Raw genomic sequence first — 112,469 nt, 5'->3', positions numbered from 1 at the left:
CGGGGTCGACGGCGACGATGCCGCGGAAGTCGAGCTCGGGCGCGTAACTCTGCTGCACGTGCGCCGTGCTCAGCGCGGCGTGCCCGCCCTGCGAGGCGCCGACGGCGGTCCAGGTGCGCGAGAGGTCGGGGTTGGCCGCCCTGGCGGCGCGCACGAGGTCGATGGTGGCGGTCGCCTCGCTGCGGACCTCGAGGTACGGGTGCGGGCCGGTCTCGAAGCGGCCGAGGCCCAGGTAGTCCGGGGCGACGACGGCGTAGCCCTGGTCGCCCAGGCGCGCGATCAGCTGGTTCTCGGCAGCCCGATTGACCGGCAGCGGCGCGAGTTCGGGATCGGCCTGGCCGCCGCAGCCCGGACCCGAACCCAGGGTGCCGTGGTCGTAGGCGATGACCGGCCAGCCGGTGGCAGGCGCCTGGCCCTCGGGCAGGAACAGCGCGCCGCTGGCCGGACGCTCGGCGCCCGCCGAATCGGTGGTCGTGTACTCGATCACCGAGCCACGGTCCATGCCGTGCCAGCCGACGGGTCGCGATTCGGTGGCGAGCACGCTGCCCGGTTCCGCCGCGGCGGGAGCGATCACCGTCCCCGGCGGGTTCGCGTTCGCCGGCGTCATCGGCGCGCACACTCCCACACCTGTCGACAGCACTGCCACAGCAGCCGCCCGCCGCCAGGCCAAAACCCCACCCATCACAACCACCCTCGACTCGTCGACGAGCCGAAACCGCACGAGCACAGCGGCCCCAGCGAAACCGAGTGGACGGTACCTTGCACCGCCATCCAGTCAACCCGACCCGCCGAGCGCACCCTGAAGTCGCGACCTACCGAATTCCCGGCCCCGCGCCACAACTCGAGTCCGCCATAACCGCACTCCCAGCCCCGCACGACCCGACCTCGCGGAGGGTCCGACCGGTTCGCGGCCGTCCTGCCGAACGCTGGATCCGCAGACCCGGTCAGCTCAGACCGAGGCGACCCGTGCACGCGGGCCAGGCGCCCCACCCCTGACGGGCGCGGGTCACTTCGGCGATGGCGATCTGCTCTTCGCGGGTAGCCAGATCCGCACGCGGCGCGTACTTCAACCCGCCCTGTCGTTCCCAGGTGCTCTGGTCGAACTGGATGCCGCCGTAGTACCCGTTGCCGGTGTTGATCGCCCAGTTGCCGGTCGACTCGCAGCGGGCCAGCGCGTCCCAGATCGCACCGTCGCGGACCGGGGGCACCTCGGTACCGGGCTTGGCGCCCTTGCGGATGGTCTTGGGCTGGGCCGGGGTGATGACATTGGAAGTGGTCTGCACACGACCGGATTCGACGCCGTTGGTCATGGTGACCGCGAAGGTCGCCTCGTGCAGGCCCGGCACGCCCGGGTTCTCGACCACGGTGCGGCTCATGTTCATGGTGACGTCCTCGATCACCAGCTCGACGGGATCGAGCGGCAGCGTCTCGGTGCGCTGCTCGATCCGCTGCCGGGTGACGGTGACCTGCATGTCGCCGGTCAGCGGGGTGGTCGCGGCGGGCTCGGCGAAGTCCTGATCCTTCAGCGGAATGCCGGCCGCGGTGAGGAATTCGCCGACCGTCGGCGCCGCGAGCCGCACGTCCACCGGGGCAGCGCCACCGTCGAGCAGCGTGATGGTGCGCGGGGTGTAGACGCTGAGCGCGGCGCCGGCCAGCGGCAGCTTCTCGGTGCGGGTCGGCACGACGTGGGTGTCGGACGGGATCTGCATCTGGGCGAGCGCGTCGCCCGCGGTGATTCCGGTGGTCCACACCTTGCGCTCGGCGCCGTCGACGGTGATCGTGATCTCGCGACCGCGGTTGAGGGTGATGGTCGCGCCGTCGCCGACCTTGGCGCCGGCGGCGGGGCTCACCGCGTCGTGCTCGGAGAGCTCGTAGCCCGCGCCGGCCAGGATGGCGCGCACATCACGGGACATGGTGCTGTGCTCGATCCGCTCACCGTCGACAACGAGTGCGACCGTCTTGTGGTTCGTGATCGCCAGCGCGGCGCCGACCAGCAGAGTCAGCAGCAAAGCCGCCACCGCCGCGTACAGCAGCGGCGAGCGTGACGAGTTGATCCGCGCAAAAGCCGACATGGTTACAGAACGATAACGACTAGGTTTGCCCCAGACAACACCGAAGCGCCCGATCAGCGGGATCGCAGATCACGATTCGGTATAGACATCGCTGGTAGATAACGACCTGGGCGCCAGAAAGTGAGCCGAATCACGTTTGACGTCCAGCCCCCTGCCGATCAGACGAAACGGACTAGCGGATGCGATACAGCCGTCGCGCGTTCGCGGTGGTGATCTCGGCGAGCTCCGCCGGGTCCTGCTCGCGGACTTCGGCCAGCGCGCGCACGGTGTACGGCAGGCAGTACGACTCGTTCGGCGCACCGCGATACGGGTGCGGCGTCAGATACGGCGCGTCGGTCTCGACCAGGATCTGGTCGTCGGGCACCAGCTGGGCGGCCTCGCGAAGTTCGTGCGCGTTCTTGAAACTGACCGTGCCGGAGAAGCTGAGCACATAGCCCTCCGCCACGCAGGCCTGCGCCATGGTCGCGTCGGAGGAGAAGCAGTGGAAGATCACGGTGTCCGGCGCGCCCTCGTCGAGCAGCACCGTGAGCAGGTCGTGGTCGGCCTCGCGGTTGTGGATCATCAGCGGCTTGCGGACGCGTTTGGCCAGGTCGATGTGCCAGCGGAAGCCCTCGATCTGGGTCTCGATGTCGGCGCAGCCGTCGAGTTTGCCGGGCCAGTAGTAGTCGAGGCCGGTCTCGCCGACCGCGACCACCCGCGGGTCGGTGGCCAGGCGTTCCAGCTCGGCCTTGGCCTTGTCGTCCAGTGCGTTGGCCCGCGTGGGGTGCAGCGCGACGGCGGCGTAGACCCGCGGATCCCAGTTCGCCGCCTCGACCGCCCACTGCGCCGCGGCGAGGTCGTCGGCGACCGTCACCACGTGCCCGACACCGGCCGAGGCCGCCCTGTCCAAGATCACCGCGGTCGACTCGGCATCGGTCGCACCGCAGGCATCGAGGTGGGTATGCGCATCGATCAGCGGCGCGAGCGGGGGCGGAACAGGCGGAGCCGGACGATTCGTGTTTGGCACGCGGATTACAGTAGTTCGCATCATGAGCGCATCTGAAGGCGCCGAGGCGCCCGCCTTCTACGTCACCACCGCCATCGCGTACCCGAACGGTGCGCCGCATATCGGGCACGCGTACGAGTACATCTCGACCGACGCGATCGCCCGGTTCAAGCGACTCGACGGCTATGACGTGTTCTTCATGACCGGCACCGACGAGCACGGTCAGAAGATGCAGCAGACCGCGGCCACCGAGGGTATCCCGGTGCAGGAACTCGCGGCCCGCAACTCCGACGTCTTCGAGGCGATGGACAAGGCGCTCGACATCTCCTTCGACCGCTTCATCCGCACCACCGACGAGGACCACAAGGCCGCCAGCGTCGCCATCTGGGAACGCATGCTCGCCAACGGCGACATCTACCTGGGCAACTACTCGGGCTGGTACTCGGTGCGCGACGAGGCCTTCTACACCGAGGAGGAGACCACCCTCCTCGACGACGGCACCCGCGTCTCGACCGAGACCCAGACCCCGGTCACCTGGACCGAGGAGTCGAACTACTTCTTCAAGCTCTCGGAGTACCAGGACAAGCTGCTGGCGCTCTACGAAGAGCGGCCCGAGTTCATCGCGCCCTCGACCCGGCGCAACGAGATCGTCAGCTACGTCAAGGCCGGGCTGAAGGATCTGTCGATCTCGCGCACCACCTTCGACTGGGGTGTCCCGGTCCCCGGTCATCCCGATCACGTGATGTACGTGTGGGTCGACGCGCTCACCAATTACCTGACGGGCGTCGGCTTTCCGAACACCGATTCCGCCGGGTTCCAGAAGTTCTGGCCCGCGAACCTGCACATCATCGGCAAGGACATCACCCGCTTCCACACGGTGTACTGGCCCGCGTTCCTGATGTCGGCGGGCATCGAGCTGCCGGATCGCGTGTTCGTGCACGGGTTCCTGTACAACAAGGGCGAGAAGATGTCGAAGTCGACGGGCAATGTCGTCGACCCGCTCGCGCTGGTGTCCACCTACGGCCTGGACCAGGTGCGTTTCTTCCTGCTCCGGGAGATCTCCTACGGCCAGGACGGCAGCTACAGCAACGACGCCATCGCAGGCCGGATCAACAGCGACCTGGCCAACGAGTTCGGCAACCTGGTGCAGCGCAGCCTGACCATGGTCAACAAGAACTGCGACGCGAAGGCGCCAGCCCCCGGTGAGTTCACCGAGGACGACCGCGCCCTGCTCGACCGCGCCAACGCCCTGCTGGACAAGTGCCGCGCCGAGTACGACGTCCAGCAGATGCACCTGGCGCTGGAGGCCATCTGGCTGACCCTGGGCGAGACCAACCGCTACTTCTCCGCCAACGCGCCGTGGGCGCTGCGCAAGTCGGGCACCGAGGAAGACCTGGCCAGGATGGCCACGGTCCTCTACGTCACCCTCGAGGTGGTCCGCATCGTCGCGATCCTGGTGCAGCCGGTGATGCCGGGTTCGGCCGCCAAGATCCTGGACCTGCTCGGCCAGGAGGGGCGCACCTTCGCCGATATCGCCACTCCCCTCGTCGCCGGTATCGACCTGCCCGCGCCGGAGCCGGTGTTCCCGCGCTACGTCGAGCCCAAGGAGTAGGCCGGTGTGGCGCACGGCATCTCACCGTGCGCCACACCGCATCTCAGGTCCAGGCGGCGAGTAGCTTGCTCGCTTCGGCGCCCAGCGCGGCCTGCAGGAACGGACCGAAGCTGATCCGGGCGACGCCGAGTTCGGCGAAGTGGTCCTTGGCCGGAGTCCCCGGCTGCCCGATCGCGTTGACCGGCAAGGGCAGTTCGCTCGTGAGCCTGCGCGCCACGTCGTCGGCATGCATGCCCACCGGGTACAGCACGTCGGCGCCCGCCTCGGCGGCCAGTGTCAGCCGGGCGATGGCGCGGTCGACGCGGTCGGCCTCGTCCCCGTCCTGGCGCAGGAACAGATCCGTGCGCGCGTTGACGACCACGTGCACCCCCGCCGCGTCGGCGGCCGCGCGCAGCCCGCGCACGAGCTCGGCGTGCTCCTCGGGAGTGCGCAGCCGCTTGCCCTCGCTGTGCACGGTGTCCTCGATATTGAGCCCGACCGCACCCGCCGCGAGCAGGCCATCGATGAGCCGCGCCGGCTCGAGCCCGTAGCCCGATTCGATGTCGACCGACACCGGCACGTCCACCGCCCCGGTCACCTGGGTGACCCGCGCGAGCAGCTCGTCGTAGGTCATCCCCTCGCCGTCGCTACGCCCGACCGAGTCGGCAACCGGGTGACTACCCATGGTCAAGGCCGAAAAACCCGCGGCCACAGCGATATTCGCCGACCACGCGTCCCACACGGTCGGTAGCACCACCGGGTCTCCCGGCCGGTGCAGTTCGAGCAGAGTCTTCGCTTTCGCATCCAGAGAGGTCATACCGCGATGATGCCGCACCGCGCGTCTGCGCGCCGCCGGACTAGACGCAGCCGGTCCGCGGCGGGCAGTTCAGCTGGACATCGAGCACACGCGCGCCGGGGCCTTCGGCACCGAGCCGGTCGTGCTCGTTGACGAGCTTGCACGAGCCCAGCGACAGGCAGCCGCAGCCGATGCAGCCGGTGAGGTTGTCGCGCAGCCGGGTGAGCTGGACGATGCGGTCGTCGAGATCCTCCCGCCAGGTGGTCGAGAGAGTCTCCCAGTCGCGGCGGGTAGGCGTGCGTCCTTCCGGAAGCCGGTCCAGCGCCGAGCGGATCTCACTGAGCGGGATCCCCACCCGCTGCGAGATCCTGATGAAGGCGACCCGGCGCAGTGTTTCGCGAGCGTAGCGACGTTGATTGCCGCTGGTTCGACGACTCGATATGAGACCTTCGCGTTCGTAGAAGTGCAACGCGGACACTGCAACTCCACTACGCTCGGATAGCTGCCCGGGGGTCAGCTCCTTCGTTTGCCAATCGGCCGTCGTCATCTGCGCTCCTCCCGTTTTCGCCCTCAACAATACTTGAGGTTTTCGTGTCGTGTACGAAAACGGCTGGACTCTCCCCTGGCCAGGTCTGCGGGTCTTCCGTGCCGACGCGGGCTCCTCGGATTACGGTTTCCGCATGGGAACCGCCCCCGACTCGCGCCTGGCCGTCACCTCCGAGGTCGGCACGCTCCGGACGGTGCTGCTGCACCGGCCCGGCGACGAACTGCGCAGGCTCACCCCGAGCAACAACGATCAACTGCTCTTCGACGGCATCCCGTGGGTGGAACGCGCCCAAGCCGAGCACGATGCCTTCGCCGCCCTGCTGCGCGAACGCGGCGTGGAAGTGCTGCTGCTGTCCGAGTTGCTGGCCGAAACGCTCGAGGTGAGCGGCGCGGCCAGAATCCAGGGTATCTCGGCCGCCGTCGATGCCCGCAGGCTCGGGCACGGACTGGCCGACCAGCTCGCCGCCGAACTGCGCAAATTCGAGGCGCGCGAGCTCGCCGACATCCTGATGGCCGGGATGACCTTCGACGAACTGCCCTTCGGCCCCGACACCACCTCGCTGGTGCGCCGGATGCACCACGGCGCCGATTTCGTCATCGACCCGCTGCCCAACCTGCTGTTCACCAGGGATTCCTCGTTCTGGGTCGGGCCGAAGGTCGCGATCACCTCCCTCGCTCTACCCGCCCGGCACCGCGAGACCTCGATCACCGATCTCGTCTACGCCTTCCACCCGCGTTTTCTCGGCGTGCGCCGGGCCTACGAATCGCACACCGCGCCGATCGAGGGCGGCGACGTGCTGCTGCTCACGCCGGGTGTGGTGGCGGTCGGCGTCGGCGAGCGGACCACGCCCGCCGGCGCGGAAGCGTTGGCGCGCAGTCTCTTCGACGACGATCTCGCCCACACTGTGCTGGTGGTGCCGATCGCGCAGAACCGCGCGACCATGCACCTGGACACCGTGTGCACGATGGTCGACACCGACGCGGTGGTGATGTATCCGGGCGTGCGGGAGTCCCTGCAGGCCTTCACGATCCGCCGCGAGGATGGCTTCTCCGGGCGCAGCGACCTGGACCGGATCAGCATCACCGGACCCGAACCGTTCCTGCCCGCCGCGGCCGCCGCCATGGGCATCGCGCGCCTGCGGGTGATCGACACCGGCCGCGACGGGCCGACCGCCGAACGCGAACAGTGGGATGATGGCAACAACACGCTGGCCCTCGCGCCGGGCGTTGTCGTCGCCTACGAACGCAACGAGATGACCAACTCGCGGCTGACCGACGCGGGGGTCGAGGTACTCACCATCCAGGGGTCGGAGCTGGGCTCCGGCCGTGGCGGTCCGCGCTGCATGTCCTGCCCACTGGCCCGAGACGAGGTGTGAGCGATCATGTTCCACGTCGAGCTGTCCGCCGATTCCACCCAGCCGCCGTATGAGCAGCTGCGCATGGCCGTGATCGAACAGGTCCGTGCGGGCACGCTCACCGCGGGCACCAAGATCCCCACTGTCCGCGCGCTCGCCGCCGATCTGGGCATCGCCCCCAATACCGTCGCCCGCGCGTACCGCGAACTCGAGGCCGACGGGGTCCTCGAAACCCGGGGCCGCCAAGGCTCTTTCATCGCCTCCTCCGGCGACCCCACCCGCGATATCGCCGGCCGCGCCGCCGTCGACTATGTGACGACGATCCGCCGCCTCGGTCTCACCGACGCCGACGCGCTCGAGTTCGTCCAGCGCACCCTCGACAGCTGAGTCAGCGCCAGCTGGGTAGCCAGAGGTGGTCCTGCCAGCTGGCCGGGGTGATCGGCTGGGCGGTGAGGATCGGCCAGAGCCAGACGAAGTTCGCGATCACCAGGCCCAGATAGATGCTGACGATGAGCAGCCCGAGCGCGTACCGCTCGTTCACCGGGGCGGGCAGATAGGTGCCGGTCGGGCTGCGCGGTATCCCCGCAGGCCGGGCCGAACCGAGGATGTCGCCGAGGATCAGGGCGACGCCCATCGCCAGGAAGGGCGCGAGTACCACCGCGTAGAAGAAGTACATCTGCCGGTCGAGAGTGAGGAACCAGGGCAGCAGGCCTGCGCCGTAGCCGACCAGCACGGCGGCGTAGCGCCAGTCCTTGCGCACGACCGAGCGCCACACCATCCAGCCGAGCGCGGGCAGCGCCAGCCACCACAGCGCGGGTGTGCCGACCGCCATCACGGCCTTCACGCACTGCGCCTCGCCGCAGCCGGTGACGGTACCGTCGGCGTAGTAGTAGAGCATCGGGCGCAGGCCCATCGGCCAGGTCCACGGCTTGGATTCCCACGGATGGTGGTTGCCCGCCGAGTTGGTGAGACTCGAATGGAAGTCCAGGGTTTCGCCCTGGTAGTACCAGAGCGAGCGCAAGGCGCCAGGCACGAACGCGAACGGGCCGCCGGTGCCGATCTGGTTGCCGACCGCGTAGCGGTACACCCCGTTCTCGCTGGCGAACCATGCCCAATACGAGGACAGATACACCACCAGCGGAATGACGACCAGCGCGTACAGCGCCGGGCCGACGTCACGGACCAGCGTGCCGACCCACGGCTTGCGCACCCCGTACGCGCGCCGCGCGCTCACGTCGAAGGCCACGCTCAGCAGCCCGAAGAACATGATGAAGTAGACGCCCGACCATTTGGTGCCGCACGCCAGCCCGAGCAGCACGCCCGCGCCGAAGCGCCACCAGCGCACGCCGAGTCGCGGTCCCCAGTCGGTGATCCCGATCCGGCCCGCCACGTCGGCGGCGGCCATCCGTTCGCGGACCTCGTCGCGGTCGACGATCAGGCAGCCGAACGCGGCGGTCACCAGCAGCGCCATGAAGATGTCGAGCATGCCGATGCGGGAGGAGACGAAGGTCAGCCCGTCGGCGATGAGCAGGATGCCCGCGAACGCGCCGATCAGCGTCGAGCGCGACATCCGGCGCACGATCCGGATCACCAGCAGCACCAGCAGGGTGCCCGCCAGCGCCGCGGTGCCGCGCCAGCCCCACGCGTTGTAACCGAACAGGGCCTCGCTGATCGCGATGAACTGCTTGCCGACCGGAGGATGCACCACCAGCCCGTAGGCGGGGTTGTCCTCCACTCCGCCGCCGGTGACCATCTGCCAGGCCTGCGGCGCGTAGTGCTTCTCGTCGAAGACGGGGGTGCGCGCGTCGGTCGGGTAGTTCAGGTTCGCGAAGCGGGTGATCGCCGCGATCACCGTGAGCACGGCGGTGACCGCCCAGCCGCGGGCGGTGTCGAGCGGGCCGAAGTCGGGGGCGGGTCGCAGCGGAGCCGGCGCGACCAACGCCGCCGACCGCGACGGTGGCATCGCGCGCGTTTCGGTCACCGGGATCACGCCCCGATCGTAGGCGGTGCGCCCACCGAAGTCCGAGCCGACACTGTTCCCCCTTGTTTCCCGGCAGATGCGCGATCCGGCGTGGCGGGCCCGCCTGACAGAATGGCCGGACACCGCATGCACGCCCCGCCGCCGCACTCGATCGGTACGGCCAAAATACCGGAGAGGCTGGACAACACTGTGTTGGTCTTAGCGGCTACACCGATGGGCGACATCGGGGACGCGTCCCAGCGACTGCGGGACGCGCTCGGCTCGGCCGATGTGGTCGCCGCCGAGGACACCCGCAGGACCAAGTCGCTGGCGAAGGCCCTCGGCGTGGAGATCACCGGCCGGATCGTCAGCTTCTACGACCATGTCGAGACGGCCCGCATCCCCGCCCTGCTCGACGACATCGCGAGCGGTCTCACCGTGCTCCTGGTGACCGACGCGGGCATGCCCTCGGTCAGCGATCCCGGCTACCGGCTGGTCGCCGCCGCCGTCGAACGCGACCTCCCGGTCACCTGCCTGCCCGGCCCGTCCGCGGTCACCACCGCCCTCGCCCTGTCCGGCCTGCCGGTCGAACGCTTCTGCTTCGACGGATTCGCCCCGCGCAAGGGCGGCCAGCGCCGGGAGTGGTTGCGCACCTTGGCTTCCGAACAACGGGCGTGCGTCTTCTTCGAAGCGCCCCACCGTCTCGCCGACTGCCTCGCCGACGCCGTCACCGTCCTCGGCCCCGACCGTCGCGCCGCCGTCTGCCGCGAACTCACCAAGACCTACGAGGAAGTCGTCCGCGGCACCCTCGCCGAACTCGCCGCCTGGTCCGTCGAGGGCGCCCGCGGCGAGATCACCGTGGTCCTCGCAGGCGCCCAACCGGTTTCGGCCGACCCGGCCGACCTGGTCACCGAGGTGGAAACCCTGGTCGCAGGCGGCATGCGCCTCAAAGACGCCTGCGCCGAAGTCTCCGCAGGCCGCGGCGCCTCCCGCAAGGACCTGTACGAGGCAGTACTGGCCGCCCGCTCCGCCGAGTAGTCACCACCTGCGGGCAGGTTCGCTGCTCACCGGTCGAGGACCGCGAGCATGCCTGCCACCGCTCGGGGCCAGGTGAATTGTTCGGCGCGGGTGCGGGCGGCTTGGCGGCGGCCGGTGGTCGGCATGGCGAGGACGTCGGTGACGGCTCGGGCGAAGGCTCGGGGGCGGTCGGCGGCGATGGCGCCGCATTCGGCGGTGACGATGTCGGCCAGGGCCGAGGAGCGGCTGGCTACGACGGGGGTACCTGCGGCGAGGGCTTCCAGGGCGGCGAGACCGAAGGTTTCGTGGGGGCCGGGGGCTAGTGAGACATCGGCGGTGGCAAGGAGTTTCGCGACCATGGCGCGGTCGCTGATGAATCCGGTGAAGTGGACCGACGGTTCACCGCCGGGGAGGGCGGGCAGGGTGCGGGCGCGGCGTTCGAGCGACTCGCGGCGTGGGCCGTCACCGGCGACGACCAGCCGGGCGGGGAGGCCGGCGCGGTGCAGTGCGCCGACCGCTTCGATGCTGCGGTCGACCCGCTTCTCCACCGACAGCCTGCCGCAGTGCACCAGCATGGGATGCCCGGCGACGCCGAGGTCGGCGCGCAGCCGGTGGTCGCGGCGGCGGGGACTGAACAGGTCGAGGTCGACGCCGAGGGGCACCAGCTCCACATTGGGTGCGCCGATCCGCTGGAACTCCTCGCGGGCGAAGTCGGTCGTGCACACGACCATGTCGTAGTCGTCGGCGGTGCGCCGGTTGGCGACATCGGCGCAGCGGCGGGCGGCGGGCCCTGGCAGGAACTGGCCGAGCAGGCGGTCGAGCCGTTCGTGCGAGATCATCACGCTCGCGACGCCGCGACGCCGGGCCCAGCGCCCGAAACCACGCAGGGTGAGCCGATCGGAGACCTCGAGCACGTCGGGCCGCAACCCACCGAGCACATCGGCCACCCGCCGCGGATCGGCCGCGCGGTAACCACCGGTGCACGGAATCGCGATCGCGGGCAAGGTGATTCGCAGTGCGCCGGTGGGCAGCACTTCCTCGCTGCGCCGCGGCCCCGGCACGATCAGCACCACCTCGTGACCGGCCGCGACATAGCCTTCGCCGAGGTGATGCAAGGCGGTGCGCAGCCCACCCGATCGCGGGCCGTAGAAGTTGGCGAGCTGCACGATGCGCACACCCCGATAGTTCAGCGACGCGGGTGCCCCCTGGAACCGGCCCGTGGAACAGCGCGTGAACAGCGGCGAAAGATGCGGCTAACCGGACTCCGGCGCGCCGTCGAACCAGACCCGCAGCAGGCCGTGTCCGAACGCGGCGGTGGTCATCGCGACCAGTTCGGCCTGCGCGGTGATCCATTCACCGTCGGCGAAGCGCACCCGCAGCGCGAGCCGCCGTGCCGTCCCCGGCTCGCGCGCGACATCGGCGCAGGCGGCGCGCAACGCGGCCAGGTCGTCCGGGTCGACGGTGGGCCGTTCGACGGCCCACCGGTCCAGCGGGTGCAGCGGCTCGGCGGCCCATTCGTAGATCATCGCGCTGGACAGCTCGACGAGACCGATACCGACACCGGCGCGCTGCGATACCGCCCGCAACATGGTCACATCCGGGTCAGGCACCCCGTTGTGTTCGGGGACGGCGTGCATCAGGCCGCTCACCCGGCGCACCCGCGGCGCGGCCCTGGCGATCATCTGGAAGCGGCGCACCGCGTCGTCGTCGCCGAGCATGTCGACCTCGCCCTGCCAGTGCCCGCCGGGCACGAGCCCGGTGGCCATCGCGAAGTAGTCGACCCTGCCGTCGAACCGCACCATCCGCCCGAAGGCGTCCGGCGGCGTACGGACCACCCGCACCTCGGCCGGATCGCGGGCGAAGATGAGCTCCTCCAAACCCGGTCCGTGGTAGGCGAGTTCGGTGTCGGCCTCCCAGTCCCACGCCGCCACCTGCCGACGCGGCGGCACCGGCGCCGCGACCGGTCCGGCCCACAGCTGGACACCGTGGATCCCGTCGAACGCACAGCGGACCGGCTCGGCCAGTACCAGCAGGCCGTCGGTCTCCTCCCGCACCGAGACCTGATCGGCCCGGCAGCGCCGCACCGCCGCCGCGACGACACCCGCGCGCGCCTGCCCGAGTTTGCGGTGCAGCCACACCGGTCCAGCCCACTGCCTGACCTGCGCGCCTTCCGCGACGACGGTGGGGTCGAGATCCTCGACGAGGGTCTCGATCAGCAGCCACTCCCCGGCAGGCATCGCCGCGATCAGCTCGGCGCCACGCCGCGTCCCGCGCGTGGCAGATCGAGGTCGAGCGGGATGCGGCCCTCCCGCAGTTGCGCCTCGACTTCCTCGGCAGGCATGGGCCGGGCGATGAGGAAGCCCTGCGCGCGATAGCAACCGAGGCCGACCAGCGTCCTGGCCGCCATCGGCGTCTCGACGCCCTCGCCGACCACCCCGAGCCCGAACGAACCGGCCAGGCCGATGATCGACTTCACGATCGCCAGGTCGTCGTTGCTGTCGCCGAGGCGCTGCACGAAACCACGGTCGATCTTCACCGCGTCGACCGGCAGCGCCTTGAGGTGCGACAGCGAGCTGTAGCCGGTGCCGAAGTCGTCGATGGCGATCTGCACGCCCATCCGCTTGAGGCCGCGCAGGGTGAGCCTGGTCCGCACGAGGTCCTGCACGACGACATGCTCGGTGATCTCGAGGCAGACCGAGCTGCCGTCGATCCCGAACAGGCGAAGAATGTCCTCGATACGCTCGACGAAATCGGCGCTGACCAGCTGCACCGGCGACACGTTGATCCGGATCACCACATTGGCGGCCAGCCCGCGGCGGCGCCAGTCGGCGAATTGCGAACAGGCCGAACGGATCACCCACCGGCCGAGTTCACCCGCCAGGTTGGTGGCCTCGGCCACCGAGACGAACGCGCCCGGCGGCAGCAGCCCACGCGTCGGGTGCTGCCAGCGGACCAGCGCTTCCAGCGCCACGATCCGGCCGGTGCGCAGGTCGACCTCGGGTTGGTAGTGCAGCACCAGCGAGCCGTCGGACACCGCGCTGCGCAGGTTCAGCTCCACGTCGTCCTGGAGCTCGAACTGCGCGCGCATGGCGTCGGTGAACACCGCGACCCCGTTGCCGCCACCGGATTTCGCCGACAGCAGGGCATGGTCGGCGCGGCGCAGCACGTCCGATACCGACGTTTCCCCCGGAATGCCCAGCGCGACACCGACACTCACGCCACGGCTGACCGATTCCTGCCCCACCGAGACCCGACGGCCGATGAGCTGCTGGATCCGGGTCGCCTCCAGCTCGGCGGCCACCGAGTCCATCGGCGCCGCAGGCACGATGACGAACTCGTCGCCGCCGAGCCGCGCGATCATGTCGCCGGGCTCGAGGTTCTGTTTGAGCCTGCGTGCCAGCGTGCGGATGAAGTTGTCGCCCGCGCTGTGCCCGAGGAAATCGTTGAGCGCCTTGAGCCGGTCCAGATCGAGGAAGAAGGTGGCGATCGGGCCCGGTTCGCCCGCGCTCAGCCGCTCCTCCATGTATTCGAGCAGGGCGCGGCGGTTGGCCAGGCCGGTCAGATCGTCGTGCAGCGCGATATAGCGCAGCTTCTCCTCGGCGACGACGCGCGCCTGCAGCTGGGCGAACAGCGCGGCGATGGCCTTGAGGACATTGAGTTCGCGCTTGGACCAGGCGCGATCGCCCATCTTCACGAAGCCGAGGACACCGGTCGACTCGCCGCGCGAGACCAGCGGCACGCAGGCCATGGCCACCTCGGGAATGCCCGAGGATTTGCGGATCGTCTCCTGGTAGTCGGCGCTGTCGTGGCCGGGGCGCACGATCAGCGGCTCGGTCGCGTATTCGAGGGCGCGGAAGACCGAGTCGGCGTGCTCGAACTCGACCGTGTGCAGCGGGTCCGGGTCGGGGACCTCGGGCCTGCGCGGCCATTCGGCGACGAGAACGGTCACGCGCCGCGCCCGGTCGGTGTGGCGCAGATAGCTGACATCGACGTCGAAGTGCTCGACAAGGGCGGCGAGCACCCGCTCGCTCGCCGCCACCATGGTCGTGGCGTCGACACCCATCAACTCGGAGGCGACCTGCGTCACCAGTGAGTCGAGCGTTTGCCGAGGCACGTTGTCTCCGATCCGCGCTATCCGTCGTTCCTACTGCCGGGCACCGGCAACCGTCGACTGCGAACGCTCGCAGCCGCGGCGTAGCTCAGACGAAGAACCAATGCCACGTTCTCATCCTCAGGGATTCCCAACAGGTCCTGGAAACGCCTCTGAATGCTGGCAAGTGTATCTGTGAACTCGGGAGAAACGATGCGCAAATCCTCGCGTCGGTCGGCATACAGGAACACCGGGGACACCGGCTGCACCGCCAGCCCCAGCAGTTGCGCCCGTAGCCACACTCTTTCCACCGCGGCACCGGCTCTCGCGTAATCGGCCAAATCCGGGATACCCCCTGCGCGAGCGCGGAAACCGATCGCCACCAGAGCCGAGCTGGCCCGCACCCGGTCGACGGTGGATTCCCCGAGCGCGGCGCCCGCTGACCACTCGCGCAGCCGGTCCATCACATCGGTGCGGCGGCCGACCTGGAGCTTGGCCAGTTCGTCCGGCGCCGGTTCGAGTGTGCGCACGTCGATGCCGGTGCGCAGATCCTCCCCGGGCCAGCGCAATTCGGCGTAGAGCTGCCCGTGCAGCTGGGGTGTGAGATAGCGGACCCGGTCGCTGGCGCCGAGCAGCGCGGCGGCTTCGGCCAGTGCGTCCGTGCCGGTGATCGCGTGCACGGTGGCGTCCTCGGCCGCGGCGGCGGTGCCGAGCGCGGGCACGACGGTGCACGACAGCGGTGTCGTCGCGCCGAGCCTGCGGTTGGTGTGCCGTTCCAGGGCGAGGGGATAGTCGGCGGCCAGATCGGGGTCGGTCCCTTCGCGCAGCGGCAGCCGGGCGAGCAAGGGCGAGGCCGGGTCGTCGACGCGCCATTGCGGCTCGCCGAGCAGGCCGTGGGCGGCCGCGGCGGCGCGGGCATTGTGCACGGCCGCGCCGACCGCGACGGCACTGCCGCGCAGCTCGATGTCCATCGCGGTGGAGCCGGTGGGGTCGAGGGCGATCTCGATCAGCCCCGGTTCGCCGCGCAATCGCCACGGCTGCACATTGCCGCCCGATGGCGCGCGCTGGGCGCAGGACAGGATCGCCGCGACGGGGTCGGCCGGGGGCGTGTCGGCGGGCAGCTCGGGCACGGTGTCGATGCCCTCGTCGAGGTAGCAGGGTTCGGCCAGCGAGTCCAGCGCCGCCTCGAGGTCGACACGGGTCCGGCCGGAGGACAGCTTGGCGCCGAGCCCGATCCGGCGCACCGCCGCGGTCACGATGGCCGCACCCAGCTGCACGTCGCTGCCCAATTGCGGCCAGGTGGTGATGGTCTCGCCGACCTCGGCCAGGCTGGCGGCCATCCGCGAGGAGAGCTGGCCGGGGTCGAGGATGCGCAGCACGTGCGGCGCCTTGGCCTTGGTGTCGAGGTCGGCCAGCTGGGCGCCGGTGGTCGCGCCGAGCAGACCGTGGAAGGGCTCGCGGCCGGGTTCGAGGTCGTAACGCTCGACATCGAACAGGCCGCGGTCGCTGGTGTCCATGAGCAGCGGGATCCGCCGCCTGCGCGCGGCCTCGCGGACCGCGAATTTGATGTCGAGCGAATCGCATTCCTCCACGACCACCGAGAGCCCGTCGAGGAACTCGTCGACCGTGTCGATCAGCACGCCCGCCTGCCAGATCTCGACCGGCAGATACGGATCGAGTTCGGCGATCCGGCGGGCGGTCACGACCGACTTGTTGACGCCGACATCGAACAGTCCGCCCGGCACCCGGTTCAGATTCGACAGCTCGATGGTGTCGAAGTCGGCCAGCCGCAGCAGTCCGCACGCGCCTTCCAGCGCCAGCGTGTACGCGACCGAATGGCCGACGCTCTGCCCGACGACACCGACCGCCAGCTGCCCGAGGCGCTGCTGTTCGGCGCGGGTGAGCTTGTTGCGATTGCGGTCGGTGCGGATCGCCAGGAACGCGGCGGGGCCGAGGATCGCGACGAGGGCGTGGCGCCACGGGTAGTAGACCCACCGTTCCTCGCCCGGATCGAGTCCGGGCGGCGGGCCGGTGAGCTCGGCCAGCTCGGCGCGCATCCCGGCGCGCAGGTCGTATCGGCGGATGCCGGCCGACCCGGCCAGCTGCCGCAAGGTTGCCGCGTCGGCGTGATCGGCCGGATCGAGCACAAAGGGGCGGTAGTCCGCCGTCTGCGGGTCCGGTTCGCTCATCGACGGGTCCGAATCACGAACCGCGTCATCGCGTGCCATCCGGCGCCGCGGTGAACGCACCGCAACCCCGCGTCGTTGCGCGCTGCTTCGACAGCCATCGTGTTCCTAGCTCCGTGCTACGCGCCCGCGCGCGGTCGGCGTCCTACCGATGCCGACTCGTGCAGTATCCGTCATCCGAATGGAATGCACCAGGCGAGTGGCTAATTTTCCGGAAACCCTGTGTTACGGGTGAAGTATCCGCAGCTCAGAACGTGTGCTCAGAGTGATGGCGGCAAGATCCAGACCGATCGGTTCGAATCTGGCTACCCCTTAGCTATCCGCCGTGATCGAAACGAACAATTCTACGGTGTCCGGGCCGTGCCAGACCTCGATCTCCTCGCGATAGGCGCGAGAGATCTCCGCCGACGCCGTCGCGTCGTCGACCTGGGCCCACACGTCCTCGACCGGATCGTGGTAATCGCCGTTGGGAGCGAACCGCGCGTAGATGCCCCGGGGCACGCGCACCATGAGATCGCCGACCGGGACGTCGTCGGGGGACGCGTATTCCCGTGCCACCAGCGCGTTCCAGTTGCCCGCCGGGTCGGGGACGTAGACCGTGTGCAGCGGTTCGCTGCCACCGGGCCGGTCGCGCAGGCGGTCCTTGAGGAACTCGATCAGGTCGCTGTTGCTGACCTTGAAGCTCGGATGGACCCGCGGCACGGCCAGGCCGCCGTAGAGTGCGCTGCCGCGCACGACGATCGTGTAGCTCATCGCGGATCGACCGCCAGATACAGGTCGATCTTGTACGCGTGCGGGTAGCACTCGAAATCGCCGGTGAAGGTGCGCTTGATCTGGTTGTGCTCCTCGGCATAGGCGATCTGGGTCCACAGATCCGTCATCACCTGCGGAAAGTTACCGACCGAGGAGAACCGCGCGTAGGTGCCGCGCGGCAGGCGGGCCGCCAGATGTCCGCGGGTCACCTGATCGAGCGAATCGCACTGGTAGCCGACGATCTGGGTGTTGTAGGTGCTCAGCTCACCGGTGTAGTCGGTGTAGGCGCTGGCCAGTGGGCCGCCGAGGTCTTGGTGCAGGACGGCCGACCACGCGGCTTCGAGATCCCGGTCGCGCAGCTCACCGAGGGCGCGCTTGGGACTGCGGACCGGTAGACCGGCCACCCATGTCTCGTCCCGCTCGACGATTTCGAACTGCATTGATGACTCTCTCGAAGGGTCGGCTCGGTTGCGCCATGCTATCAACTTCGAACCCGACAGCGGTGACACACCGAGTTGTGCTTACCCCAACCTAACCACACCTGAGCTGGACAAATGTCCACCACCACGCCGTGACATCCCCACGTATTGTCCGATTCACGTCTATGCCCTATGCTCCCGCGCTCGTGTGGATACGCGCGGCGCTCGAACCGCGAAAGCAAGTGGTGCAGTGGGCGATTATCGTCGTGATCGGGGTGCTGGCCGGCTATCTCGCGGTCATGCTCGGCGACCCGCGGCACTTCTACACCGACGACACCGAGGCGCAATACGTGCCGATGTGGCAGCTGCTCGGTACCGAACTGCGGGCGGGCCGGTTCCCGGCGATGGTGCCGTGGGAATGGATGGCGGGCAACTACAGCCTCGAGGAAGCCGGGCTCTACAACCCGCCGCAGCTGCTGGTGTATCTGCTCGCGCCCTCGTTCGACAATCTCGCGCTGTACGCGACCGCGGTGAAGCTGGTGTTCTCCGCGATCGCGGCGCTGGGCGTCTTCCGAATCTGCCTGGCCTACGGCGCCCGCGCGCCCTGGGCCGCGGTGGCGGGCGTGGCGTTCCCGTTCAGCGGCTGGTTCCTGTTCTTCGACGAGGCCAGCTGGTTCACCTCGCACACCGGTACCGCCTGGCTCGTGCACGCCTGGGCCTCGGCCGTGCTGTACGCGCGGGGACGGACCGGGCCGATCCCGCTGTTCGTGTTCCTGTACCTGGCGCTGACCATCCAATACGCCTTCCCCGCCGTCGAATCCGGCCTGATGATCGCCGCCGTCGCCGCGGGCGAGTACCTGTACCGGCGCCGGTGGGCACCGGTACTGCGGCTGCTCACCGCGTCCGGGCTCGCGGTGCTCGGCGCGATGGTGGCCAACCTGCCGATCCTGCTGTCCTCGCAGGCCACCTGGCGCGGTGATGTCTCCACCATCCACAACGACCCGTTCCTGACCGTGCCGTGGTCGGAATCGCTCAATGCGAGCCTGCCGAGCACGGTGCCCGCGTTCACCGCCTGGTGGGGCCATGTGCAGCCGCTGCCGATGGTCTACATCGCGTGGTTCGTGATCCCGGCGCTGGCCTTCATCGACTGGAAGGCCGCCGCGCGCGCCGCCGCCGACTGGAGCGGGATCGCGCTGTTCGCCGTCGCCGCGCTGATGTGGACGGCGGGACCGGGCGCGATCGGACCGCTGCGCTGGCCTGCCAGGGTGCTGCCGATGCTGGCGATCGCGCTGCTGGTGCTGGTGTGCGTGCTGCTCAGCCGCTACGGCGTGTTCGCCGCGTCCCGGCGCCGGTACGCCGCGGCGGGCGTGCTGATCGGGTTGCTGTTCGTCCGATCGTTCTCCGCCGCACCGAAACTCCTCGAACGGCATGTGCTCGCGGTGGCCGTGGTGGTGGCGCTCGGCGCCGGTGTCGTCTGGCTGGCGCGCACCCGCGGAGTCGCCGCCGCCGCCGCGCTGACCATCGTCGCGACCTTCCCCATCGCCTACGCGCAGGTAGCCGCGGCGCCAACGACGCCCATGTCGTACGGGTTCCCCGAGCGCCGCTCCGAGATGACCGCCGCGTTCCCCGATTTCGACGGCCGCACCCTGCAATTGGCCGACCGGATCATGGTGCGGGACGAGGAACGCACCCTCGCGGCGACCTACGGTTCGATCGCGCTCGGCAGTTATGCCAAGAACCTCGGCCTGCAGTACGTCAACGGCTATACCCCTGTCGGGCACGCGGCGTTCGCCGGGTTGCTGTGCATGGCGTGGGACGGCGGCACCTGTACCGACGCGTATCGCAGGGTGTTCGCGGTCGAGCCGTCGACCGACACGCCGGTCGTGGATCTGATGCGGCTTGATCGTGTTGTCCTGCAACGTGCCCAGTACCCCGACGCGCGCTCCAAGCCTGCTCCGGCGGGCTGGAAGTTCGTCGACTACCCCGGTCACGAACGGCAGATCTGGGTGCTCGAGCGGGTCAACCCGCTACCCTCCCCCGGCGACCTCATCGCGCACGAGTCGGGTGTGCACGCGACCGTGATGCCGGAGGCGGGCCTGACCAACCGGGCCACCGTGTCCTCGGGCACCGGCGGCCGCATCGTGTTGTCCCGCTTGGCCTGGCCGGGTTACACCGCCATGCTCGGCGACCGCGAGATTCCCACCAAGGCGGTCGCCGGCGTCTTCCTCGCCGTCGACATCCCGCCGGGCACCCAGAACGCCCAGCTCACCGTCACCTGGCGGCCGCCGGGTCTGTCGATCAGCCTCACCAGCGCCCTACTGGCGCTGATCGGCATCGGTGTCCTGCAGTGGTGGTTCCGGCGGGGCAGGCGCGACAACGAGATCGGGCCGGAACCCGTGGCGACCCCGCCGGCGCCGGTCGAACAACCGGCCACCGTCGAGGCCTGAGCTCAGGCCCCGATGGCGGCGGCCAGGTGCGGCCAGGCCTCGTGCAGGTCGGCCTCGAACTGGCCCCACGTGTGCGCGCCGGTCGGCCGTTGGACGTAGGTGGCGGGGACGCCGAGCTGAGCCAGACGGTTCGCGAAGGCGGCCGTGCACGCCCCGGCGATCGCTTCGACCGGCGGCATGGGCAGCCCACGGTCGGCCCTGCCGGGCAGGCCGGTGGCGGCCGACAGGAAGATCGTCTTGCCCGCGAGCTTGCCCGCGTTGGCGAAGACGTCGTGTTCGCGCCACACCGCGCCGCCGGGCGCGCCCCACATGTTGCCCGGATTGCCGCCGCCGCGGACGGCCTGGGCGCCGGCCATGCCGATCCCGAGCGGGTCCGCCGCCCACGGGCAACCGCTGAACGCGGCGACGGCGGAGAATCGGGAACCGCCGCGGATGGTCAGATCCAGCGCCGAGGCCGCGCTCATCGACACGCCGGCGATGGCATTGCGTCCGCTCGTGCCGAGCATGCCATCGATCACGGCGGGCAATTCGTCGGTCAGGTAGGTCTCCCAGCGCACCCGGCCGACAGTGGGATCGTCGGTGATCCAGTCGGTGTACAGCGTGAACGCGCCGCCGACCGGCATGACCACGTTGACGTGCTTGTCGGCGAAGAACCGCTGCACATCGGTGTCGTCCCACCAGGAGATCCCGTCGGCCCCGCCGCCGACGCCGGTCAGCAGGTACAGCGTCGGCGCTCCCGGATTCGCCGCCTTGATCACCCGGTTCTGGATCATCCGACCCATAGCGGGTGAGTACACATCGATTTGGACGGCCCGCTCTCCGAGCGGCGCCTCCCCCCTGACATGGGCCCCCGTTGTTTCGGCCTTCGCCTGGACACCGCCCAGCGAGGCGACAATCGCGCACACCACAGCAAGCCACACTCTCGATGTAGTCACCGATCCGGTATACCCCGTCGGGTCGGCGCACACACTCAGCCACGCCCGCCCCGTCGATTGCTTTCCGGCGCCGATTCTCCGAGAGTGACCAGGCTCACCTTCGGCCGGATCTTCGGGTGAGAAGTCCACCCGACCTGCGCGTTTCCCTCATGCCGGTGCGGCGCTCGCGCCGAAAACAAGGTGATTTGTGTCGGTGGTGAGCGGAATACTGGCCCGCGCCCGATGAGTTGGACCGACGAAATCCGTCTTCTCTCTCGTGGTGCCGGGACACAGTCGACCCGGCATCGGGCCACCGCTCGCCCTGCCGACCCCGCTGCTCCTGGAGGTACCCCGATGCCGGCCGAACTATCCCCGCCGATGACGAAAGGCCGGACACCGACCGTCATCCGGGTGCTGGTGCTCGCGACCTTCGTCGTCATCCTCAACGAAACCATCATGATCAACGCGATCCCGCGGCTGATGAGCGATCTGCACGTCACCGAGGTCGCCGCGCAATGGGTGTCGACCGCGTTCATGCTGACGATGGCCGCGATCATCCCGACCACCGGCTGGTTCCTGCAGCGGGTCACGACCCGCCAGGCCTACGCGGTCGCGATGGGCGTCTTCATCGCCGGCACCGTGCTCTCGGCGCTCGCGCCGACCTTCGCGGTGCTGCTGATCGGCCGCATCATCCAGGCCGGCGGCACCGCGGTGATGATGCCGCTGCTGATGACCACCCTCATGACCGTCGTCGCGGAGCAGGATCGCGGCCGGGTGATGGGCAACGTCACGCTGGCCATCTCGGTGGCGCCCGCCATGGGCCCTGTCATCTCCGGCCTGATCCTGCAGATCAGCGTCCCGGCGCTCGACTCGTGGCGGTTGCTGTTCGTGGTGATGCTGCCGATCGCCGGCGTGGTCACCTGGCTGGGTCTGCGGCAGCTCGAGAACGTCGGTGAACCGCAGCCCGGTGTGCTCGACATTCCCAGCGTGTTCCTGGCCGCCGTCGGCTTCGGTGGACTCGTGTTCGGGCTGAGCAAGTTCCACAGCGGCAGCTACACCGTCCCGGCGCTGATCGTGGCCGGTGGCGTCGCCCTGATCGCCGCGTTCGCGCTGCGTCAGGTGCAGTTGCAGCGCAACGGCACCCCGCTGCTCGACCTGCGGGTGCTGCTGTCGGGCACCTACGCCAAGGCGCTGGTCCTGATGGCCATCGCGTTCCTGGCGATGATGGGTTCGATGATCCTGCTGCCGCTGTACCTGCAGAATCTGCGGCACCTGAGCCCGCTGGAGACCGGTCTGCTGGTGATGCCGGGTGGTCTGGCGATGGGTCTGCTCGGCCCGACCGTCGGTCGCCTGTTCGACAAGTTCGGCGGCCGCGCGCTGGTGATCCCCGGCTCGATCGGCATCGCTGTCTCGCTGGCCGGCTTCACCCAGATCTCGCTGACGATGCCGTACTGGCAGCTGCTCGGCCTGCACATCCTGCTGATGGTCTCGCTGGCCGGCGCGTTCACCCCGGTGTTCACGCTCGGCCTCGGCGCCCTGCCGATGCACCTGTACTCGCACGGCAGCTCGATGCTCGGCACCCTGCAGCAGGTGGCGGCCGCCTTCGGCACCGCCCTGGTCGTCACGGTCATGTCGGCCCGCAGCGCCTCGCTCATCGCCGACGGCACCGACCAGATCACCGCCACCCTCGACGGCATGCGCCTGGCCTTCCTGGTCTCGGCAGCCCTGGCACTGGTCGTCGTCGCCATGGCGGTCCTGCTGCCGAACCGCTCCGACAACCCGCACGGTGCGCACGCTCCGGAACAGTCCGACGAACCCGAGTCGCCGGAACTCGTCAAGAGCTGACACCCGCTGCGAAAACTGCCACCCCTGGTCGCGACCGATGCGATTCGGGGGTGGCAGTTTTCGTATCAGGGCTGGCCGCTGACGACCGCCGTCACCGCGTCCATGAACGACTGGCCACCCGTGATGGCGCCGCCCGCGATCGCGCCGACGACCAGGCCGACGGGCCCGGTGATGATGCTGAAGAAGCCGAAGCCGAGCACGGTTCCGATCAGCCCGCCGAGCAGGCCGCCGACGACCACGCCGACCACATTCTGATTGACCTCGGCGGCAAGGCGTCCCATCGAGTTGATGGGCTGCATCTCGCCGATGTTTAGCGCGGTCACTTTCGGGGTAAGAGTGAGTTTTTGGCCGTCATCGCTGATTTCCTGCGCCACCGCCATGCGACTTTCGGAAACAATGTAAGTCAGCGGTATTTCAGTAATGACTTCACCACTATCCGACTTCAGCGACACCTTGTCACCATTGTCGGCGATCACGAATTTGCCGTGGTCCACGGTGGTTGTGACAACCCGGGAGAAATCTGATACGACGGTGCGATAGGCGACGCCGCGGTCGACGCCGGACGTCGAAACATCGTGGTTTTCCTGCGGTTTCGCGTTCACAGTCCCCGCAGCGATGCCAACGGCCGCGACGGCCAGGAGAGTCGCCGGGATCAACGGGCCGAACTTCATACTGACATTTCCTTCTCAGGTACCTCCGGTCGGCATGACCGAATGGCGAGCAGCTGTACAGCGTCCGAAGCTTGTGGGAGGAAATGACAATCAGCCAGACCTGGCCGCGCATCGTTGCCGGATCGTGACCTAGTCGTTTGACCGAATCTGTTTGACCGAACTGGTGATTCGACGCGCGCGCGTCACATGGTGTAAGCATTTGCTTGATTCGAGGTGCAACAGTAAAAGCTCTGGAGGACTGTCCGTGTCACGCCAACGTGTTCAAGCCGGTTTAGTCCTGACGGTCTTCATCGCTTCAGCCGCTCTGCTCGCGACCGTGGTGATGGTGGCCGCGATCTCCCTGACCTCGGATGACATCGCGGGCAGCGGGCATCCGGCCGAGAACGTGACTGCGGCAGCCGCATCGGGGACGAACGCGCCATCGGCGCCGGTCGAACCTCAGCTGCCCGCCCCCGTCGCCACTCTCAGCTCGGCCGCCAAAACGCCGATCGCGATCCAGCTGGCCGTCGGTGACTGCGTGGTGGCCGACGGTGACGGCGAGCAGGTCACGGTCGAGAAGACCACCTGCGGCAGTGGCCCTTCCAGCTACAAGATCTTCGACAAGGCGCCCGCGGGCGGCACCTGCCCGACCGACACCGATCAGACCTACAGCGAGCGTGTCGGCTCGGTCGAGCAGGGTGGGTTGTGCATGGACATCGACTGGGTGGTCGGCGGCTGCCTGGAGCTCGGCGAGAAGAAGCCGACGCACATCGACTGCGCCACCGGGGGCACCACCGAGGGCGTGAAGGTGCTGGAGGTCAAGCATGGCGTCGCCGACGCCAACCAATGTGAGTCGGGCAATCTCGGATTCGTCTACAACCAGCGCAAATTCGTCGTCTGCGTAGCGCGGCTCTGAGACCCCAGCGCGGGTGTCTCAGGACTCGCCGATCGTGAGTGCACCGGACGGACACGCTTCCACGGCCTCCAGCACCGCCGCGTGACCGCCCCGCGGTGCCGGGTCGAGCACTCGCACCCGGCCGTCGTCATCGTCCTGGTCGAAGACCGACGGCGCGAGCAGGGCGCACATGCCCGCGCCGATGCAGCGCTCCCGATCCGCCGAGATCCGCGGCGTTGTCATCGCTGGTCCGTCCAGGTGACGGGCAGTTCGTGGACGCCGTAGATGTTCATGTCGGTCTTGAGCTTCACCTCGGTTGCGGGGACGGCGAGTTCGAGGGTGGGGAAGCGGCGGAGCAGTCCGGCGAAGCCGGCGCGCATCTCTATGCGGGCCAGCTGCTGGCCGAGGCATTGGTGGACGCCGTGGCCGAAGGAGACGTGACCGCGGGCCGTGCGGCGCACGTCGAGGGTGTCGGGGTTGTCGAAGCGCAGGGGGTCGCGGTTGGCGGCCAGTAGCGAGATGACGACCGTCGAGCCCTTGCCGATCGTCTCGCCACACAGTTCGATGTCTTCGGTGGCGTAGCGATAGAAGATGTCGGCGACCGACAGATAGCGCATGAGCTCCTCGACAGCATTGGGGACCAGCTCCGGGTCGGCGCGCAGTTCGGCCAGCTGCTCGGGGTGTTCGAGCAGCGCGAAGGTGCCGAGCGCGAGCATGTTGGCGGTGGTCTCGTGGCCTGCCAGCAGGAGCAGGAAGGCGATGCCGACCAGTTCCTCGATGCCGAGGTCCTCGTCGCGGGCGAGGTCGGAGAGGATGTCCTCGCCGGGTTCGGCGCGTTTGCGCATGACCAGTTCGGCCAGGTACGAGGTCATCGCGCCGTACGCGGCCATCTTCTGCTCCAGTTCCTGATCCTTGACCAGGAACTGGGCCGAGTTGACCTGGAAGGTCTCCCGGTCCTCGTAGGGGACGCCGAGCAGTTCGCAGATCACCAGCGAGGGCACCGGCAGCGCGAACTCCCTGACCAGGTCGACCGGCGGGGTCAGCCGCGCCATCTCGTCCAGCTGCCGCTCGGTGATCTCGATGATGTGCTCTTCGAGCTGCTTCATCCGTTTGACGGTGAAGGCGCCGGTGAGCTTGCGCCGCAGCCGGGTGTGATCCGGCGGGTCCATGGCGACGAACAAGCCCGGGATCTGCGGCGACGGCTCGGTCTGGACGGGCATGCCGGAGGACTCATACGCCGGGTGGACGATGCCGAGGTCCTGGCGGGAGCTGAACCGGGTGTCGGCCAGCAGCTGGCGGACAGCTTCGTAGCCGGTGACGACCCAGCCTTCGTGACCGTCGGGGAAGATCAGCGGGCTGACGGGGCGAGCCTCGCGAAGCCGGGTGATCTCGCCGGGTGGATCGAAGGGACCCGCATCGCGCTGCTGGGGAAGGCCGAGCGGGACGGGAAGTGTTGCACTCATCGGGGGTTTCCTTATCGGATAGTGGTGTCCGTCGAAGCCGAAATCAGGCAGCGGCGGTGTGCCGAATGATGATGTTGCCGAGGGCATTGCGCGCGTAGACCTGCACCGTGTCCGCCGTGTCGTGCGCCGAGGCGACCGGCTCCATCAGGTTCCGCACGGCGCCGAGCGTGGTGCTGGTCTCCAGCCGGACCGCGCTGGCGGGGCTGATCCCCACCTCGAGCTCGCCCGAGGAGGTCTCCAGCCGGAATTCCCCGCGAGCAGCCTCGCCGATGCGGATGTTGCCCTTGGCGGTCTTCGCGGTCACCGACCCCTGCGGACGCTCGACGGCGATGTCGCCGAGCGACACCGTCAGGTCGCACCGGCCGAGTTCGCCGACACCGAGCAACCGGCCAACCCCGGCGGTGCCCGTCAGCTCCGAGCCGGTCGGCACCTCGATGGTCACCTCGATCGACGGGTTACCACCGAACGGGGTGTGCGTGCGCCAGTTCTTCGACGCCGTCACGGTCAGGATGCCGTCGCCGAACTCGACCTTGGTCTGCTCGGCGGCGCGCACATCGGCCTTCTTGCCCGCGTCGGCCGGCTTGACCTCGACGACGGTGTCGCTGCGGTCGGACGCGATGACGGTGACGCCTGCGGACAGGACATCGACGGTGACGGCGATCGGGGCGGGGGTCTGGAAGGTGTACATCGGAATCTCCTCGGTCGGTGCTGCTGCGTTGTTGATGTGACTACTGTCGCGAGCGCCGCTGACACCGACCTGACACCGACCTGACGCACCCGCTGACACGGACTCCGGCCCGTCGAAGCGGGTGTCGCGACCCGTTGACGTCCGAGGCACAATGGGCCGGGTGCAGATCGGGATGCTTGGACCGCTGGAGATCCGAACAGAGGACGGTGGATCGATAGAGGTACCGGGCGCTCGGTTGCGGGCGCTGTTGATCGCGCTGGCACTCGAAGCCGGTCGCGCGGTCCCGAAATCGAAACTCGTCGATTGGATCTGGGACGAGCAGCCGCCCGCCGACGCGGCGAACGCCCTGCAGGCATTGGTCTCCCGCTTGCGCAGGGCACTGCCCGACGGGGCCATCGAGGTGCAGGCGGGCGGATACCGGCTGACGGTGCAGCCTCGCGCGGTCGACGCGATCCGGTTCGAACAGCTCCTCGACCAGGCGCGCGGCGGCGACGACGCGCACCAGGCGCGGCTGTTGCGCGAAGCACTCGACCTGTGGCGCGGTGCGCTGATGCAGGACATCGGCGAGAGCGCGGCCTTCGACGCGGTGATCACACGCTTCGACGGACTGCGCCTGGCCGCCATGGAGGATCGCTACGAAGCCGAACTCCGCCTGGGCCGTGGCCCCGAAGTCGTCGCCGAGCTGACCGAACTCGTATCCCAGCATCCGGTGCGGGAACGGCTCGTTGCCGCGCTGATGCGGGCACTGGGCGCCGCCGGCCGTGGCGCGGAGGCGCTGACCGTGTACCAGCGCGCCCGCGAGGCCCTCGCCGACGAGCTGGGTGTCGACCCGTCACCGGAGCTGTCCGCACTGCATGTCGCGCTGTTGCGCGGCGAGGTAGGGGCGCGACCCGCGGAACGCACGACCAACCTGCGCGCCGAGCTGACCAGCTTCGTCGGCAAGCGCGCCGACATCGCCGCGGTCCGCGAACTCATTGCGGCACACCGGCTTACCACGCTGACCGGGCCGGGCGGATCAGGCAAGACCCGGCTGGCCGTGGAAACCGCGCGCACCATGCTCGGCGACCTGCCCGACGGCGCCTGGCTGGTGGAACTGGCCTCCGCCGACGGCAGCGGCGACCTGGCGCAATCAGCCTTCGCCGCGCTCGGTCTCCGGGACGCGCTGCTCGGCGACGCCCCGAACGCCGACCCGATGGACCGGCTGATCGCGGCGATCCGCGACCGCGAGACGCTGCTGATCCTGGACAACTGTGAGCACGTGATCGAGGCGGCGGCGGCCTTCGCCCACCGGATCCTCGGCGAATGCAGGCGACTGCGGATCCTCGCGACGAGCCGGGAACCGCTCGGCATCACCGGCGAGGCGCTGTGGCAGGTCGAGCCGCTGACATTGCCCGCCGACGACGCGGACGCCCGCGAGATCGAGACCTCCCCCGCCGTCGCGCTGCTCCGGGACCGGGCGGGCGCGGTGCGCAAGGACCTCGCGACCGATGCGGACACCCTGGCGACCATGGCGCGGGTCTGCCGGGCGCTCGACGGTATCCCGCTGGCGATCGAACTGGCCGCGGCCAGGCTGCGCACCATGTCCCTCGATCAGCTCGCGCACCGTCTCGATGATCGGTTCCGGCTGCTGACCGGCGGCAGCCGCACCGCGATCCCGCAGCACCGGACGTTGCGCGCGGTGGTCGACTGGAGCTGGGAACTGCTCAGCGACGCCGAGAAGATGGTCCTGTGCCGGCTCTCGGTGTTCTCCGGCGGCGCGAGTCTGGAAGCGGCGGAACAGGTCTGCGCGGACAAGGTCGAGCAGTGGGAGGTGCTCGAGCTGCTCACCACCCTGACCGAGAAGTCCTTGCTGCTCGTCACCGAGGACGAGATTCCGCGCTACCGCATGCTCGAAACGATCAAGCGGTACGCCGCCGACCGGCTCGCCGAGGCGGGCGACGCGGAGTCGGCGCGCCATGCGCATCTGGCGTACTTCACCGGACTCGCCGCCACCGCGGAACCGCACCTGCGCCGTGCCGAGCAATTGGAGTGGCTCGCCGTCCTCGCGGCCGAGCACGACAACATCTCGACGGCGATGCGTGGCGCGCTCGCGTCCGGTGACGCGGCCGGGGCGATGGGACTCGCGGCGGCAGCGGGCTGGTACTGGTGGCTGGGCGGACACAAGGCCGAGGGCACCGAGTTGGTCGTCGCCGCTGCCGAGGTCCCCGGCGAGGTCGACAACGAGACCAAGGCGACGGTGTACGGCCTTGCCGTGCATTTCGGGACCTCGGGTCGCAACGGCGAATACGAGGTGCGGGAATGGATCCACAAGGCGTACCAGTTCGGCCGTGACAGCCGGAGCAGCCATCCGGCGCTGCGATTCACCGCCGCACTGGAACGCATGCTGGCCGGACCGGACGAATATCTGCCCGCCTTCGAAGCGGTGCTCACCGACGACGACCCCTGGTCGCGTGCCCTGGCACGCCTACAGCTGGGCAAGCTGCGCACTGTGCTCGGCCACGACGGGCCCGAGGCGGACGAGTGTCTGGAACAGGCGCTCACCGAGTTCCGTGCCCTCGGTGAGCGCTGGGGGATCTCGTTCGCGCTGACCGAACTGGCGAACCGCACCGCCATGCGCGGCGAATTCGCCGCCGCGTGCGAGCTGTACGAGCAGGCGATCGGGGTGGTCACCGAGGTCGGCGCGATCGAGGACGTGGTCGGGATGCGATCCCGGCAGGCCCAGCTGTACTGGCTGCTCGACGATGCCGAGGCCAGTGCCGCCGCCCTGACCGAAGCGCAGCGCTGCGCGGACCGGACCGGCTGGCCGACCGCGCTGGCCGAAGTCGCCTTGGCACGTGCGGAACTGGCTCGCTGGCGCGGCGACACCGAGCTGGCCCACGGGCAGATCGACCTCGCGCGCACGCTGTTCGGCAGTGATGCCGAACAGCCGAATGTCAGTGCGATGGTGCACGGCCTGCTCGGCTACCTCGCCGATGACCTCGACAAGGCTCGCGCACAACACACTTCGGCCTTCGAGGCGGCGTCGGCGGCAGGCCACGCTCCGCTGATAGCCCAGGTACTCGTCGGCATCGCGGACCTGGCGCTGCGCGCGGAACAGTACGAGCAGGCCGCGCGACTGCTCGCGGCGAGCACCGCGACGCGCGGGCTGCCCGACCGTTCCCAGCCGGATGCCGCCCGCATCGAGCGGACAGCACGACATCGCCTCGGTGATGTGGGATTCACCGAGGCGATGCGGGAGGGTGCGCTGGCGAGCAGGCCGGAACTGGTGGCACTCACGCTCGCTTCGTGAACGTGGCACGCGACCACAGGTACCCGACGATGGCGAACCCGGCGCACCAGGCGAGCGCAGCGGCGGTGTAGCCGGCGGAGGGGTTGCCTGCCAGGAATCCACGCAGGGATTCGATGATCGGGGTGAAGGGCTGGTACTCGGCGAACTGACGGACGCCGGGACCCATCTTCTCCGCGGGCACGATCGCGCTGCTCACGAAGGGCAGCATGATCAGCGGCACCACCGACATACCAGCGGCTTCAGGGGTTTTCGCGGCGATGCCGAGCGCGACGGTGAGCCAGGCCGCGGCGAAGGCCGTGGCCAGCAGGACGCCGAGCGCGCCCAGCCACTGCACAGCGGTCGCCGGGGAGCGGAATCCCAGCGCGAAGCCGACAGCGAGGACGGAGGCGACGGCGACCACGTTGGTCACCATGCTCGCCGCGACATGGCCGGTGAGCACGGCGCCACGGGAGACGTCCATGACCTTGAACCGGTTGATGACACCGGTGGTCATGTCGGAGCTCACCGAGACCGCGGTGCCGGACAGGCCGTAACTGATGGCCAGCATGAGCATGCCGGGTACCGCGTAGTCGATGTAGTTCTCGCCGACGTCGAACGCGTCGCCGAACACGTAGACGAAGATCAGCATCATCACCACGGGCATCAGCGCCGCGTTGAAGATCGTGACCGGAGAACGGGTGATGTGGGTGAAGTTGCGGCGCAACATGACCGATGCGTCGAACAGGGAATCGGTGACGGAAAGAGTGCTCATCGTGCTTCGGCCTCCGTGGTGGCGTGCCCGGTCAGGGCGAGAAAGACATCGTCGAGATCAGGGGTGTGGATGGAGATCTGGTCGGCCTCGAGCGAGTGCGCGGCGAGCCGATCCAGCAGCGCCCGCAGGGATTTCGAGCTGCCGTCGCCGGGAACCCGCAGGGCCAGCGCCTCGTCGTCAGGGGTGGCGCCGGGCAGGATCCGCGCCGCCGCGGCCAGTTCAGTGGCGTCGGTGAACCGCAGCTGGATGTGGCTGCCGGGGACACGGCGCTTGAGCTCGTCGGCGGTGCCTTCGGCGACAATGCGGCCCTGGTCGAGGACCGCGATCCGGTCGGCCAGCTGATCGGCTTCCTCGAGGTACTGGGTGGTGAGGAAGATGGTCACGCCGTCAGCGGTCAGCTCCCGCACGATCTCCCACATGGTTCGCCTGCTGCGCGGATCCAGGCCGGTGGTCGGCTCGTCCAGGAAGACGATCTCCGGCTTGGTGACCAGGGTCATCGCCAGATCCAGTTTCCGGCGCATACCGCCGGAGTAGGACGCCGCCGGCTTGCGCGCCGACTCCACCAGGTCGAATCGGTCCAGCAGTTCGGTGACCACCCGCTTGCCCGCTTTGCCGCGCAGGCGGTGCAGATCCGCCATCAGTCGCAGGTTCTCCTCGCCGGTCAGCAGGTCGTCCACCGCGGCGAACTGGCCGGTGACCCCGATCGCTTTGCGGACCGCCTTGGTTTCGGTCGTCAGGTCGTGGCCCGCTACGCGGGCGGTGCCGCCGTCGGCCTTCAGCAGGGTGGTCAGGACGTTCACGGTGGTCGTCTTGCCCGCCCCGTTCGGCCCGAGCAGCGAGAAGATCGTGCCGGTGCCGACGGTGATGTCGATGCCGTCGAGGATCGTTTTGTCCCCGTAAGCCTTTCGCAGCCCGGAGGCTGCAATTGCTGTGCTGTTCATGGGAACTACAGTCACCGGCTCGGCTGATATCGGGCTGACACCGCCCTGACACGTCCGCTGACACCGTCGGCGCCGCGTCGTGCCAGGCGTTTGTCAGCCAGACGTCAGGTCGGCGTCAGCGGGCTCGGCCACGGTTCTCGGTATGACCAGCATCGCCCCCGCCCCCGCCTTCGGTTCCGTCTTCGTCCCGGCGCCGCGCGCGGACTGGTCCGGCCTGCGCACCCGAGTCCGGCGGTTCCTGCTCGGCGAGCACATCTGTGCCCAGCTGCTGCGCTTCGCCCTGGTCGGCGGCGTCAGCAATATCGCCTACGTGCTGCTGTTTCTTGCGTGCACCGACCTGGGACCACTGGCCGCCAATATCGCGGGCTCGATGGTGAGCACCCTGATCGCGAACGAACTGCACCGCCGTCTCACCTTCCGGGCGGCGGGTCAGGTGGGCTGGTTCGCGGCGCAGTGCCAGGGCAGCGGACTCGCCCTGGCCGGACTGCTGATCAGCACCGGCGCCCTGGCCGGACTGGACACCTTCGTCCCCGGCCTCGGCGAGTTCACTCAGGCCTGCGCCATGCTCACCGTCATGGCCGGGTGCGGTGGCCTGCGCTTCCTCACCCTGCGCTACCTGGTGTTCTGACCCGCGCTCGCCGAAGCCGCCGAGCCACACCGCAGACGAGCCAGACCCGGGTTTGACCTTGACCGTGCGTCAGGGTTGGAGGCTGGTACCATGACGAACAACAGCTCTCCCCCGACTCGGCTCGTGCCGCCGGTCGGCGGGTTCCAGGAAGTCTGCGGCCACCGCATCTTCGCGCACCGCTCGGGCAGCGGCGGGCCCGCCGTGGTGTTCCTGCCGGGCGCGAGCGCGGTCGGTCTCGATTACTTCGGTGTCCAGCAACAGGTTTCACAGTTCACCACGGCCGTGGTGTACGACCGCGGTGGCACCGGCTACAGCGACTCGCTCCCCCTGCCGCGCACCGCCGCCGCGGTCGCTACCGAACTGCGCGAGCTGCTGCGGGCCCAGAGCATCCCCGGCCCCTATGTTCTCGCGCCCCATTCGCTCGGCGGCTTCTACGCGCACCGGTTCGCGCAGCTGTACCCGCGGGAGGTGGCCGGACTGGTCTGGATCGACGGCCTGCACCGCGACTGGGACGAGTTCATGCCGCCCGTGCTGCGGCTGGCCGAGGCGGAGCGGATGGGCACCGATCCGGAGCAGCTCGAACAGCTGCGCCCGGCTCTGCGTCAGATGCGCACCGAGTTGCTCGCGGCCTACCCGGAGCACATCCGGCGATCGCTGGTCGAAGCCAAGGAGAGCGACGAATGGACCCGCGTCGGCATCGCCGAACGCAGCAATCTGACCGCACTGGCCGCCGAACTCCACACCGGGCCTGGCCTTCCCGATATCCCCGTTGTCGCGCTCAGCGCGCTGGGCCCCGACCCCACCCAGCCCGCGGAGACGCTGCGCCAGATGCACGACGGCCGACGGCGAATGGACGCGGCCCTGGTTGACGGCCTCTCGCAGGGGGACCACCGCATCCTCGCCGACACCGTGCACCACCGGCTCTGCTTCGACCGTCCCGACGCCGTGGTCCAGGCGATTCGCGATGTCGTCGACCGAGCCGCACGCACCTAGACTCGACACGATCATGTTCGGCGTAGACCCGAGGAGGACGGTGCTCACGATCGGCCGGCTCGCGGCCACCGCGGGCGTGACCGTGCGCACCGTCCGCCATTACCACCACGTCGGCCTGCTCCCCGAGCCCGACCGCGACGCCTCCGGCTACCGCCGCTACAGCGCCCAAGCGGCAGTCGATCTCATCCGGATCAGAACCCTCGCCGACGCCGGTGTTCCCCTGTCCCGCATCGACGCGCTGCTCCACGCCCAACCCACCGAATTCGCCGCGGCCATCACCGACATCGACGCCGAACTCCAGCGCAAGATCGACCAGCTCACCGAATACCGGAGCCGGATAGCCGAATTGGACAGCGGCGAAAGCCTCGTCCTGCCACCCGAAGTAGTCGCCATCCTGAACCGCATGCGCGGCCTCGGAATCGGCGAACAACGGGTACTCCTCGAACGCGACTCCTGGATCCTCCTCCAGGCTCTGGACCCGACCGCCGTCCCCCAGCGCATCCGCGAGAAGAACGCCGAGTTCGACGACCCCGAAACCACCCGCCTCTACCTCGCCGTCGACCACTCCGCCACCTGGGACCCCCACGATCCCCGCCTCGACCAGCTCATCGACGACCTGGACGCCTGGGAAATCGCCCACGAACGAGACCCGGGCAGGCAGACGACCCGCACGCTGATCTCCTCGCGCATCTCCGAGTCGTCCCCGTCCTGGCAACGCATCGTCGACGCCCTCAGCCACCGCGCCGAACAACGCCGACACCTGAACCCGGATTAGCCCCGGGCGTTTCGGCGGCGAAGGCCAGTGCGGTCGCGCGGCCGATATGCCTTCCACGCCAGCAGCGCGGCCTGCGCGAGGAAGAAGACGCCGCCACCGGTGGCGTAGATGGCCAGGACATCCAGGGACGGCGACTCGCCCGCGGCCTTGGCGACATAGGTCGCGCCGACCAGGAAGGACAGTCCGCCGGAGATCAGCGTCGGCCATTGCTTGCCGAGCACCGCGCCACGCCTGCGCAGCCCGACGACCAGCTGGGCCGCGCCCGACAGCACCGCCCAGATGCCGAAGACGCCCAGGACCGCGGCGGCACTGCCGGTCGTCCCTGCGATACCGAGAGCGACAGCGGTGACCGCGCTCAGAACGCCGTTGACCGCGGTCACCCGGCGCTCGGGGCCGTCGGGCACCGCGCGAAAGTCGATCAGCGACGACACGGCATCGATCAGCGGGTAGCCGACCAGCAGGATGACCGCGACGGCGTCCAGGGGGTCGTGGGCTGCCGCGAAGGCGAGAGCCCAGGCGATCGCCAGCACACCGCGGCCCAGCGACAGGCGGGTCAGCGACGAACGCGCGGATGCCGAAACAGTAGGTGTCGCAGTGCTGTTCATGACCTGCCTCCCACGAACTCCGGTGCCGACGGTCCGCGACCGTGCAGCAGGGCGGTCTCCGACCAGATCAGCATCGCGATCGGTCCGCAGACGAAAAGCTCTGCGACAGTGGGGCGTTCGGGCTTTCGAGGATTCATGGCACGAGCCTTTCCCGGCTGCCGCCACGCGGTGACGGCATGGATTGTGGTGAGCGGGCGAAGTCGCGGATCGCGGCGGCGAAACGCCCAGGTTCCTCCAGATGCCCCAGGTGGCCGCTGTGCTCCAGGATCAGCAGTCGCGAATCGGGGATGAGCTCGTGCAGCTCCTGCCCCCAGCGCGGTCCGCAGATGACATCGAAGCGACCGACGACGACCAGCGCCGGGACGGTCAGTGCGGGCAGGTCGGCGCGGTCGTCGACGAGATCGGGAGATCCGATCGCGTCCAGTCCCGAGATGTAGCCGGCGCGCAGCGCATCGCGCACCGGAGCCCAGCGCCGTTCGTCACCCCAGTAGTCGGCGAGGTAGGCGGGCAAGATGCCGCGGGCGACGGCCAGGGTCTGCACATCGTTCGAAATAGCCTGCATCGCACCGAAAGCCGCGAGCACCTCGGCCAATTCGGGGCGATCAGCGTGGGCAGCGGCGAATTCCCGGAGCCGCCGTGCGGCCTCCGCGCCGTGCTCGGGTCCGGTCACCGGTGAACCCTCGTAGAGGATGACGCCCGCGAGGCCGGTCGGACGGTGGATCGCGTGGAAGGCGGCGACGAACGCGCCGTGCGAGTGACCGAGCAGATACACCGTCGGCACCGCGAGGTGATCGATGATCCGTTGCAGCGCGATGCTGTAGCGCTCCCGGGTGTAGCCGTGCGGATGTGTCGGCAAACGACCGGATTCGCCGGTGCCGATGGCCTCGACATAGACCATGGTCAGATGATGTTCCAGCTCGGGCATGCGCAGGTACTCCCAGTGGATGCCCGGCCCGCCCGGATGGGCGAGGCAGACCGGGCCGCTGCCGTAGACGTGGTACCGCTGGCGGACACCGTCGGAGTCGAAGACGTGCGCGCCCGGCGCGAGCACACCGGAGGTCTGGGGCGGGAGCGACATCACGTGGCCCGCAACGGCGCGGCGAAGGACTTGCGCAGCGAGGACGGCCCGACCAGGGGCAGCAGCAGCGCCAGGACCTTGCCCTTGAACGCCCGCGGGGTCCGGGTCAGTTCGATATCGACGCGGGAGCCCGCCTGCGTCGGCGTGGCGCGGAAGACCCAGCCGCCGCCCGCGCCGAAGAGTTTGGAGTCCAGCGTGGTGATGGTGACGGTGTCGCCGGCCGGGTCCCACTCGTAGCGGGCGCGCTCCCAGGCCGCGGCGGTGCCTTCGGTGACCTCGGCCCAGGTCTCGCCACGCTCGTGGACGACGAAGTGCTCGGCATCGATCGTCGGCCATGCCTCGGGACGGGTTGGCCCGAAGTCGGTGAGCACGTGCACGACCTCGGCGGGCGACAGGGTGGACATCAGGTGAAAACGGACAGTAGCCATGGGAAAAACGATCGCTGTCCGGGACCTCGCCCCGAATCTGTCGGATGACGCTGGGACTGACGTATTCCAGCCCGTCCCCGCCGATCGGGGACGCTCCCGCGATGCGTGCGCGCTGGACAGCCCCCACCTGGTCTTCGTGTCGGACACTGCCGGTCCGGCGATGGTGACTACGTCATGGTCGGCGTCAGGTGACAGATGTGGCGCCGGGGCCGCGCGACCCATTGTGGAATCCGCACTGCTTCACCGTTCCCCGAAAGGACCATGACATGGTCGACATCCGACGCTCCAGCCGAGCGGTCGCGGCGATCACGGCCGTAGTGGCCGCGGGCAGCCTCGCCGTCGCCTGCACCGCGAGCACCACCACCCAGGCCGGGCCCACCTTGGACGCGCCGAAGCCGACCATCGTGCTGGTCCACGGCGCGTTCGCGGACGGATCGAGCTGGAACGACGTCATCGACAAGCTCATCGAGAACCGGTATCCCGTTGTCGCGGCGGCGAATCCGCTGCGTGGACCGGCCGCCGACGCCGCCTCGGTGCGCGGGTTGCTCAGCCACATCGACGGCCCGGTCGTCCTGGTCGGGCACTCCTACGGCGGATCGGTCATCAGCGCCGCAGCGGCGGGCAACGATCAGGTGAAGGCGCTGGTGTATGTGGCGGCCTTCCTGCCCGCACCGGGAGAAACCGCGCTCGAGCTGACCACCAAGTTCCCCGGGTCCACGCTGCCCGGCACGCTCGACCCGGTCGCCTTCACCCGCCCGGACAACAGCGCGGGCACCGATCTGTATATCCAGCAGAGCAAGTTCCGCGACCAGTTCGCCGCCGATGTCGCCGCGGACCGCGCGACCCTGGCCGCGGCCACCCAGCGTCCGATCGATCAGGCCGCGCTCGAGGAGAAGGCCACCGTCGCCGCCTGGACCGACAAGCCCAGCTGGGACGTGATCACCACCCAGGACCTCAATATCCCCGTCGCGGCGCAGCGGTTCATGGCCGAGCGGGCACATTCCCAGGTCACCGAGGTCGAGGCCTCGCACTCGGTCGCCGTCTCGCACCCCGACGTGGTCGCCGACGTGATCGAGCAGGCCGCCAAGGGCGTGACCCCGTGATCATGAATTTGAAGCTCGAAGTCATCGTGCTGCCCGTCGCCGACGTCGACCGCGCGAAGGCCTTCTATACCGATCGGCTCGGATTCCGTCTCGACGCCGACTTCGCGGTGGACGAGGGCTACCGCGTCGTGCAGCTCACCCCGCCCGGTTCGGAATGCTCGATCATCATCGGCACCGGTGTCAGCGCGGCCGCGCCCGGCACCGTGCAGGGCCTGCACCTGATCGTCACCGATATCGAGCAGACCGTCGCGGAGCTGACCGAGCGCGGGATCGAGGTCGACGGACCGTTCCGCGACGCCACCGGTGTGTTCCATCAACCCGGAACCGAAAGCCGTGTCCCCGGGGCTGATCCGCAGCGCCGCTCCTACGGTTCGTTCGCCGCGTTCACCGATCCCGACGGTAACGGCTGGTTCCTGCAGGAAGTCACCCAGCGTGCACCCGGCCGCTGATCCGACCAGCGAAGGCGAACCCATGTCCGAGAAGGAAACTCGTACCTACGATGTCGTGGTCATCGGCGCCGGGCCGGTCGGCGAGAACGTCGCCGACCGTACCCGCGCCGCCGGGCTCAGTACCGTGATCGTCGAATCCGAGCTGGTCGGCGGCGAATGCTCGTACTGGGCTTGCGAACCCAGCAAGGCCCTGCTGCGTCCCGCCCTGCTCTATCGCGAGGCCGCACGCTTCCCCGGCGTCGGCGGCGCGGTGACCGGCCGCCTTGACGTGCCCGCGGTGCTGAAACACCGTGACCGCATGGTGGCCGACTGGAACGACCGGGACCAGGTCGACTGGCTCGACTCCGTGCGGGTCGACCTCATTCGTGGTCACGGCCGCATAGCGGGACCGCGGCAGGTGACAGTTCATACGCCCGAGGGCGGCACCGTGCGGCTCGCCGCCCGGCACGCGGTGGCGGTGTGCACCGGCACGTCGGCGGCACTGCCCCCACTACCGGGCTTGGATACGGTGCGGCCGTGGACAAGCCGCGAAGCCACCGCCGCCGAGGACGTTCCCGGCCGGCTCGCGATTCTCGGCGCCGGTGTGGTCGCCGTCGAAATGGCCACCGCCTGGCAGGCGCTGGGTGCGCAGGTCACCCTCATCGCTCGCGAATCCCGGCTGCTCGGCCGGGTCGAGGCATTCGCCGCGGACCTGGTCGCCGAGCGGCTCCGGGAGGCCGGTGTCGACCTGCGGTTCGGTACCACCATCACGGCGGCGGAACGGGCGGGCGGCCCCGACGACGGCGTCCACCTCACCCTCGCCGACGGCACCCGGCTGGTGGCCGACGAGCTCCTGCTCGCGACCGGACGCGCACCACGCACCGCGGACCTCGGCATCGAGACCGTCGGCCTGACGCCCGGCCAGTGGCTCGACACCGACGACACCTTCACCGTAACCGCGGTCGACGGCGCGTGGCTGTACGCGGTCGGCGACGTCAATCACCGTGCGCTGCTCACCCATCAGGGCAAATATCAGGCCCGTATCGCCGGGGCGGTCATCGCTACCCGAGCGCGGGGCCGGACGTTGGACACCGAGAAGTGGGGCCCGCACACCGGAACCGCCGACTTGGTGGCGGTTCCGCAGGTGGTGTTCACCGACCCGGAGATCGCGGCGGTCGGACTCACCACCGAGGACGCCGCCCGCACCGGGCGGGTGGTGGATGTGGTCGACTACGACATCGGCCGGGTCGCGGGCGCGATCCAGCACGATCCCGGTTATCGAGGACAGGCCAGGGTGCTGATCGACCCGCGGCGCCGGGTGATCGTCGGTGCCACCTTCGCCGGACCCGGCGTCGCCGAACTGCTGCATTCGGCCACCATCGCCATCACCGGCGAGGTTCCGATCGACCGGCTCTGGCATGCGGTTCCCGCGTTCCCCACCATCAGCGAAGTATGGCTGCGACTGCTGGAAACCTATCGCGACCAACAGAACCCGGCCGCACCGGGAGCAGCTGGATGATCACCTACGAGCAGCTCTACATCGGCGGATCGTGGACCGAACCCAGCGAACCGGCGCTACTGGAGATCCTGTCTCCGCACGATCGATCGCTGCTCGGCGCGGCGGCGCAGGCCCAGCCCGCCGATGTGGACCGCGCGGTCGCGGCGGCGCACGCGGCTTTCGACAGCCGCGAGTGGCGTGACACCCCGGCCGCCGCGCGAATCGTGATGTTGCGACAGTTCAATCAGCTGCGCGAGGAACAGGCCGACCGGATCGCCGAGCTCATCACCGCCGAAAACGGTTCGGCCGCCTGGTTCACCCAGGCAGGCCAGGCCGCTCTGACCCGGCAGGCGAACGCCTACTTCGCGGCCGCCGAGCATTTCGACTGGGAGCGAACGCTCACTCCGTCGGACCCGGATGCGCTCGTGCGCAGCGTGGTACGGCGCGAACCGGTCGGCGTGGTGGCCGCGGTGATCCCATGGAACTCGCCCTTCTCCGCCGCGACATCGAAGCTGCTGCCCGCCTTGCTCACCGGAAATTCCGTGGTGCTGAAAGTATCTCCGGAGAACTCGCTGAGCATGGGACTGCTGACCGAGCTGATGGATCGCATCGGGCTGCCGGACGGCGTGCTCAGTGTGCTGCCCGCCGAACGGGACACGAGCGAGTACCTGATCTCCCATCCGCTGGTGGACAAGATCGCGTTCACCGGCTCGACCGGCGCCGGTCGCCGGATCGCGTCCATCGCCGGCTCCCAGCTCAAACGGGTCAGTCTCGAACTCGGCGGCAAATCGGCGGCGGTGATCCTGCCCGACGCCGATCTGACCGTGGTGATGCAGGGCCTGAAGTTCGCTTCGCTGCTGAACAACGGCGAGTCCTGCATCGCCCACACCCGGATCCTCGCCCCGGCCTCCCGCTACGTGGAGGTGGTCGCGGCGCTGAGCGCGCTGGTCGAGTCCTTGCCGGTCGGTGACCCACGCGACCCGGAAACCTTCATCGGGCCGATGGTCCGCGGCGATCAGCAGCAGCGGGTCCGCGACTACATCGAGGCCGGAATCGGTGAAGGCGCCCGCCTGGTCTGTGGTGGCCCGCAGGTGCCGCACGGCTTGCGGGACGGCTTCTATGTCACACCGACGGTTTTCGCCGACGTGACGCCTGCGATGCGCATCGCACGGGAGGAGATCTTCGGCCCGGTCCTGGTCGTCATGGCCTACGACGACATCGACGACGCGATCCGCATCGCCAACGATTCCGACTACGGCCTCTCCGGTGGCGTGTGGTCGGCGGACGAGGCGGCGGCGGTGGCCGTGGCCCGCCGCATCCGGGCAGGCACGGTCGCCGTCAACGGTGCGCCGGTCGGATTCGACGGTCCCTTCGGTGGCTTCAAGGCCAGCGGAATCGGCCGCGAATACGGCGCCGTCGGTCTGGGCCAGTACACCGAATACCAGACCATTACGGTCTGACACCGCTGCTAGGGTGGCCACGTGCTCATCGAGGAAGTCGACAGAATCTAGCCGCCCGGTCGAAGGCGGCGCTTCCGATCACACATTCTCGCCTTCGCCTGGCTCCGCACAGTTCCTGAATCACGCGCCGACGGTCAATCTCGACCACGGCGCGAACTTGCGGCCGCTCGTTCACGAGCAGGAAAGAGTCGACGACCCATGTCCACATCCATCTCCGCGGCCATCATGCTGCAGAATCTGTCCTTCGAATGGCCTGACGGCACCGTCGCGCTGTCCGGGCTCAACGCGACGTTGAGCACCGGGCGCACCGGTCTGGTCGGCCGCAACGGCGCCGGGAAATCGACGCTGTTGCGGCTGATCGCCGGCAACCTGACACCGATGTCGGGGCGCATCGAAACCACCGGCCCGGTGGGCTATCTCCCGCAGACGCTCACCCTCGGCCGCGATGCCACCGTCGCGCAATTGCTCGGCATCGCGGGCAAACTCGCGGCCTTGCGCGCGATCGAATCCGGCCGGACCGGCGACGAACACTTCGAGACGATCGGCGACGACTGGGACATCGAATCCCGCGCCGACGAAGCGTTGCACGACATCGGTTTCAGCGCCACCGATCTGGACCGCCGGGTCGACGAGATCTCCGGTGGTGAAGCGGTGCTCGTCGCGATCACCGGGCTGCGGATCCAGCGCACGCCGATCACCCTGCTCGACGAGCCGACCAACAACCTCGATCGCGAAACCCGTGCCAAGCTGGCCGAATTGGTGGATTCGTGGCCGGGCACCCTCCTCGTGGTGAGTCACGACCTCGAGCTGCTCGAACGGATGGACGCCACCGCGGAACTTCGGGCCGCGACACTGGAGGTATTCGGTGGGCCCTACAGCGCCTGGCGGCACCACGTCGACCAGGAGCAGGCAGCGGCCGCGCAGGCGGCTCGAACCGCCGAACAGGCGTTGAAGGTCGAGAAGCGGCAGCGGATCGAGGCCGAGACCAAGCTCGCCAGACGCGAGCGCACCGCCAGGGCGACACAGCGGGACGGCGGAATTCCGCGGATTCTCGCGGGCAACAGGGCCAGCAGGGCGCAGAGCTCGGCCGGGGGCATGCGCACCACCCTGGATGCCAAAGTCCGTGCGGCCCAGGATATCCTGGATTCCGCTTCGTCACGGGTACGCCGCGACGAGCACATCCATCTCGAACTGCCCGATCCCGATGTGCCGCGCAGCCGCCGCATCGCGGAACTGCGCGACGGTGACCGGCGCGTCGTCATCCAGGGCCCGGAACGCGTCGCCCTGATCGGCCCCAACGGCGCGGGCAAGTCGACACTGATCGAAAACCTGCTCGCGGGTCGCGACCCGGAACGCGGCACGCTGCTCACCGACCGGGTGGGGTATCTGCCACAACGTCTGGACAACCTCGACGAGCAAGCCAGCGCGCTCGACAACGTCCACGCCGTGGCCACCACCACCGCACCGGCCACCATCCGAAACCAGCTGGCCCGCCTGCTGTTGCGCGGCAGCAGCGTGCAACGGCCCGTCTCGACGCTGTCCGGCGGTGAACGCTTCCGGGTCTCGCTGGCACGCTTGTTGTTCGCCGACCCGCCCGCCCAGCTGCTGATTCTGGACGAGCCGACCAACAACCTCGATATCTCCAGTGTCGAGCAACTGGTCGAAGCGCTGGCCGACTATCGCGGCGCGATCCTGGTGGTCAGCCACGACTACCCGTTCCTGCGCAGGATCGGCATCGACACCGTCGTCGAGCTCGAGCCGGGCGGCCGCATCGAGGCGCGCACCGGCCTGTGACCGCGTCCGGCTCCGGGCACGCCGAGCGCCCGGAGCCGGATATTCACAGCCGGTCGGCGTCGATGATCGCCTGCGCGAAAGGCTTCGGCGCTTCCTGCGGGACGTTGTGCCCGATGCCGTCGAAGACGCGATGCTCGTACTTGCCGGTGAACTTGTCGCGGTATCCCCGACCGTCTTTGGCCGCGCCGTCGAAGTCGCTGCTGATGGTGATGGCGGGCACGGAGATGGCGGGGCCGGTGGCGAGAAGCTGTTCGTAGGCGTCGTATTGCGGTTCGCCCGGCGCCAGGCTCAACCGCCACCGGTAGTTGGAGATGACGATGTCGACGTGATCGGGATTGTCGAAGGCGGCGGCGCTGCGACCGTACGTGGCGTCGTCGAAATCCCAGGCCGGGGAGGCGCGTCGCCAGATGAGCTTGTTGAAATCGTGGCGATTGCGGGTGTATCCGAGGCGCCCACGTTCGGTGGTGAAGTAGTATTGATACCACCACTCGAGTTCGGCTTCGGGCGGCAACGGCTGCTGCTGTGCGGCCAGCCGGGTGATGAGGTATCCGCTCACCGCGACCATCGCCTTGACGCGTTGTGGCCACAGCGCGGCGACGATGTCGACCGTGCGCGCACCCCAGTCGAATCCGCCGAGGACGGCCTTGTCGATGCGCAGGGCGTCCATGAAGTCGACGATGTCGCGCGCGATCGCCGATTGCTGTCCGTTGCGGACGGTCTGCGCGGACAGGAAGGCGGTCTCGCCGTAGCCACGCAGGAACGGGACGAGCACCCGGTATCCGGCCGCGGCCAGCAGCGGGCCGACATCGGCGAAGCTGTAGGCGTCGTAGGGCCAGCCGTGCAGCAGGATCACGGGTGGCCCGGTGACCGGCCCGAACTCGGCGTAGGCCACCGAGAGGACGCCAGCCTCGATCTTCTTGACGGGGCCGAGGCTCGTGTTGGCTCCCGATCCCCCTCGCAGGGCCGCGCCGGGTGCGGCGGTCGCGGGCGCCGTGGCGGAGTCGGTGGCGCAGGCGCCGAGGGAAGTCACGGCCAGGCCTGCGGCGCCCGCCGCGAGCGCTCCGCCGAAAAGCCGTCGTCGATTGATGTCCATGTCATCGACGCTAGGCAGCGCACCAACCCCGCCGCGAGCGTCGGATGACGTAATCGGTGTCGCTCAACCGGCCGTTTCGTCCAGGGCGGGCAGCAGCGCCGCGAGGTCCCCCCGTGCGCTGATCCCGAGCTTCGGGAAGATCCGGTGCAGGTGCGTGCTGACGGTCCGGTGCGACAGGTAGAGCCGCTGCCCGATCTCGCGGTTGGTCAGCCCCTGTGCCGCCAGTTGCGCGATGCTCAGCTCGTGCGGGGTGAGCCGTTCCCTGGCATCCGGGTCGCGATTCGGGCTCGATTCGCCTGCGCTGCGCAGTTCCAGGCGTGCCCGTTCGCTCCAGGCGGTGAAGCCGAGTGCATCGAAAACCTCCCGCGCCGTGCGCAAATGGGTGCGCGATTCCACGACCCGGCGCTGTCGCCGCAGCCACTCGCCATACGCGAGATGCAAGCGACCGCGTTCGGCGGGCCAGCCGGTGAGATCCGCCGCCAGTGCGGCGGCGAACAGCTCCGCGGCGTTGTCACCGGCGAGAACCGCTCGGGCGTAGCGCATTCCGATGTGCAATGCGGGCGCGGAGGTGGCTGCCGCCGCGGGTTCAAGCCCGCGCAGCAGTTCCGTCATGGCGTCGGCCTGCCCGGCGCGGACGGCGGCCTCGGCGAGTTCGGTGAGGAAATACGCGGCCAGCGCCGGTGAATGCGCCGGGTCGCGCGGATCGTGGACGCGGGCCAGATCGGTGAAGGCGTCATCGAAGCGGCCCTCACCGAGCGCGATGAGTCCGCGGGTGAGCTGCGCGGTGGCCAGCACGGGCCGCACCGCGGCGGCCAGTCCGATGCGTTCGGTGTCCGCCACGAGCGCTGTGGCCTGCGTGTAGTCCCCACGCAGCGCGGCGATTTCGGCCTGCACGCCGATAGCGGACGCGTGCATGAAGGGCTGCCCGGTCTCCAGCGCGAAAGCCGCGGCCTCGGCCGCGATCGGCGCGGCGGCGGCGAGGTCACCGACCCTGGCCAGGCTCCAGGCCTGGATCGCGAGTGCCCTGGTCAGCAACCCCAGCTGCCCGGCGGCACGGAATCCGGGCGCGGCCGCGCCGGCGAAATGCGCGGCGAGATCGAAAGCGCCGACCTGGTAGGCCGCGCTGCTGAGAAAGTGATCGACCTCGGTCTCGCGTCCGGTGGTCGCGGCCAGCGCCCGCAGGTGGCCGAGTACCTGTTCGCCGCGTTCGAACGGGGCCACGATCGAATCGATCGCGAGCTTGCGCGGATCGCCGTCGGGGATGCCGAAGGTGTCGGCGACCGTGAGCACCGCGCGCCGGGTATCGGGTCCGGGTTCGGACCAGAAGCACCGCGCGGCCGCACCCCACAGGATCCGCAGCGCGGCATCCGGAAACCCGTCCGCGGCGACCGAGGCAGCGAGCACGGCCAGCTCACCGATGCGCGAAGGACTTTCGCGCATTCCGTCGTCGAATCCACTGGCCAGCCAGTTCGCGGTGGCCTCCTGCCCGGCGGTGAGGGGAAGCGTGCGCGCGGCGTCGACCAGTCGTTCGGTCGTCTCGCGACGACCGGCGGCGATGGCCAGCTCCGCCGCGCGCAGCAGGCGATCCGCGCGTCGGCCGGGCGTGGCGCTGAGCGACGCGGCCCGTTCCAGCGCCGCGATCGCCCCGCCGTGGTGCCGGGATCGTTCGGCGGCGTCCTCGAGCGCCGCGGCGACCTCCTCGTCGGCTCCGGCCGTGCCCGCCGCCCGATGCCACACCTGCCGGTCCGGGGATTCCACGAGCAGGTCGGCGATCGCCAGATGCGCCTGGCGGCGTTGTTCGGCAGTCGCCGCCGCGACGAGCGCCGAGCGGACCAATGGATGACGGAACGTCACTGTGCCGGAGCGGATATCGATCAACCGGGCCGCCACAGCGGGGGCGAGAATATCGGCCTCCGCCTCCGATCCAAGAAAAACCCCTGCGGCAGCGAGTGTTTCGGTGACCGCGTTGCCATCGTCGAGCGCCGCGACCAGCAAGGCCGACCGGGTGCGCTCCGGCAGCTTCGCGCCGCGCGCCGAGAATGCCCGCTCCAGTCGTTCTGTCAGCGGAATGATCTGGGTGGACTCGGCGAGATCCGCCACGGCCGTCGGCAGTTCGGTCAACGCGAGCGGGTTTCCGTGCGCCTCGGCCAGCACCCGGCGGCGAAGCTGGGCGGGCAGGTCCGGTGCGGCGCTGTCGAGCAGTGCGTTCGCGTCGTCATCGGTCAGCGGCCCGAGCCGCATCACGGCCAGCTCGGCCTCACGCAGCGGCGAGTTCGTGCCATCGCGCACGGTCGCGAGCAAGGCGGCGGGTTCGGAGTGGATGCGGCGCGCGACGAAGGCGAGGACCTCCGCGCTGGCGGAATCGAGCCAGTGCGCATCCTCGGCGACCACCAGCAGCGGCCGGTCGGCCGCCAGATCGGCCAGCAGCGTCAGTGCGGCGAGACCCACCAGGTGCGGGCTCGGCTCGGCGACGACGTCCGACATACCCAACGCGGTCGTCAGCGCGTCGAACTGGCGCGCGGGGAGCGCGTCGAACGCGTGCCGCAGCGGGTACAGCAGCCGATGCAGCCCGGCATAGGCGAGGCCGTGTTCGGCTTCGGCGCCCGAGGTCCGCAGCACCCGCAGCCCGGCGGAGGCCGCGATGGCGACCGTCTCCTCGACGAGCGACGACTTTCCGATTCCGGGTTCCCCCTCGATCAGGATGCCGCCGCGGTCGTCGGGGCCGTCCACGAGCGCGGCCAGTTCTTTCAGCTCGGCGACTCGTCCGAACGTCGGCATAGGTGGCGCGCTCCTCCCGGCCCCCCTGTCGGCGTAGGGGGCATACAGGGACAAAAAATCCCCAGGCTGTTGCCTGGGGATTTTCAGTGGGTGGAGCTAAGGGGAATCGAACCCCTGACCTTCTCGATGCGAACGAGACGCGCTACCAACTGCGCTATAGCCCCGTGCGGCTCTGGCGAACCGCGCTGTGACACTGTATCAGGCGTTGCGCCCGGATACCGAATCGGTACTCTGAACTGCTGTTATGCGGGTTCGACCAGTTATTCGCCGACTGCGCGGCCGAGGTCTTCGACCCGGGTGCGTAGCGCGCGTGCGGTGGCCGGATCGAAGGTTTCCAGGTGCTCGAACGTCGGGTCCTCGTCGTCGGTGTCGAGCAGGGTGGAGCGGCGGCGCAGGGCGCGGGCGGTGTCGCGGTCCATGGTGCGCCGGGTCGTCGCGGCCTCGGGGGTGGCGGTGGCCTCGCGGCGCTTGCCACGGGTGAGGCGGGCCGCGCGCCTGCGGCGGATCTCCTCCTCCACGTGGACCTGCTTGCGTAGGTAGGCCAGATAGCCGACCAGCACGGCCGTGGACAGGCCGCACGCCCACCAGAACATCGCGTTCAGCAGCAGGCCGAACGCGGCGAACAGGATGGTGGCGATGATGAGACCGAGGACAGCGCGCTGCCGGAAGCTGTAGCGGGCGGCGCGGGCGATGGCGTCGGCCTCGGGGTCGTAGCCACCGCGGCCGCGCCTGTTCGGCACGAAGTCCTCGTCGAAGTCGTCGGCGTCCTCGGTGACGTCCGCGGTGACGTCCTCGAGGCGGGCTGGCGGCGCGGGCGGGATGCGCGCGGCGACCGGCGAGTCGGCCTCGTCGTCGTCCTGCGCGATGTCCGGGTCCGGCTCCGCCGCAGCGTCATCGAGTTCGGCATCCGCGGAATCGGCTGTCTCGGAACGCTCTTCGGGGTCGTCGTCGGCCGTGTCGTCGGCGAGGTCGACCTCGTCCTCGGACGCGGCTTCGAGTTCCGGTGTAGGGGTGAGCTTCTCGTCGTCAGCTTCGGTGACGGGCTCATCGGCCGATGTCGTCATCCGATCCTCCGAATCAGTACGGTGGGGGCGCTTGCTCAGCACACGGGGGCGGTAGTCGGGGTCACTCTCATGACCGCCTGCCGCCCCGATGCGGATCCGCCGTTCGGCCCCGCCACGGTGCAGCACGCGCGTGGCGAGTGCGGCATCGGTGGTGCGGCGGATCCGGGGATGCCGGTCCGCCAGGATCGGGAACAGGACGAAGACCCACAGCACGACGAGTCCGATCCACAGGATCGAATTCGGCATCGCGGTCATCACCTCCCGTCCCCGCCTGCGCGTTGTCCATCGTTGGACGCACTACCGACGTCCGTAGGTTAATTCGGGCACGCCTGCCCGCGCGGCAGGCGCGCCGTGCACACCTGCCACATGAGTAACAGAAATTTCACGGCAGCGCCGCTCGACCCTCCCTGACCAGGCGGTCCACCACCGTGCCCATGACTTCCTCGACCGTCAAGCCCACCAGCAGGTGATCGCGCCATTCGCCGTCCACATCGAGGTAGCGGCGCAGCATGCCCTCCTCGCGGAAGCCGACATTGCGCAGGACGGCCTGGCTGGGCAGGTTCTCCGGCCGCACCGTCGCCTCGACGCGGTGCAGGCCGACCGGGCCGAAGCAGTGATCGAGCCCCAGCGCCAGCGCGGCCGTCGCCACGCCCTGACCGCCGAGGTCCTTGGCCACCCAGTAGCCGATCCAGGCCGAGCGCAGCGCGCCGCGCACGATATTGCCGATGGTCAGCTGCCCGCTGAACTGCCCGTCGACCTCGATCACCAGCGGGATCATCGCGCCACGCCGCGCCTCGGCCTTCAGGCTCGTCCACAGCGACGGCCAGTTCGACGCGTGATTGCGCGCCTCCCAGCTGCCGCGCCCGGTCGGTTCCCAGCGCTCCAGATGGTCGCGGTCACGCAGCCGGATGCGGCTCCACGCGGCGGCATCGCGAAAACGCACCGGCCGCAGGGTCACCTGCCCGCCCGCCACGATCACGGGACCGAGCCGCGCAGGCCATCCGGGATGCTGACCTGCCCGGAATACGTTCATCGTCTCCACGTTTCAGCCGCGCTGCGCCAGGAACGCGACCCGCACCTCGTCACCGGTCCGGAAATCGGTGTCGTCGGGTTCGACGACGATCAAGCTGTTCGCCTCGGCCAACGTCACCAGCAGATGCGAGGATCCGCCGTTGCCGTTGCCGAGGGGCTGCACCAGGTAGTCGCCGGTCGCCTCGTCACGCAGCAGCTGCGCGCGCAGGTAGCCCTTGCGGCCCGGCATCGAGGAGACCGGAGTGATGGTGCGGGCGTTGACGATTCGGCGCATCGGCTGCCTGCGGCCCAGCGCGATCCGGATCAGCGGACGCACCATCACCTCGAAGACCACCAGCGCGCTCACCGGATTCGACGGCAGCAGGAACGTCGGCACCTCGTCGCGGCCGAGCCTGCCGAAACCCTGCACCGAGCCCGGATGCATGGCCACCCGGTCCACCTCGAGCTCACCGAGCCCGTCCAGTGCCTCGCGCACCTGCTCCGAGGCCCAGCCGCCGACCGCACCGGCGATCACGACGACCTCCGAGCGCACCAGCTGTCCCTCGACCACGTCACGCAGCCTGCGCGGATCGGCGCTGACGATGCCGACCCGGTTCACATCGGCACCGGCGTCACGCGCGGCCGCGGCCAGCGCGTAGGAGTTCACGTCATAGACCTGACCTGGGCCTGGCGTGCGATCGATATCGATCAGCTCACCGCCGATGGAGATCACTGACAGCCGCGGCCGCGGATGGACAAGCACCTTGTCCTGGCCGACCGCGGCCAGCAGGCCGACCTGGGCCGCGCCGATGATGGTGCCCGCGCGGACCGCCACGTCACCGGGCTGTACGTCGTCACCGATCCGGCGGACGTAATCGCCCGAGCGGACCGGCTCGAAAACCTTGATCCTGGCGCGGCCGCCGTCGGTGAATTCCAGCGGAAGCACCGCGTCGGCGAGCGTCGGCAGCGGCGCGCCGGTGTCGACCCGCACGGTCTGGCGCGGCTGCAACCGGATCGGCTGACGCGAACCGGCCACCACCTCACCGACCACCGGCAGGGTGAGGTCGATCAGCTCGCCCTCCTCGTCGCGCACATCGGTACCGGCGGCGGTGACGTCGACGCTGCGCACCGCGTAACCGTCGATGGCGGCCTGATCGAAGCCGGGCAGCGGACGTTCGGTGACGACGTCTTCCGCGCACAGCAAACCCTGGGCCTCGGATATCGCGACCCGGACCGGCCTGGGTGCGACCGCGGCCGCGGTGACCTTGATCAGCTGATCCTCAACCGAGCGCATCGAGCTCCTGTGTCTATCGGCGACTGCCTGCCTGTGTGCTACCGCTTGCCGCGCTTACGCGTTCGGAGACTGGGGGTCCCACTCCGGGCTCAGCCGGAACTTCAGCCACTCGCGCAGTTGCGGACCATATTCCTCCCGCTCGAGGGCGAAATCGACGGCAGCTCGAAGATAGCCGCCCGGGTTACCCAAATCGTGGCGCGACCCACGGTGGACGACCACATGGACCGGGTGTCCTTCCGCGATCAACAGGGCGATGGCATCGGTGATCTGCAGTTCCCCGCCCGCGCCCGGCTCGATCCGGCGCAGTGCGTCGAAGATCACGCGGTCGAGCAGGTAGCGGCCCGCGGCGGCCAGGGTCGACGGCGCGTCGGCCAGGTCCGGCTTTTCGACCATGCCCCTGACCCGCAGGACGTCGGCCTCGGCGCCCTCGGTCAGATCCTCCACGTCGAACACGCCATACGCGCTGACCTGCGACTTCGGCACATCGATGGCGCACAGCACCGAGCCGCCGCGCTCGCGGCGCACCCGGCTCATCGTCTCCAGCACGCCGCACGGCAGGACCAGATCGTCGGGCAGCAGCACCGCGATGGCGTCCTCGTCGTCGTCGAGCACCGATTCGGCCTGGGCGACCGCGTGCCCGAGGCCGAGCGGCTCCTCCTGGACGACCGAGGTCACATCGAGCAGACCGGGGGCCTTGCGGACCTTCTCCAGCAGCGCGAACTTGCCGCGCTCGGCCAGGGTGCTCTCCAGCACCAGATCCTCGACGAAGTGGGCGACCACGCCGTCCTTGCCCGGCGAGGTGACGATGACCAGCCGGTCAGCGCCGGAATCGGCGGCCTCGGCGGCGACCAGTTCGATGCCGGGGGTGTCGACGACCGGCAGCAACTCCTTGGGCACAGTCTTGGTGGCAGGCAGAAACCGCGTCCCGAGTCCGGCCGCGGGTACCACCGCAGTGCGGAAACCGGAAGTCTTGTCTGTCATGCGCATACCCTATCCATTCAGCGTGCCGTCCGATCTGCCGTCGCGACGATCCGGCGTCGGCAAGAGCTTAGGGTGGTCGCTGTGGAGATGCCCGGTGAGCGCACCAAATATGCGTGGCGCAGCCAGATCCTCGCCGAGCGCGCGCTGGTCGGGGCGGCCGAGCACGCACGCGAAGCGGCCGAGCTCGCGACGGTGATCGGGCCGCTGGCCGGGGCCGACGAGGTCGTCTGCGCCTACGTCCCGATCCGGGGCGAACCCGGCGATCTGCGCATGCTCGACGCGCTGCGTGTGCGCAACGCCACGGTGTTGCTGCCGGTGACCGGGGAGCCGGGACCGCTGAGCTGGGCGCGCTACGAGGGCCCCGATTCCCTGCGCAAGGCCCGCTTCGGGCTGCTCGAACCGACGACCGCGACACTGCCGCCGGACACCGTCGCCACCGCGACGACGGTCCTTGTTCCCGCGCTCGCGGTGGATCTGCGCGGAGTACGGCTCGGGCGCGGTGCCGGCTACTACGACCGGACATTGGGCGCCGTCGGAGACGGGACCAGGCTCATCGCCGTCGTGCGGGATAATGAACTGGTCGACCGGCTGCCGGAAGAACCACACGACCGGCGGATGGGCTGGGCAGTGACGCCCGGCGGCGGACTGCGTGAACTGGGCCATGAGCTGCCCGTTTCGCCGGAATGAAACGGCGATTCGCGACGTTGGCAGTGTCGGCGGTAGAGTGCTAGATCGACGAGACTTGCGGAGGATCCTGTGCCAACTTATTCATACGCGTGCACCCAGTGTGACAACCGCTTCGACATCGTTCAGTCCTTCTCCGACGACACGCTGACGGAATGCCCGCAGTGCACGGGGAAGCTGCGGAAGCTGTTCAACTCGGTCGGCATCGTGTTCAAGGGCAGCGGTTTCTACCGCACCGACAGCCGTGGTGGCGCGTCCACCGCGAGCGAGCCCGCCAAGTCGTCCTCGGATTCCAACGGCAGCACCGGCACCAGCACCCCCGCATCGAGCTCGGCGCCCGCCGCCGCCAGCTGATCTTCCCGGAGTTATCCACAGCCCCGTAGTTGTCCACAACCTGGACTTTCGGGGGCTGTTCCCCGCTGCCACGCTCCTAGGCTCGGAGCATGACTCGCAGTCTTGCCGATCTGGGACGTGGCAGTTCCTGGCGTTTCGCCCTCGGTAACCGCCCCGCGTGGGCCGATGCCCTGCTGGCGCGCCGCATCGCCGCCGCGGTGCTGGCACTGCTCGCGCTGGTGATGTTCGTCCGCGGCGATCCCGGTGCTTCCCGGCACGCCGTCGTGGTCGCCGCCCGTGATCTGGCGCCGGGCAGGTTGCTCACCGCCGACGATCTGCGCGTCGACCATCACGAATCCCGTTCGCTGCCTTCGGGTTCCGCCACCGAGACCGCTCCCCTGCTCGGCGCGACGCTCACCGGCGCGATGCGCGCCGGGGAGACCTTCACCGATCTGCGCGTGGTCGGCCCGCGCCTGGCCGCCGCCGCGGCGGGCAGCGCCGACGCGCGGATCGTGCCCATCCGGCTGGCCGATCCCGCGGTCGCCGATGTGTTGCGCGCGGGCGATCGGGTGGACGTCGTCGGCGTCGAGGACGCGGGCGGTCCCGGCGCGGCGAAACCCGCCCGCACCCTCGCCACCGACGCCGCCGTGGTGCTCGTCACCGCGACGGGCGAGCGACGATCGGGCGCGGAACGGGTGGTCCTGGTCGCGCTGGGCGCCGAATACGCCACCGCGGTGGCCGGTGCCTCGCTGCGCACCGCGCTCACCGTCGTCTTCCATTGACGCCCCTGGCACGGGCCGTCACTGCCACCCCGGCGCAGTTCGCGAGATAATTGCCAGAGCTCTGGTTAGCATCACCCAAACAGCACGACCGTTTCACATCATTCGAACAAGGAGCACAGCGCCTCCGGCCGGCTCCGAAACGAAGGAGATATCGGCATGCTCAAAGGCTTCAAGGACTTCCTGCTCCGAGGCAATGTGATCGACCTGGCGGTCGCCGTCGTCATGGGTACCGCGTTCGTCGCCATCGTCACCGCGTTCACCACCGGGATCGTCAACCCGCTGCTCGCGGTCTTCGGCGGAAACAACGAGATGGGGCTCGGCATCCAGCTCGTCGCCGACAAACCGGCCACCTTCATCGAGATCGGGCCGATCATCACCGCGTTCATCAACTTCCTGTTGATCGCCGCGATTCTCTATTTCGTCCTCGTCCTGCCCGCGACCAGGGCGAAGAAGCGGTTCTCCGAGGAGGACGAGAAGCTCTCCGACAACGAGGTGCTCATCGAGATCCGGGATCTGCTGGCCCAGCAGGGCAGCACGCCGAACGGCAAGCACGGCATGCTCACGGAACCGGCCGGAAGCGACGGGGAGCACAAGCACTGAGCCCCACACGCAGCGAGATCGGGGCAGGCCTCGGAGGACTCACCCCGATCTCGTTGGGCTGGAGGCTGTTTCAGTGCCTCAGCCGAGGCTGAACGGCTGGCCCCACAGCGTAGAAGGACCGCGTCTGGCCGGGGCCGAGAGTGAGTTCGCCTTGCGGTGTGCCGGCGTCGATCCCATCGACGGGTTGATAGTGGCCGACTCGCCGACCATCCCCGGTGATCTCGACCAGGACCGGCAAAGTCCAGTGCGATGACATGGCAGGCACAACACAACGGGCCGGTCGCGGAAGCGACCGGCCCGTGTGTGTTCGGGATTCGAACAGATCAGCCGAGGCTGAACGGCTGACCCCACAGGGTCACCCAGCTGATGACGTTGTCGGTCTCGACCTCGACGCTCACGAAGGCGCGAGCCTGCGCGTAGCCGGCGCAGCCGGTCAGGCCGATGGTCGTGTCCGACCAGGTCACCGAGCCGCTGCCGTTCTTGAACTTGTTCGACTTGCCGTGCGACTCGTTGCCGAAGTCGTCGGCCTTCTCGATGTCGAGCACGTAGAACGACTTCGCCTGGCCGGGGCCGAGCGAGAGCTCGCCGCCGGTGCCGATGCCACCGGAAGCGTTACCCTCCCAGTCGCTTTCGACCGTGCCCTCGCCGGAGACACCGCCGCCGGCGATGTTCACCTGGCAACCCACGGTGTAGCCCGGGTAGATCTTGCCGCTGCCGCCGTCGGAGACGGTGACCTGCGCGCTACCGGAGACCCACGCGTTGCGGTGGACCGGGGTGGAGCCCAGCGACGGGTTGATGTTGGCCGACTCGCCCACCAGGCTGATGTCGACGACCGTGCCGTCGGACAGGACCTTGGTGATGTGTCCGCCCGGCAGCGGAACGAAGGTGTCGGCGTTGGCCGCGCCCGTGGAGAACAGGCCGACGGCCACGGTGGCCGCAGCGCTGACGCCCGCCATCCGCGCCATGAACTTACGGTTGATCATTGGATTCATCCCTCGAGGATTGAGTTCGCCGCAGCGAGAAGAAGATTCGTACAGTTCGAAAGACGTCAGCCGATGCTGAACGGCATGCCGTAGAGGGTGGTCTTCGAGTAGTGGTCGCCGATGATCTCGACCACGGTGTACGCCCGGGCCTGCGCGTAACCGGCGCAGCCCTGGATCTCGATCTCGGCGTCCTGGTAATCGATGGCGTATGTGCCGGCCTTCTGGATGTCCTTCGAGCTGATCTGCACGAACTTGACCTCGCCAGGGCCCAGGTTCACGCCGATCGAACCGCCCGCGCTCACGCCGCCGGTGCTCACGCCACCGGACACACCGGCGCCGATCGCGTCGTCGGCGATGCTCACCTGGCAACCGACGATGTAGCCGGTGTTCAGCTGGGAGGTGCCGTGGGTGGAGGAGTTGTTGGAGCCGGGACGGCCGGTCGGGCCGTTCCAGGGGCCGACCTCGCCCTCGGGGGTGTCGGCGACCTCGGCGATCGCGGAGCCCGAGACCCACACGACGCGGCCCGCGCCGTTGGCGGCCAGCGACGGCGAGATCAGGGCGTGCTCACCCGTGCGGGTGATGGTCACGCCGGCAGGGCTGACCTTCTGGCCGTCCGGCAACGGCACGAAGGTGTCGGCATTGGCGGCACCGGTCGACAGCAGGCCGAAGGCCACGGCGGCCGCGGCAGCGCCGACGCCCGCGGCACGGGCTCCGCGGCGCACACCGGTGGTGCGGTTCTCGCTCATACTTCCCCTCATCAGGTGTCTAGCAGCCGGCCTCGACTTTCGAGACCGAACGGGTGGACCTCACAGGCCCAGCTCAGTGTGTCGCCCCTTTGTTGCCGTCACGTAACCAACTGTTATTTCGACGATACGGCCGGGGCCGGTGTGGCGAACCCGAGCCAGGGTTCCACCGGGTGGTTCAACGCATAGAAGTTGGGGTACTGCGGGGACCAATAGTTGATGGCTCGATGGCGAACATTAAACGCTGCGCCGTCGTTCCGGCAACGAAAGAGTTCGTAAATTTCATTGTGACCCCAGCCACACGTGCGCACATCGCCACATGCTTTGACGTGCATTTATGCATCAGAGACCAGCCGTGTCAACGGGGGTGGACCGCAGGTGGGCTACTGACCGGTTTCGAACGCTTATACGACAAAGGACCACGCTTTCGCGTGGTCCTGAGGAATTGTCACCCGTTCGCAATCACACCGAAAAAGGCATTTCGGTGAGGGCTTATTACGTAGCAGCTACGTAGATAACGGTACGGTCACCCGTGATGCGGCGGTACCTGCGAACGTAACCATTCGTCGTTATCCGAGCGCCCGCCGCCATCGCCGCGCTCGTCGCCGGTGGTTTCGGGCAGCACGTCGCCGAAGATCCGCGCCAGCCGCGCGGCCTCGGCGGCCTTGCGCCTGGCCGCCTCGGGATCCCGCGGCGACGTGCTGTCCTGAGAAGTCACTACCCTCACTCGTCCAATCCGGAGAGCTCGCCGATCGCCCGGCTCGCGAGCGGGCCGAGGGTCGCCATGCCGTCGCGGATCGCCGCCCGGCTACCCGGCAGGTTCACCACGAGGGTGCTGCCGGAGATGCCCGCGACGCCGCGCGAGAGCCCCGCGTCCAGCGACCCGGCCACCCGGCCGGACGCGCGCAGCGCCTCGGTGATGCCGGGCAGTTCGCGGTCGAGCACCTGCGCGGTGGCCTCGGGGGTGACATCGCGCGGGGACATCCCCGTGCCGCCGACCGAGATCACCAGGTCGACCCCGCCGATCACCGCGGTGTTGAGCGCGTTGCGAATCTCGACCTCCTCGGCCTGCACCGTCACCGAGGCGTCGACGAGAAAGCCCGCTTCGCTGAGCAGTTCGGTGACGAGCGGGCCGAGCGAATCCACGCCGCCATGTGCCGTCCGATCGTCGACGACAACAACCAGTGCACGCCCTGCCACGGGAGCATCGATGTCCATGCTCATCACCGTAGCGCCTACACACGACAGTGCCGCGCTCGAACGCATCATCGGCCGCCCTCCGCCGCGGCGGCGGTGAGCGTGACCTCGGCGGTCTTGGCGTTGCCGCCCTGCTCGTCGGTATAGGTGAGCTTCACTGTGTCGCCCGGCTGATGCGAGCGGACCGCCGCGATCAGCGCGTCGCCGGAATCGATCGGCCGGTCGTCGAGCCGGGTGACGATCGCGCCCGCCGGGATGCCCGCCTTGGCGGCGGGGCCGTCCGGGGTGACCTCGAGAACCCGGGCCGCGGTGTCCAGCGGCCGCAGCTTGATGCCGATCTGGGCGTAGGTGGCGTGCCCGGTCTTGATCAGCTCGTCGGCGACCCGGCGGGCCTGATCCACCGGGATGGCGAAGCCGAGGCCGATCGACCCGCTCTGCGCGCCCGCCGCTTCGCCGCCGAGGCTGGCGATGGCGGTGTTGATGCCGATCAGCTTGCCCTGGGCGTCGACCAGGGCGCCGCCGGAGTTGCCCGGGTTGATCGCCGCGTCGGTCTGGATCGCGTCGATCACCGGGTTGACCTGGCTGGGCGTGCCCTCGCCGCTGGTGGAGACCGGGCGGTTGAGCGCGGACACGATGCCGGTGGTGACGGTGCCCGCCAAGCCGAGCGGCGAACCGATCGCGATCACCGGCTGGCCCACCGCGAGACCGTCTGAGGTGCCGAGTTCGATCGGCGTGAGCCCGCTCTTGCCGGAGGCCTTGATGACGGCCAGATCCGAGACCGGATCGGCGCCGATCATGGTGGCAGGGGCGGTGCTGCCGTCGCTGAAGACCACCTCCATCTTCGCCGAGGCGCCCGCGCCCGCGGCGACGTGATTGTTGGTGAGGATCAGCCCGTCGGAGGACAATACGACCCCCGAACCCTCGCCGGAGGCGCGCGTACCCGCCACTTTGATCATCACGACACTGGGCAGCACCCGCTGGGCTACCGCCTGCGTCGAGCCCGCGGGCGCGTTGACGGCGTTGTTCACCGCGGGCTTGGGGACATCGAGCGCGTTGGTCACCGTCGCGGAGTCCGAGCCGGTGGCGAGGACACCGACCACACCGCCGACGCCACCGCTGACCAGTGCCAGCGCGGTCGCACCGGCGACCAGGCCGAGCCGCAGCGGCTTGCGCTGCGGTGCCTGCGCCGGCGCCGCGGTGAACGGGCCGGGCTGTGCCCCGAAAGGCGGCTGCCCCGGCGCCTGGTGACCGTGCGGCGCGCCGTAAACCGACACGCCAGGCAGCGGAGCGGTGCCGTGCGACTCCGGCGCGCCGTAATGCTGCGCCGTGCCGGACGGCTGCTCGCCATAGTGCTGCGACGGGCCGGAAGACTGCTCAGCGCTGTGGGAGTGTGCCGAGCCGTAGGGTGGCTGCGCGCCACCGTACGGCTGCGGGCTGGGGAGGTGACCCGCGCCGTAGGACTGCTCGGCGCCGGACGACTGCGCCGGGCCTTGCGACTGGCCGGGGAGAGGGGCTTGCTGCCCGTGCTGGGGCGCGGCGGGGTGGTCCGCGCTGCCGGATCCGGGATCGGCGGGCCGGTCAGCAGGTCGCTGCTGGGGATCGTCGGTCATGGTTGTCTGTCTCCTCACGCTTGCTGACCAGCTTCGTGACGGCTACTGAGAGGCGGCTGAGATCGCCCCGTCAGTTCGCCGAGACTCCGCGGCAGTTACGCCGGTCCGGCCTCGGAATCGTCCGGAACCACCGGCGCCTCACCGGGCAACACGATCCGGACCAGGGCGCCGCCGCGGTCGGAGTTGTCGACCGCGATCGTGCCACCGTGCTTGGTGACCACCTGCTTGACGATCGCCAGCCCCAGTCCGGAGCCGGGCATCGAGCGCGAGGCGGTCGTGCGGTAGAAGCGCTCGAAGACCAGCTCACGCTCCCCCGTCGGAATACCTGGACCGGCATCGGCCACCGCCAGTTCCAGCAGACCGGGCCCGGCCGGGCGCATGGTGATGCGCACCTCGGCGTCGCCGGGGCTCCATTTGGCCGCGTTGTCGAGCACGTTGAGCACCGCGCGTTCCAGCCCGGCCTCGTGGCCGTAGACGAACCAGGGTCGCAACTCGGCGGTGAAGGTGATGCCGGTGCGCCTGCGGCGGGCCCGCTCCAGCGCCCGCTCGGCGACCTCGCCGAGATCGACCCGCTCGTAGACGGTTTCGGGCGCGTCCTCGCGGGCCAGGTCGACGAGGTCGCCGACCAGCGTCGACAGCTCCTCGATCTGGGCGACGACGTCGGCGCGCAGCTCGGCCATGTCCTCGTCGGGCAGCTGGGGCGCGCCCGGCCTGCCGGAGGCGATGAGCAGTTCCATGTTGGTGCGCAGCGAGGTCAGTGGGGTGCGCAGTTCGTGGCCCGCGTCGGCGACGAGCCTGCGCTGGCGGTCGCGCGATTCGGCCAGCGCCCGCAGCATCGTGTTGAAACTGTCGGTGAGCCTGGCCAGTTCGTCGTCACCGGTGACCGGGATCGGGGTGAGGTCGTCGGTGCGGGCGACGCGCTCGGTGGCCGCGGTCAGCCGGGCGATCGGGCGCAGGCCGGTGCGGCCGACCGCGGTGCCCGCCGCGGCGGCGAGTACGACGCCGCAGGCACCGACGACGAACAGCAGCCACGCCAGCCGGTCGAGCACCTCCCTGGTGCGGTAGAGCTTCTGCGAGATGATCAGCGTCGCGCCGCTGTTTGTGCGCGCCGCGAGTACCCGCTGGTCACCGACGGTACGCAGCGAGGAGCTGTACTTGCCGTCGGCGACGGCGAGCTCCTGGGCGCCCACCGGCGGAATCGTCTGCTGCGGCGGCATGTAGGGCTTGTGGTCGGCGTAGATCAGCGCGACGCCGACATCGTTGGAGAACAACCCGGCCAGCACGATCGTCTGGAAGCCGAGCGTCTCGAAGTTGTTGTTGATCATCGTCGCCGCGCGCGCCTCGAGCTGGGCGTCGACGTCGGCGTAGAGCGCGCGCGCCACCATCGCGTAGGCCGCGATCGAGGTGACCGCGACGGCGATGAGCACCACCGACGCCGCCAGCAGCGTCACCCGCCAGCGCAGCGACACCGAGCGCGTCAGCGGCATCGGCGGCCGCATCTCGCCGCCGTCGGGCGGCCGCCGCAAGACCGCGACCACGGGTTCCTTGTGTGCCATCGCGCCGCCTACGGAGGAGTCTCGCGCAGCACGTACCCGACGCCGCGCACGGTGTGGATCAGCCGGTCCTCGCCGTCGGCCTCGGTCTTGCGCCGCAAATAGCCGATGTAGACCTCCAGCGCATTTCCCGAGGTGGGAAAGTCGTAGCCCCAGACCTCTTCGAGGATGCGCCCGCGGGTGAGCACTCGGCGCGGATTGGCCATCAACATCTCGAGCAACGAGAACTCGGTTCTGGTGAGGCTGATGGCGCGTTCGGCACGCGAGACCTCACGTGTCACCGGATCCAGCGACAAGTCAGCGAACACCATCGCTTCCGATGCTTCGCCCGGGTCGGGCGCCCGGCGGCGCAGCAACGCGCGTAAACGCGCCAGCAATTCCTCCAACGCGAAAGGCTTCGGCAAATAATCGTCGGCGCCCGCATCGAGGCCGGCGACGCGTTCGGAGACCGAATCGCGCGCGGTCAAAACGAGAATCGGGAGATCGTCGCCGGTGCTGCGCAGTCTGCGGCACACTTCCAGACCGTCCAGTCTGGGCATCATCACATCGAGAACCAGGGCATCGGGCCTGGCCGCGGTGACTTTCTCCAACGCGTCCATGCCGTCCACCGCCAGGTCAACCGTGTAGCCGTTGAAGCTCAGCGACCGGCGCAGAGATTCCCGCACGGCGCGATCGTCGTCGACTACCAGAATGCGCATGTGCTCAGTTTGCCGTGATCGACTGAGAACGCACTGAGAGGGGCACGCCCGGCGTGGCTGACGACGACCCGAAGCAGCGCGGCGCGGCGGCCTGTCGCCCTTGACAAATCCACGTGAATCGTCTTTGTGTCAGCGCATATTCGGCGAATTACAGACCGAGTGGCCCGGATTGCCGTTGACCACCCGGCACGGTATCTTTCCTGCGATAAAAGAAGACCTCCAGTTGGTTCTGCGCTCGCATCGCTCCGCGACCTCCCCGCGCGGGCCGGGGTCACACGTGGAAGCAGAGGCAACGCACGCGGATGGAACCTGCATCGCGCTCCTGGCAATTCAGCCTGTCGAACTGGTCGGTAACGCGCAAGGTCGGTGTGGTGCTGGTGCTGCCGGTGATGCTGGCGACCACGTTCGCCGTGCTGCGGATCAACAACGAGCTGCAAACGATGACGCAGCTCGGCGCGGCCACCGAGCAAGCCACCGTCATCCGTCCCGTCGTCAAATTCGCCACCGCGACCGAACAACTCGCGATCGCGGCGACCGCCAACTGGGGTGCGATCGCCGACCCGCAGACCGACGCCGCGCTGACCACCTACGACCAGGCGCTCGCCGAGGTCCAGAACGCACTGCGCTCGGCCAGGATCGACCCCGCCGTCGCGGCCGAACTCACCGCGGCCACCGCCACCGGCTCCACCCTGCGCAACACCGTGCGCGGCGGCTCCCCGGCGATGGTCGGCGAGCAGACCGACGAGATCGGTGAACGGATCGGCAACGCGCTCGCCAAGACCCCGCAGGTCGAGGACTTCATCGTCCAGCGCTACTTCCTCCAGGTCACCGCGCTGCACCAGGCCAGAAGGGTGCTCACCCGCGAGCGCACGCTGGTCGTCTCCCCCGACGCGGGCCGCAGCCAGAGCGCGCGGGCGAAGATGCTCGTCGAGCTCGGCTCCGAGTCCACCATGATCAAGACCTACGGCATGATCATGCCGGACAACGCGGGCAGCATGGCCGCGCTGCTCGACGCGGTGCAGACCAGGATCAGCGTCTTCAGCCAGAACAACGGCGATCCGACCACCAACGCCGCGGTACTCAACACCCTGCAGGTCAGCGCCGACACCTACGCGTCGAGCATCGCCACCCTGCTCGACAACATCGACCACACGCTCGACACCAACACCGCGACCGCGCAGACCGCGGCGCTGCGCGAGACCACCCTGGTGCTCGGCATGCTGCTGGCGGGCCTGGCGCTGGCGCTGGCGGTCGCCCGCACGCTGGTCGTCCCGGTGCGCAGGCTGCGCCGCGACGCGCTCGAGGTCGCGCACGTGAAGCTGCCCGACGAGCTGGCCGTGGTCCGCAGCGGCGGCGCGACGCCCGAGATCGCCCCGGTGGGCGTGCATTCCACCGACGAGGTCGGCCAGCTCGCCCGCGCCGTCGACGAGATCCACGAGCAGGCGCTGAATCTGGCCGCCGACCAGGCCCGCCTGCGCCTGCAGATCGGCAACATGTTCGAGACGCTGTCGCGGCGCAGCCAGTCGCTGGTCGAGCAGCAGCTCGCGCTCATCGAGGAGCTCGAGCACGACGAGGACAACCCCTCGCGCCTGCAAACGCTGTTCCGGCTCGACCACCTCGCCACCCGCATGCGCCGCAACGGCGACAACCTGCTCGTGCTCGCCGGCACCGCGCTGCGCCGCGGTCATCTGCCGCCGGTGCCGCTGTCGGACATGCTCTGGAGCGCGGTCTCCCAGGTGGAGGACTACCAGCGGGTCGAGATCGGCAATGTGCCCGACGGCGTCGTCGCCGGTGAATCCGCGGTCGACATCGAGCATCTGCTCGCCGAGCTGATCGACAACGCGCTGCGCTACTCGCCGCCGAGCACCTCGGTGGCGGTCATCGTCGGGCGCGCGGTCGACGGCGGCTACCTGATCGAGATCACCGACCGCGGTCTCGGCATGTCGGCCGAGGATCTGCAGACGACCAACGACCGGCTCGCCTCCGGTGGTGAGGTCACCATCGAGACCGCCCGCCGTATGGGTCTTTTCGTGGTCGGCAGGCTCGCCAAGCGGCACACCATCACCGTCAGCCTGCGGCGCACCGCCACCCAGGCGCCGCAGCCTGGCATCACCGCGAGCGTGCATCTGCCCAGCGCGCTGGTCTCCCCGCCGCCCGCGTCGTCGGGTCCGGCGACCGGTCCCAACCCGATCGTGACGACCGGTTCGCACGCGCTGGTGTCCTCGGCCATCGGCCCGCACGCGCTGACCCCGGCCGACATCACCGGCCCGAACCCGATCATGCCGCCGAACGGCACAGGGCCGATCGGCGTCCCCCTGCCGACCGGGCCGAACCCGCTGGTGCCGACGGGACCGGTCGCGCCTGGCCTCGACTCCGAGCCGTCCATGGCGCCGTTGACCAGTGCCGGTCTGCCGCAACGCCGTCCGGCGAATCCGCCGGCTGCCGACCCGGTGCCTGCCGTGGCGCCCGAACCCGAGGAACCGACCGGGTTGTGGGCCGAACACGAGCACGACACCGACGACCTGCCGGTCGCATCGGTCACCACCAACGCATCGGACGGCACGGCGAACAGGTCCGCGGGCCTGCCGCAACGCGTTCCCTCCTCCGCGCTGAGCGAGCTCGCCGCGGCCAGGCAGACGCCGCGGCTCCCCACACCCGAGCCCGAACCGGAGCCGGTCGCCGATGCCGACCCGATGCCGACGTCGTCCACCCGGCTGGCACCGGTACCCGGCGAGGCGCCGACCCCCATCTACCAGCGGATGGTCTCGGAATGGCTCGTCGAACCCGCTTCCGCCACTGCCGAATCCGGCGGCAACGGAGCATCATGGAGTTCCCCCGGCGACGCGGGCTGGTCGGCAGCGGCCAGCGCGGGTAATCCGCCGACTTCCTCACGCACCGTCGGCGGGCTGCCGATTCGCAAACCGGGCGCCCAGCTCGTCCCCGGCGGGCTCACCCCCGCCGAGGAGGCGGGTGCCCGCGATCCCGAGGAGATCCGCAACAACTTGACCAGACACCTCAGCGGCGTTCGCAGCGGCCGCGCCGAGATCCAGTACAACGACGGAGGCCTCGAATGAGCAACGCGCATCCCACGGACGAGAATCTGAACTGGTTGGTCGCCCGCTTCACCCGCGACGTGCCCGGCGTCTCGCACGCGGTGCTGGTCTCGGCCGACGGTCTGCTGCAGGCGACCAGTCCGCACCTGCCGTCGGACCGGGCCGAGCAGCTGGCCGCGGTGACCGCGGGCCTGGCGAGCCTGTCGATGGGTGCGGCGCATCTGTTCGACGGCGGCAAGGTGATGCAGTCGATCGTGGAGATGCAGCGCGGGTACCTGCTGGTGATGAGCGTCGGAAACGGCTCGCACCTGGCGGTTCTGGCCAACAAGAGCCACGACATCGGCCGTATCGGCTACGAGATGGCGTTGCTCGTCGACCGAGTGGGCTCGGCGGTCACCGCCACCGCCCGCTCCGCCGGCTGAGGTGAGATGTCGAGCCCGTACGGATCAGAAAACCGGCCGACGACCCGGGTCAGGCCCTACGCCCTGACCTCCGGCCGCACCGAGCCCGCGATCTCGCTGCCGCTAGAGGCAGTCGTGGAAACGGTCTCGTATACCGCGCACCTGGAATGGCCCGCAGGGGATTTGCGCACCGAAATAGTGCGTCTCGGCACACATAGACTGTCCGTCGCAGAAATAGCTGCATACCTTGGCCGCCCACTGGGTATGGTCCGGGTGATGATCGGCGATCTCGTTGTCGGCGGGATTCTTCGAGTGCATTCGACGCTGACCGAGCAGGCGAGCTACGACGAACGCCGATCACTGATGGAGAGGACTTTGCGTGGACTCCGTGGCCTCTGAGGGCATGCGCCCCCCGAACCCCGAGCGGGTCGCGTCGACCAAGATCGTCGTGGCCGGTGGATTCGGCGCAGGCAAGACAACTTTCGTCGGTGCGGTATCGGAGATCGTTCCGCTGCGCACCGAAGCGATGGTGACCCACTTCTCCGACGGGATCGACGATCTCGCCGAGACGCCGGAGAAGGAAACCACCACCGTCGCCATGGACTTCGGCCGCATCGTGCTGCCGGGCAACCTGGTGCTGTACCTGTTCGGCACCCCGGGCCAGAAGCGGTTCTGGTTCATGTGGGACGACCTCATCCGCGGCGCCATCGGCGCGGTGGTGCTGATCGATACCCGCAGGCTGGAGGACAGTTTCGCCGCGGTCGACTTCTTCGAGGCGCGCGGCCTGCCGTTCCTGATCGCGGTGAACCGCTTCCCGAACGCCCCGCGCTTCCCGATCGCCGAACTGCGCGAGGCGCTCTCGGTGCGCGAGGGCATCCCGATCGTCGATATCGACGCGCGCAATGCCGTCGAGGTGCGGCAGGCGTTGGCCGCGGTGACCGAATACGCCATCGCCCAGCTGGAGCCGCAGCAGTTCGAGGGGGCCGGCCGGCGTGGTTGACCTGCTCGCCGCGACCGGGGCCGAGACGTTCGGGCGTGGCACGGGCATCGCCTGGCTCGCGCTGGACATGTCGGGGCTCGGCGCGCTGGTGGCGTTCGCCTGTGTGCGGCATGCGAAGTACTCGGCCAGGTTCCGGCTCGTCTGGCTGACGATGGCCGCGGTCTCGCTCGGCGGGGTCGGGCTGTGGCTGGCGAATTCGCTGGCACTGCTCGGAATCCGGGTCCAGGACAGCATCATGCGGTACAACGTCGCGCTCGGCGCGGCGTCGCTGGCCATCGCGGTCGTCGGCGTGCTGGCCGGGTTGCTGATCGGCGGGCGGACGCCGCAGCTGCCCAGGCTGATCGTCGGCGGGCTGACGATGGGGTTGAGCGTCGGTCTGTCGACCTACCTGACTTTGGACGCGCTCGAAGTGCAGGGCCAGGTCGACGAGTCGCTCGGCCTCATCGGGATCGCCGTGCTGCTGTCGATGGCGCTGTGCGTGGCCACGCTGTGGGCCTCCCAGGTGGTCCGCCTGGTGGCGTTGCGGGTCGGGGCGTCCTTGCTGTTCGCGCTCGGCGTCGCGGCGGTGTACTACACGGCGGTCGCCTCGCTCGAGTTCACGATCGATCCGGGCAGCCGGACGCCGACCGGCCTGCAGCTGTTCGATCTGGTGTACCCGATGTTCGTGGTCGGCGCGCTGGGTTTGACGGTGCCGATCACCGCGGTCCTGGTCGCGCCGGATCGGCGCGACGCGGCGCGGGCCCCCGAACCGCGGCGGCAGCCGGTCGGTACGCGGTGACCGCAACCAGCTAACGCCCGGTTTGTCTGAATTATTGTGGGCGACCGCCCCGTTCGCCGAATGCGGGCGACCGGGGCGAGTCGGCCCCGAAAACCGCCCCTGAAGTGGCGATGAGCGGGTTCTCCTTAACCGGAGAACCCGCCCTCCCGCACGAGAGTACATACCCGCCAAGGACTCCGCATCAGTCGTCCGGGAATTTTCTTGTGCCACAAAACAAACCAAAAGTTGGTAATGGCCATTCCGGCAATCGACCAGCAAGCCTCCGTGCGCATCCGCGCCAAGTGGCATGCGCCACACCGTTAACCGGGCGATTGCCATCGACCCCAGCACGAGCCTCTGAGCAGGCATGACCGCCGCCAAGTAAGACCCCTGGACAGCAGGGGGCGAAGAACAGGCCGTCGACGGCGCGTTCCACCCCCACACCGCCTGCCAGCGGGTTATCGTCGGCCAGGGCGCATTCGTCTCGCCCAGCACATCCAAGGTTCGTTCGAAGGAGTTCGTATGGCCGTCAACGTGGTGCTCGACAAAGTTCTCGACAAGGAATTCGAGAACAAGACGCTGAAGGAAATCCTCGCCGCGCCGCCGTCGGCGCTGGCCGGCCTCACCGACGCGCACGACAAGCAGCTGCTCGACGCGCTGAAGATCAAGACCATCGCCGACCTGGGTAGCAACAAGTTCTTCCAGCTGGCCGCGGCGCTGGTCGAGCTGTCCGAGCGCGAAGGCTGAACCTGCCGAAAACACAACGGCCTGCCGGCGAAACCGGCAGGCCGTTGTCGTTGCCCGATCCCGATCCGGGTTGTCCCCTCCGAACCGCTCTCGAACTCCGATGTGCGGACGGACTCAGATCCGCGAGGGATCGATCAAACCCTTCCGCACGGCACCAACGATACGACGTGGCACCTGGTACTCGACGCCACCCACCGTGACCGGGACCAACTGTGGAACAGCAGCCTTCCACTGCGAACGCCTGCTGCGGGTGTTGGAACGCGACATCCTGCGCTTCGGGACAGCCACGGGTCAGCCCTCCTTTCCTGCGCGCGAACGCTTTCCGTATTTGCGCTCGAACTTCTCCACCCGGCCCTGGGTATCGAGGTTGCGATGGGTGCCGGTCCAGAACGGATGCGAATCCGAGGTGACGTCGACCATCAGCAGCGGATACGTCTTGCCGTCGGTCCATTCGACGCCGCGGTCGCTGGTCGAGGTCGACCGGGTCAGGAACCGCTTGCCGGTGCTCGAATCCTCGAACACCACGGGGTGGTAGTCGGGGTGGATGCCCGCTTTCATGCTGTTTCTCCTCTCGGGTTGATGCGCTCGCTCGCCGCGGCCGACGCCTCGGCGGAATCGGCGCAGGGGTCTTCGTGCCAGTCGCCGAAGGGGTCCTCCCACAACGCGACTCGCTCCGGCGCACGGTCGACCAGCAGCAGCTCGTCGTCCTCGACCAGCGCCCAGTGCAGGGCGTGGCGGATCTCGGCGGGGTCGGCATCGTGTGCCAGGATCACCAGCGACACGTCGCGGTCACCGAACCGCTCGTCCCAGCGCAGCGCGGCCATCGCCCTGCGGTCCGGGTCAGCGGCCGCCCGCTCCTCAGCGCCCATCGCCGCCAGCCAGCGACCGGCGCCGCCGACCCGCAGGCCACCGCCTGCCGACTCCAGCCAGACCACCTGATCCGGCTGGGTGGCCAGCCAGATCCGGCCGCGCGCGGTGACCACACCGTCGAACAGCACGTCGAGCGCCTCGTGCAGCCGGGCCGGATGGAACGGCCTGCGCGCGGCGAATTCGATGAGCGAGACACCGCAGTCGGTGGTCAGCGGCGGCTGACCGCGCAGCAGCGGCGCGTGGGCGTCGAAGATCCGGCCGCGGCGCGCGTCGGCGGGAATCCCGGCCAGCAGGGCGCCGATCTCCATCGCGTCGAAGGCGGGGAGTTCGTCCAGCCAGGCCACCGGCGCCGCGGGTGCCATCCTGTCCAGCACGGCGTGCAGCCGCTCGCGGTCGAGCGCGTCGACACCCGTGGTCAGCACCACGAGCGCGTCGGCGAAGTCGACCTGGCCGACAGCGACCTGGGCGACGGTCCGCTCGTCGTCGGCCGCGGCGAGCCCGCGATCGGCCAGCGCCTCGTCGCCGGTGGCGTCGGCGAGCCACTGCTGGCCGTCCAGGCAGGTCAGCGTGGCCTCGATCCGCACGTTCCGGCCCGCAGGCCCGTCCACCCGATCGGCCACCCCGGTCACCTCGACCATGTCGATCGCGTGGCACAGCGCCTCGGCCTCGATGGCCGGGTCGAGCGCGAGCACGATGCGGCGCACATGGTCGCGGGCGGCGAGCGTGCACAGCATCGGCAGCAGATCGGCCCGCAGCGTGCACGACACACAACCGTGCGCGAGCTCGAGCACGGTGGTCGTGACGGTGCCCGCGGTGCGCACCGTGCGGCGTACGACGCCTTCGCGCAGTTCGGCGAGGTCGTGGTGCACGACCACGGTGCCCGCGTCCTCGCTCAGTGTCGCCGCGATGTGCTCGACGCCGGTCATGGCAGGTCCGGAGAAGCCAGCGAGCAGCACGACGGGCGTTCTCCGGTCGGTCTGGTCCAGCACCCGGATCCCCTTTCGATAACGATTTTCATTTACCTTAGCGCAACGGTACAGTGCGGAATACCTGTTGTCGAAAATGGTTGTCATACCCATGGAGGGAGGTCGCATGTCGGCCCACTGCCAGGTCACCGGTCGCAAGCCCGGCTTCGGAAAAGCCGTCTCACACTCGCACCGGCGCACCAACCGGCGCTGGAACCCCAACATCCAGCGCAAGACCTACTACCTGCCCAGCGAGGGCCGCCGCATCACGCTGACGGTCTCCGCCAAGGGCATCAAGACCATCGACCGGGACGGGATCGAGGCCGTGGTGGCCCGGATCCGCTCCCGGGGCGACAAGATCTAGGAGCACTCATGGCCTCGAAGTCGACCGATATCCGGCCCATCGTCAAACTCAAGTCCACCGCGGGGACCGGCTTCACCTATGTCACCCGCAAGAACCGCCGCAACGACCCCGACCGGCTGGTCCTGCGCAAATACGACCCCGTCGTGCGCAAGCACGTCGACTTCCGCGAGGAGCGCTGATGGCGAAGAAGTCCAAGATCGCCCGAAACGAGCAGCGCCGCGCGATCGTCGAGCGCTACGCCGCCCGGCGCGCAGAGCTCAAGGAGCTCATCCGCAAGCCGGGCACCGGCGAGGCCGAGCGGGCCGCCGCGCAGGCCGAACTGCGCAACCAGCCCCGCGACGCCAGTCCGGTACGATTGCGCAATCGGGATGCAGCCGATGGCCGGCCACGCGGCCATCTCCGGAAGTTCGGCCTCTCCCGTGTTCGTGTGCGCGAGATGGCCCACCGGGGCGAGCTCCCTGGGGTCCACAAATCGAGCTGGTAGACACCCACTGATCTCGTGAGAAGGAACATCGCATGGCAGTGAAGCGAGCACCGTCCAAGAAGGCACGCGCCGAGCAGGGCCGTAAGCCGAAGAAGAATCCGTTGATCGCCGCGGGCATCGAAGTCGTCGACTACAAAGACGTCAACCTGCTGCGCACCTTCATTTCCGATCGCGGCAAGATCCGCAGCCGTCGCGTCACCGGCCTGACCCCGCAGCAGCAGCGTCAGGTCGCCGTCGCGGTGAAGAACGCGCGCGAGATGGCGCTGCTGCCCTTCACCACCACCAAGTAGCTGTCGCCCAAAAAGTGGCCCCGAAGCTGTTGCCTCGGGGCCACTTTCGTTGTGCAGGCGGTGAACGCTGCGACTTACGTCATCACGGGATGGTGAGAACCTGGCCCGCGTTGATCAGATCCGGGTTGTCGATACCGCTGGCCGACGCGATCTCGTGGTAGCGGTTGCCGTCGCCGTAGAAACGCTCGGAGATGGCCCACAGGGTGTCGCCCGGCTCGACCGTGTAGGTCTGCGCGGCCGGCGGCGGCGGGACCTCTTCGGCGACCGGGGCGGCGGCGACCGGCTCCGGCTCGGGGGCAGGCAGCGGGTTGTCGGTGTTGGTGGCCGTGGCCCACGCGACCGAACCGTCGGTGCCGTAGAGCACGACGTTGCGGTCGGGCTGGATGACCAGCTTCTCGACGTTGTTGCCGTTGGTCTCGGTCGACCAGGCGGCCGAACCGTCACCCTTGTAGAGGACGAAGTTGCCGTCGTCCTGCAGGACCGCGCGCTGCACGTCCTGTCCGTGAGTCTGGGCGGCCCACACGACGTTGCCGTCGGGCTCGGTCACCACAAGGTTGCCATCTGGCTGCAAGGCCAGGGTGTACGCACCGCCGGTCAGGGACTGTCCCAGTCCCAGTTCTTCGCCTACGCGCAGCGTGTCGCCCACGTTCGTCCTTTCGAAGATCCAGTTGCAGAGCATCCAACTTCAACGATGCTCGCCGTATGCCACGGCGGCGCATCGCAAGCGAATGTAGTCCCCGCCGAGCCGAAATGGGCGAGTTACGCGCAGGGTTCGCGGAAAGTTCACTGTGGGGACTGTCGCGTTTAGAATGCCGCACACGGCCGCACGTGCGCGTGCACGACGCCGACTAGGCTCTCGACATGCGAACGACGTCGCGTTTCACCGCCGCCGCGGCCGCCATGGCCGTGCTGCTCAGCCCACTCACGGCCTGCTCGAGCTCCGATGACGCTGCGCCCCAACCCGATTCGACGACCGCCAGCGCGCGCCCGGAAGACGGCAACGCGAGCCTCGGCCACCGCTTCACGCCCGATCCCACCATCGTCGACGCGCACCCACTGACCTTCACGTCCTGGACTCGCCTGGGCGACAACATGATCGGCGTCAACTTCCAGACCGGTAACCCGGAGTGCTTCGGCGTCGACGCCACCGTCACCGAGTCCGCCACGGCCGTCTCGGTCGCACTGCGCGCGGGCACCCGCGCCGATGCCGTCGGCAAGATGTGCACCATGAACGCCGTCTTCGGCACCATGGAGATCACCCTGACATCGCCACTGGGGAACCGTCAGGTCGTCGACGCGGGATAACGAAAACGGGTGCCGCACCGAGGATTCGGCGCGGCACCCGTTCAGGTCGACGTGACTCAGTGCGCGAAGTGGCGCGCTCCGGTCAGGTACAGGGTTACCCCGGCTTCGCGGCACAGCTCGACGGTGTCCTTGTCGCGGATCGAGCCACCCGGGTGCACGATCGCGCGCACGCCGGCGGCCACCAGGATCTGGGGACCGTCGGAGAACGGGAAGAACGCGTCGGAGGCGGCGACGGAACCCTTGGCCCGCTCCCCCGCGCGCTCGACGGCGAGCTTGCAGGAGTCGACGCGGTTGACCTGACCCATGCCGACGCCGACGGCGGCGCCGTCGTCGGCCAGCAGGATCGCGTTCGACTTCACGGCACGGCAAGCGCGCCAAGCGAATTCGAGGTCGGCCAGGGTGGTGGCGTCGGCCGGATCGCCCGCGGCGAGAGTCCAGTTGGCCGGGTCGTCGCCCGCGGCGTCGAGGATGTCGCGGTCCTGCAGCAGCGCACCGCCGCTGATCGGACGCAGTTCCACACCCTTGCGCCGCGGCGGCTCGGCGACCAGCACGCGCACATTCTTCTTGCGCTGCAGCACATCCACCGCGCCCGGCGCGTAGCCGGGGGCGACGATCACCTCGGTGAAGATCTCGGCGACCTGCTCGGCCATCTCGACGCTGACCTCGCGGTTGGCCGCGATCACGCCGCCGTAGGCGCTGACCGGGTCGGTGGCGTGGGCCTTGCGGTGCGCCTCGGCGATGTCGGCGCCGACGGCGATGCCACACGGGTTGGCGTGCTTGATCACCGCGACGGCGGGCTCGTCGAAGTCGTAGGCGGCGCGCCAGGCGGCGTCACCGTCGGTGTAGTTGTTGTACGACATCTCCTTGCCGTGCAACTGCTCGGCCTGCGCGATGCCGACGGTGCCGTCGTTGCTGGTGTACAGCGCGGCGGCCTGGTGCGGGTTCTCGCCGTAGCGCAGCACCGCGGACCGCTCCCACGAACCGGCGACCCAGCCGGGGAACTGCTCGGTCTCGGGCTGCACGGCGGGCACGGCGACCGAGCCCATCCAGCTCGCGACGGCGACGTCGTAGCTCGCGGTGTGCTGGAAGGCCTTGGCGGCCAGCCCGGTCCGCTCGGCGAGGGTGAATCCGCCGGACTTCACCGCGGCGAGCACGTCGTCGTAGTCGGTGACGTCGACGACCACACCGACCGACGGGTGGTTCTTGGCGGCGGCACGCACCATCGACGGACCGCCGATGTCGATCTGCTCGACGCACTCGTCGATGCTCGCGCCGCTGGCCACGGTCTGGGTGAACGGGTACAGGTTCACCACGACCAGCTGGAACGCCTCGACGCCGAGCTCGACGAGCTGCTCGACGTGCTCGGCGCGCCGGGTGTCGGCCAGGATGCCCGCGTGCACGCGGGGGTGCAGCGTCTTGACGCGACCGTCGAGGGTCTCCGGGAAACCGGTCAGGTCCTCGACCTTGGTGACCGGAATGCCCGCCTCGGCGATCTTGCCCGCGGTCGAACCGGTCGACACCAGCTCCACGCCGGCGGCGTGCAGTCCGGTGGCCAGCTCGACGAGCCCGGTCTTGTCGTAGACGCTCACCAGCGCCCTGCGGATCGCCTTACGTTCACTCACCGGCGTGCTCGCTCATCTGGAATTTCTGCCTTTCGTCCGTCGGAGACAATGCCTCGCGTCGCGACAGCGGCGATGACCTCCGCCAGCAACCGTCGCTCGACAACCTTGATGCGCTCGTGCAGGGCGGCCTCGTCGTCGCCGGGCAGCACCTCGACCGCCTCCTGCGCGAGGATCGGGCCGGTATCGACCCCGCCGTCGACCAGGTGCACCGTGCAACCGGTGACCTTGGCGCCGTAGGCGAGCGCGTCACGCACACCGTGCGCGCCGGGGAACGACGGCAGCAGCGCGGGGTGGGTGTTGATGAACCGGCCGCCGAAACGCTCCAGGAACGCGGGGCCGACGATCTTCATGAAGCCCGCGGAGACGACCAGATCGGGCTGGAAGGCATCGACGGCCTCGGTCAGCGCGAGGTCCCAGGCGGAGCGGTCGGGGAAGTCTTTCACCGCGACGCGGAAGTGCTCGATACCGGCGGCCTCGGCGTACTCGGTCGCCTGGCACACCCGGTCGACGCCGACCGCGACGATCTTGGCGGGGTACCCGGGCTCGCGCGCGGCGGCAAGCAGCGCGTTCAGCAGCGAGCCGGTGCCCGAGGCGAGGACGACGACGGTGGCCGGTGTCCCTGCGGGCTTCCACTGGGCAAACGAGGACGTCAGCGCTCTACTCCTGCGTGTGGGTCGGGTGGCGGCGATCGGCGATACCGCCGGGTCGAGCTTAACGACCGGTGGTCTCGTCACCTTCCGGCAGGTCCGGCTCGACCACCTCGGCGTCGACGATGTCGTCGGCGGGCGGTGCCGCGGAACCGGGGGCGGCGATGCTCACCTCGACGTCGTCGTCGATGTCGGTGACCAGTTCGGCGTCGAGTTCGACGGCGGGATCGTCGTCGTAGTCCTCGGTTTCGTCCTCGTCCTCGTCCTCGTCGTCGTCGTCGTAGTCGTCCTCGTCGTCGTAATCGTCGTAGTCGTCGTAGTCGTCGTAGTCGTCGATGTGGTCGTCGTAGTCGTCGACCGGTGCGGTGGGGGCGAGAAAGCGGCGGGCGAAGACCATGCCGACGAAGCCGCCGAAGCCGAACCAGGTGACCATCAGCACGACCAGCATCAGCAGGTCGACTCCGACCCAGCCGACGGCGCCGAGTTGTCCGCCGCCGAGGATCGCGAGCGCGAGGAACGTCAGCGTGGACAGCGCGGCGGAGGTGAGCGTCGCCCACGGTGCGCCGGGCCGGTCGTCGCTGGTGCGGCCGAGCTCGATGCCGGCGAGCACGCCCACCGCGATCGGCACCAGCAGCAGCACCGGCCACCAGGCCGCGGACGGCCCCTCCGGCAGCGGGATCAGCGCGGGCACGGCGGGCACCTGGCCCGCGGTGACCCCGAACAGCCCGACCGAGCCCGTGCCGAACTGCACGGCGGCGCCGGTGAGCAGACCCGCCGCGGCGATCACCACATTGGGCAGGTAGAGCAGCGACAGCAGCGTCATACCGAGGACGTCGGTGAAGTTGTGCGCCTGGTTGTAGGCACCGTCGAGGCGCGAGAGGTGCGTGAAGAACGACACGGCGGTGGCCAGGGCGGCACAGCCGAGCATCCGCACCACGGTCCGACGGGCGGCGCGAGCACCGAGCACGGCCCATTCGGGGATCTCGACCGGAACGAGCGCGCACAGCGAAGACCAGGCCCTACCGGCGATTCCGCCAGCGGCCGCACCGAGATACAGCACGATCACCCAGCCGAACGCGGTGACCGGGCCCGGCGGTTCGAGCGGGGTGACACCGGCGGCGTCACCGGTGACGGCCAGGCAGACGGCGGTCATCAGCAGCGGACCGGCCAGAACCGCGCCGGTGAGCCAGCCCAGCTCGATCGGGGTCGGCCGATTGGGCACCGCCCGCGCGCATTCGCGGGCCGCCACCAAGACCAGAATCGCGGTCGGGACCAGCGGCAGCAGGCCGAGCGTGGTCCGGCCGACGGTGAGCGGAATCTGATGGGCGGCAAGCCAGGTCGCGGCGACCGCGCCGGGCGCGCTGGTCAGGTCGGTGCCGGTGGTCAGCATGACCACCAGGACGAGCAGGATCGTCGCCGCCAGCGCGCAGATCGTCGGCCTGGCCGCCACCAGCAGCAGGGTCCGCGCCCGCTCGGGCGACAGCGACCACCAGGGCGGTTCGTGACCGTGCCCGGACGGCGGTGCGGTGGCCTCCCCGGCACCGCGTGACCCGGAGGTCCGGCGCACGAGGGCGTTACGGGAGCTCATGACAATTCAGCGTGGCAGCTTTCCCGGCAAGCGCGGGTCAGGCGCGCCGCGAGCCCACAGGCACACCTGTGGGCTCGCGATCGAACCTGTGCCACGCGCGGCGGCCGTGCTTCATTCGGCATGATCGGGGGGCCCTGCGTGGTCACGCTTCGCAGCGTGTCCCAGCGCTGACCCGATCATGCCGGCGGTTTCCTACTTGTTGTCGTCGTTCGGGCGGAACGCGGTGGTCGCGTCGGCCGACGGATCGGCGTTCTGCTCCCCACCGAACGGCTGCGGCTGACCGGGGCCCGGCTGCGGCTGCGCGGGCGAACCGGCCTGCGCGCCACCGTAGGTCGGCGCACCGAAGGGCTGGCCCGGCTGCTGGCCGCCGAAGTTCTGGGTCGCGCTCTCGTCGGGACGCGGCTGCGCCTGCGGCGGGGCACCGTAGGGCGACTGCTGCTGCGGCGCACCGTACTGCTGGCCGTACGGCGACTGCTGCGGCTGACCGTAGCCCGGCTGCTGCTGGCCCGGCTGACCGTAGGACGGCTGCGGCACCGACGGCTGGCTCTGCTGGCCGTACGGCGACGGCTGCTGGGTGGGGTACTGACCGCCGGTCTGGCTCTGGCCGTATCCGGTCTGGCCGTAGGGCTGCTGGCCGGTCTGGCCGTAGCCCTGCTGCCCGTAACCCTGCTGGCCGTACTGGCCGTACTGACCCGGCTGCTGCTGGGGCTGGGCGGGTTTGGGCGCCGGCGCCTTGATGATGCCGAGCCCGAACAGCAGGCCGACGATCGCGGCGGCCGCGGTCAGCAGCGCGAACACGATCACGATGAAGGCGCCGAATTCGAGCTCGGCGCCCTCGGGCACCGAGAAGGTCAGCGCGAGCACGCCGAAGAGCCCGGCGACCGCGGTCGCCGCGGCGGCGCCGAGCAGATTCTGCTTGGGCAGCAACGACACCGCGGCGAGCAGACCGGCAACCAGGACGATGGTGAGCGAGGCCGAGCCACCGAAATACGCGAAGAAGCTGTCGGTCTCGTCGCTGGTCACCGTGGTGCCGCCGAGCGTCACCGGCTTGGCTCCGACGAAAGGCAGGAAGCCGAGCAGGAAGGTCAGCACGCCGAGTCCGGCGGTCGCCGCGGTCAGAATGAACGGCAGCCCTTTGGCACCGGCATCGGCCGCGGTCGATGGTGCAGCCGCGGCGGCTCCGGTGCTCGGGCCCTGGCTGGGCGCGGCGGGTGTCGCGGGTGCGTTGTACCCGGAGCCCCCGGTCGGGTATGACATGTCGTCGTCTCCTTGTCGAGTCGTGCGCATCGGTCGCGTCGAACTGACTGGTGCTGATCCAGTACTTGACGCTACTGCACGCCACGTCCCCGGTCACCACCTACCGATCGGGCTGTGGATAACCACGCCCTGTGCAGAATCGACGAAGGCCGCCTCCGTCAAACCTGGAGGCGGCCTTCATAGGTGTGCGATAGATCAAGCAGACGCGATGGACGCCTTCTCCAGGATCTCGCGCGCCAGCGCGGCGGTCGCGGACGGCGTCTTGCCGACCTTCACACCGGCGGCCTCGAGCGCTTCCTGCTTGGCCTGCGCGGTACCGCCGCCGCTGGAGACGATGGCGCCCGCGTGGCCCATGGTCTTGCCCTCGGGGGCGGTGAAGCCGGCGACGTAACCGACGACCGGCTTGGTCACGTTGGCCTTGATGTAGGCCGCGGCCCGCTCCTCGGCGTCGCCACCGATCTCGCCGATCATGACGATGATCTTGGTCTCGGGGTCCTTCTCGAACGCCTCGATGGCGTCGATGTGGGTGGTGCCGATGACCGGGTCGCCGCCGATGCCGATCGCGGTCGAGAAACCGAAATCGCGCAGCTCGTACATCATCTGGTAGGTCAGGGTGCCCGACTTCGACACCAGGCCGATCGGGCCCTTGCCGGTGATGTTGTTCGGGGTGATGCCGACCAGCGCCTCACCCGGGGTGATGATGCCGGGGCAGTTCGGGCCGATGATGCGGGTCTTCTCGCCCTTTTCGACGTTGTAGGCCCACGCGTAGGCGGAGTCCTGCACCGGGATGCCCTCGGTGATGACCACCAGCAGCGGGATCTCCGCGTCGATGGCCTCGACGATGGCGTCCTTGGAGAAGGCGGGCGGCACGAACGCGATGGAGGTGTCGGCGCCGGTCTTCTCCATCGCCTCGGCGACGGAAGCGAACACCGGCAGCTCGATGGTGTTGCCCGCGGCGTCGGTGTGGGTGACGGTGGTGCCGGCCTTGCGCGCGTTCACGCCGCCGACGACGTTGGTGCCCGCCTTCAGCATCAGCGCGGTGTGCTTGGTGCCCTCGCCGCCGGTGATGCCCTGGACGATGACCTTGTTGTCCTTGTTCAGGAAGATGGACATGTTCGTGTTCCTTACTTGGCTGCGGCCAGTTCGGCAGCCTTGTCGGCGCCTTCGTCCATGGTCTGGGCCAGCGTCACCAGCGGGTGGTTGGCCTCGGCGAGGATCTTGCGACCCTCGTCGACGTTGTTGCCGTCGAGACGGACGACCAGCGGCTTGGTGGCCGCGTCACCGAGGATCTCCAGCGCCTTCACGATGCCGTTGGCGACCGCGTCGCACGCGGTGATGCCACCGAACACGTTGACGAACACGCTCTTGACCTGCGCGTCGCCCAGGATGACGTCCAGACCCGCGGCCATCACGGAAGCCGAAGCGCCACCGCCGATGTCGAGGAAGTTGGCCGGCTTCACGCCGCCGTGGTTCTCACCGGCGTACGCCACGACGTCCAGCGTCGACATGACCAGGCCTGCGCCGTTGCCGATGATGCCGACCTCACCGTCGAGCTTGACGTAGTTGAGGTCGTTCTCCTTGGCCTTGAGCTCGAGCGGGTCGGTCGCGTCGACGTCGGCGAACTCGAGGTGGCCGGGCTGCCGGTACTCGGCGTTCTCGTCCAGGGTGACCTTGCCGTCGAGGGCGAGGATCTCGTCCTGCGGGGTGCGCACCAGCGGGTTGACCTCGACGAGCGTGGTGTCTTCCTTGACGAAGACCTCCCACAGCTTCTGGATGGTCACGGCCGCGGCGTCGAGCACGTCGGCGGGCAGGTGGCCCTGCTCGGCGATCGAGCGGGCGAAGGCCAGGTCGACACCCTTGACGGCGTCGACGGGAACCTTGGCCAGGCGCTCGGGGGTCTTCTCCGCGACCTCTTCGATCTCCATGCCACCCTCGACCGAACACATGGCCAGGTAGGTGCGGTTCGAACGATCGAGCAGGAAGGAGATGTAGTACTCCTCCGCGATGTCCTTGGCCTCGGCGACAAGGAGCTTCTTGACGATGTGGCCCTTGATGTCCAGGCCGAGAATGTTCTGCGCGTGCGTGAACGCGTCCTCCGGGGTGGCGGCGTACTTGACGCCACCCGCCTTACCGCGGCCGCCCACCTTGACCTGCGCCTTGACCATCACCGGCTTGCCGATTTCCTCGGCAATCGCGCGAGCTTCTTCGGCCGTGTCGCAAACACGACCCTCGGACGAAGGCACTCCGTGCTTAACGAAGAGCTCCTTCGCCTGATATTCGAAGAGATCCATGTACTCACCGTCTCGTCTGCGTTGCTATGACAACGTCTTTGTTGGCGGCCCGACGTCGGTAGCGGGTCGGGTCGGACTCTAACCAGTCACATGGAGGGCCAATCGGCCACATTCATCCTAAGTGGCGCAGGTCACGACGTGTTACGGGAGGTCGGAAAAACCGCTGGCCAAGGCTACTGGCGAGTAGTTTTTCGGCTTTTTCCGACACCGTGGCAGGTCGGAACACCTAAAGCCGCGGCGCCCCACGATCTACTACGTTATGTCGTCGATGTACCTCACCCAGGAGACCCGAAAACGGTGAGAAATTCGATCGCGTTACGGTGACGAATCTCACACAGGCGTGTAGGTTTTCAAGCAGCGCTTGCCACTCTGCAATCGCTTCGTTACCGTCAATGCGGTCGAAGTCACAACCAGGTCACGACAACCAGGTCACGACTGGCAAGTCAGGACTGAGGAGGACGACAAGCTTGAGGCACGTCAGCACTCGCTTGGAACAGCCGTCGGCGATTCGGCACGGCCGATGAACCACCGCTCCACCTTCACAGTCGAAGATCGCACCAACTCCGGCCACCGTTACCGGTATGCCGACGAATACACCTCGCACCCGCAGGCCCGCCGCGCCCCCGCCGCGCAGCCGGAGACCGCGTGGCCGCAGCAGGACGCCTGGCACGACCAGGACAGCTGGTCCGACAATTCCGCGTGGACGCCGGCCGAGGACGAATGGACCGCCGACGAGTCCTATGACACCGGCGCCTACGACAACACCTGGGAGCCCACCCCCACCGAGGAAACGCACGCCGAGCCCGAACCGCGTCGCGTCGAGCGCCGTGGTGGCGCGCACCGCGTGCCGGCACCGCCCGCCGCGCTGAAGGGCCGCGCCGCGGTCATCGCCGTAGCCGCCGGCGCGGTCGTCGCCGCGGGTCAGGCCGCGATGGCCGACCCCGGTCAGCCCGCCCACGGCGTGGATTACGAGGCAGCGGGCCAGATCCACGAGATCGCCGCCCAGTCGATGAGCACGGCCGACCTCGCCGACGAGGGCACCGGCGCCGCACCGCAGGTGCTCGACGCCAGCACCGTCGCCGACAGGAGCCATTTCGACGACATCCTGGCCAAGGGCCAGAAGTTCGCCGAAGACCTGGCCGCGCAGGAATCCGCCAAGCTGCGACCGCTGTTCGCCAAGTTCACCTCCGGCAACTACACCTCAGGTTTCGGCGCCCGCTGGGGTGTGCAGCACCTCGGCATCGACGTCGCGGGCCCGATCGGCACCCCGATCTACTCGGTCGCCGACGGCACCGTCATCGAGGCGGGCCCGGCATCGGGCTTCGGCATGTGGGTGCGTGTCCTGCACGACGACGGCACGGTCACCATCTACGGCCACATCGACACCGCGACCGTCTCGCAGGGCGAGCGGGTCATGGCGGGCGATCAGATCGCCACCATGGGCAACCGCGGGTTCTCGACTGGTCCGCACTGCCACTTCGAGGTATGGCTCAACGGCACCGACAAGATCGACCCGATCCCGTGGCTCGCGACTCGCGGCATCAGCTTGGGCTACCAACGCGATTAGGCTCCCCCGCCTCCCCGCGTATTTTGGCCAGACTTAGGTGCTGGTTGGGCTGCGTTGGCGGCTGGCGGGTTGGAGATGCGTGGGTTTGCTGTTGTCGGTGAGTTACCCATGTTCTCGCGTATGTCAGTCGGTGCGTGAGGAGTAGCACGTTTCGGTGTGGTCGGTGGCGGGCTAGCGTTTCGGTATGGGTGGTACGACGAAGTACACGCAGTTCCTTGCGTTGGCACCGGAATTGGTGTGGAGCGTGCTGGGGGATCTGGAGCAGTGGCCGGAGTGGAATCCGGGGGTGCGGTCGGTGCGGATGCACGGGCCGGTTGCCGTCGGGGCCACGGGTGACTATCTGCCCAGTGGGAAGTTCGCGGCGCGGATCCATGGGCGATTCGGCGAGCCGTTCACCGTCACCGCGGTGGTGCCGAACCGGGAGCTGAGCATCGAGCAGCCCGAACCTGCAGGGACCATGCACCTCACCTGGCGGCTGACGCCGCGGGACGGCGGCACCGAGATCAGCCAGGAACTGCGGTTCACCGGACCGTCCGCCGCGGCGGCTCGCGCGGTCGTTCGCCCCTTCATCGAAACCGATGCGCGCGTGAACTTCTCGCGGCTGGCTCGACTGGCTGGGCTCGTCCCCGCCGAGGACGCGCTCACCGTGGTCATCGCAGGCGGCACCGGCGCGCTGGGCACCCAGATCGCCGCCGACCTGACCTGCCGGGGACAGCGTGTCACCCTGCTCACCCGCCGTCGCAATCCCGCACTGCCGTTCCGGCAGACCGAATGGGACGGCCGCTCGGTCGGCGCCTGGGCCGCCGAACTGCGTGAACCCGGCAAGCTCGCGGTGATCAATCTGGCCGGAAAGCTGGTCGACTGCAGGCCCACCGAGCGCAATATCGCCGAACTGCGCAGCAGCCGAGTCGATTCCACCAGCGCCCTCGTCGCCGCCGCCGGGCTGCGCGATACCCCCGTCGACTACTGGGTGCAGGCCAGCACCACCGCGATCTGGTCGGACGCGGGCGAAACCCGCTGCACCGAAACAACTCCCCTGCCCGTCGGCCTCCCCCAGATGACCGGCGTCGCCCAGCCATGGGAAGAAGCCTTCGACCCTGCCCGCGCCGACCACTGGACGATCCTGCGCACCTCCATCGTCCTCGACCCCGACGCCCCCGCGCTCAAACGCCTCGCCCAACTCACCAAGGCCGGCCTCGGCGGCCGCGTCGGCCCCGGCGACCAGTGGTTCAGCTGGATCCACATCGAGGACTGGCTGTCCATCGTCCGCGCCACCCTCGGCCTCGACCCGGACCTCACTCTGCCCGACGGCATCCTCGTCGCCGCCACCGAATTCCCGGTCCGCAACACCGAACTCATGGCCACCCTGCGCCGCATCCTGCACCGCCCACCATCACCCCCGACCCCCACGGCAATGCTGAAGGTCGGCGCGGTCGCCCTCCGCACCGACCCCGCCCTCGGCCTCACCGGCCGCCACGCCACCTCCGAGGTCCTGCACAAGGCAGGCTTCACCTTCCGCTACCCCACGCTGGACGAAGCCTTGAACGACCTATTGCCGCACTAGAGCTTGACGATAGTCCGGCTGAACTGGGGAATCAGCCGGATCTTGCCCGCGGTGCCGAAGTCGATGGTGACGGTCGCCAGTGGGCCGACACCGTCGGCGGCCACGACCCGGCCGAGGCCGTACTTGTCGTCGCTGACCCGATCGCCCACGGCGAGAACCAGATCGGTGTTGTTCCGCTTGACCGCGCCACCCGGCGCGGGCCTGCGCTGCCCGGTCCCGCCGCGCACGCCGGGACGCTGATCCCAGCCGTCGCCCCGGGTCCAGTCACGATCGAACCCGCTGTCCTCACGCCTGCGCCCGCGCTGCACCGGCGACACCACCGGCTCCAGCCGACGCCAATCCAGCAGATGCTGCGGAATCTCCTGCAGGAAGCGTGACTCCGGGTTCGACACCGGCTGACCCCAGCCCGACCGCACCACGGCCCGCGAGAGGTAGAGGCGTTGCCGCGCGCGGGTGATACCGACGTAGGCGAGCCTGCGCTCCTCGGCCAGCTCGGTCGGATCGCCCAGCGCGCGCATGTGCGGGAACTGCCCGTCTTCCCAGCCGGTCACGAAGACCACCGGGAACTCCAGGCCCTTCGCGGTGTGCAGCGTCATCATGGTGACAACGCCCGACCCCTCGTCCGGGATCTGGTCGGTGTCGGCGACCAGCGACACCCGCTCGAGGAACGCGGCCAGCGAACCGGGTTCGGGTTCACCGTCGCCCGCCTCCGGCAGCAGCCCTTCCTCGCGCGCGGCCTCGGCGTTGTTGAACGCCTCGGAGCTGAATTCGCGTGCCACGCTGACCAGCTCGTTGAGGTTGTCCAGCCGGGCGCCGTCCTGCGGATCGTCGGAGGCTTCCAGCTCGCCCCGGTACCCGGTGCGGTCGAGCACCGCGTCGACGACATTGCCGACATCGGGATACTCGCTGTCGGCACGCTTACCCGCCGCACGGATCTCGTCGAGCAGATCGAGGAAACCGGCGATGGCCCGCTGCGCCCTGGTGTTCAGCAGCGCGACCTTGCCGTCGGCGGCATCGCGCAGCGCGGCGGCGAAACCGATATCGCGCTGTTCGGCGTGCACCGCGACACAGGCCTCGGCGCGATCACCGATACCTCGGCGCGGGGTGTTGAGAATGCGTCGCAAGCTCACCGCGTCGTCGGGATTCTCCAGCACCCGCAGATAGGCCACCACATCGCGGACTTCTTTGCGCTCATAGAAGCGGACGCCGCCGACCACCTTGTACGGCAGACCCATCCGGATGAAAATCTCTTCCAGCGCACGCGAATTGTTGTTGGTGCGATAGAACACCGCGACATCGCCGTAGTTGGCATCGCCCGCGTCGACCAGTTTGTCGATCTCCTTGGCGACGAAGGCGGCCTCGTCGTGCTCGTTGTCGGCGACGTAACCGGTGATCAATTCACCCTCGCCGGAATCGGTCCACAGCTTCTTCTCGCGCCTGCCCTCGTTGCGTGAGATCACCGCGTTGGCGGCGGAGAGAATGTGCTGGGTGGACCGGTAGTTCTGTTCCAGCAGAATCGTTTCCGCGTCGGGGAAGTCGCGTTCGAATTCCTCGATATTGCGGATCGTCGCGCCACGGAACGCGTAGATCGACTGGTCGGCGTCGCCGACCACGCACAGTTCGCTCGGCTCGACGCCGGCTTCCTCGCCCGCTTCGGAGCTGTGGTGGCCGACGAGTTCACGCACCAACACGTACTGGGCGTGGTTGGTGTCCTGGTACTCGTCGACGAGCACGTGCCGGAACCGGCGCCGGTAGTACTCGGCCACCTGCGGATGGTTCTGCAGCAGCGCGACCGTCTCGCCGATCAGGTCGTCGAAGTCCATGGCATTGGCCGCCCGCAGCCGCTTCTGGTACTCGGCGTAGACCCGGGCGACCAGCGCGGGCAGTTCGGTCTCGTCGGCCTCGGCGTCGGCGGCGGCCTGCTCGGGCCCGATCAGTTCGTTCTTCAGATTGGAAATAGCGGTCGACAGCAAACGCGCCGAATACTTTTTGGTATCGATGTCGAAATCGCGGCTGATCATCGTGAGCAGGCGGCGCGAATCATCGGCGTCGTAGATGGAGAAATTGGAGTTCAGGCCGGGCAGCAGCGCGGCCTGCATCCGCAGGATGCGCACGCAGCTGGAATGGAACGTCGAGACCCACATGCTGGCCGCCCGCGGGCCGACCAGCCCGGCCACCCGCTCGCGCATCTCGGCGGCGGCCTTGTTGGTGAAGGTGATGGCCAGGATCTGCCCGGTGTGCACGCCACGCGCGGCGAGCAGATAGGCGATGCGGCGGGTGAGCACCGCCGTCTTGCCCGAGCCGGCACCCGCGACGATCAGCAGCGGTGACCCTGCGTGCACGACGGCCGCGCGCTGCTGCGGATTGAGTCCGTCGAGCAGGCGCTCGGTCCCCTCGGCACGCTTGTGCTCGCGCTCCTTGCGGCGCTGCTCCTGCTCGGCGCTGTGCCGGGCCGCCGCTTCGGCCAGCCCGCCGCCGGACGCACCGGAGCCACCACCGTCCCGGCGCGATAGCTCCGCCGGGGCGGAAGCTGGTTCGCTGGGATCGGCGGCTGAGGCGTGGGGAGCGACCGTGATATCCATCGTCTGTCCACGCTACCGGCGGCCACCGACAGGCGGCGAACTGCCGGCTTCACAGGTGATTCACAAACACAACTGTTTTGCATAGCTAGGGGCCCGTGGCACACTGGGCTCATGGTCAGTGCTTGTCCGCATGCCCGGATCGGCACTCGATCCGATAACGTGACGGTGAGCGCTGCTCTTTGCGCCTCCCGGGGGGATTTCGTACCGCCCATCGGGAAAGTTTCAGGGTGAAGGAACAGATCGGGTAACAGGCCGTCGGGCCCAACCGATCCCAGTTCTGACACGAGGAGATGAATGATGAGCACCCCTGCTACGACCACTGGGTCCGATTCGGCTCTGCCGCAATCCGAGGCGGAAATCGAGAAGCTCCGTCTCGAGATCGACCAGCTCGACGCCACGATCCTCGCCGCGATCAAACGCCGGAGCGAGATCTCCCGGATCATCGGCCGTACCCGGATGGCCTCCGGCGGTCCGCGCCTGGTCCACAGCCGCGAGATGAAGGTGCTCGAGCGATTCAGTGAACTCGGCCAGGAGGGTCACACCCTCGCTATGCTTTTGCTCCGCCTCGGCCGAGGTCGCCTCGGGCGCTAGGCCACCCTTGAACCACGCGGCGCGCAACCAGTTCGCCGCTTCCACAAAGCCGCCCCGGGTGCAACACCATCCCCGGGGCGGTTTCGTGTCTCAGGTCAGGGCGATGTACTTGGTGTTCAGGTATTCCTCGATGCCCTCGGTGCCGCCCTCGCGCCCGAAGCCCGATTCCTTGACGCCGCCGAACGGGGCCGCCGGGTCGGAGATGACGCCGCGGTTGACGCCGACCATGCCCGACTCCAGCGTCTCGGACACGCGCAGCGCCCGGTCGAGATCGCGCGTGTAGACGTAGCTGACCAGTCCGTATTCGGTGTCGTTGGCGGCGGCGATGCCCTCGTCCTCGGTGTCGAACGCGACAATCGGGGCGACCGGACCGAAGACCTCCTCGCGCAGGATGCGGGCCGCCGGCGGGACATCACCGAGGACGGTCGCCGGGTAGAACCACCCCGGCCCGCCGGGCGCCTTGCCGCCGAGCAGCAGCCGCGCGCCCTTCGAAACCGCATCGTCGACCAGCTCGCTGACGATCTCGCGCTGGTCCTCGCTCACCAGCGGGCCGAGGGTGCTGGCCGGATCGGTGCCCGGTCCCATCACCACCGTGTCGGTCATCGCGGCGACCAGCTTCTCGGTGAACTCGGCGACCACACCGCGCTGGACGTGGAAGCGATTGGCCGCCGTGCACGCCTCGCCGCCGTTGCGCAGTTTCGCCTGCATCGCACCGGCGACCGCGCTGTCGATATCGGCGTCGTCGAACACGACGAACGGCGCGTTACCGCCGAGTTCCATGGAGGTGCGCAGCAGGCGGTTCGCCGCGGCACCGACGAGCTTCTTACCGACCTCGGTGGAGCCGGTGAAGGTGAGCTTGCGCAGCCGCGGATCGTCGATCAGCGGGCCGGTGACGGCACCGGAATGCGACGTCGTGACCACCGACAGCACCCCGTCGGGCAGACCGGCCTCGCTGCACAGCCTGGCCAGCGCCAGCATGGTCAGCGGGGTCGCCGAGGCGGGCTTCACGATCATCGTGCAGCCTGCCGCGAGGGCGGGCCCGATCTTGCGGGTACCCATGGCGAGCGGGAAGTTCCACGGCGTGATCGCCAGACACGGACCGACCGGTTGCTTTGCCACCATGATCCGGCCGGTGCCAGAGGGCGCGTGCAGGTAGCGACCGTGCACCCGCACCGCCTCCTCGCTGAACCAGCGGAAGAACTCGGCGCCGTAGCGGACCTCGTTGCGGCTCTCGGTCAGGGCCTTGCCCATCTCGAGCGTCATGAGCAACGCGAACTCCTCGGCCCGCGCGGTCAGCTGCTCGAATACAGCGCGCAGGATCTCGCCCCGCTCACGAGACGGGGTCGCCGCCCACGCCTCGCCCGCCGCGACGGCCGCGTCGAGGGCGCGCATCGCGTCGGCCGGGGTGGCATCGGCGACCTGCGCGAGCACCGAGTCGTCGGCCGGGTTGCGCACCGCGAAGGTGGCACCGCCCGTCGCCTCGACCGGCCCTGAGCCGATCCACAAACCCTTCGGTACGAATTCAAGTACGCCACGTTCGGACACCATGTCGTCAGCGTAGGCCGCGCGGGGTGTCGATGGCATCGATCCGACCGGCCGGTAGTAATCGAACGCTGTAATGTCGGCTGTCGTGAGCAGCGACATCACCGCGTCGGCGGCCTGGCAGGCACTGTCGGACAATCACCGCAGTGTCGCACCCCTGCACCTACGGAAGTTGTTCGCCGACGACCCGGCACGCGGCCGTGAACTGACCTTGCGGGTGGCAGACCTGCACATCGACTACAGCAAGCATCGCGTGACCCGCGAAACCCTGGATCTGCTGGTCGATCTCGCGCGCACCGCCGGTGTGCCGGAGCGCCGTGACGCGATGTACTCCGGCGCCCACATCAACACCTCCGAGGACCGCGCGGTCGGGCACATCGCCCTGCGCCTGCCGGTCGGTGATCAGCTCTGTATCGACGGCACCGACGCCGATGCCGAGGTGCACGACGTGCTGCGCCGGATGGGCGAATTCGCCGATTCGGTGCGTTCCGGCGCCTGGCGTGGCGCGACCGGTGAGCGCATCACCGCGGTGGTCAATATCGGTATCGGCGGCTCGGATCTGGGGCCCGACATGGTGTATCGCGCCCTGCGCCACTACACCGACCCCGGGATCGAGGCCAGGTTCGTCTCGAATGTCGACCCGTGCGATCTGGTCGCCACGCTGGCCGGTCTCGACCCGGCGACCACGCTGTTCATCGTCGCCTCCAAGACCTTCTCCACCTTGGAGACCCTGACCAACGCGACCGCCGCGCGCCGCTGGCTGGTCGGCGCGCTCGGTGAGGACGCCGTAGCCAAGCATTTCGTCGCGGTGTCGACGGACGTGGAACGGGTGGCCGCCTTCGGCATCGATCCCGCGCACATGTTCGGGTTCTGGGATTGGGTCGGCGGCCGCTACTCGGTGGACTCCGCGATCGGCCTTTCGGTGATGGTGACGATCGGCAAGGAGCAGTTCGCCGAGTTCCTCAGCGGAATGCACGCCGTGGACAAGCATTTCGCGACAGCGCCGCTGGAGCAGAACGGGCCGGTCCTGCTGGCCATGCTCGGCGTCTGGTACACGAACTTCTTCGGCGCGGAATCGCGTGCGGTGCTGCCGTACTCGAACGATCTGGCCCGCTTTCCCGCCTACCTCCAGCAGCTGACGATGGAGTCCAACGGCAAGTCGGTGCGCGCCGACGGCACCCCGGTGACCACCTCGACCGGCGAGATCTTCTGGGGCGAACCGGGAACCAACGGCCAGCACGCCTTCTACCAGCTGCTGCACCAGGGCACCCGGCTGATCCCCGCCGATTTCCTCGGCTTCGCCCGCTCGACCGACGACCTGCCAACCCGCGACGGCACCGGCAGCATGCACGACATCCTGATGAGCAACCTGTTCGCGCAGAGCAAGGTGCTGGCGTTCGGCAAGACCGCGGAGGAGATCGCCGCCGAGGGCACCGAGCCGAAGCTGGTGCCGCACAAGGTGATGCCGGGCAACCGGCCGAGCACCACCATCCTGGCCCCGGAACTCACCCCGTCGACGGTGGGTCAGCTGATCGCGCTCTACGAGCACCAGGTGTTCGTCGAGGGCATCGTCTGGGGCATCGACAGTTTCGACCAGTGGGGTGTGGAGCTGGGCAAACAGCAGGCGCTGGCGCTGATGCCGCTGCTCAGCGAGCCGGAGCAGCCGGTGACGCAAGGCGATTCGTCGACCGACGAGCTCATCGAGTGGTATCGGGCGCATCGTCGGTGACCTCGCCCGACGGAGGCTCCGGACGGAAGACGGCGAGCCTGCGGTTGACGCTGCTCGTCACGATGGCCGCCAGGGTGCCGATCACCACCAGGTCGAACGCGATCTGCACCATCGTCGCGATCCGGGCCACCTGACCGACGGCGTGGACGTCGCCGAAGCCGATGGTGCCGAGGGTGGACATCGTGTAGTACAGCGCGTCGGTGCGGGTCACCAGGCCGGCGAACTGGTCCGGTTGATGTTGCTGCAGCCGGTAGTAGAACAGCGAGAAGACCACGCAGACGATGCAGACGACGAGCAGCACCCCGTCGACGCGGCCGCCCGCCGACGGTGGCGCGTTCAGGTAGTGCTCGATCCGCCGCCAGACCAGCCAGATCAGTCCGGCCACACCCGCGACGAAGGTGACGATCCCCAACACGTGCCCCGGCCAGTCGTCGAGCTCGAACACCCCGTCCAACGGCACGCTGTAGTAGAGCAGCAGCGCGAACAGCGCCGCGCCGCCGTTGCGCAACGCATGCCCTGGCATCGACACTCGCCGATCTCGCGTCATCGCTCCATGATTGCCCGCCGACGCCGATTTCCGCGGTACGCGCGCCGTGGTCAGCCGATCCGATAGCCGGCGTCCGCCGCCGTCAGCACCTGATCGGCGCGGTGCCTGCTCGCGACGATCAGGTCGGCATTGCGCAGATCGCTGTCGGTGACTTTCACACTCGCCTCGGCCGCCGAGCGTCCACCAGCGATGTGCCGGTGCAGCAATCGCTCGCTGAGGACCCTGCGTGGCGCGTCCACGTACCAGCACGCATCGAGCAGTCCACGGACCTCGGCCCAGCCGGGCGCCTCGGCATCGGTGAGCAGCAGATAGTTGCCCTCGACGATGACGATGTCCTCGTCACACACGATCACGCCGCGTTCGGTCGGCTCGTCGATAGCCCGGTCGAACAGCGGCCACGGCACCGGTTCGCCGATCGGGGTCTCCCGCAACGCCCGCAAGTCGGCGACGAACCCGGCCGCGTCGAAGGTGTCCGGCTCGCCCTTGCGAGCGAGTGCTCCTCGCGCGCGCAGTACCTCGTTGCGCAGGTGGTATCCGTCCATCGGCGCGACCACGGCCGGTCGGCCGGAGCGGGTGAGTTCGGCGCAGAGGCGCTGGGCCAGCGTCGATTTCCCCGCGCCGGGCGGGCCGGCGAGCCCGAGCAGGAAGCGCTGTCCGAGCGCCCGGCCCTGCGGAATCCGCCGAGCCAGGTCGCGCACCGACAGGATGTCGCTCGCCGAGGTCACCGGATCACCCTAGCGACGCCTTACCAGACCTGGGTGTCGTTGAGGCCGACGCTGAATTCGTGGCCCTTCGCGTCGCTCCGTGCCTGGAGCCGCGCGACCCCTGGTGGCGGTGCGGGTCACGCGGACAACACGGTGCACCGACCGTGGTGTCCTCGCCGGGATCACTGCACGTCGACGAATGCCCGCTCGATGATGGCGCCGGTATCCACACCGGCGGGCAGGGTGCCGAAGGCGATGCCCCAGTCGCCGCCGAGGCGGGTCGCGCAGAAGGCGTCGGCGACGGCGGGATGACCGTGACGCACCAGCTGCGCGCCCTGCAGGACCAGCGCCATCAGCTCGACGACCCGGCGTGCCCGGTACTCGATATCGGACAGGTCGCCGAGTTCCTTGCCGACCCGGTCGATCGCGTCGTCCAGGCGCGGGTCGGCGCCGCGGGCGAGGCCGACCTCGGCGAAGTAGGCCTCGACGGTCTCGGGCTGACGGCCCATGGCGCGCAACGCGTCCAGTGCGGCGACATTGCCGGAGCCCTCCCAGATCGACATCAGCGGCGCCTCCCGGTACAGCCGCGGCATGCCGGATTCCTCGGCATACCCGTTGCCGCCCAGGCATTCCAGCGCCTCGGCCGCATGCGAGGGCGCGCGCTTGCACACCCAGTACTTGGTGATGGCCAGCGCGATCCGGCGCAGCGCCGCCTCGGCCGGGTCGCCGCCGGCCCGGTCGGTGGCACCGGCCAGGCGCATCATCACGGTCGTGGCGGCATCGGACTCGATGACCAGGTCGGCCAGCACATTACGCATGGCCGGCTGATCGATCAGCTTGGCGCCGAACGCTTCCCGGTGCCTGGCGTGATGCACCGCGGTGACGGCGCCGAGGCGCATGCCGGTGGCCGAGCCGATCACACAGTCGAGGCGGGTCATGTTGACCATCTCGATGATCGTCTTCACGCCTGCGCCCTCGGCGCCGACGAGCCAGCCGGTGGCGTTCTCGTACTCGATCTCCGAGGACGCGTTGGACTTGTTGCCGAGCTTGTCCTTGAGCCGCTGGATGCGGATCGGGTTGCGGGTGCCGTCGGGCAGCACGCGCGGCAGCAGGAAACACGACAGCCCGCCGGGCGCCTGGGCCAGTGTCAGGAACATGTCCGACATGGGCGCCGAGGTGAACCACTTGTGCCCGACGATCCGGTACGAACCGTCGGGCTGTGGCGCGGCGGTGGTGGTGTTGGCTCGCACGTCCGAGCCGCCCTGCTTCTCGGTCATCGACATGCCCGCGATGAGCCCGGCCTTGGTCGACGGCTCACGGAGGCCGAAATCGTAGGTGCGCGAACCGAGCAGTGGCTCGTATTTCGCGGCGAGCTCCGGGTTGTGGCGCAGCGCGGGCACCACCGCGTAGGTCATCGAGATCGGGCACATGTGCCCGGCGTCGGCGATGCCCCAGGTGTAGAACTTGGCGGCGCGGGCGGTGTGCGCGCCGGGGCGCTCGTCGAGCCAGGGCGAACCGTGCAGGCCATGGGAGACAGCGACATTCATCAGGTCGTGCCAGTGCGGGTGGAATTCCACCTCGTCGACGCGATGGCCCCAGCGGTCGTGGGTGTGCAGCACCGGCGGGTACTCGTTGGCGAGCCTGCCCCACTCCTGCGCGGCGACATCGCCTGCGAGCCTGCCGAGTTCACGCACCTCGGCCTCGGCCCAGCCGGCGCCTTCGCGGTGCAGGCCCTCGATCAGCGCGGGATTGCGCGCGGCGTCGAAGGGAACGAGCGGGGGTACCTGGTTGAACACTTCATGGGTCGGCATGGCCGGAACTCCTTCGACTACAACGATTCCGGGCGCGCACCGAGGGCGCGCACGGCGAAAGCAACCAATTCGGGGATGACGGTCTCGGCGTGCGGTGCCGCGGCCAGCGGGCCGACGAGCACCTCACCGATCGCGCCGACGAGCGCGGCGGCACTGACGGGCGGGTCCTGCGCGGGCAGCCGGCCCTCGGCGATGCCGTGCGCGATCGCGGACTCGAACGACGCGGCGAAGGCACGCCGGAATTCCAGCCGTTGCGCGTCGACGGCCGCGTCGACCGGCTCGGCCAGCAGGACGTACGCGAGCTTCGGGTTCTTGAGCGCGCGCCCGGCGAAGGTCTCCACCGCCGCGCTGACCCGCTGCATGACATCGCCCTCGGCCACGGCGGAGCGCACCGCGTCGACCTCGCGGGCGACCACGGTCTCGAACACCGCGGCGACGAGCTCGGCCTTGTTCTCGAACTGCTTGTAGACGGTGCCGGTGGCGACGCCCGCCTCCGCGGCGACCGCGGCCATCGACAATCCGGCGAACCCGTCGCGCGAGAGCACCCTGGTCGAGCTCTGCACGATCAGCGCCCGTTGCGCGTCGAGCCGGGCCTGCACGGCCGGGGTTCTGCGGTACACCATACGAAGAAGTGAACCACTGATTCACCCCTTCACACAAGAGGCATCTGGCCGTATGGTCGAAGTATGTCTGTACGCGTCGAACACGCGGGCCCGGTCACCACCGTGATCCTTGACCGACCCGAAGCCCGCAATGCCGTAGACGGCCCGACCGCCCGTGCCCTGGCCGACGCCTTCCGCGCGTTCGACGCCGACCCGAACGCCTCGGTGGCGGTGCTATGGGGCGAACACGGCACCTTCTGCGCCGGCGCCGACCTCAAATCGCTGGGCACCGAGAACAGCAACCAGGCCACCGAGGACGGCGACGGCCCGATGGGCCCGACCCGCATGCGCCTGTCCAAGCCGGTGATCGCCGCGATCTCCGGCTACGCCGTGGCGGGCGGACTCGAATTGGCACTGTGGTGCGATCTGCGCATCGCCGAGCAGGACGCCATCTTCGGCGTCTTCTGCCGCCGCTGGGGCGTGCCGCTCATCGACGGCGGCACCGTGCGCCTGCCACGCATCATCGGCGAGGGCAGAGCCTTGGACATGATCCTCACCGGGCGAGCCGTGAGCGCGCCCGAAGCGCTGCAGATGGGCCTGGTCACCCGCGTCGTCCAGCCCGGCGACGCCCGCCGAGTCGCCGAGGAACTGGCCGCACAACTGGCCGTCCTTCCCCAGACCTGCCTGCGCTCTGATCGCGCCTCGCTCTACGACCAGCACGGCCACCCCGAGGACGAGGCGATGCGGATCGAATTCCAGCACGGACTGAAAGCCCTCACCGACGGCGCGCTCGACGGCGCCGCCCGCTTCGCCGCGGGCGCGGGCAGGCACGGGCGCGCCGAGAACCGGTGACGGAACGGCTCACCGTCGTCGACGAGATCTTCCTGCGCACCCACCGCGGGATGGGCACACCCATCGCCCTCCAAGGGCTGTGGCGCACCGATGACGCGATGGAACCCGCACTACTGCAGGCGATTCACGACCGCCTACGCGTCGGCGACCTCGGCCGACGGGTGGTCCGGGCCCGGGTCCCCGGCGCGCGCCGCGCCTGGCGGCCGAACACCCGAGCCCACCCACTCGACCACGTCGACTCCCCGCTCCCCGAGAACGCGATCCTGCCCTGGGCCGACACCCTCGGCACCGATCTCGACCCCGAGTTCGGCCCCGGCTGGCGCCTGTCCTCCGCGCCGCTGGACGGCGGCGGAACCGTTGTTGCCCTGACCTGTTCACACGCCTTGGCTGATGCCCGCGGCCTCATCCACGCCGTCGCCGCAGCCCTCGATGAACTCGCCGAGGGCACCCACCATCCGCCGGTCCTGGCCACAGACTCGGCCGCCACACCGTCACAACCTGCGTCGACCGCCAGCACCGCATCCGCACTGCCACCTGCGCCGACCGCCGCCACCGTGGCCTCACCGGTTCCGCGTCCAGGCGTGCCCACCCAGTCCTCCGCACAGACTTCACTCACGGCCAGACCCGAAAAGCGCTGGAGTTCATCGACTTCGGACTGGTCCGATGCCAGGACGCAGTGGTCGACCATCATCGGCGGCACCGCACGCGCCCTGCGGCGGGGTGTTCCCCGGCCACCCGCCACCAGCACTCCCGATCCGTCGCCGAACCGGGCCGTACACAGCATCCTGCGCACCTTCGATGCCACCGAGTGGGACACCACCGCTGCCACATCCGGCGGGACCCCGAACAGCCTGTTCATTCACCTGGTCGCGAACATCCTGTGGGAGAACGGATTCCAGCGCCAGGAGATCGCCGCGAGCCTGCCCGTCGACACCCGCGACGAACCGCGCGTCGACAACGACCTCGCCATGACCGAGATCGCGATGGACCGCTCCGACACCCCCGCGACCATCCGCGACAAAGCCCGCGCCGCATACCTGCGCCGCATGTCGAGCCCCGCCGGCCTGCCCGAGGAGATCCTCCAGGTACTCCCCGACCGCTGGGCGTACGCACTCAGCAAAGGCGCGGGTGAACGAGACATCCTGTGCTCCAACATCGGAACGCTGCCGGCGTCCCTGCGTAATGTCGGCACACACCACTGCGACCGGGTCGCGGCCCGCGCAATCCACCCCGGCCTCACCGAGTACCCCCGCACCCGGCTCTCCGGCTACCTGTCCCGGCTCGCCGACACCTACACGCTGGCCCTGGTCAGCCTGTCCTGCGATCGCGAAACACTCGACGCCGCAACCGATCGCGCCTGTACCGCCGCAGGGCTACGCGCCATTCCCTGGTGATCAGGTCGCCGTCATCCCGGTGAGCAATACCCGCAGCCCCCACACGAACTGATCCACCGAGTTCCACGCGGCGATCTCGTCCAGGTGTGCCGCGGTGCGCGGCCAGCGTGTCGCGTCGACATCGTCCAGGGCGGCCCGTCGCTGGGCGATGCGCTCGGATTCCGGTGGCAGCGGCGGCTTTCCGTCGGTTTCGGCGACCTCGAGGGCGACCGCGCCGAGGACCTGCACGATCACCGCGTACACCCCGTGCGCCCGCGTCTGCGCGGGCAGACCGCCGCGCGCCAGAGCGCCGAACATCGCCTCGCCGACATCGCGTGCCGCCGGTCCGTTCATCGGACCCGACATCATCAGCGTGGCGACCGCGGGATGCGCGAGCAGCTGGTCGCGCAGCCCGAGGGCGAATTGGATGACCGCGGCGGCCCACTCGACGCCGGGATCGGACAGCGGGCCGAGCGGGACCGCCGCGAGCACCCGCTCGATCACCGCGCCCTCCAGGTCGGCGCGGCTGGCGACATAGGTGTACACCGCGTTCGGGTTGACCCCGAGCCGCGCGGCGACGGCCCGGATCGACAGGGCGCTCGGCCCGCCGTCGTCGAGCAGGTCGAGGGCGGTGTCGACGACCTGCTCCTCGGTGAACGATCGCCGCGTCGGGCGCGGCGCACCCCGCTGACCTGTTGACTTCCCGTCCGGCATGCGGTGGACTGTACCCCGTACAGCTACCTGTACCCCGTACAGCCAGAACGGATCTCTCATGCGCACCAAGCCATGGCCCGCCATCACGCTGCTGATCTCCGCCCCGATCCTGATGAACCTCGCGTTCACCGGCTTGGGTGTGTCGTTCGACTACCCCGACGTCCTGCAACTGCCCGCCACCGAAGCGCTGGCGAAATTCCGCGCCGAGCAGACAACCGTCGTCCTGCTCTTCGCCCTGCTCGCCGCCGCCGCCTGTGCCTTCGCGCCCCTGGCCGTCCTCGTCGGCAGGCTCGCACCGATGCCGTGGGCGGTGCGGGCAGGCGTCGCCGCCGCGATCGTGCAGACGATCGGCCTGCTGCGCTGGCCCGTCCTCGTCCCCGGCCTGGCCGACCGCGTCGCCACCGAAGGCCCCGACTCCCCCGCGATCCACACCTTCGAGACCGTCAACACCGTCCTGGGCACCCTGATCGGCGAGACCGCAGGCTACAGCCTCACCGCGCTGTGGACGGCGCTGGTCGTCGCCGCCCTGCGCACCCCGCGCTGGTTCGCCGTCCTCGGCTACGTCAGCGCCGCCGCCATCGCCACCGGCGTCCTGGTTCCGCTGGGCGTCGAGCCCGCCGGGCTCACCAATTTCCTCGGCTACCTGCTGTGGAGCGCGTGGCTACTCGCCTTCGCCGCGCTGCTCGCCCGTCACGGCGCGATGCCGAGTCGTGTCGCCAGCCAGGGAAGTTGAACGCGGAGCCCGATGGACCACACCGCGAAGTCGTGCCCACCGGGCACGATCTGCAGCCGGACATCCATGCCGGTGGCCTTGGCCGCGTGGAACATCCGCTCGACCTGCGGCCGGTACTGCTCGTCGTCGGCCCCGACCACGAACGCGCCCGCGGAATCCGGGTAGGTCTGGCCGAGCAGATCGAGCGCGCTGGCCTGCGGCGGCGCGGCGGTATCGCCACCGAAGGCGGCATCGACCGTGCGCTGCCGGTCGCCGAGGGTCGGCTCGTCCGGGCCCGACATGTCGAGGAAGGTGGGATACACCTGCGGATAGTTGGTCGCCAGTTGCAGCGCGCAGGTGCCACCGTAGGACAGCCCACCCACCGCCCAGGCCCGCGGATCGGGGTCGATCTGCAGGTTCGCCCTCGTCCAGGCGGGCACGTCGACGGCCAGGTAGGTGGCGACGTCGCCCACCCGCGAATCCAGGCACAGCGGGTTCGCCGGCTGACCGCCGGTGCCGTCGGCGACCACGACGACGGGCGCGAGACCGCGGTGCGCACGGGCGAATTCATCCAGGGTCTCGGTCAGCCTGCCGTCGGCGAACCAGTCCTGCGGTGTCCCCTGTTCGCCCGCGAGCAACACCAAGACCGGCAGCAACGGCCGCGGGTCCGCGAAATAGGCAGGGGGCAGGTAGATCTGGGCCTCACGGGTAGCGAAACCGGAGGCGGTCGGCGGCACGGCCGCGGTCATCACCTCGCCGCCCTTGGGCAGTCCGCTGGGTGCCGACCACACCGATTCCAGCGGCCGCCCGCTGATCACCTGCTCGCGCAGGGTCAGCTGATCTGCCTGGAGCCGCTTGACGTGGTCGATCCCGAGCGCGGCACCCACCGTCGGATAGGACGGGTACCTCAGATTGATCCCGGTGCCGACCGCCACCAGTACGGCGACGGCCGCGAGCGCCGTCACCGCCCCGGTCAACACCGTCCGGCGCACCAGGATCCGCGGGACGATCAGCAGGACCGCGGCCACGCCGATCGCGATCAGTATGTACACCGACAACCCGATCGGGTCGGGGTACAGCTGCCATATCTCTTCCACGAACAGGTACAGCGCGACGGTCAGGACGGCGGCGGCCAGCAGCGCGACCGGCATCGCCGCCCTTCGATAGCGCTGTGCACGGGGGAACAGCAACCACACCCAACCCAGCACGCCGAGCAACGGAAGCACCACCGGGAGCCACCCGGTGAGCAACGACAATTCGCTAACCCTCGTCATCGCGACCTCCATAGATTCATGTCCATAGATGCACGTCAACGCCCGAGCCGCAGGCCGCACGCGGCCACGATGACCTACGGTACACAGAGATCTTCACCGCGCCCGGATGCTCGCCGTCGGCTGGACCGACTGATCCACGGCGTACTCAGCCGACGGTCACCGGACTCGGCGTCACCCGCGTCGCGACATCGGCGGGCACATCGACGCCGGGTTCCAGATCGGCGGAGGTGATCGGCTCACCCCAGACCTGGTGCAGCGGAAGCACACCCGCCCACACACCGCCGGTCGCGATGTCGTCGGGATCGTCGTTCGGCCCGCCGGCGCGCACCTTGACCGAGGCCTCGGTGAGATCCAGCGCGAGCACCATCGTCGCCGCCATCTCCTTGCGGCTGGGCGGGCGCACCCGGTCCCATGCCCCCGGCGCCGCGTGCTCCACGATCACCCGCAGGGCGTTGTCGCGTTCGGCCTCGTCGGTGACCAGCACCGCCCGGCCCCGGATCACCGCGGACCGGAAGTTCATCGAGAAGTGCATGGCCGAGCGCGCGTACACCAGCCCGTCGACATGGGTCACCGCGACGGAGATGTCGGTGCCGATCGCGGCGCGCATATTGCCCGCGCCGGTGGAGCCGTGCAGATAGAGCGTGTCGCCCACGCGGCCGTAGACGGTCGGCAGCACCACGGGCGACCCCCCGAGCAGGACACCGAGGTGGCAGACGAGGCCCGCGTCGAGCACCGCGTCGAGCTCGGCCCGATCTGTCCTGCCGCGTTCCCTGGAACGGGTCAGTGTGGTGCGCTGGGTCGGCGACAAAGGGGTCCGGGTGGCGTCGTGCGTGGTCATAAGATGAGCTTCGCCGAAGAATTGGACCGAGAGTAGGTCCAATTCGACAGAAGATCGACAGGCCAATTCGAGGTGGGCGATGCTCGACGACCTTCCGATTCCGCTCGACCGGACCGCGGCCGAACCACTGTCGGTGCAGGTAGCCGATGCCCTGCGGGCCGCGGCGACCGGCGGGGTACTGCGCGTGAGCGACCGGCTGCCGTCCTCGCGCGCGCTGGCGCAGCGGCTCGGGGTGAGCCGGGCGGTGGTGTCGACCGCCTACGACCAGCTGCACGCGGAGGGCTGGCTCACCGGGCGGCGCGGTTCCGGGACCTACCTGAGCACGGCTCCCGCCGCCGCGCCACCCAGCACCGATCCCGGCGACTACGCCGACCCCGACGCCGGTCTGCTCGATCTCCGCCCCGGTGCGCCGTGCGCGGACGCCGTAGACCCGGCCGCCTGGCGACGCGCCTGGCGGGCGGCGGGCGACCACCCGGCCGATACCCGCAAGGACCGGGCGGGCGAGCCGGACTTCCGGGCCGCCGTCGCCGAGCACTTGCTGCGGCATCGCGGGCTGGCCGCGGGCGCCGCCTCGGTGGTGCTGGCGACGGCGGGCACCAGCTCCGCGGTCGGCGAGCTCGTTTCGGCACTGCTGCGCCCCGGCGACACCGTCGCGATCGAGGACCCTGGGTATCTGCGGGCCGCCGGCGCGTTCCGGGCGGCCGGTCTGCGCGTACTGCCGGTACCCGTCGACGGCGACGGATTGCGCGTCGACCTGATTCCTGCGGGTGTGCGCGCGGTCTATTGCACACCGGCACACCAGTTTCCACTCGGCGCCAGAATGCCGGCGGCCCGCCGGGTCGAGCTGATCGAATTCGCCAGGGCGAATGGCATCTTCGTCGTCGAGGACGACTACGACGGCGAATTGCGTTACGACTCGGCACCACTGCCGCTGCTTGCTTCGATGGCGCCCGACGTGGTCGTCCACCTCGGCACCACCAGCAAGATCATCGCCACCACCCTCGGCGTCGGCTGGCTCGTCGCCCGCCCCGACATCGCCGAGGCGGTACTTGCCCACCGCACCAACACCGGCACCGCCCCGAGCCCGGCCGGTCAGCGGGTGCTCAGCGAGTTCGCCCGGCACGGCGATCTGGCCCGGCACCTGCGCCGCCTGCGCCGGGTCGTGCCGCCGCGCCGCGCGCTCGTTGTCGACGCGCTCGCCCGCCGTGGGCTCCCGGTCGTCGGCGATGACGCGGGCTCGCACGTGGTCGTCGAGCTCCCCGATGCCGCTGCCGAACAGCACGCCGTCGACGCGGCCCGCGCCCGCGGTGTGCTGCTGGACGGCCTGGCCCGCCACCACCTGGCCGAAGCACACCGGTTCGGGGTCGCGATCGGCTACACGGCCATCGGCGCCGCCGAGCTGGCCGAAGCCGTGCCGATCGCCGCCGACTGCCTCGCCGCCGCACAGCCCGATCCACCGGCACGGTCGTAGCATGGACCGAGACCCCGCGCGGGTCGCGGTTCAGGCACTACCCCTCCGACCATCGAAGTGGTGAGCACATGAACGATCAGGACATTCTGGCGCGTATCAAACAGCTGGTCGACGACGAGCACTCCCTGCGAGCCAAGGCCACCGCGGGCGAGATCGATCCCGTCGCCGAACGTCAGCAGCTGGCCCAGCTGGAAGTGATGCTCGACCAGGCCTGGGATCTGCTGCGGCAGCGCCGCGCCCGCTACGGCTCCGCCGAGTCGCCCGACGACACCGCGCTGCGTTCCCCGCGCGAGGTCGAGGGCTATCTGCAGTGACCGACGCCGAATACGACGTCATCGTCATCGGCGCGGGCCCGGCGGGTGAGAACGCCGCCGCCTACGCCATCGCGGGCAGCGACCGCACGGCCGCGCTCGTCGAGCGGGAACTGTTCGGCGGCGAATGCAGCTACTGGGCGTGTATCCCCAGCAAGGCGCTGCTGCGTACCGGCGCCGTCCTCGGTCTCGGCCAGGCGATGCCCGGGCTGACCGCGAGCGGTCCGCAGGTCGCCGACGTGCTCGCACGCCGCGACGCCTTCGTGCACCACCACGACGACACCTCCCAGGTCGACTGGGCGAAATCCGCCCGCGTCGACCCGATCCGCGGGGCGGGCAGGCTGCTCGGCGACCGGCTCGTCGAAATCATCACCGACGAGGGCATCCGCGTAGTGCGCGCCCGGCACGCGGTCGTGCTGGCCACCGGCACCACCGCCGCGATACCTGGTATTCCCGGCCTCCGAGAGGCCCTGCCATGGATCTCCCGCGACGCCACCAACCTGACCGTTGTCCCCCGCCGGGTGGCGATCATCGGCGGCGGTGTCGTCGCCTGCGAGGCCGCGACCTGGCTGGCCGAACTCGGCGCCGAGGTCACCATGCTGGTCCGCGGCGACCGCCTGCTCCCCCGCGCCGAGCCCTTCGCCTCCGACCTGGTGCTGCGGGGCCTGCGCGATACCGGCGCCGTCACGGTCCGGCTGCACACCGAACCGCACCTGGTCTCCCGGCACGACCCCGAGGACACCGGCGTCGGCCGCATCCACGGCGGTCCGGTGACCATCGTCCTCGACGACGGGGAGCTCGAGGTCGACGAACTGATCGTCGCCACCGGCCGCACACCCGCCACCGAAGCGCTCGGCCTGGACACCGTCGGCCTGCCCGCGGGTTATATCGAGGTCGACGACCAGCTGACCGTCCGCGACGTGCCCGGCGACTGGCTCTATGCGATCGGCGACGTGAATCACCGTGCGGCCCTGACCCATATGGGCAAGTACCAGGCCAGGGTGTGCGGTGACGTGATCGCCGCCCGCGCCGAGGGCAAGCCCCTCGACCGCCCGCGCTACACCGCGAGCGCCGACCATCAGCAGATACCCCAGGTCGTCTACACCGCACCGGAACTCGCGTCCGTCGGCCTCACCGAGAAGGAGGCGCGCGCCGCGGGCCACGCCGTCGACACCGTCGAGATGGACATCGCCGTGGCGGGCTCGGCCCTGTCCCGCGACGACTTTCACGGCCGCGCGAAACTCGTCGTCGACACCGCTACCGACCGGCTGCTCGGCGCGACCTTCGTCGGCCCCGACATGGGCGACCAGCTGCACGCGGCCACCATCGCGGTGGTCGGCCGGGTTCCGCTGGAGACGCTGTGGCACGCGGTCCCCGCGTTTCCCTCGGTCAGCGAGTTCTGGCTGCGCCTGCTGGAGGCGTGGCGCGAGAAGCGGTGAGCTACTTGAGCAGGCGCGACATCCGCCGGTCGGCGAGCACCTTGCCGCCGGTCTGGCAGGTGGCGCAGTACTGGAAGGACCGCTCCGCGTAGGACACCTCGCGCACGGTGTCACCACAGACCGGGCACGGCTGCCCGGTCCGCGCGTGTACCCGCATGCCCGAACGCTTCTCACCCTTGAGCCGGGCCGCGTCCTGCCCGGCCGACCGGTCGACGGCATCGAGCAGCACCTCGCGCATGGCGGTGTACAACTGCGAAACCTTGTCCGCCTGCAGTGTTTTCGTATTGGCGAACGGGGAGATCTTGGCGGTGTGCAGGATCTCGTCGGAGTAGGCGTTGCCGATACCGGCGAGCAGCGTCTGATCGACGAGCGCGGTCTTGATCCGCTGCGACGTGCCGTTGAGCAGCGCGGCGAACTCGTCCTCGGTCACCGCCAGCGCGTCCGGCCCGAGCCGCGCGATACCGGGCACGGCCTTCGGATCGTCGACGACGTAGACCGCGAGCCGCTTCTTGGTCCCCGCCTCGGTGAGATCGATCGAGGGCGTCGCGCCCTCCGGCGTGAAGAAGTGCACCCGCAAAGCCAGCGGCGACTTCCCACCGGGCTTGGGCGGCAACGGATTCGGCTCGTCCACCCACCGCAGCCAGCCGCCGCGCGACAGGTGCGTGATCAACCACAGCCCGCCGCAATCCATCCCGAGGAACTTCCCCCACCGCCCAGCGCCGGTGACATCACGCCCGGACAGCGCCGTGACCGGCGGGTCGAACGTCTTGACCGCGCTCAGCGCGGCCACGTCGACCCGCCCAACCACCGCGCCGACCGCATGATCCCGCAGGAACTGCGCCAGCGCCTCTACCTCGGGTAGCTCGGGCACCCGGCCAGTTTATCGCTCACCTGCCCCGCAGGAGGTAGACGTCCATGATCCAGCCCTTGGCGGCGCGCAGTTCCGCGCGGCGGGTCACGATCCGCTGTTCCACCTCGCGCAGCGGGCCCTCGATCAGGGTTTCGTCGGGCATGCCCAGGTAGGCGCCCCACCAGATGTGCACGTCGTCGCCGGGGATCTCGGTGAACGAGCAGTCGCCGTCGAGCATCACCACCGTCGAGCCGGCGCCGAGGCCTTCCTCGCGCAACCGGCGGCCGGTGGTGACGTGGACGGGCTCACCGATCCGGTGCAACACCATACGGTGCCGGGCGGCCAGCGCGGCGACGCTGGTGACGCCGGGGATCACCTCGTAGTCGAACTCGACGCGGCCACGGGCCAGCACATGCTCGACCATGCGCAACGTGCTGTCGTAGAGCGCGGGATCGCCCCAGACCAGGATCGCGCCGACCCCGTCCACCTCGTCGAACGCGGCCTCGAGCAGCTCGGCGCGGCGTTCGTGCCAGTCCCCGACGGCGCCCGCGTAGTCGTCGGGGGTGCGGTCGCGCGGCGGGTCGGTGATCTCGATGATCCGGTGCGGTCCGTCGACGTGCTCGGCCAGGATCGCGGTGCGCACGTCGACCAGTTCCTGCTTCTCGGCGCCCTTGCCGATCACGAAGAAGGCGTCGGCGTGTCGCATGGCCTTGACTGCCTGCATCGTCACCTGGTCGGGGTCTCCGGCACCGATGCCGATCACGTAGAGCTTGCGCATACGCGGAGAGCTTGCCAGGTGTCGTGCACCGTAGAATCGCCAGGCGTGGCCACCCCTGACACGCAGTACGAGGACCTGCTCCGGCACGTGCTGGAGCACGGCACGCCCAAAGCCGATCGCACCGGCACCGGAACCCGCAGCATCTTCGGTCATCAGCTGCGCTACGACCTGGCCGAGAGCTTTCCGCTGATCACCACCAAGCGGGTCCACCTCAAGTCGATCGTCTACGAATTGCTGTGGTTCCTGCGCGGCGATTCCAATGTGTCCTGGCTGCGCGAACACGGTGTCACCATCTGGGACGAATGGGCCGACGCCAAGGGCGAGCTCGGCCCGGTCTACGGCGTGCAGTGGCGTTCGTGGCCCACCCCGGACGGCACCCACATCGACCAGATCGCCCAGGTACTGCACACCCTGCGCACCGACCCGGACTCGCGCCGGATGATCGTCTCGGCCTGGAACGTGGCCGACCTGGACAAGATGGCGCTGGCGCCGTGCCACGCCTTCTTCCAGTTCTATGTCGCCGACGGCAAGCTGTCGTGCCAGCTGTATCAGCGCAGCGCCGACCTGTTCCTCGGCGTGCCGTTCAATATCGCCAGCTACGCCCTGCTCACCCTGATGATGGCCCAGCAGACCGAGCTCGAGCCCGGCGAGTTCATCTGGACCGGCGGCGACGTGCACATCTACGACAACCACGTCGAGCAGGTGCGCGAACAGCTCAGCAGGGAGCCGTACCCGTTCCCGACCCTGCACCTGCGCGCGGCGCCGAGCCTGTTCGACTACAGCTACGAGGACGTCGAGCTCACCGGCTACCAGCACCACCCGGCCATCAAGGCGCCGGTGGCGGTGTGAGTCGCGGTATCAACCTGATCTGGGCGCAGACCGCCGACGGCGTCATCGGCGTCGACAACACCATCCCGTGGCGCCTGCCCGAGGACATGGCCAATTTCCGGGACACCACCATGGGTCACCCGGTGATCATGGGCAGGCGCACCTGGGATTCGCTGCCCGCCTCGTTCCGTCCGCTGGCCGGGCGCCGCAACATCGTGGTCACCCGCCAGACTGATTGGGCAGCCGAGGGCGCCGAACGCGCGGGCTCGCTGCCCGACGCGCTGGCGATCGCGGGCGATGTCGACGTGTGGGTGGCCGGCGGCGGCGAGATCTACCGCGCCGCGCTCCCGCTGGCCACATCGCTGCTGGTCACCGAGGTCGACACGTCCGTCGACGGCGATGCCTTCGCCCCGGCCATCGGGCCCGAGTGGCACGCGCCCGAAACCCCGTGGCAGGAGTCGAAAACCGGTCTCCGGTACCGGATTCGCCACTACACCCGGCACTGACAACGCTTGGCTAACGGTCGCGGGAAACGCCCGACCGCGGGCACGGTCTCGGGCATACTCCTGGATACCAGCCCGCGAGAGCCTGCGAAAGGCGCGATGTCATGGACAAGAAATCGCTGACCGCGGTGGCCCGTCAACAGCTCAAGCTGGCGGCCACCTCGACGAGCGGCCGGAGTTCGCAGACCGTCATCGGCGGCCACACACATGTGCTGCGCCAGACCGTCGTCGCCCTGACCGAGGGCCAGAGCCTGGCCGAGCACGACAACGCGGGCGATGCCACGATCCAGGTCCTCACCGGCACGCTGATCCTGATCGCGGGCACCGACGAATGGAAGGGCTCGGCCGGTGATCTCATCGTTGTCCCGCGCGCCCGGCACAGCGTCAAAGCCATCGATGACGTGGCCTTCCTCTTGACCGTCGCGAAATAGGCCACCGGGCGCCGGTCGCCCGGAATGTGCTGACACACCAGGGCACTGATCGAACCTGTCGGTTCGGAGCCGTACTGTGGACGCCATGGGTGAGCCACAGCCGATCCTCGATCCACTCACGCCTGCCGCGATCTTTCTCGTCGCCACCATCGACGAAGGCGGCGAGTCCGCGGTTCGCGACCTGTTGTCCGACATCACCGGATTACGGCGTTCCGTCAGCTTCCGGGTGCCCGGTGACGGGCTGTCCTGTGTCACCTCGATCGGCTCGCAGGCCTGGGACCGGCTCTTCGCCGGCCCGAAACCCGCTGAGCTGCATGAGTTTCCCGGCTACAACGGCCCCATCCACAGCGCGCCTGCCACGCCAGGCGACCTGCTGTTCCATATCAAGGGCGAGACCCAGGGCCCGTGCTTCGAGCTGGCCATGGTGATCGGCGAGCGCCTGCGCGGCGCGGCCACGATCGTCGACGAGACCGTCGGCTTCCGCTACTTCGAACAGCGCGACCTGCTCGGTTTCGTCGACGGCACCGAGAATCCCGAGGGCAAAGCCGCGGCCTCGGCGGCACTGATCGGTGACGAGGACCCCGAATTCACCGGCGGCAGCTACGTGATCGTGCAGAAGTACACCCACCCGCTCGACCAGTGGAACGCGCTGTCGATCGAGGAGCAGGAGCGGGTGATCGGGCGAACCAAGCTCGCCGACTACGAACTGCCCGACGACGTGAAACCGGCCGACTCGCACGTGGCGGTCAACACCCTGGTCGACCCCGACGGCACCGAGCGCCAGATCATGCGCGCCAACATGCCGTTCGGCACCATCGGCACCGGCGAGTTCGGCACGTACTACATCGCCTACGCCGCGACCCCGAGCGTCACCGAGCGCATGCTCGAACGGATGTTCCTCGGCACCGGCGAGGCCGCCTACGACCGCATCCTCGACTTCTCGTTCGCGGTCACCGGCACCCTGTTCTTCACCCCCACCGTCGATTTCCTCGACGACCTGCCCGAGGCACCCGAAACCGTCGCCACCGAAGAAGAGTCCGATTCCCTGCCCGAATTCGTCCCGGTGGAGCAGGCGAACGCCAGCTCGGACGGCTCACTCGCCATCGGCTCGATGAAAAGGAGTATCTGAATGAACAACCTGCATCGCGAACTCGCGCCGATCAGCGGCGAGGCCTGGGAGCAGATCGAAGAGGAAGCCACCCGCACGTTCAAGCGCAATATCGCGGGCCGCCGGGTCGTCGACGTGTCGGGCCCGCACGGGCTCACCTATTCAGCGCTCAACCGCGGCAGGCTGACCAAGATCTCCTCCCCGGACGACGGTGTCCAGGCGCATCAGCGGGTGGTGCAGCCACTGATCGAACTCCGCGTGCCGTTCACCCTGTCCCGCCAGGAACTCGACGACGTCGAGCGCGGCGCGGGCGACGCCGACTTCGACAACCTCAAGGCCGCGGCCCAGAAGATCGCCTTCGCCGAGGACCGCGCGATCTTCGAGAGCTACGCCGCCGCGGGCATCACCGGCATCCGCGCCGCCGCGTCCAACGAACCGGTCGAGCTGCCGGGCAATGTCGTCGACATTCCCGACGCGATCTCGCACGCGCTCACCGGGCTGCGCCTGGCGGGCGTGCAGGGCCCGTACTCGGTGGTGCTCAGCGCCGAGCTGTACACGCAGGTCAGCGAGACCTCCGATCACGGCCACCCGATCCGCACCCACATCGAGCGGCTGCTCGACGGCGAGATCATCTGGGCGCCCGCGATCAGCGGCGGTTTCGCGCTCACCACCCGCGGCGGCGACTTCGAGCTGGCCCTCGGCCAGGACCTGTCGATCGGCTACCTCAGCCACGACGCCGAGACCGTGCGGCTGTACTTCCAGGAGTCCTTCACCTTCCTCGTGGAGACCTCCGAAGCGGCGGTTTCGCTCGGCTCGTGATCGCGGCGCGGTGACCACCGCTAGGGTGGGCGCGAGTCGTGGAGAGGGAGGTTCGCATGGCGGTCGTGCGTGCCGGTGTCGTGCCCGCTGGTCGGAGCCTGTTCTACTGCCTGATCGGGGTGCTGGCCACCATGGGCGTCGTCGGGTTGTTCCTGGCGATGTTCGGGGTGAACCGGGTCGTCACCGGGATCCTCGTCGGTGCGATCGCCGGGGTCGCGGCGGGCGTCGCGCTGTTCGTGCGTGATGTCGTCGAGCTCACCGAGCACGCGATCCACGCCAGGACCCCGTTCCGTTCGGCGACGGTGCCGTGGGATCGCGTCGTCGCCGGCCGGTTCACCCTCGACGAGCGGTCCCGCTGGGCACTGGCGCTCGACCTGACCGGCGAGACCACCGACGAACTGATCCTGCTGTCCATCCCGCCGGTCGTCGGCCCGGTCGCGGGCGCCTACGACATGCGTAAACGCGAACAGGTGACCGAGATCCGGGAGATGCTGCGCGCCAAGCGGATTCCGATCACCGTGCTCCCCGAGATCGCGGGCGCGCTGAACCGGCACTGGCAGATCGCCCCACCGACGTCGCGCTGACCCGGCGCTCACCGCCGAATGCCGATCCTGGCGCTCGGCAAACGAACTCACCGAATGATCAGCGCAGCGTGCGGAAGAACTCACGCACGTCGGTGGTGAGCAGTTCCGGTTCCTCCAGCGCCGCGAAGTGCCCGCCCCGATCGACGTCGTTCCAGCGGACGATGGTGTTCTCCGCCTCGTCGAAGCGGCGGATCGCCACATCGTGGGCGAGCACGAGCACACCGGTCGGCACGCCCGAATTCTCCGGCACCGCACCCCATTCCCCTGGCTGCGCGTAGCCGACATAGCCCGCGGACCCCGCGGTCCCGGTGAGCCAGTAGATCATCGCGTTGGTCAGCAGCCGATCACGATCGATGATCTTGTCGGGCAGCGTCTCGCGCGGGTGCGTCCACTCCCTGAACTTGTCCAGGATCCACGCCAGCTGCCCGATCGGCGAGTCGACCAGCCCATAGGCGAGGGTCTGCGGACGGGTGGACTGCACGGCGATGTAGCCGAACTCCTCGTTCATGAACGCCTCGATCCGCCGGATGCGGTCGCGCTCGAGCTCGGTCAGGCTCGCGCTGACCTCCTCGGACAGCGGCAGCTGCGGGAACGAGCCCGCGCCACCGTTGACGTGCACGCCGATCACCCGATCCGGCGCCACCCGCCCCACTTCCGGGCTCACCGCCGCGCCGAAATCGCCGCCCTGCACCCCGAAGCGCTGGTATCCGAGCCGGGTCATCAGCTCGGCCCACGCCTGCGCGATCCTGCGCACGGTCCACCCACCCTCGGTGACCGGTCCGGAGAACCCGAAGCCGGGCAGTGCCGGGATCACCACATGGAAAGCGCCGGCCGGGTCGCCGCCGTGTGCGCGGGGGTCGGTCAGCGGGCCGATCAGGTCGAGGAATTCCGCGACCGAACCGGGCCAGCCGTGTGTCAGCAGCAGCGGCACCGCATCGGGTTCGGCCGAGCGCACGTGCAGGAAGTGGATGCGCTGTCCGTCGATCACGGTCGTGAACTGTTCGTGCGCATTGAGTTTCGCTTCCTCGGCGCGCCAGTCGTAACCGGTGCGCCAGTGGTCGACGAGCTCACGCAGGTAGTGGGTCGGCACACCGGTGTCCCAGTCGTCGCCGGGCAGCGCGGCGGGCCAGCGCGCGGTGTCGAGCCGGTTGCGCAGGTCGTCGAGCTGCTGTTGCGGAATGTCGATTCGGAATCGCTGGATTTCGTCGCTCATGAAGACAACGATAGGAGCCACCTAGGACAGATTCCGCCCTAGCTGTCGGGCAGAATTTCCTTCATGTTGGAGACATCAGCCCGCCTGCTCCGCCTGCTGTCGCTGTTGCAGACTCCCCGCGACTGGACCGGCACCGAACTCGCCGAGCGCTTGGAAGTCGACGCGCGCACGGTGCGCCGCGATATCGAGAAGCTGCGCGCACTCGGCTATCCGGTCGACGCGACGCCCGGCGTCGGCGGCTACCGGCTCGGCGCGGGCGCGAAGCTGCCGCCGCTCCTGCTCGACGACGACGAAGCGGTGGCCGTCGCCATCGGTCTGCGAACCGCGGCGGGCGGCACCGTCGCCGGTATCGAGGACAGCTCCCTGCGGGCCCTCTCCAAACTCGAGCAGGTCCTCCCGTCACGCTTGCGCCACCGGGTCAGCCTGCTGCACTCGGTCACCGTCACGGTCCCCGCCGCCACCACTCCCGTCGATCCCGATGTCCTCACCGCCGTCGCGGGCGCCATCCGCGACAACCATCGTCTCCGATTCGACTACCGAACCCACGACGGCACAGCGACACTGCGCACCGTCGAACCCCACCGCCTGGCCCACACCGGCCGCCACTGGTACCTCATCGCCTGGGACACCGACCGCGCCGACTGGCGCACCTACCGCGCCGACCGCCTCACCCCGCGCATCCCCACCGGCCCCCGCTTCACTCCCCGCGAAGCCCCCGACCTCGACCTGGGCGGCTACCTCACCCGAGGCGTCACCACCTCCCCCTATCGGTACCAGGCCACCATCACCCTCGCGGTCCCCGCCGCTGCCGCCGCCGACCGCATCGCCCCCACCGTCGGCGTCATCGAACCCCTCGACCCCGAAACCTGCCTCCTGCGTACCGGCGCCGACGACCTCACCGAACTGGCCGTCTATATCGCCTCCTTCGACTTCCCCTTCCGAGTCAACGAACCCCCTGAACTCATCACCCACCTCCGCACCCTCGCCACCCGCTTCGCCGAGGCCGCTGCGCCCTAGGACTCGAAGAGAGCTACGCGCTCGGCCGCGCTGTGAATCTCCGCCGGTAGTCCGAGGGCGACACACCGAGCCGCGCGATGAAAGCCCGCCGCAATGCCTCGGCGCTGGCGAACCCGGCATCAGCGGCGGCCCTGCTCACCGAGCTGCCCGCCTCGAGCCGGGTGCGGGCCAGATCGAACCGTGCGCTCGCCGCGTACTCGGCCGGGCTGAGCCCGACCTCCTCGGCGAAGAGCCGGGTGAGATGGCGCGGGCTCACATTGACGTGCCGCGCGAGGTCCCGCACGCTGTGCCGCTTGGCCGGATCCCGCGCGATGAGATCGGTCACCGCGCGCACCGGTCCCGGCGGCAACGCGGCCGCGCGCAGCGGTGTCGAGAACTGGGTCTGCCCACCGGAACGCTGCAGGTAGACCAGCAGGCCCTGCGCGACCTGACGCGCGATGGAACTGCCGAGATCGTCGGCCACCAGCGCGAGCGCGAGGTCGATACCGGCGGCGACGCCGGCCGAGGTCGCGATGTCGGCCTCCTGCACGAAGATTCGATCCGCCTGCACGTCGACGCGCGGGTACCGGCGCGCGAGTTCGGCGGCGAACTTCCAGTGCGTGGTCGCGCTGCGACCGTCCAGCATTCCCAGTTCGGCGAGCACGAAGGCGCCGCTGCAGATCGAGACGACCCGGCGGCTCCGCGCGGCGAGGGCGCGCGTGGCCTCGACCAGATCAGGTCGGACGAAGTCGGCGGGACGGACTTCGCTCCCCGGTATGACGAGCGTGTCCAGCGCGGGCGCGTCCGCCGCCGCAGCCGTCACGGCAACTCCCTGGCCGACCGAGCTGTGCACGGGTGCGCCGCTGGGTGAGAACAGCAAGACCTCGTAGGCATCGGCGAATTGATTCGCCTCGATGAAAACCTCTGCGGGACCGATGTAATCGAGCGCTTTCACCCCGTCGAACAGGAGAAACCCGATACGTCGTGTCCCACTAGATGCGTTGTGGCGGACACGATCCGGGGGTAGAGACATGCCGATAAATCTAATGCTTGTCCGAAATGGCGGGATCCGCGGCCGTTCCGGTAGGCGACAGCCGACGTCCTTCCGACAACTATGGGCAACCTATCCATCCGCACCTCCGACGGGAGCGCAATGCCCTACTTCACCACCTCCGACGGCGCCGAGATCTACTTCTCCGACTGGGGCACCGGTCAACCCGTCGTCTTCAGCCACGGCTGGCCGCTCAGTTCCGATGCGTGGGCGCTGGAGCGCAAGACCTTCGCCGACGCCGGCTACCGCGTCATCGCGCACGACCGCCGCGGTCACGGCCGCTCGTCGCAGCCGTGGCAGGGCAACGACATGGACACCTACGCGCGTGACCTCGCCGAGCTCGTCGAATCGCTGGACCTGCGCGATGTCATCGTCATCGGGCACTCGACCGGCGGTGGCGAGGTCGTGCGCTACGCCGCGCAGCACGGCAGGGACCGGGTCGCCAAGGTCGTCACCATCGGCGCGGTGCCGCCGATCATGCTCGCGACCGAAACCAACCCCGACGGCCTGCCGATCGAGGTGTTCGACGGCATCCGCGCCGGCGTGCTCGCCGACCGCTCGAACTTCTACCAGGAACTCGCCCCCTCGTTCTTCGGCTTCAACCGCGAGGGCGTCGCCGTCTCGAAGGGCGCGCAGGACGACTTCTGGCGCCAGGGCATGCTCGCGGGTATCCAGGCCGCCTACGAGTGCGTCGCCGCGTTCTCGGCGACCGATTTCACCGAGGACCTGAAGGCGCTCGAGGTGCCGATCTTCATCGCGCACGGTGACGACGACCAGATCGTGCCGATCGCGGGTGCCGCGCTGAAGTCGATCGAGCTCGTGCAGAACGGGACGCTGAAGGTGTACCCCGGCGCTCCGCACGGCATCTTCGGCTCCTACCAGCAGGAGCTCATCCAGGACATCCTGGCGTTCATCAAGAGCTGAGGACCGTCGGCGCGGTGCCACGCACCGGCACCGCGCCGGTACCGCTCAGGCGGGATCGATGTCGATCTCGCCCAGGCGCGCGAGGAGCGCGTCGGCCGCCGCGCCGACCTCGCCACGGTGCCCGACTATGCGCATGATCGCGTCCGGGATGACGCGCTCGGTCTCGACGGCCGCGGTCCCCTCGTCGGACCGGATGGCGATCACCGTCTCGACCAGCCGGAACGGCAGAATGCGTACCTCATCGGACTGCCCTGCGGCAGCGCAGGATTCGGCGGTGAGTCGTTCGTAGTGCCCGCGCAACTCGTCCCGGTGGCGCCGGAACACGAGGAACCGTTCGGTGCGCAGTTCGGGCAGCAGATACAGCGCGCCGAGATTCCATCGCGCGCTGCGCAACTGGCGCACGTCGAACAGGGCGAGTGCGTAGAGCTTCGTCGCGGCGGGCTCCGGCTCGCCGAGCATCCGCTGTGCCAATTCGGCCGGGCCTGCGACGGTTTCGGCCAGCAGGGCGTCGAGGATGTCGTCCTTGGCCGCGAAGTGGTGATACAGCGAGGCCTGTCTGATGCCGACCGCGTCGGCCACCGCCCTGGTGGAGGTGTTGGCATAGCCCTTGGTGGTGAACAGCTCCGCCGCCGCGTCGAGGATCTCCGCGCGCGGCGTGGTTCCCTGCCTGCGCCGCTGTTCCAGCCGGGGACGCCCGGGACCGAGGTTTGCCACCTCCCGATTCTGTCATCGGGCCCCGACCAGGGCCGAAGCGGGCAGCTCACCAGCGAAGATGCCGCGCGGTCGAATTTCTGTCATTTGATAGAAACTTGGGCAACGCAGAAGTTACCGCAGGCCCCACACCCGATACACGCCGGACACCGTTCGAGCGATCGCGAGCGCAAAACTATCGCCTGATAGATATTTGGCCGCACCGCCGAAGGACACCGACATGGCCACGACTCTCGATTCCCCCGCCGAACCGCTCGACTCCGGCCGCGACAGTGCCGACCTGGCGGCGTTCGGCTATCAGCCGGTCCTGCATCGCAAGCTGGGACGCTACGCGTCGTTCGCGGCAGGCTTCTCGTTCGTCTCCATCCTCACCACGATCTTCCAGTTCTTCGGCTTCGGCTATTCGTTCGGCGGCGCCGCGTTCTTCTGGACCTGGCCGCTGGTCTTCGCCGGCCAGTTCCTGGTGGCGCTGAATTTCGCCGAGCTGGCCGCCCGGTACCCGATCTCGGGCTGCATCTATCAGTGGTCGCGCCGCCTGGCCGGCGGGCTGATCGGCTGGTTCGCCGGCTGGATGATGGTGATCGCGCAGGTCGTCACGGCCGCCGCGGCCGCCATCGCCCTGCAGGTCGTGCTGCCGACGATCTGGAGCGGCTTCCAGATCATCGGCACCGACACCGCGCTGACCTCCCGCGACGGCGCGATGAACGCGGTCCTGCTCGGCAGCGTGCTGCTGGTGGTGACCACCACGATCAATGTCATCGGCATCGACCTGATGGCCAGGATCAACTCGATCGGCGTCACCATCGAGATCGTCGGCGTGCTGGCGATCATCGCGCTGTTCTTCACCAGCGCCGAGCGCGGGCCCGGTGTCGTCACGCAGACCGACCAGGCCGCGCCCGGCCCGTACTGGGCGGCGTTCCTGGTCTCCGGCCTGATGGCCGCGTACGTGATGGTCGGCTTCGACTCCGCCGGTGAGCTGTCCGAGGAGACCAAGAATCCGCGCCGGGTCGCGCCGCGCACCATCCTGCTCGCCCTGTCGGTCTCGGCGCTCGGCGGCGGACTCATGCTGCTCGGCGCGCTGATGGCCGCGCCGAGCCTGTCCGACGGCGAATTGGTCTCCGGTGGACTGGCTTACGTCATCACCTCGAAGCTGAACAGCCCCGCCGGATCGGTCCTGCTCGGCTGTGTCGCGGTCGCGGTGATCGTGTGCACGCTGGCGATCCAGACCGCGGGCTCGCGCCTGCTGTTCTCGATGGCGCGTGACGGCAAGCTGCCGTTCGCGACGACCCTCGCGACCGTGCATCCGCGCTTCGGCACACCGGTGTGGCCAGCGGTAGTGATCGGCGCGCTCGGCATCGGGCTGCTGGTGCTCAACCTGGGCAACCCGGCCATCTTCGCGACCCTGGCCAGTGTCTGCATCGTCAGCCTGTATCTGGCGTATCTGCTGGTCACCGTGCCGCTGCTGGTGCGCAGGATCAAAGGCATGCCCGCACTGGACGACCCGACGCTGTTCAGCCTCGGTCGCTGGGGCATTCCGATCAACGCGCTCGCGGTGGTCTGGGGCATCGCGATGGTGATCAACCTGGCCTGGCCCCGCCCCGAGGTGTACACGCCCGCGGGCGGTAGCTGGTGGCAGCTGTGGGCAGGTCCGCTGTCGGTGGCCGTGATCCTCACCGCAGGCGCGATCGTGTACCGCTTCGTGGTGGCCACCAAGGACAAACTCCCCCTGGCCGAAACCGCGCCCGCCGCAGCCTAATTCATCTGGCACACCCCCAATCGACCCCGACCGCCCCCTCAGCCACGCACGCCCCGACCTCGAGGAGGGGCAGGCCGCGCAGCGGCCGTCGCGGCCGTCCCGCCGGTCAGGCGCCGTTGCGTACGCGACGAAGGAGCAAGCACCGGTGCCTGACCGGCGGGACAGGAGGGGCCGCGACCTCGAGCGCGCCAGCGCTCCGAAGACTC

At 69.2% G+C, this 112,469-nt stretch carries 109 protein-coding genes and 1 tRNA gene (1 of these 110 running past the window's edge); 50 read left to right on the top strand and 60 right to left on the bottom strand.

Annotated elements, in window-relative coordinates:
- From ACWF9G_RS11325 to ACWF9G_RS11315, 3 genes are all read right to left on the bottom strand, one after another.
- A protein-coding gene (locus tag ACWF9G_RS11325) for a lipase family protein (RefSeq protein WP_452514966.1) crosses the window boundary here: on the bottom strand, positions 1–607 show its 5' portion. Its footprint begins 518 nt before the window's first position; the window shows 607 of its 1,125 coding nt (coding positions 1–607); its start codon is at positions 605–607; the stop codon falls past the left edge of the window.
- 337 nt (positions 608–944) lie between these two features.
- Positions 945–2,072 (bottom strand): transglycosylase family protein, encoded by a 1,128-nt coding sequence (locus ACWF9G_RS11320; RefSeq protein ID WP_452514964.1) that lies wholly within the window; start codon positions 2,070–2,072, stop codon positions 945–947.
- A 172-nt stretch (positions 2,073–2,244) separates the two neighbouring features.
- Entirely contained in the window at positions 2,245–3,099 is an 855-nt protein-coding gene (locus tag ACWF9G_RS11315; protein WP_452515060.1) for a TatD family hydrolase, read from the bottom strand.
- A 1-nt stretch (position 3,100) separates the two neighbouring features.
- Between ACWF9G_RS11315 and metG the strand changes: the two genes are divergently transcribed.
- Positions 3,101–4,669, top strand: coding sequence for a methionine--tRNA ligase (gene metG / locus ACWF9G_RS11310; protein ID WP_452514962.1), 1,569 nt, complete (start codon positions 3,101–3,103; stop codon positions 4,667–4,669).
- 43 nt (positions 4,670–4,712) lie between these two features.
- On the opposite strand, the gene ACWF9G_RS11305 is transcribed toward metG, so the two are convergent.
- The gene (locus ACWF9G_RS11305; protein ID WP_379304760.1) at positions 4,713–5,465 is read right to left on the bottom strand and encodes an isocitrate lyase/PEP mutase family protein; all 753 of its coding nucleotides are present in this window, start codon (positions 5,463–5,465) and stop codon (positions 4,713–4,715) included.
- A gap of 40 nt (positions 5,466–5,505) precedes the next feature.
- Positions 5,506–5,991 carry a redox-sensitive transcriptional activator SoxR gene (gene soxR, locus ACWF9G_RS11300; protein ID WP_379082948.1) on the bottom strand — a complete coding sequence of 162 codons (486 nt, stop codon included), beginning with the start codon at positions 5,989–5,991 and terminating at the stop codon, positions 5,506–5,508.
- A gap of 133 nt (positions 5,992–6,124) precedes the next feature.
- Here soxR and arcA point away from each other — a divergent pair, with 133 nt between their 5' ends.
- Together arcA and ACWF9G_RS11290 are read left to right on the top strand one after the other, a co-directional pair.
- A complete protein-coding gene (gene arcA / locus ACWF9G_RS11295; RefSeq protein WP_379304757.1) occupies positions 6,125–7,366 on the top strand; it encodes an arginine deiminase in 1,242 nt (413 codons plus the stop codon).
- 6 nt (positions 7,367–7,372) lie between these two features.
- Positions 7,373–7,732 carry a GntR family transcriptional regulator gene (locus ACWF9G_RS11290; RefSeq protein WP_379304755.1) on the top strand — a complete coding sequence of 120 codons (360 nt, stop codon included), beginning with the start codon at positions 7,373–7,375 and terminating at the stop codon, positions 7,730–7,732.
- 1 nt (position 7,733) lies between these two features.
- Here the strand turns inward: ACWF9G_RS11290 and ACWF9G_RS11285 are convergent, their stop codons facing one another.
- Positions 7,734–9,308, bottom strand: a complete 1,575-nt coding sequence (locus ACWF9G_RS11285; protein WP_452515058.1) for a dolichyl-phosphate-mannose--protein mannosyltransferase — start codon at positions 9,306–9,308, stop codon at positions 7,734–7,736.
- A 144-nt stretch (positions 9,309–9,452) separates the two neighbouring features.
- Here ACWF9G_RS11285 and rsmI point away from each other — a divergent pair, with 144 nt between their 5' ends.
- Complete coding sequence (gene rsmI, locus ACWF9G_RS11280) at positions 9,453–10,343, top strand: 16S rRNA (cytidine(1402)-2'-O)-methyltransferase (RefSeq protein WP_379304753.1); 891 nt, start codon at positions 9,453–9,455, stop codon at positions 10,341–10,343.
- A 26-nt stretch (positions 10,344–10,369) separates the two neighbouring features.
- On the opposite strand, the gene ACWF9G_RS11275 is transcribed toward rsmI, so the two are convergent.
- The 6 genes from ACWF9G_RS11275 to ACWF9G_RS11250 all read right to left on the bottom strand — a co-directional run bounded on the left by ACWF9G_RS11275 (position 10,370) and on the right by ACWF9G_RS11250 (position 17,791).
- The gene (locus tag ACWF9G_RS11275) at positions 10,370–11,497 is read right to left on the bottom strand and encodes a glycosyltransferase (RefSeq protein ID WP_379308188.1); all 1,128 of its coding nucleotides are present in this window, start codon (positions 11,495–11,497) and stop codon (positions 10,370–10,372) included.
- A 78-nt stretch (positions 11,498–11,575) separates the two neighbouring features.
- On the bottom strand, positions 11,576–12,559 hold the full coding sequence (locus tag ACWF9G_RS11270) for a GAF domain-containing protein (protein WP_452514959.1): 984 nt from the start codon (positions 12,557–12,559) through the stop codon (positions 11,576–11,578).
- Between the two features lie 8 nt (positions 12,560–12,567).
- Complete coding sequence (locus ACWF9G_RS11265) at positions 12,568–14,385, bottom strand: putative bifunctional diguanylate cyclase/phosphodiesterase (protein ID WP_379308229.1); 1,818 nt, start codon at positions 14,383–14,385, stop codon at positions 12,568–12,570.
- Between the two features lie 68 nt (positions 14,386–14,453).
- Complete coding sequence (locus tag ACWF9G_RS11260) at positions 14,454–16,601, bottom strand: Rv1355c family protein (RefSeq protein WP_452514957.1); 2,148 nt, start codon at positions 16,599–16,601, stop codon at positions 14,454–14,456.
- A gap of 309 nt (positions 16,602–16,910) precedes the next feature.
- Positions 16,911–17,351, bottom strand: a complete 441-nt coding sequence (locus ACWF9G_RS11255; protein ID WP_379308191.1) for an AraC family transcriptional regulator — start codon at positions 17,349–17,351, stop codon at positions 16,911–16,913.
- Positions 17,348–17,791: a GyrI-like domain-containing protein gene (locus ACWF9G_RS11250; protein WP_189025953.1), complete on the bottom strand. Its 444-nt coding sequence runs from the start codon at positions 17,789–17,791 to the stop codon at positions 17,348–17,350. Before ACWF9G_RS11250 ends, ACWF9G_RS11255 begins: the two co-directional genes overlap by 4 nt.
- A 164-nt stretch (positions 17,792–17,955) precedes the next feature.
- On the opposite strand from ACWF9G_RS11250, the gene ACWF9G_RS11245 reads away from it, so the two are divergent.
- A complete protein-coding gene (locus tag ACWF9G_RS11245) occupies positions 17,956–20,217 on the top strand; it encodes a hypothetical protein (protein ID WP_452514955.1) in 2,262 nt (753 codons plus the stop codon).
- A gap of 2 nt (positions 20,218–20,219) precedes the next feature.
- Here ACWF9G_RS11245 and ACWF9G_RS11240 read toward each other — a convergent pair whose 3' ends face one another.
- On the bottom strand, positions 20,220–20,999 hold the full coding sequence (locus ACWF9G_RS11240) for an alpha/beta hydrolase (RefSeq protein WP_379308193.1): 780 nt from the start codon (positions 20,997–20,999) through the stop codon (positions 20,220–20,222).
- A gap of 486 nt (positions 21,000–21,485) precedes the next feature.
- On the opposite strand from ACWF9G_RS11240, the gene ACWF9G_RS11235 reads away from it, so the two are divergent.
- On the top strand, positions 21,486–22,976 hold the full coding sequence (locus tag ACWF9G_RS11235) for an MDR family MFS transporter (protein ID WP_452514953.1): 1,491 nt from the start codon (positions 21,486–21,488) through the stop codon (positions 22,974–22,976).
- A gap of 65 nt (positions 22,977–23,041) precedes the next feature.
- On the opposite strand, the gene ACWF9G_RS11230 is transcribed toward ACWF9G_RS11235, so the two are convergent.
- Complete coding sequence (locus ACWF9G_RS11230) at positions 23,042–23,647, bottom strand: hypothetical protein (protein ID WP_452514951.1); 606 nt, start codon at positions 23,645–23,647, stop codon at positions 23,042–23,044.
- A 244-nt stretch (positions 23,648–23,891) separates the two neighbouring features.
- On the opposite strand from ACWF9G_RS11230, the gene lppU reads away from it, so the two are divergent.
- Positions 23,892–24,542, top strand: a complete 651-nt coding sequence (gene lppU, locus ACWF9G_RS11225) for an LppU family putative lipoprotein (protein ID WP_452514949.1) — start codon at positions 23,892–23,894, stop codon at positions 24,540–24,542.
- Positions 24,543–24,560: 18 nt separating this feature from the next.
- On the opposite strand, the gene ACWF9G_RS11220 is transcribed toward lppU, so the two are convergent.
- Genes ACWF9G_RS11220 through ACWF9G_RS11210 form a run of 3 tightly spaced genes read right to left on the bottom strand, consistent with a single transcriptional unit; the run spans position 24,561 to position 26,672 of the window.
- Positions 24,561–24,764, bottom strand: coding sequence for a ferredoxin (locus tag ACWF9G_RS11220; RefSeq protein ID WP_379308197.1), 204 nt, complete (start codon positions 24,762–24,764; stop codon positions 24,561–24,563).
- Complete coding sequence (locus ACWF9G_RS11215) at positions 24,761–25,984, bottom strand: cytochrome P450 (RefSeq protein WP_452514947.1); 1,224 nt, start codon at positions 25,982–25,984, stop codon at positions 24,761–24,763. Before ACWF9G_RS11215 ends, ACWF9G_RS11220 begins: the two co-directional genes overlap by 4 nt.
- Before the next feature lie 43 nt (positions 25,985–26,027).
- Positions 26,028–26,672, bottom strand: coding sequence for a DUF4097 family beta strand repeat-containing protein (locus ACWF9G_RS11210; RefSeq protein ID WP_452514945.1), 645 nt, complete (start codon positions 26,670–26,672; stop codon positions 26,028–26,030).
- A 151-nt stretch (positions 26,673–26,823) separates the two neighbouring features.
- Between ACWF9G_RS11210 and ACWF9G_RS11205 the strand changes: the two genes are divergently transcribed.
- Complete coding sequence (locus ACWF9G_RS11205) at positions 26,824–29,961, top strand: BTAD domain-containing putative transcriptional regulator (protein WP_452514943.1); 3,138 nt, start codon at positions 26,824–26,826, stop codon at positions 29,959–29,961.
- Here the strand turns inward: ACWF9G_RS11205 and ACWF9G_RS11200 are convergent.
- Together ACWF9G_RS11200 and ACWF9G_RS11195 are read right to left on the bottom strand one after the other, a co-directional pair.
- Positions 29,945–30,712 carry an ABC transporter permease gene (locus ACWF9G_RS11200; RefSeq protein ID WP_379308201.1) on the bottom strand — a complete coding sequence of 256 codons (768 nt, stop codon included), beginning with the start codon at positions 30,710–30,712 and terminating at the stop codon, positions 29,945–29,947. The genes ACWF9G_RS11205 and ACWF9G_RS11200 overlap by 17 nt on opposite strands.
- Positions 30,709–31,653, bottom strand: coding sequence for an ATP-binding cassette domain-containing protein (locus ACWF9G_RS11195; protein ID WP_452514941.1), 945 nt, complete (start codon positions 31,651–31,653; stop codon positions 30,709–30,711). Before ACWF9G_RS11195 ends, ACWF9G_RS11200 begins: the two co-directional genes overlap by 4 nt.
- A gap of 142 nt (positions 31,654–31,795) precedes the next feature.
- Here ACWF9G_RS11195 and ACWF9G_RS11190 point away from each other — a divergent pair, with 142 nt between their 5' ends.
- The 3 genes from ACWF9G_RS11190 to ACWF9G_RS11180 all read left to right on the top strand — a co-directional run bounded on the left by ACWF9G_RS11190 (position 31,796) and on the right by ACWF9G_RS11180 (position 34,049).
- Positions 31,796–32,281 carry a GtrA family protein gene (locus ACWF9G_RS11190; protein WP_452514939.1) on the top strand — a complete coding sequence of 162 codons (486 nt, stop codon included), beginning with the start codon at positions 31,796–31,798 and terminating at the stop codon, positions 32,279–32,281.
- 90 nt (positions 32,282–32,371) lie between these two features.
- Positions 32,372–33,274, top strand: coding sequence for an alpha/beta fold hydrolase (locus tag ACWF9G_RS11185; RefSeq protein WP_452514937.1), 903 nt, complete (start codon positions 32,372–32,374; stop codon positions 33,272–33,274).
- A gap of 40 nt (positions 33,275–33,314) precedes the next feature.
- Positions 33,315–34,049 carry a MerR family transcriptional regulator gene (locus ACWF9G_RS11180; protein ID WP_452514936.1) on the top strand — a complete coding sequence of 245 codons (735 nt, stop codon included), beginning with the start codon at positions 33,315–33,317 and terminating at the stop codon, positions 34,047–34,049.
- Here the strand turns inward: ACWF9G_RS11180 and ACWF9G_RS11175 are convergent.
- From ACWF9G_RS11175 to ACWF9G_RS11165, 3 genes are all read right to left on the bottom strand, one after another.
- Positions 34,046–34,654 carry a DUF308 domain-containing protein gene (locus tag ACWF9G_RS11175; RefSeq protein WP_452514934.1) on the bottom strand — a complete coding sequence of 203 codons (609 nt, stop codon included), beginning with the start codon at positions 34,652–34,654 and terminating at the stop codon, positions 34,046–34,048. The genes ACWF9G_RS11180 and ACWF9G_RS11175 overlap by 4 nt on opposite strands.
- 133 nt (positions 34,655–34,787) lie before the next feature.
- A complete protein-coding gene (locus ACWF9G_RS11170) occupies positions 34,788–35,732 on the bottom strand; it encodes an alpha/beta fold hydrolase (protein ID WP_452514932.1) in 945 nt (314 codons plus the stop codon).
- The gene (locus tag ACWF9G_RS11165; protein WP_452514930.1) at positions 35,732–36,160 is read right to left on the bottom strand and encodes a hypothetical protein; all 429 of its coding nucleotides are present in this window, start codon (positions 36,158–36,160) and stop codon (positions 35,732–35,734) included. Before ACWF9G_RS11165 ends, ACWF9G_RS11170 begins: the two co-directional genes overlap by 1 nt.
- Before the next feature lie 266 nt (positions 36,161–36,426).
- Between ACWF9G_RS11165 and ACWF9G_RS11160 the strand changes: the two genes are divergently transcribed.
- From ACWF9G_RS11160 to ACWF9G_RS11140, 5 genes are all read left to right on the top strand, one after another.
- The gene (locus ACWF9G_RS11160; RefSeq protein WP_452514928.1) at positions 36,427–37,263 is read left to right on the top strand and encodes an alpha/beta fold hydrolase; all 837 of its coding nucleotides are present in this window, start codon (positions 36,427–36,429) and stop codon (positions 37,261–37,263) included.
- 2 nt (positions 37,264–37,265) lie between these two features.
- A complete protein-coding gene (locus tag ACWF9G_RS11155; protein ID WP_452514926.1) occupies positions 37,266–37,712 on the top strand; it encodes a VOC family protein in 447 nt (148 codons plus the stop codon).
- Positions 37,713–37,734: 22 nt separating this feature from the next.
- Positions 37,735–39,210 (top strand): dihydrolipoyl dehydrogenase family protein, encoded by a 1,476-nt coding sequence (locus tag ACWF9G_RS11150; RefSeq protein ID WP_452514924.1) that lies wholly within the window; start codon positions 37,735–37,737, stop codon positions 39,208–39,210.
- Positions 39,207–40,649 (top strand): aldehyde dehydrogenase, encoded by a 1,443-nt coding sequence (locus ACWF9G_RS11145; protein WP_452514922.1) that lies wholly within the window; start codon positions 39,207–39,209, stop codon positions 40,647–40,649. Before ACWF9G_RS11150 ends, ACWF9G_RS11145 begins: the two co-directional genes overlap by 4 nt.
- A 198-nt stretch (positions 40,650–40,847) precedes the next feature.
- On the top strand, positions 40,848–42,443 hold the full coding sequence (locus tag ACWF9G_RS11140; protein WP_452514921.1) for an ABC-F family ATP-binding cassette domain-containing protein: 1,596 nt from the start codon (positions 40,848–40,850) through the stop codon (positions 42,441–42,443).
- A 43-nt stretch (positions 42,444–42,486) separates the two neighbouring features.
- Here the strand turns inward: ACWF9G_RS11140 and ACWF9G_RS11135 are convergent, their stop codons facing one another.
- The 7 genes from ACWF9G_RS11135 to ACWF9G_RS11105 form a co-directional block, all read right to left on the bottom strand.
- Positions 42,487–43,536 (bottom strand): alpha/beta fold hydrolase, encoded by a 1,050-nt coding sequence (locus ACWF9G_RS11135; RefSeq protein ID WP_452514919.1) that lies wholly within the window; start codon positions 43,534–43,536, stop codon positions 42,487–42,489.
- Between the two features lie 63 nt (positions 43,537–43,599).
- Entirely contained in the window at positions 43,600–46,314 is a 2,715-nt protein-coding gene (locus ACWF9G_RS11130; RefSeq protein ID WP_452514917.1) for an ATP-binding protein, read from the bottom strand.
- A 91-nt stretch (positions 46,315–46,405) separates the two neighbouring features.
- Positions 46,406–46,478, bottom strand: a tRNA-Ala gene (locus tag ACWF9G_RS11125).
- 96 nt (positions 46,479–46,574) lie between these two features.
- Positions 46,575–47,624 (bottom strand): divisome protein SepX/GlpR, encoded by a 1,050-nt coding sequence (gene sepX, locus ACWF9G_RS11120; RefSeq protein ID WP_452514915.1) that lies wholly within the window; start codon positions 47,622–47,624, stop codon positions 46,575–46,577.
- 136 nt (positions 47,625–47,760) lie between these two features.
- Positions 47,761–48,411 carry a GNAT family N-acetyltransferase gene (locus ACWF9G_RS11115; protein WP_379308216.1) on the bottom strand — a complete coding sequence of 217 codons (651 nt, stop codon included), beginning with the start codon at positions 48,409–48,411 and terminating at the stop codon, positions 47,761–47,763.
- A 12-nt stretch (positions 48,412–48,423) separates the two neighbouring features.
- Positions 48,424–49,683 (bottom strand): molybdotransferase-like divisome protein Glp, encoded by a 1,260-nt coding sequence (gene glp, locus ACWF9G_RS11110; RefSeq protein ID WP_379308217.1) that lies wholly within the window; start codon positions 49,681–49,683, stop codon positions 48,424–48,426.
- A 54-nt stretch (positions 49,684–49,737) separates the two neighbouring features.
- Complete coding sequence (locus tag ACWF9G_RS11105; RefSeq protein WP_379308218.1) at positions 49,738–50,664, bottom strand: UTP--glucose-1-phosphate uridylyltransferase; 927 nt, start codon at positions 50,662–50,664, stop codon at positions 49,738–49,740.
- Positions 50,665–50,751: 87 nt separating this feature from the next.
- Between ACWF9G_RS11105 and ACWF9G_RS11100 the strand changes: the two genes are divergently transcribed.
- The 4 genes from ACWF9G_RS11100 (at position 50,752) to mscL (ending at position 53,063) form a co-directional block, all read left to right on the top strand.
- Positions 50,752–51,351 carry a 5-formyltetrahydrofolate cyclo-ligase gene (locus ACWF9G_RS11100; RefSeq protein WP_452515055.1) on the top strand — a complete coding sequence of 200 codons (600 nt, stop codon included), beginning with the start codon at positions 50,752–50,754 and terminating at the stop codon, positions 51,349–51,351.
- Positions 51,352–51,420: 69 nt separating this feature from the next.
- A complete protein-coding gene (locus ACWF9G_RS11095) occupies positions 51,421–51,702 on the top strand; it encodes an FmdB family zinc ribbon protein (protein ID WP_379308219.1) in 282 nt (93 codons plus the stop codon).
- A gap of 89 nt (positions 51,703–51,791) precedes the next feature.
- Entirely contained in the window at positions 51,792–52,463 is a 672-nt protein-coding gene (locus tag ACWF9G_RS11090) for an SAF domain-containing protein (protein WP_452514911.1), read from the top strand.
- Positions 52,464–52,619: 156 nt separating this feature from the next.
- Positions 52,620–53,063, top strand: a complete 444-nt coding sequence (gene mscL, locus ACWF9G_RS11085) for a large conductance mechanosensitive channel protein MscL (protein WP_452514909.1) — start codon at positions 52,620–52,622, stop codon at positions 53,061–53,063.
- A 323-nt stretch (positions 53,064–53,386) separates the two neighbouring features.
- On the opposite strand, the gene ACWF9G_RS11080 is transcribed toward mscL, so the two are convergent.
- The 7 genes from ACWF9G_RS11080 to ACWF9G_RS11050 all read right to left on the bottom strand — a co-directional run bounded on the left by ACWF9G_RS11080 (position 53,387) and on the right by ACWF9G_RS11050 (position 59,847).
- Entirely contained in the window at positions 53,387–54,046 is a 660-nt protein-coding gene (locus ACWF9G_RS11080; protein WP_379308222.1) for an MspA family porin, read from the bottom strand.
- 65 nt (positions 54,047–54,111) lie between these two features.
- On the bottom strand, positions 54,112–54,792 hold the full coding sequence (locus ACWF9G_RS11075; RefSeq protein ID WP_189025887.1) for an MspA family porin: 681 nt from the start codon (positions 54,790–54,792) through the stop codon (positions 54,112–54,114).
- Positions 54,793–55,315: 523 nt separating this feature from the next.
- Complete coding sequence (locus tag ACWF9G_RS11070) at positions 55,316–55,507, bottom strand: hypothetical protein (RefSeq protein WP_189025885.1); 192 nt, start codon at positions 55,505–55,507, stop codon at positions 55,316–55,318.
- Between the two features lie 5 nt (positions 55,508–55,512).
- Positions 55,513–56,058, bottom strand: a complete 546-nt coding sequence (locus ACWF9G_RS11065) for a MogA/MoaB family molybdenum cofactor biosynthesis protein (RefSeq protein WP_373291682.1) — start codon at positions 56,056–56,058, stop codon at positions 55,513–55,515.
- Positions 56,055–57,596: a trypsin-like peptidase domain-containing protein gene (locus tag ACWF9G_RS11060; RefSeq protein ID WP_452514907.1), complete on the bottom strand. Its 1,542-nt coding sequence runs from the start codon at positions 57,594–57,596 to the stop codon at positions 56,055–56,057. The genes ACWF9G_RS11065 and ACWF9G_RS11060 overlap by 4 nt, the downstream gene beginning before the upstream one ends.
- A 95-nt stretch (positions 57,597–57,691) precedes the next feature.
- Complete coding sequence (locus ACWF9G_RS11055; protein ID WP_379308225.1) at positions 57,692–59,152, bottom strand: ATP-binding protein; 1,461 nt, start codon at positions 59,150–59,152, stop codon at positions 57,692–57,694.
- Between the two features lie 8 nt (positions 59,153–59,160).
- The gene (locus tag ACWF9G_RS11050) at positions 59,161–59,847 is read right to left on the bottom strand and encodes a response regulator transcription factor (RefSeq protein WP_379308226.1); all 687 of its coding nucleotides are present in this window, start codon (positions 59,845–59,847) and stop codon (positions 59,161–59,163) included.
- A 302-nt stretch (positions 59,848–60,149) separates the two neighbouring features.
- Between ACWF9G_RS11050 and ACWF9G_RS11045 the strand changes: the two genes are divergently transcribed.
- The 6 genes from ACWF9G_RS11045 (at position 60,150) to ACWF9G_RS11020 (ending at position 65,805) form a co-directional block, all read left to right on the top strand.
- A complete protein-coding gene (locus ACWF9G_RS11045) occupies positions 60,150–62,921 on the top strand; it encodes a sensor histidine kinase (protein ID WP_379308227.1) in 2,772 nt (923 codons plus the stop codon).
- The gene (locus tag ACWF9G_RS11040) at positions 62,918–63,322 is read left to right on the top strand and encodes a roadblock/LC7 domain-containing protein (RefSeq protein ID WP_019049250.1); all 405 of its coding nucleotides are present in this window, start codon (positions 62,918–62,920) and stop codon (positions 63,320–63,322) included. Before ACWF9G_RS11045 ends, ACWF9G_RS11040 begins: the two co-directional genes overlap by 4 nt.
- A 6-nt stretch (positions 63,323–63,328) precedes the next feature.
- On the top strand, positions 63,329–63,700 hold the full coding sequence (locus ACWF9G_RS11035) for a DUF742 domain-containing protein (protein WP_189025876.1): 372 nt from the start codon (positions 63,329–63,331) through the stop codon (positions 63,698–63,700).
- Between the two features lie 4 nt (positions 63,701–63,704).
- Positions 63,705–64,301, top strand: a complete 597-nt coding sequence (locus tag ACWF9G_RS11030) for a GTP-binding protein (RefSeq protein WP_379308232.1) — start codon at positions 63,705–63,707, stop codon at positions 64,299–64,301.
- The gene (locus ACWF9G_RS11025; protein WP_452514903.1) at positions 64,294–65,079 is read left to right on the top strand and encodes an MHYT domain-containing protein; all 786 of its coding nucleotides are present in this window, start codon (positions 64,294–64,296) and stop codon (positions 65,077–65,079) included. Before ACWF9G_RS11030 ends, ACWF9G_RS11025 begins: the two co-directional genes overlap by 8 nt.
- Before the next feature lie 501 nt (positions 65,080–65,580).
- Positions 65,581–65,805, top strand: coding sequence for a hypothetical protein (locus ACWF9G_RS11020; RefSeq protein WP_379311396.1), 225 nt, complete (start codon positions 65,581–65,583; stop codon positions 65,803–65,805).
- Positions 65,806–65,919: 114 nt separating this feature from the next.
- Here the strand turns inward: ACWF9G_RS11020 and rpmF are convergent, their stop codons facing one another.
- Genes rpmF through mrf form a run of 3 tightly spaced genes read right to left on the bottom strand, consistent with a single transcriptional unit; the run spans position 65,920 to position 67,664 of the window.
- Positions 65,920–66,093 (bottom strand): 50S ribosomal protein L32, encoded by a 174-nt coding sequence (rpmF, locus tag ACWF9G_RS11015; RefSeq protein WP_379311395.1) that lies wholly within the window; start codon positions 66,091–66,093, stop codon positions 65,920–65,922.
- Positions 66,094–66,096: 3 nt separating this feature from the next.
- Positions 66,097–66,363: a type B 50S ribosomal protein L31 gene (locus ACWF9G_RS11010; RefSeq protein ID WP_379311394.1), complete on the bottom strand. Its 267-nt coding sequence runs from the start codon at positions 66,361–66,363 to the stop codon at positions 66,097–66,099.
- Positions 66,360–67,664 (bottom strand): ribosome hibernation factor-recruiting GTPase MRF, encoded by a 1,305-nt coding sequence (gene mrf / locus ACWF9G_RS11005; RefSeq protein ID WP_452514901.1) that lies wholly within the window; start codon positions 67,662–67,664, stop codon positions 66,360–66,362. The genes ACWF9G_RS11010 and mrf overlap by 4 nt, the downstream gene beginning before the upstream one ends.
- Positions 67,665–67,767: 103 nt before the next feature.
- Between mrf and rpmB the strand changes: the two genes are divergently transcribed.
- From rpmB to rpsR, 4 genes are read left to right on the top strand one after another with little or no spacing between them, the layout of a single operon-like run.
- Complete coding sequence (rpmB, locus tag ACWF9G_RS11000) at positions 67,768–68,004, top strand: 50S ribosomal protein L28 (RefSeq protein ID WP_379311392.1); 237 nt, start codon at positions 67,768–67,770, stop codon at positions 68,002–68,004.
- Between the two features lie 8 nt (positions 68,005–68,012).
- Positions 68,013–68,183 carry a 50S ribosomal protein L33 gene (gene rpmG / locus ACWF9G_RS10995; protein WP_068914580.1) on the top strand — a complete coding sequence of 57 codons (171 nt, stop codon included), beginning with the start codon at positions 68,013–68,015 and terminating at the stop codon, positions 68,181–68,183.
- Entirely contained in the window at positions 68,183–68,488 is a 306-nt protein-coding gene (gene rpsN, locus ACWF9G_RS10990) for a 30S ribosomal protein S14 (protein WP_379311391.1), read from the top strand. Before rpmG ends, rpsN begins: the two co-directional genes overlap by 1 nt.
- Before the next feature lie 32 nt (positions 68,489–68,520).
- Entirely contained in the window at positions 68,521–68,778 is a 258-nt protein-coding gene (gene rpsR / locus ACWF9G_RS10985) for a 30S ribosomal protein S18 (RefSeq protein ID WP_189025862.1), read from the top strand.
- A gap of 82 nt (positions 68,779–68,860) precedes the next feature.
- Here the strand turns inward: rpsR and ACWF9G_RS10980 are convergent, their stop codons facing one another.
- Positions 68,861–69,424 carry a LysM peptidoglycan-binding domain-containing protein gene (locus ACWF9G_RS10980; protein ID WP_452514899.1) on the bottom strand — a complete coding sequence of 188 codons (564 nt, stop codon included), beginning with the start codon at positions 69,422–69,424 and terminating at the stop codon, positions 68,861–68,863.
- Positions 69,425–69,639: 215 nt separating this feature from the next.
- Here ACWF9G_RS10980 and ACWF9G_RS10975 point away from each other — a divergent pair, with 215 nt between their 5' ends.
- Positions 69,640–70,083, top strand: coding sequence for a hypothetical protein (locus ACWF9G_RS10975; protein ID WP_452514897.1), 444 nt, complete (start codon positions 69,640–69,642; stop codon positions 70,081–70,083).
- Positions 70,084–70,139: 56 nt separating this feature from the next.
- Here the strand turns inward: ACWF9G_RS10975 and purH are convergent, their stop codons facing one another.
- The 6 genes from purH to sucC all read right to left on the bottom strand — a co-directional run bounded on the left by purH (position 70,140) and on the right by sucC (position 77,488).
- The gene (purH, locus tag ACWF9G_RS10970; RefSeq protein ID WP_379311388.1) at positions 70,140–71,705 is read right to left on the bottom strand and encodes a bifunctional phosphoribosylaminoimidazolecarboxamide formyltransferase/IMP cyclohydrolase; all 1,566 of its coding nucleotides are present in this window, start codon (positions 71,703–71,705) and stop codon (positions 70,140–70,142) included.
- Positions 71,702–72,358 carry a phosphoribosylglycinamide formyltransferase gene (gene purN, locus ACWF9G_RS10965; protein ID WP_379311397.1) on the bottom strand — a complete coding sequence of 219 codons (657 nt, stop codon included), beginning with the start codon at positions 72,356–72,358 and terminating at the stop codon, positions 71,702–71,704. The genes purH and purN overlap by 4 nt, the downstream gene beginning before the upstream one ends.
- 58 nt (positions 72,359–72,416) lie before the next feature.
- Positions 72,417–73,940: a cell division protein PerM gene (locus tag ACWF9G_RS10960; RefSeq protein WP_452514895.1), complete on the bottom strand. Its 1,524-nt coding sequence runs from the start codon at positions 73,938–73,940 to the stop codon at positions 72,417–72,419.
- A gap of 192 nt (positions 73,941–74,132) precedes the next feature.
- Entirely contained in the window at positions 74,133–75,197 is a 1,065-nt protein-coding gene (locus ACWF9G_RS10955) for a DUF5336 domain-containing protein (protein ID WP_379311488.1), read from the bottom strand.
- Positions 75,198–75,392: 195 nt separating this feature from the next.
- Positions 75,393–76,310: a succinate--CoA ligase subunit alpha gene (gene sucD, locus ACWF9G_RS10950; RefSeq protein ID WP_379311487.1), complete on the bottom strand. Its 918-nt coding sequence runs from the start codon at positions 76,308–76,310 to the stop codon at positions 75,393–75,395.
- 11 nt (positions 76,311–76,321) lie between these two features.
- A complete protein-coding gene (gene sucC / locus ACWF9G_RS10945) occupies positions 76,322–77,488 on the bottom strand; it encodes an ADP-forming succinate--CoA ligase subunit beta (protein ID WP_379028610.1) in 1,167 nt (388 codons plus the stop codon).
- A 520-nt stretch (positions 77,489–78,008) separates the two neighbouring features.
- Here sucC and ACWF9G_RS10940 point away from each other — a divergent pair.
- Both ACWF9G_RS10940 and ACWF9G_RS10935 read left to right on the top strand, forming a co-directional pair.
- Positions 78,009–79,055, top strand: coding sequence for a M23 family metallopeptidase (locus ACWF9G_RS10940; RefSeq protein WP_452514892.1), 1,047 nt, complete (start codon positions 78,009–78,011; stop codon positions 79,053–79,055).
- Between the two features lie 184 nt (positions 79,056–79,239).
- Entirely contained in the window at positions 79,240–80,619 is a 1,380-nt protein-coding gene (locus tag ACWF9G_RS10935) for a DUF1731 domain-containing protein (RefSeq protein WP_379309629.1), read from the top strand.
- Here ACWF9G_RS10935 and pcrA read toward each other — a convergent pair.
- Complete coding sequence (pcrA, locus tag ACWF9G_RS10930; RefSeq protein ID WP_452514890.1) at positions 80,616–83,201, bottom strand: DNA helicase PcrA; 2,586 nt, start codon at positions 83,199–83,201, stop codon at positions 80,616–80,618. The two genes, ACWF9G_RS10935 and pcrA, sit on opposite strands and share 4 nt — an antisense overlap.
- A gap of 297 nt (positions 83,202–83,498) precedes the next feature.
- Here pcrA and ACWF9G_RS10925 point away from each other — a divergent pair, with 297 nt between their 5' ends.
- Complete coding sequence (locus ACWF9G_RS10925) at positions 83,499–83,792, top strand: chorismate mutase (RefSeq protein ID WP_022566231.1); 294 nt, start codon at positions 83,499–83,501, stop codon at positions 83,790–83,792.
- 90 nt (positions 83,793–83,882) lie between these two features.
- On the opposite strand, the gene ACWF9G_RS10920 is transcribed toward ACWF9G_RS10925, so the two are convergent.
- Positions 83,883–85,340 carry an NAD-dependent succinate-semialdehyde dehydrogenase gene (locus ACWF9G_RS10920; protein WP_452514888.1) on the bottom strand — a complete coding sequence of 486 codons (1,458 nt, stop codon included), beginning with the start codon at positions 85,338–85,340 and terminating at the stop codon, positions 83,883–83,885.
- An 82-nt stretch (positions 85,341–85,422) separates the two neighbouring features.
- Between ACWF9G_RS10920 and pgi the strand changes: the two genes are divergently transcribed.
- The gene (pgi, locus tag ACWF9G_RS10915) at positions 85,423–87,063 is read left to right on the top strand and encodes a glucose-6-phosphate isomerase (RefSeq protein WP_452514886.1); all 1,641 of its coding nucleotides are present in this window, start codon (positions 85,423–85,425) and stop codon (positions 87,061–87,063) included.
- Here pgi and ACWF9G_RS10910 read toward each other — a convergent pair.
- From ACWF9G_RS10910 to ACWF9G_RS10895, 4 genes are all read right to left on the bottom strand, one after another.
- Complete coding sequence (locus ACWF9G_RS10910; protein WP_452514885.1) at positions 87,032–87,610, bottom strand: potassium channel family protein; 579 nt, start codon at positions 87,608–87,610, stop codon at positions 87,032–87,034. The two genes, pgi and ACWF9G_RS10910, sit on opposite strands and share 32 nt — an antisense overlap.
- A 50-nt stretch (positions 87,611–87,660) precedes the next feature.
- Complete coding sequence (locus ACWF9G_RS10905; protein WP_452514884.1) at positions 87,661–88,335, bottom strand: nucleoside/nucleotide kinase family protein; 675 nt, start codon at positions 88,333–88,335, stop codon at positions 87,661–87,663.
- Between the two features lie 161 nt (positions 88,336–88,496).
- The gene (locus tag ACWF9G_RS10900; protein WP_379309635.1) at positions 88,497–90,125 is read right to left on the bottom strand and encodes an acyl-CoA dehydrogenase family protein; all 1,629 of its coding nucleotides are present in this window, start codon (positions 90,123–90,125) and stop codon (positions 88,497–88,499) included.
- Between the two features lie 17 nt (positions 90,126–90,142).
- Complete coding sequence (locus ACWF9G_RS10895; protein ID WP_379309636.1) at positions 90,143–90,748, bottom strand: TetR/AcrR family transcriptional regulator; 606 nt, start codon at positions 90,746–90,748, stop codon at positions 90,143–90,145.
- A 63-nt stretch (positions 90,749–90,811) separates the two neighbouring features.
- Here ACWF9G_RS10895 and ACWF9G_RS10890 point away from each other — a divergent pair, with 63 nt between their 5' ends.
- Both ACWF9G_RS10890 and ACWF9G_RS10885 read left to right on the top strand, forming a co-directional pair.
- The gene (locus ACWF9G_RS10890) at positions 90,812–91,579 is read left to right on the top strand and encodes a crotonase/enoyl-CoA hydratase family protein (protein WP_452514883.1); all 768 of its coding nucleotides are present in this window, start codon (positions 90,812–90,814) and stop codon (positions 91,577–91,579) included.
- Entirely contained in the window at positions 91,576–92,973 is a 1,398-nt protein-coding gene (locus tag ACWF9G_RS10885; protein WP_452514882.1) for a hypothetical protein, read from the top strand. Before ACWF9G_RS10890 ends, ACWF9G_RS10885 begins: the two co-directional genes overlap by 4 nt.
- Here the strand turns inward: ACWF9G_RS10885 and ACWF9G_RS10880 are convergent, their stop codons facing one another.
- Positions 92,974–93,666 carry a TetR/AcrR family transcriptional regulator gene (locus ACWF9G_RS10880; RefSeq protein WP_452514881.1) on the bottom strand — a complete coding sequence of 231 codons (693 nt, stop codon included), beginning with the start codon at positions 93,664–93,666 and terminating at the stop codon, positions 92,974–92,976. It lies immediately after the preceding gene.
- Between the two features lie 58 nt (positions 93,667–93,724).
- Between ACWF9G_RS10880 and ACWF9G_RS10875 the strand changes: the two genes are divergently transcribed.
- The gene (locus tag ACWF9G_RS10875; RefSeq protein WP_452514880.1) at positions 93,725–94,399 is read left to right on the top strand and encodes a DUF4386 family protein; all 675 of its coding nucleotides are present in this window, start codon (positions 93,725–93,727) and stop codon (positions 94,397–94,399) included.
- On the opposite strand, the gene ACWF9G_RS10870 is transcribed toward ACWF9G_RS10875, so the two are convergent.
- Both ACWF9G_RS10870 and ACWF9G_RS10865 read right to left on the bottom strand, forming a co-directional pair.
- Entirely contained in the window at positions 94,357–95,652 is a 1,296-nt protein-coding gene (locus tag ACWF9G_RS10870; protein WP_452514879.1) for an alpha/beta hydrolase, read from the bottom strand. The genes ACWF9G_RS10875 and ACWF9G_RS10870 overlap by 43 nt on opposite strands.
- Before the next feature lie 145 nt (positions 95,653–95,797).
- Entirely contained in the window at positions 95,798–96,490 is a 693-nt protein-coding gene (locus ACWF9G_RS10865; protein WP_452514878.1) for a pyridoxamine 5'-phosphate oxidase family protein, read from the bottom strand.
- A gap of 79 nt (positions 96,491–96,569) precedes the next feature.
- Between ACWF9G_RS10865 and pdxR the strand changes: the two genes are divergently transcribed.
- The 3 genes from pdxR (at position 96,570) to ACWF9G_RS10850 (ending at position 99,711) form a co-directional block, all read left to right on the top strand.
- Positions 96,570–97,961, top strand: coding sequence for a MocR-like pyridoxine biosynthesis transcription factor PdxR (gene pdxR / locus ACWF9G_RS10860; protein WP_452514877.1), 1,392 nt, complete (start codon positions 96,570–96,572; stop codon positions 97,959–97,961).
- Positions 97,962–98,029: 68 nt separating this feature from the next.
- Complete coding sequence (locus tag ACWF9G_RS10855; protein WP_379309644.1) at positions 98,030–98,275, top strand: DUF2630 family protein; 246 nt, start codon at positions 98,030–98,032, stop codon at positions 98,273–98,275.
- A complete protein-coding gene (locus ACWF9G_RS10850) occupies positions 98,272–99,711 on the top strand; it encodes a dihydrolipoyl dehydrogenase family protein (protein ID WP_452514876.1) in 1,440 nt (479 codons plus the stop codon). The genes ACWF9G_RS10855 and ACWF9G_RS10850 overlap by 4 nt, the downstream gene beginning before the upstream one ends.
- 1 nt (position 99,712) lies before the next feature.
- On the opposite strand, the gene ACWF9G_RS10845 is transcribed toward ACWF9G_RS10850, so the two are convergent.
- Together ACWF9G_RS10845 and cobF are read right to left on the bottom strand one after the other, a co-directional pair.
- Positions 99,713–100,582 carry an Fpg/Nei family DNA glycosylase gene (locus tag ACWF9G_RS10845; protein ID WP_452514875.1) on the bottom strand — a complete coding sequence of 290 codons (870 nt, stop codon included), beginning with the start codon at positions 100,580–100,582 and terminating at the stop codon, positions 99,713–99,715.
- 16 nt (positions 100,583–100,598) lie between these two features.
- Positions 100,599–101,339: a precorrin-6A synthase (deacetylating) gene (cobF, locus tag ACWF9G_RS10840; protein ID WP_452514874.1), complete on the bottom strand. Its 741-nt coding sequence runs from the start codon at positions 101,337–101,339 to the stop codon at positions 100,599–100,601.
- Positions 101,340–101,384: 45 nt separating this feature from the next.
- On the opposite strand from cobF, the gene ACWF9G_RS10835 reads away from it, so the two are divergent.
- The 6 genes from ACWF9G_RS10835 (at position 101,385) to ACWF9G_RS10810 (ending at position 105,612) form a co-directional block, all read left to right on the top strand.
- The gene (locus ACWF9G_RS10835) at positions 101,385–102,188 is read left to right on the top strand and encodes a thymidylate synthase (RefSeq protein ID WP_379309649.1); all 804 of its coding nucleotides are present in this window, start codon (positions 101,385–101,387) and stop codon (positions 102,186–102,188) included.
- A complete protein-coding gene (locus tag ACWF9G_RS10830) occupies positions 102,185–102,673 on the top strand; it encodes a dihydrofolate reductase (protein ID WP_452514873.1) in 489 nt (162 codons plus the stop codon). Before ACWF9G_RS10835 ends, ACWF9G_RS10830 begins: the two co-directional genes overlap by 4 nt.
- 101 nt (positions 102,674–102,774) lie before the next feature.
- Positions 102,775–103,101, top strand: a complete 327-nt coding sequence (locus ACWF9G_RS10825) for a cupin domain-containing protein (protein WP_378845648.1) — start codon at positions 102,775–102,777, stop codon at positions 103,099–103,101.
- 85 nt (positions 103,102–103,186) lie between these two features.
- Complete coding sequence (locus ACWF9G_RS10820) at positions 103,187–104,230, top strand: Dyp-type peroxidase (RefSeq protein ID WP_452514872.1); 1,044 nt, start codon at positions 103,187–103,189, stop codon at positions 104,228–104,230.
- Entirely contained in the window at positions 104,231–105,028 is a 798-nt protein-coding gene (locus ACWF9G_RS10815; RefSeq protein WP_452514871.1) for a family 1 encapsulin nanocompartment shell protein, read from the top strand.
- A gap of 56 nt (positions 105,029–105,084) precedes the next feature.
- Positions 105,085–105,612, top strand: a complete 528-nt coding sequence (locus ACWF9G_RS10810) for a hypothetical protein (RefSeq protein WP_452514870.1) — start codon at positions 105,085–105,087, stop codon at positions 105,610–105,612.
- A gap of 58 nt (positions 105,613–105,670) precedes the next feature.
- On the opposite strand, the gene ACWF9G_RS10805 is transcribed toward ACWF9G_RS10810, so the two are convergent.
- The gene (locus ACWF9G_RS10805; RefSeq protein ID WP_452514869.1) at positions 105,671–106,825 is read right to left on the bottom strand and encodes an epoxide hydrolase family protein; all 1,155 of its coding nucleotides are present in this window, start codon (positions 106,823–106,825) and stop codon (positions 105,671–105,673) included.
- 63 nt (positions 106,826–106,888) lie between these two features.
- Between ACWF9G_RS10805 and ACWF9G_RS10800 the strand changes: the two genes are divergently transcribed.
- Positions 106,889–107,842, top strand: coding sequence for a helix-turn-helix transcriptional regulator (locus tag ACWF9G_RS10800; RefSeq protein ID WP_452514868.1), 954 nt, complete (start codon positions 106,889–106,891; stop codon positions 107,840–107,842).
- A gap of 13 nt (positions 107,843–107,855) precedes the next feature.
- On the opposite strand, the gene ACWF9G_RS10795 is transcribed toward ACWF9G_RS10800, so the two are convergent.
- Positions 107,856–108,854 carry a GlxA family transcriptional regulator gene (locus tag ACWF9G_RS10795; protein ID WP_452514867.1) on the bottom strand — a complete coding sequence of 333 codons (999 nt, stop codon included), beginning with the start codon at positions 108,852–108,854 and terminating at the stop codon, positions 107,856–107,858.
- A 120-nt stretch (positions 108,855–108,974) separates the two neighbouring features.
- On the opposite strand from ACWF9G_RS10795, the gene ACWF9G_RS10790 reads away from it, so the two are divergent.
- Entirely contained in the window at positions 108,975–109,796 is an 822-nt protein-coding gene (locus ACWF9G_RS10790) for an alpha/beta fold hydrolase (RefSeq protein WP_452514866.1), read from the top strand.
- A 45-nt stretch (positions 109,797–109,841) separates the two neighbouring features.
- Here ACWF9G_RS10790 and ACWF9G_RS10785 read toward each other — a convergent pair whose 3' ends face one another.
- Positions 109,842–110,510, bottom strand: a complete 669-nt coding sequence (locus tag ACWF9G_RS10785; RefSeq protein ID WP_452514865.1) for a TetR/AcrR family transcriptional regulator — start codon at positions 110,508–110,510, stop codon at positions 109,842–109,844.
- Between the two features lie 217 nt (positions 110,511–110,727).
- Between ACWF9G_RS10785 and ACWF9G_RS10780 the strand changes: the two genes are divergently transcribed.
- Positions 110,728–112,263 (top strand): amino acid permease, encoded by a 1,536-nt coding sequence (locus tag ACWF9G_RS10780; RefSeq protein WP_452514864.1) that lies wholly within the window; start codon positions 110,728–110,730, stop codon positions 112,261–112,263.
- The last annotated feature ends 206 nt before the right edge of the window (positions 112,264–112,469 follow it).

It is taken from the genome of Nocardia sp. NPDC055029, assembly GCF_053608525.1.
This window is presented reverse-complemented; position numbering and strand designations above follow the sequence as displayed.

Coding starts and splice junctions, on each gene's coding strand:
- ACWF9G_RS11270 (WP_452514959.1), bottom strand. CDS start 12,559: ATGCCTGCCGGGGAGTGGCTGCTGATCGAGACCCTCGTCGAGGATCTC.
- soxR (WP_379082948.1), bottom strand. CDS start 5,991: ATGACGACGGCCGATTGGCAAACGAAGGAGCTGACCCCCGGGCAGCTA.
- ACWF9G_RS10910 (WP_452514885.1), bottom strand. CDS start 87,610: ATGACGCGAGATCGGCGAGTGTCGATGCCAGGGCATGCGTTGCGCAAC.
- ACWF9G_RS11050 (WP_379308226.1), bottom strand. CDS start 59,847: ATGCGCATTCTGGTAGTCGACGACGATCGCGCCGTGCGGGAATCTCTG.
- ACWF9G_RS11235 (WP_452514953.1), top strand. CDS start 21,486: ATGCCGGCCGAACTATCCCCGCCGATGACGAAAGGCCGGACACCGACC.
- ACWF9G_RS10960 (WP_452514895.1), bottom strand. CDS start 73,940: ATGAGCTCCCGTAACGCCCTCGTGCGCCGGACCTCCGGGTCACGCGGT.
- ACWF9G_RS11245 (WP_452514955.1), top strand. CDS start 17,956: ATGCCCTATGCTCCCGCGCTCGTGTGGATACGCGCGGCGCTCGAACCG.
- ACWF9G_RS11045 (WP_379308227.1), top strand. CDS start 60,150: ATGGAACCTGCATCGCGCTCCTGGCAATTCAGCCTGTCGAACTGGTCG.
- ACWF9G_RS11155 (WP_452514926.1), top strand. CDS start 37,266: ATGAATTTGAAGCTCGAAGTCATCGTGCTGCCCGTCGCCGACGTCGAC.
- ACWF9G_RS11230 (WP_452514951.1), bottom strand. CDS start 23,647: ATGAAGTTCGGCCCGTTGATCCCGGCGACTCTCCTGGCCGTCGCGGCC.
- ACWF9G_RS10800 (WP_452514868.1), top strand. CDS start 106,889: ATGTTGGAGACATCAGCCCGCCTGCTCCGCCTGCTGTCGCTGTTGCAG.
- ACWF9G_RS10925 (WP_022566231.1), top strand. CDS start 83,499: ATGAGCACCCCTGCTACGACCACTGGGTCCGATTCGGCTCTGCCGCAA.
- ACWF9G_RS11260 (WP_452514957.1), bottom strand. CDS start 16,601: ATGAGCGAACCGGACCCGCAGACGGCGGACTACCGCCCCTTTGTGCTC.
- ACWF9G_RS10955 (WP_379311488.1), bottom strand. CDS start 75,197: ATGTCATACCCGACCGGGGGCTCCGGGTACAACGCACCCGCGACACCC.
- ACWF9G_RS11220 (WP_379308197.1), bottom strand. CDS start 24,764: ATGACAACGCCGCGGATCTCGGCGGATCGGGAGCGCTGCATCGGCGCG.
- ACWF9G_RS11130 (WP_452514917.1), bottom strand. CDS start 46,314: ATGCCGACGTTCGGACGAGTCGCCGAGCTGAAAGAACTGGCCGCGCTC.
- ACWF9G_RS10865 (WP_452514878.1), bottom strand. CDS start 96,490: ATGACCACGCACGACGCCACCCGGACCCCTTTGTCGCCGACCCAGCGC.
- ACWF9G_RS10820 (WP_452514872.1), top strand. CDS start 103,187: ATGGGTGAGCCACAGCCGATCCTCGATCCACTCACGCCTGCCGCGATC.
- ACWF9G_RS11285 (WP_452515058.1), bottom strand. CDS start 9,308: ATGCCACCGTCGCGGTCGGCGGCGTTGGTCGCGCCGGCTCCGCTGCGA.
- ACWF9G_RS11315 (WP_452515060.1), bottom strand. CDS start 3,099: ATGCGAACTACTGTAATCCGCGTGCCAAACACGAATCGTCCGGCTCCG.
- pcrA (WP_452514890.1), bottom strand. CDS start 83,201: ATGGATATCACGGTCGCTCCCCACGCCTCAGCCGCCGATCCCAGCGAA.
- mscL (WP_452514909.1), top strand. CDS start 52,620: ATGCTCAAAGGCTTCAAGGACTTCCTGCTCCGAGGCAATGTGATCGAC.
- ACWF9G_RS11320 (WP_452514964.1), bottom strand. CDS start 2,072: ATGTCGGCTTTTGCGCGGATCAACTCGTCACGCTCGCCGCTGCTGTAC.
- ACWF9G_RS11200 (WP_379308201.1), bottom strand. CDS start 30,712: ATGAGCACTCTTTCCGTCACCGATTCCCTGTTCGACGCATCGGTCATG.
- sucC (WP_379028610.1), bottom strand. CDS start 77,488: ATGGATCTCTTCGAATATCAGGCGAAGGAGCTCTTCGTTAAGCACGGA.
- glp (WP_379308217.1), bottom strand. CDS start 49,683: ATGCGCTCGGTTGAGGATCAGCTGATCAAGGTCACCGCGGCCGCGGTC.
- ACWF9G_RS11090 (WP_452514911.1), top strand. CDS start 51,792: ATGACTCGCAGTCTTGCCGATCTGGGACGTGGCAGTTCCTGGCGTTTC.
- ACWF9G_RS11185 (WP_452514937.1), top strand. CDS start 32,372: ATGACGAACAACAGCTCTCCCCCGACTCGGCTCGTGCCGCCGGTCGGC.
- cobF (WP_452514874.1), bottom strand. CDS start 101,339: ATGCGCAAGCTCTACGTGATCGGCATCGGTGCCGGAGACCCCGACCAG.
- ACWF9G_RS10810 (WP_452514870.1), top strand. CDS start 105,085: ATGGCGGTCGTGCGTGCCGGTGTCGTGCCCGCTGGTCGGAGCCTGTTC.
- ACWF9G_RS11065 (WP_373291682.1), bottom strand. CDS start 56,058: ATGATGCGTTCGAGCGCGGCACTGTCGTGTGTAGGCGCTACGGTGATG.
- ACWF9G_RS10880 (WP_452514881.1), bottom strand. CDS start 93,666: ATGCCGGACGGGAAGTCAACAGGTCAGCGGGGTGCGCCGCGCCCGACG.
- ACWF9G_RS11105 (WP_379308218.1), bottom strand. CDS start 50,664: ATGACAGACAAGACTTCCGGTTTCCGCACTGCGGTGGTACCCGCGGCC.
- ACWF9G_RS11140 (WP_452514921.1), top strand. CDS start 40,848: ATGTCCACATCCATCTCCGCGGCCATCATGCTGCAGAATCTGTCCTTC.
- ACWF9G_RS11205 (WP_452514943.1), top strand. CDS start 26,824: ATGGGCCGGGTGCAGATCGGGATGCTTGGACCGCTGGAGATCCGAACA.
- ACWF9G_RS11020 (WP_379311396.1), top strand. CDS start 65,581: ATGGCCGTCAACGTGGTGCTCGACAAAGTTCTCGACAAGGAATTCGAG.
- ACWF9G_RS10870 (WP_452514879.1), bottom strand. CDS start 95,652: ATGACGAGGGTTAGCGAATTGTCGTTGCTCACCGGGTGGCTCCCGGTG.
- ACWF9G_RS11195 (WP_452514941.1), bottom strand. CDS start 31,653: ATGAACAGCACAGCAATTGCAGCCTCCGGGCTGCGAAAGGCTTACGGG.
- ACWF9G_RS11250 (WP_189025953.1), bottom strand. CDS start 17,791: ATGCAGTTCGAAATCGTCGAGCGGGACGAGACATGGGTGGCCGGTCTA.
- ACWF9G_RS11305 (WP_379304760.1), bottom strand. CDS start 5,465: ATGACCTCTCTGGATGCGAAAGCGAAGACTCTGCTCGAACTGCACCGG.
- ACWF9G_RS11135 (WP_452514919.1), bottom strand. CDS start 43,536: ATGGACATCAATCGACGACGGCTTTTCGGCGGAGCGCTCGCGGCGGGC.
- ACWF9G_RS10975 (WP_452514897.1), top strand. CDS start 69,640: ATGCGAACGACGTCGCGTTTCACCGCCGCCGCGGCCGCCATGGCCGTG.
- ACWF9G_RS11265 (WP_379308229.1), bottom strand. CDS start 14,385: ATGGGTGTCGACGCCACGACCATGGTGGCGGCGAGCGAGCGGGTGCTC.
- ACWF9G_RS11170 (WP_452514932.1), bottom strand. CDS start 35,732: ATGTCGCTCCCGCCCCAGACCTCCGGTGTGCTCGCGCCGGGCGCGCAC.
- rpsN (WP_379311391.1), top strand. CDS start 68,183: ATGGCGAAGAAGTCCAAGATCGCCCGAAACGAGCAGCGCCGCGCGATC.
- ACWF9G_RS11215 (WP_452514947.1), bottom strand. CDS start 25,984: ATGAGTGCAACACTTCCCGTCCCGCTCGGCCTTCCCCAGCAGCGCGAT.
- sepX (WP_452514915.1), bottom strand. CDS start 47,624: ATGCCGAATTCGATCCTGTGGATCGGACTCGTCGTGCTGTGGGTCTTC.
- ACWF9G_RS10940 (WP_452514892.1), top strand. CDS start 78,009: ATGAACCACCGCTCCACCTTCACAGTCGAAGATCGCACCAACTCCGGC.
- ACWF9G_RS10795 (WP_452514867.1), bottom strand. CDS start 108,854: ATGTCTCTACCCCCGGATCGTGTCCGCCACAACGCATCTAGTGGGACA.
- ACWF9G_RS11160 (WP_452514928.1), top strand. CDS start 36,427: ATGGTCGACATCCGACGCTCCAGCCGAGCGGTCGCGGCGATCACGGCC.
- ACWF9G_RS10805 (WP_452514869.1), bottom strand. CDS start 106,825: ATGAGCGACGAAATCCAGCGATTCCGAATCGACATTCCGCAACAGCAG.
- ACWF9G_RS10895 (WP_379309636.1), bottom strand. CDS start 90,748: ATGGTGTACCGCAGAACCCCGGCCGTGCAGGCCCGGCTCGACGCGCAA.
- ACWF9G_RS11115 (WP_379308216.1), bottom strand. CDS start 48,411: ATGAACGTATTCCGGGCAGGTCAGCATCCCGGATGGCCTGCGCGGCTC.
- ACWF9G_RS10920 (WP_452514888.1), bottom strand. CDS start 85,340: ATGGTGTCCGAACGTGGCGTACTTGAATTCGTACCGAAGGGTTTGTGG.
- ACWF9G_RS10815 (WP_452514871.1), top strand. CDS start 104,231: ATGAACAACCTGCATCGCGAACTCGCGCCGATCAGCGGCGAGGCCTGG.
- ACWF9G_RS11190 (WP_452514939.1), top strand. CDS start 31,796: ATGACCAGCATCGCCCCCGCCCCCGCCTTCGGTTCCGTCTTCGTCCCG.
- rpmG (WP_068914580.1), top strand. CDS start 68,013: ATGGCCTCGAAGTCGACCGATATCCGGCCCATCGTCAAACTCAAGTCC.
- ACWF9G_RS10935 (WP_379309629.1), top strand. CDS start 79,240: ATGGGTGGTACGACGAAGTACACGCAGTTCCTTGCGTTGGCACCGGAA.
- ACWF9G_RS11210 (WP_452514945.1), bottom strand. CDS start 26,672: ATGTACACCTTCCAGACCCCCGCCCCGATCGCCGTCACCGTCGATGTC.
- ACWF9G_RS10790 (WP_452514866.1), top strand. CDS start 108,975: ATGCCCTACTTCACCACCTCCGACGGCGCCGAGATCTACTTCTCCGAC.
- ACWF9G_RS11150 (WP_452514924.1), top strand. CDS start 37,735: ATGTCCGAGAAGGAAACTCGTACCTACGATGTCGTGGTCATCGGCGCC.
- ACWF9G_RS11055 (WP_379308225.1), bottom strand. CDS start 59,152: ATGGCACACAAGGAACCCGTGGTCGCGGTCTTGCGGCGGCCGCCCGAC.
- ACWF9G_RS11035 (WP_189025876.1), top strand. CDS start 63,329: ATGTCGAGCCCGTACGGATCAGAAAACCGGCCGACGACCCGGGTCAGG.
- ACWF9G_RS11060 (WP_452514907.1), bottom strand. CDS start 57,596: ATGACCGACGATCCCCAGCAGCGACCTGCTGACCGGCCCGCCGATCCC.
- ACWF9G_RS11165 (WP_452514930.1), bottom strand. CDS start 36,160: ATGGCTACTGTCCGTTTTCACCTGATGTCCACCCTGTCGCCCGCCGAG.
- ACWF9G_RS11240 (WP_379308193.1), bottom strand. CDS start 20,999: ATGGGTCGGATGATCCAGAACCGGGTGATCAAGGCGGCGAATCCGGGA.
- ACWF9G_RS10890 (WP_452514883.1), top strand. CDS start 90,812: ATGTCTGTACGCGTCGAACACGCGGGCCCGGTCACCACCGTGATCCTT.
- ACWF9G_RS10780 (WP_452514864.1), top strand. CDS start 110,728: ATGGCCACGACTCTCGATTCCCCCGCCGAACCGCTCGACTCCGGCCGC.
- ACWF9G_RS10855 (WP_379309644.1), top strand. CDS start 98,030: ATGAACGATCAGGACATTCTGGCGCGTATCAAACAGCTGGTCGACGAC.
- ACWF9G_RS11290 (WP_379304755.1), top strand. CDS start 7,373: ATGTTCCACGTCGAGCTGTCCGCCGATTCCACCCAGCCGCCGTATGAG.
- ACWF9G_RS10875 (WP_452514880.1), top strand. CDS start 93,725: ATGCGCACCAAGCCATGGCCCGCCATCACGCTGCTGATCTCCGCCCCG.
- ACWF9G_RS11080 (WP_379308222.1), bottom strand. CDS start 54,046: ATGATCAACCGTAAGTTCATGGCGCGGATGGCGGGCGTCAGCGCTGCG.
- ACWF9G_RS11075 (WP_189025887.1), bottom strand. CDS start 54,792: ATGAGCGAGAACCGCACCACCGGTGTGCGCCGCGGAGCCCGTGCCGCG.
- ACWF9G_RS11100 (WP_452515055.1), top strand. CDS start 50,752: ATGCCCGGTGAGCGCACCAAATATGCGTGGCGCAGCCAGATCCTCGCC.
- rsmI (WP_379304753.1), top strand. CDS start 9,453: ATGCACGCCCCGCCGCCGCACTCGATCGGTACGGCCAAAATACCGGAG.
- ACWF9G_RS10900 (WP_379309635.1), bottom strand. CDS start 90,125: ATGCCGACCCATGAAGTGTTCAACCAGGTACCCCCGCTCGTTCCCTTC.
- ACWF9G_RS10825 (WP_378845648.1), top strand. CDS start 102,775: ATGGACAAGAAATCGCTGACCGCGGTGGCCCGTCAACAGCTCAAGCTG.
- ACWF9G_RS11145 (WP_452514922.1), top strand. CDS start 39,207: ATGATCACCTACGAGCAGCTCTACATCGGCGGATCGTGGACCGAACCC.
- metG (WP_452514962.1), top strand. CDS start 3,101: ATGAGCGCATCTGAAGGCGCCGAGGCGCCCGCCTTCTACGTCACCACC.
- pdxR (WP_452514877.1), top strand. CDS start 96,570: ATGCTCGACGACCTTCCGATTCCGCTCGACCGGACCGCGGCCGAACCA.
- ACWF9G_RS11040 (WP_019049250.1), top strand. CDS start 62,918: ATGAGCAACGCGCATCCCACGGACGAGAATCTGAACTGGTTGGTCGCC.
- arcA (WP_379304757.1), top strand. CDS start 6,125: ATGGGAACCGCCCCCGACTCGCGCCTGGCCGTCACCTCCGAGGTCGGC.
- ACWF9G_RS11030 (WP_379308232.1), top strand. CDS start 63,705: ATGCGCCCCCCGAACCCCGAGCGGGTCGCGTCGACCAAGATCGTCGTG.
- sucD (WP_379311487.1), bottom strand. CDS start 76,310: ATGTCCATCTTCCTGAACAAGGACAACAAGGTCATCGTCCAGGGCATC.
- ACWF9G_RS11175 (WP_452514934.1), bottom strand. CDS start 34,654: ATGAACAGCACTGCGACACCTACTGTTTCGGCATCCGCGCGTTCGTCG.
- rpsR (WP_189025862.1), top strand. CDS start 68,521: ATGGCAGTGAAGCGAGCACCGTCCAAGAAGGCACGCGCCGAGCAGGGC.
- ACWF9G_RS11010 (WP_379311394.1), bottom strand. CDS start 66,363: ATGAAAGCGGGCATCCACCCCGACTACCACCCCGTGGTGTTCGAGGAT.
- rpmB (WP_379311392.1), top strand. CDS start 67,768: ATGTCGGCCCACTGCCAGGTCACCGGTCGCAAGCCCGGCTTCGGAAAA.
- ACWF9G_RS11255 (WP_379308191.1), bottom strand. CDS start 17,351: ATGAGCTACACGATCGTCGTGCGCGGCAGCGCACTCTACGGCGGCCTG.